Genomic DNA, 115343 nt, shown 5'->3' with positions numbered 1-115343 from the left:
CGGAGCACGACGAACGACCCCTTCGGCAGCCGGGCGCCGGCCGCGGCCTCCAGCCGGTCCAGGTCGCGACCGTCGGGGACGACCACCAGCGCCCCCCGGCCGCCGGACAGCGCCGCCTGGCACAGCTCGGCCAGCCGGGCCGGCCAGTCCTCCCCCGGCAGCGCCGTCCACACCGCGCGGGCGGGCCGGCCCTCGGCGACGGCGGCCAGCAGCGCCGGCCCGGTCGGGTAGCGGGCGAAGCCGGCCGGGTCCGGCGGCGCCGGCGGCGCCGGGGGCTCGGCCGGCGGGCGCTTCTCCGCGGCCGCCCGGCGCGGCGGGACGGCCAGCCGCAGGACGTCGGTCAGCGTGCCGCCCCAGCGCTGCGCGACCGAGCGGGCCAGCGCGGCCACCTCGGGGGTGAGCACCGGCTCGGAGGAGACCAGCTTGGCCAGCGGGGCGAGCGTGCGGCCGGAGTCGCTGACGTCGGTGAGCTCGAGGACGAACCCGTCGACCAGCTGCCCGGCGAAGCGCACCCGCACCCGGCAGCCGGCCCGGACCTCGCCGGCCATCTCGTCCGGGACCGCGTAGTCGAAGGCCCGGTCGAGGTGGGCCAGCGGCACGTCGACGACGACCCGGGCCACCCGCGGGGTGCGGGCAGCCGGGCCGGCCGGCGCGTCCGTGGTCTCGGGACTGGCGGGTGCCGAGGTCAGCGCTGTTCTCCGTTCGGCGGGGTCGTGTCGCAGCAGTGTCCCCGCCGGGTCCGACATCCCGGCCCCGCTGCAGGGGCCCGCCGTGAACCCGGTGACGTGCTGGGAGGCCACCCTCCGGGCCCCCCGCCTGCGCCTGCGAGGCGTGGGGGGAAGGGTGGTCCTCCGTCAGCCCACGGCGGAGCGGAGGGCCTCCACGCGGTCGGTGCGCTCCCACGGCAGCTCGACGTCGGTGCGGCCGAAGTGGCCGTACGCGGCGGTCGGGCCGTAGATCGGCCGCAGCAGGTCCAGGTCGCGCACGATCGCGCCGGGGCGCAGGTCGAACACCGTGGTGACCGCCTTCTCCAGGACGTCGTCCGGGACGGTGCCGGTGCCGTGGGTGTCGACGAACAGCCCGACCGGGTGCGCGGCGCCGATGGCGTAGGCCACCTGCACCTCGCAGCGGCGGGCCAGGCCGGCGGCGACGACGTTCTTGGCCACCCAGCGCATCGCGTAGGCGCCGGAGCGGTCGACCTTCGAGGGGTCCTTGCCGGAGAACGCGCCGCCGCCGTGGCGGGCCATGCCGCCGTAGGTGTCGACGATGATCTTGCGGCCGGTCAGCCCGGCGTCGCCCATCGGGCCGCCGATGACGAACTTGCCGGTCGGGTTCACCAGCAGCCGGTAGCCGTCGGTGGGCAGGCCGAGGGCCTGCAGCTCCGGCTCGACGACGAGCTCCTGCACGTCGGGGGTGAGCAGCTGCTCGATGGAGATGTCCTCGGCGTGCTGCGAGGAGACGACGACGGTGTCGACGCCGACCGGCCGGTCGTCCTCGTAGACGACGGTGACCTGGGTCTTGCCGTCGGGGCGCAGGTAGGGCACCGAGCCGTCCTTGCGGACCGCGGACAGCCGGCGCGAGAGCCGGTGGGCCAGCGCGATCGGCAGCGGCATGAGCTCGGGGGTCTCGTCGGTGGCGTAGCCGAACATCAGGCCCTGGTCGCCGGCGCCCTGGCGCTCGATCTCGTCGTCGGTGGTGCCGGTGGTGCGCGCCTCGTAGGCGGTGTCCACGCCCTGCGCGATGTCCGGCGACTGCGCGCCGATGGAGACGCTGACGCCGCAGGAGGCGCCGTCGAAGCCCTTGCGGGAGGAGTCGTAGCCGATCCGCAGCACGGTGCGGCGGACGACGTCGGCGATGTCGACGTAGCCGGCGGTGGTGACCTCCCCGGCGATGTGGACCTGACCGGTGGTGATGAGCGTCTCGACGGCGACGCGGCTGCGCGGGTCCTGCGCCAGCATCTCGTCGAGGATCGCGTCGCTGATCTGGTCGGCGATCTTGTCCGGGTGGCCCTCGGTCACCGACTCGGACGTGAAGAGGCGGCGTGGCACTCGGTTCTCCCTGGGTCGGTGACGAGATCGCGGCGCGGCCTGCCCGCGCCGTGGGAGCAACTTACCGGCGCGTCCAGCCCGTGGCAGCCGCCGGTCAGGCGAGACGGGGCAGGACGACCTGCCAGACCGCCGCGGCGACGGCGTCCTTGCTGCCGTGGGGCACCTCCGTGGCGGTGCCGTCGGCGGCGAGGACGACCGCGGCGTTGTCCGGGCGGCCGAACACCCCGCCGCCGGAGACGTCGTTGACGACGAGCAGGTCACAGCCCTTGCGGGCGAGCTTGGCGCGGGCGTGGGCCAGCACGTCGGCGTCGGCGTCGCCGGTCTCGGCGGCGAAGCCGATCACGAGCTGGCCGGGGGCGCGCTTGGTGACCAGCTCGGCGAGCACGTCGGGGTTGCGCACCAGCGGGACGGCGTCGGGCTCGCTCGCGCTGTCCTTCTTGAGCTTGGTGGCCGCGACGGTGGCCGGCCGGAAGTCCGCGACCGCCGCCGCCATGACGACGACGTCGGCTGCCGCCTCCCCGCCCGACCCAGCCTCGGCGAGCATCGCGGCGCGCAGCTCCTCCGCCGTCCCGGCCGGGACCACGCGGACGCCGAACGGCGCGGGCAGGTCGACGTTGGCCGCGACGAGGGTGACGTCGGCGCCGCGGGCGGCGGCGACGCGGGCCAGCGCCCAGCCCTGCCTGCCCGACGAGCGGTTGCCCAGGTAGCGCACCGGGTCCAGCGGCTCGCGGGTGCCGCCGGCGCTGATCAGGACGCGGCGGCCGGTGAGGTCGGCCCGCACGACGTCGGCGCCCGCCGCGAGGACCACCTGCGCCAGCGCGGCGACGTCGGCGGGCTCGGGCAGCCGGCCGGGCCCGGAGTCGGGGCCGGTCAGCCGGCCGACGGCCGGCGGCAGCACGATCGAGCCGCGGCGGCGGAGCGTGGCGACGTTGTCCTGGGTGGCCGGGTGCAGCCACATCTCGGTGTGCATGGCCGGCACGAACACCACCGGGCAGTGCGCGGTGAGCAGCGTCGCGGTGAGCAGGTCGTCGGCGCGGCCCGTCGCGGCGCGGGCGAGCAGGTCGGCGGTGGCCGGCGCGACGACGACGAGGTCGGCGGTCTGCCCGATCCGCACGTGCGCCACCTCGGGCACCTCCGACCAGACGTCGGTGGTGACCGGGTGGCCGGACAGCGCCTCGAAGGTCGCCGCACCGACGAAGTGCAGCGCACCGGGGGTGGGGACGACGCGGACGTCGTGCCCGGCCTCGGTCAGCGCGCGCAGCAGCAGGGCGGCCTTGTAGGCGGCCACGCCCCCGGCGACGCCCAGCACGATCCGGCTCATGCGCTCCATCCTCCCGCAGACGCGACGACGCCCCCGGCCAGGGCCGGGGGCGTCGTCACCACTTCGGGGCCGGGCGGCCTAGTTGTCGCCGGCGGTGTGGGTCAGCAGGCCCTCGTTGATCTCGCGCAGCGCGATCGACAGGGGCTTCTCCTGGGGCGCGGTGTCGACCAGCGGGCCGACGTACTCGAGCAGGCCCTCGGAGAGCTGGCTGTAGTAGGCGTTGATCTGCCGCGCGCGCTTGGCGGCGAAGATCACCAGGCCGTACTTGCTGCTGGTGCGCTCGAGCAGCTCGTCGATCGGCGGGTTGGTGATGCCCTCGGGGGCGGGTGCGACTCCGGACACGGGCGGGCGTGCTCCTCGGTTGGCTCGGTGGGAGTGAGGGGCCTCGGGTGGCCGGTCACTCGGAGGCGCCGGCAGCCTTTCCTGCCGACGGCGCGACCAGCAATCCTACCAACTCGTCCGCGGCCCTCGCGACGTCGTCGTTGACCACCACGACGTCGAACTCCCCCGCGGCGTCCAGCTCGGCCTGCGCGATGGCGAGCCGGCGCTCCTGCACGGCCGGCGGCTCCGAGCCGCGGCCGGCCAGCCGGCTCTTCAGCTCCGCCCACGACGGCGGGGCGAGGAAGACGAGCTGCGCCTCCGGGGCGCGCGCCCGCACCTGGCGGGCGCCCTGCAGCTCGATCTCGAGCAGCGCCGGGGCCCCGGCCGCGAGACGCTCGCGGACCGGGGCGGCCGGCGTGCCGTAGCGGTTGCCCGCGTACTCGGCCCACTCGAGGAGGCCGTCCTCGGCGACCAGCCGGTCGAACTCGGCGTCGCTGAGGAAGTGGTAGTGCACTCCGTCGACCTCGCCCGGGCGCTGCCGGCGGGTGGTCACCGACACCGAGACCCACACGTCGGGGTGCCGGCGGCGGACCTCGGCGACGACGGTGCCCTTGCCGACCCCCGAGGGTCCGGAGAGCACCGTCAGGCGCGCCGGGGCAGGGATCGGCTGGGCAGTCGGCAACGGGTGGTCCCTCGTGGTGCTGGCGTCGGACGGGTGGTGCGGCGGGGCGACCTCAGACCGTCGAGTCGGCGGGCACCTGGTCGGCGACGACGTTCTCGCCGCCGAACTCCGCCTCCAGCGCCTTGCGCTGGTTGGCGCCCAGGCCGCGCACCCGGCGGGTCGGGGAGATCTCGAGCCGCTCCATGATCTTCGCAGCCCGGGCCTTGCCCACGCCGGGCAGGGACTCGAGCACCGCGGAGACGCGCATCTTGCCGATGACCTCGTCGGTCTCGCCCTGCTTGAGGACGTCGCCGACCGTGGCGCCCTTGCTCTTGAGCCGCTCGCGGAGCTCGGCGCGCGCCTTGCGGGCGGCGGCGGCCTTCTCCAGGGCGGCGGCGCGCTGTTCGGGGGACAGGTCGGGGAGGGGCATGGTGCGTCCCATCGTGTCGTTGCCGGGGATCTGCGACCCGGCGGGTACGTGCGGTGTCGGGAGCGGGGCCCGCGGTCTGGGCGCCGACGATCAACCTAGTAACCACGAATCCGCAGGTCACGCGCTGTTTGCACGAGGTTTTCGACCTCCGGTCGCCCGCTCGTGACGCCCTGTGGAAGGTCGGCGTGACCGTCCGTGAACACCGCAGGTCACAAAGTATACGAAACGCATTCGTATCGGGTCAGCGGCTCCGACACGACCGCACGTGACACGCCGGACGGCGCGCCGGGACGCCCGCCGGCAGGCGGGCCGGCGGCCGACTCAGCCGGCCAGGTCCTCCGCCCAGCGGGCGGCCGCGGCGCGCAGCCCGGCGGGGTCCGGGCCCGCGGCGAGCACGTCGCGGGAGACGGTCGGGACGACCGCGCGGCCGGTGCCGAACAGCCGCCGCAGGTCCGCGGCCGAGCCGCCCTGGGCGCCCAGCCCCGGCGCGAGCACCGGGCCGCCCAGCCCGTCGAGGTCGACGTCGAGCCCGCCCAGCGTGGCGCCGACGACGACGCCGAACGACCCGGTCGCGGCGCCCCAGCGGCTGCCGAGGTCCCGCACCGCGCCGGGGTCGGGCAGCGGGTCGCCCACCACCCAGCCGGGGGTGTTCCAGCCGCGGACGGTGTCGACGACGACCTGCGCCACCGACCGCTCCCCCACCGCCGCGTGCTGCAGCGTGCCGGCGTCGGGGTTGGACGTGCGGGCCAGCACGAACAGCCCGCCGCCGGTGAGCCGGGCGGTGTCCACGGCCGGCTGCAGCGAGCCCGGCCCCAGGTAGGGGCTGACGGTGAGCGCGTCGACCGCGCCCGGGTGCTCCGGGCGCAGCACGTCGGCGTAGGCGTCCATCGTCGAGCCGATGTCGCCGCGCTTGGCGTCGAGCAGCACCAGCGCCCCGGCCGCGCGGGCCCGGGCGACGGCGTCCTCCAGCACGGCCAGGCCGCGCGAGCCGTGCCGCTCGAAGAACGCCGACTGCGGCTTGAGCACCGCGACCTCGCCGGCCAGCGCGTCCACCACCGTGTCGGTGAACCGGCGCAGCCCGTCGACGTCGTCGGCCAGGCCCCAGCGCTCCAGCAGCGGCGCGTGCGGGTCGATGCCCACGCACAGCGGTCCCCGGGTCGCGACGGCGTCGGCGAGGCGCTGCCCGAACGGCGCGCTCACCGGGGCACCGACCGCGGCAGGGTGTCGCCGTGCGCGGCGATGCAGTCGCGGGCGAGGAAGGGGTCGGCGAAGGCGCCCGACGCCGACTGCACGGCGTCGGCGCCGGCCTCGTGCAGCGCCGCGAACGACGCCGGGTCGGTGACCCCGCCCATCGCCAGCACGTCGAAGCGCCGGCCGGACGCCTCGCGCAGCGCCACGAGCCGGCGGGTGAAGTCCAGCGCCCGGCCGCGCACGGCCGCCCCCGACAGTCCGGCCACCGCGCGGCCGGGGAAGGTCGGCTCGCCGTCGCCGCGCACCACCCGGCTCGCCACCGTGTTGATGCCCGCGACGCCGTCGACCAGCGGCGCCAGCCGGGGCACCAGCGCGGCCAGCCGGTCCTCGTCGAGCCAGGACAGCTTGGCGACCAGCCCGGTGCGGTCGTCCAGCGCGCGGCGCACGCCCTCGACGACGGCGACGGTGGCGTCCGCGTCCAGGCACAGCGGCGGCTTCACGCCGTCCGGCGAGGCCGACAGCGTGTTCGGGCACGACAGGTTGAGCTCGACGACGGTCGCCCCGGCCTCCTGGGCCATCGCCGCCACCCGGGCGAAGTCGTCGACCAGGGCGGGGCCGTCGCCGGACCCCATGACGCTGACCAGCAGCAGCTGGTCGGCGTCGACGGCGGCCAGCGACCGCTCGAGGTCGGCCATCCACTCCCCCGGCGCCGGCGAGGGCACGCCGAAGGAGTTGACCGTGCTGACGTCCGGGGAGCCGGGCTCCACCCAGTCCCAGGGGTCGGAGACGACGGCGTCACCCGGCGGGCGCGGCGCGAACGTCCAGTTCGGCTGCACGTTCGGCTCGTGCGCCCGGCTGCGCACGGTCTTGTAGGTGAGCACGCTGAACCCGTTGCGGGCGTGGAAGCGGACCCACTCCTCCCCGCCGTTCAGCACGCACGCCGGCACCCCCAGCGGGAAGGCGACGTCGCGGCCGAGCACCCGCCACCGCCGGTCACCGGCCCGCGGCCGCCGCGGCAGCCGCGGGCCGACGGGGGTCGGCAGGTTGTCGCGGTAGGAGCCGAGCAGGTCGTAGGACGGCGTCCGCACCCCGTGCGCGGCCAGCAGCCCGCCGTGCCCGGCGAAGAACGCCACCCGGGTGAGCAGCGGCAGGTCGGCGTCGCCGGCCTCCCCCGCCGCCAGCCGCGCGGCCAGGCCCTCGGCGCCGGCCCGCAGCGCGGCGAGCTCGTCGGCCGGCGGCGTCGCGAACCGGGTGACCCCGGCCAGGAACGACGCCGCCAGCCCGTCGAGCAGCCCGCGGGCGACCAGGTCGTCCCGCACCTGCCCGACGACGCTCACGGGCGCGGCGCCGGCGCGGCGGTCAGACCGGCGTGGACCTCCTGCAGGCTGCGCACGCCGAGGCCGCCGCGGCGCAGGGCCTCGACGCCCTGCACCGCCGCCGCCAGCCCCTGCACCGTGGTGACGCACGGGATGCCGGCGGCCACCGCCGCGGTGCGGATCTCGTAGCCGTCCAGCCGCGGCCCGCTGTTGCCCGGCGACCCGAACGGCGTGTTCACCACGACGTCGACGTCGCCGGCGAGGATCCGCTCGACGCAGTTGCCCGGGCCCTCGCTGTACTTGCCGACCACCTCGCAGTCCACGCCGTTGCGGCGCAGCACCTGCGCGGTGCCGGCGGTGGCGAGCACCCGGAAGCCGAGGTCGGCCAGCCGCTTGACCGGGAACACCGCGGCCCGCTTGTCCCGGTTGGCCAGCGAGACGAAGACCGTGCCCCCGGTGGGCAGCGAGCCGTAGGCGGCGGCCTGGGACTTGGCGAACGCGGTCCCGAAGCCGTCGTCGAGGCCCATGACCTCGCCGGTGGACTTCATCTCCGGTGACAGGACCGTGTCGACGCCGTGGCCCTCGACGGTGCGGAACCGGTGGAAGGGCAGCACCGCCTCCTTGACCGCGATCGGCGCGTCCTCGGGCAGGTCGGTGCCGTCGCCGGTGGCCGGCAGCACGCCGGTGGTGCGCAGGTCGGCGATCGTCTCCCCCACCGCGATCCGCGCCGCGGCCTTGGCCAGCTGCACCGCGGTCGCCTTGGACACGAACGGCACCGTGCGGCTGGCCCGCGGGTTGGCCTCCAGCACGTACAGGACGTCGTCCTTGAGCGCGTACTGCACGTTGAGCAGCCCGCGGACGCCGATCCGGGCGGCCAGCGCCTCGGTGGCGGTGCGGATCTGCGCCAGGTCGGAGGAGCCCAGGGTGATGGGCGGCAGCGCGCACGCGGAGTCGCCGGAGTGGATGCCGGCCTCCTCGATGTGCTCCATGACGCCGCCGAGGTAGAGCTCGGTGCCGTCGTAGAGCGCGTCGACGTCGATCTCTACGGCGTCCTCGAGGAACCGGTCGACCAGCACCGGGTGCTCGGGGCTGACGTCGGTGGCCTTGGCGATGTAGGCCTCGAGCGTGGCGTCGTCGTAGACGATCTCCATCCCGCGCCCGCCGAGCACGTAGGACGGGCGGACCAGCACGGGGTAGCCGATCCCGGCGGCGATCGCGCGGGCCTCGGCGAACGTCGTCGCGGTGCCGTGCTCGGGCGCGCGGAGGGCGGCGTCGGCGAGCACCCGGGAGAACGCCCCGCGGTCCTCGGCGTCGTCGATGGCCTCGGGCGAGGTGCCCAGCACCGGCACGCCGGCGTCCTTGAGCCGCTGCGCGAGGCCCAGCGGCGTCTGCCCGCCGAGGGTGCAGACGACCCCGGCCACCGGCCCGGCGGCGCGCTCGGCCTCGACCACCTCGAGGACGTCCTCGAAGGTCAGCGGCTCGAAGTACAGCCGGTCGGCGGTGTCGTAGTCGGTGGAGACGGTCTCGGGGTTGCAGTTGACCATCACGGCCTCGTAGCCGGCGTCCTGCAGCGCCATGACCGCGTGCACGCACGAGTAGTCGAACTCGATGCCCTGCCCGATCCGGTTGGGCCCGGAGCCGAGGATCAGCACGGCCGGCTTCTCCCGCGGCTCGACCTCGGTCTCCTCGTCGTAGGACGAGTAGTGGTACGGCGTGCGGGCGGCGAACTCGGCGGCGCAGGTGTCCACGGTCTTGAACACCGGCCGGACGCCGAGCCGGTGGCGCAGCAGCCGGACGCCGTCCTCCCCCGACAGCTCCGGCCGCAGCGCGGCGATCTGCCGGTCGCTCAACCCGTGCCGCTTGGCCCGGCGCAGCACCGCGGCGGTGAGCGCCGGCGCCTCGCGGACCTCCGCGCCGACCTCCCCGACCAGCGCGATCTGGTCGACGAACCACGGGTCGAAGCCGCTGGCCTCGGCGACCTGCTCGACGGTGGCGCCGGCGCGCAGCGCCGCCTCCGCCACGTACAGCCGCCCGTCGACCGGCGTGCGCAGCGCCTCGAGCAGCTCCTCGGCCGTCGACCCGTCCTCCGGGCCGGTCCAGAAGCCGGCCACCTTCGTCTCGGTGGACCGCATCGCCTTGCCCAGCGCCTCGGGGAAGTTGCGGCCCATCGCCATGACCTCGCCGACGCTCTTCATCGTCGTGGTCAGCCGCGGGTCGGCGCCGGGGAACTTCTCGAACGCGAACCGCGGGATCTTCACGACGACGTAGTCCAGCGCCGGCTCGAAGCTGGCCGGGGTGACGCCGGTGATGTCGTTGGTGATCTCGTCGAGGGTGTAGCCGATGGCGAGCTTCGCGGCGATCTTGGCGATCGGGAAGCCGGTGGCCTTCGACGCCAGCGCGCTCGACCGGGACACCCGCGGGTTCATCTCGATGACGACCAGGCGCCCGTCGGCCGGGTTGACGGCGAACTGGATGTTGCAGCCGCCGGTGTCGACGCCGACCTCGCGCAGCACCGCGATGCCGACGTCGCGCATCCGCTGGTACTCGACGTCGGTGAGCGTCATCGCCGGCGCGACGGTGACCGAGTCGCCGGTGTGCACGCCCATCGCGTCGACGTTCTCGATCGAGCAGACGACGACCACGTTGTCGCTGCGGTCGCGCATGAGCTCGAGCTCGTACTCCTTCCAGCCGAGCACCGACTCCTCGATGAGCACGGTGTGCACCGGGGAGTCGGCCAGGCCGTGGGAGGCCATCCGGCGCAGCATCGCCTCGTCGGTGGCGAACCCGGAGCCGAGGCCGCCCATGGTGAAGCTCGGCCGGATGACGACGGGGTAGCCGACCTCGGCGGCGGTCTCCAGCGCCTCCTCGACGGTGGAGCAGACCCGCGAGCGCGGGGCGTCGGCGCCGATGGACCGGACGATGTCCTTGAACATCTGCCGGTCCTCGCCGCGGTTGATCGCGTCGACGTCGGCGCCGATGAGCCGGACGCCGTAGCGCTCCAGCGTGCCGTTCTCGTACAGGCCGATGGCGATGTTGAGCGCGGTCTGCCCGCCGAGGGTGGCCAGCAGCGCGTCGGGGCGCTCCTTGGCGATCACCCGCTCGACGAACTCCGGCGTCAGCGGCTCGACGTAGGTGGCGTCGGCGACGTCGGGGTCGGTCATGATCGTCGCCGGGTTGCTGTTGACCAGGCTGACCCGCAGGCCCTCGGCGCGCAGCACGCGGCAGGCCTGGGTGCCGGAGTAGTCGAACTCCGCGGCCTGGCCGATGAGGATCGGCCCGGAGCCGATGACCAGGACGTGCGAGATGTCGGTGCGCTTGGGCATCAGGCGTTCTCCCCCGTGCTGTGCTGGACCCGCGGCGCCGGGCTGACCGCGTCCCCGCCGTCCCGCGTGGCCTGCAGGAGGTCGACGAACCGCTGGAACAGCGGTGCCGCGTCGTGCGGGCCGGCGGCGGACTCGGGGTGGAACTGGACGCTGAACGCCGGGGCGTCGAGCAGCCGCAGCCCCTCGACGACGTCGTCGTTGAGGCCGACGTGGCTGACCTCGACCCGCCCGTAGGGGGTGTCGGTGGGCCGGTCCAGCGGCGCGTCGACGGCGAACCCGTGGTTGTGGCTGGTCACCCGGACGGTGCCGCTGACCCGGTCGAGCACCGGCTGGTTCAGGCCGCGGTGGCCGAAGCGCAGCTTGTAGGTGCCCAGGCCCAGCGCCCGGCCGAGGATCTGGTTGCCGAAGCAGATGCCGAACAGCGGCCGGCCGGCGTCGAGCACGCCCCGCACCGCGGCGACGGCGTAGTCGGCCGCGGCCGGGTCGCCGGGGCCGTTGGAGAGGAACACCCCGTCGGGGCCGGCGGCGAGCAGGTCCTGCGCGGTCGCGGTCGAGGGCAGCACGTGCGTCTCGACGCCGAGCGCGGCGAGGTGCCGCGGGGTGGCGGTCTTGATGCCGAGGTCGAGCGCGGCGATGGTGAACCGCCGCTCCCCCACCGCCGGGACGACGTAGGGCTCGCGGGTGCTCACCTGCGGCGCGAGGTCGGCGCCGGCCATGCCCTCGGCGGCGCGCACCCGGGCGAGCAGGGCGTCGGGGTCGGTGGACTCGCTGCTGATCCCGGCGCGCATCGCGCCGCGCTCGCGCAGGTGCCGGGTCAGGGCGCGGGTGTCGACGCCGCTGATCCCGACGACGCCCTGCGCGGCGAGCTCGTCGTCGAGGCTGCCGGTGGCCCGCCAGTTGGCCGGGCGGCGGGCGGGGTCGCGGACGACGAACCCGGCCACCCACATGCGACGGCTCTCGTCGTCCTCGCCGTTGACGCCGGTGTTGCCGACGTGCGGCGCGGTCATCGTGACGATCTGGCCGGCGTAGCTGGGGTCGGTCAGCGTCTCCTGGTAGCCGGTCATCCCGGTGGCGAACACCGCCTCGCCGACCGTCGTCCCGACCTTGCCGTAGGACTCGCCGCGGAACGTCCGCCCGTCCTCGAGGACGAGGATCGCCTCGCTCACTTCACTGCCTTTCCGTCGAGCACCGTCGCCTCGCCCCGCAGGAACGTGGCGACGACCCGGCCGGGCAGCTCCCGGCCGGCGTAGGGACTGTTGCGGCTGCGGCTGGCCAGCGCGGCCGGGTCGACGGTGACCCGGGCGGCGGGGTCGAGCAGCAGCAGGTTGGCCGGCTCACCCGGCGCCAGCGGGCGCCCGTGACCGGCCAGGCGGCCGATGGCCGCGGGGCGGACCGACGTGCGGTCGGCGACGCCGGCCCAGTCGAGCAGGCCGGGCTCCACCAGCGTCTCCAGCACCACCGAGAGCGCCTGCTCCAGCCCGAGCATCCCCGGCCGGGCCTGCGCCCACTCGCTCTCCTTGTCCTCCACCGCGTGCGGCGCGTGGTCGGTGGCGACGGCGTCGATCGTGCCGTCGGCCAGGCCGGCGCGGAGGGCGTGGACGTCCTCGTCGGTGCGCAGCGGCGGGTTGACCTTGAACACCGGGTCGTAGGACTCGGCGCAGGCCTCGGTGAGCAGCAGGTGGTGCGGGGTGACCTCGGCGGTCACCTGCACGCCGCGGGACTTCGCCCAGCGCAGGATCTCCACCGAGCCGGCGGTGGAGACGTGGCAGACGTGCAGCCGGGCTCCCACGTGCTGGGCGAGCAGCACGTCGCGGGCGATGACCGCCTCCTCGGCGGCGGCCGGCCAGCCGGTCAGCCCGAGCCGCGCGGAGCGGTCGCCCTCGTTCATCTGCGCGCCGGCGGTCAGCCGCGGCTCCTCGGCGTGCTGCGCGACGACGCCGTCGAAGGCCTTGACGTACTCCAGCGCGCGGCGCATGAGCGCGGGGTCGGCCACGCAGTGCCCGTCGTCGGAGAAGACCCGCACGCGGGCGGCGGAGTCGGCCATCGCGCCGAGCTCGGCCAGCCGCTCGCCGCGCAGCCCGACGGTGACCGCGCCGACCGGCACGACGTCGACCAGCCCGGCCTCCTGGCCCAGCCGCCACACCTGCTCGACGACGCCGGCGGTGTCGGCGACCGGGTCGGTGTTGGCCATGGCGTGCACCGCGGTGAACCCGCCGAGGGCCGCGGCGCGGCTGCCGGTCTCCACCGTCTCGGCGTCCTCGCGGCCGGGCTCGCGCAGGTGGGTGTGTAGGTCGACCAGGCCGGGCAGGGCGACCAGCCCGTCCGCGTCGACGACGGTCGCGCCGGTGGCGGACAGCCGGTCCCCGACCGCGGCGATCCGCCCGTCCTGGAGCAGCAGGTCGGCGGGCTCGCCGCCGAGGACGCGCGCCCCCTTGATGAGCGTGGTCACGAGGAGACCCCTCCCAGGAGCAGGTAGAGCACGGCCATCCGCACGCTGACGCCGTTGCCGACCTGCTCGACGATCGTCGATCGGACCGAGTCGGCGACGTCGGCGGCGATCTCCATGCCGCGGTTCATCGGGCCGGGGTGCATGACGATCGCGTCGTCCGACAGCGCGGCCATCCGGACGGCGTCGAGGCCGTAGCGGCGGCTGTACTCGCGCGCGCTAGGGAAGAACGAGGCGTTCATCCGCTCGAGCTGGACCCGCAGCATCATCACGACGTCGGCCTTGGGCAGCACGGCGTCGAGGTCGTAGGAGACCTGCACCGGCCAGGACCCGACGCCGACCGGCAGCAGCGTCGGCGGCGCGACGAGGGTGACCTCCGCGCCGAGCGTCGTCAGCAGCCAGACGTTGGAGCGGGCCACCCGGCTGTGCAGGACGTCGCCGACGACCGCCACCCGCACGCCGTCGAGCCGGCCCAGCCGGCGGCGGATCGTGTAGGCGTCCAGCAGCGCCTGGGTGGGGTGCTCGTGGGTGCCGTCGCCGGCGTTGACGACGCTGCCGCGCACCCAGCCGGCCAGCCGGTGCGGAGCGCCGGACGCCGAGTGGCGGACGACGATCGCGTCGCTGCCCATCGCCTCGAGGGTGAGCGCGGTGTCCTTGAGGCTCTCGCCCTTGGAGACGCTGCTGCCCTTGGCCGAGAAGTTGATGACGTCGGCGGACAGCCGCTTGGCCGCGAGCTCGAAGGAGATGCGGGTGCGGGTGGAGTCCTCGTAGAAGAGGTTGACCACCGTGCGCCCGCGCAGCGTGGGCAGCTTCTTGACCTCGCGGCCGGCGAGCGCCTGGTCGATCTGCGCGGCGGTGTCGAGGACGAGCGTGGCGTCGGCGCGGTCGAGGTCGGCCGCGTCCAGCAGGTGGCGCTTCACCGGCCGGTCACCAGGACCTCGTCGGTGCCGTCGGTCTCGGCGAGGTGCACCCGGACCTTCTGCGCGCGCGAGGTGGGCACGTTCTTGCCCACGTAGTCCGCGCGGATCGGCAGCTCGCGGTGGCCGCGGTCGACCAGCACCGCCAACTGCACCGCGCGGGGCCGGCCGAGGTCGCGCAGCGCGTCGAGCGCCGCGCGCACCGACCGGCCGGAGAACAGGACGTCGTCGACGAGGACGACCAGCCGGCCGTCGATCCCGGCGGGCGGCAGGACGGTGTCCTCCAGCGCCCGGACGCCGCGCATCCGCAGGTCGTCGCGGTACAGGGTGATGTCGACGGTGCCGACGTCGACCGCCGTGCCGGCGAAGGCGGCGATGCGGGCGGCCAGCCGGCGGGCCAGCGGGGCGCCGCGGGTGGGGATGCCGACCAGGACGACGTCGGGGAGGGCGTCGCCGGCCTTCTCGATCACCTGGTGGGCGATGCGGTCGACGACGCGCGCGACGTCGGCTGCGGCGAGCAGCACGGTGGGCGCCGGGCCGTCGGACGGGTCTGTGGACTGGTTCGCGGGCAGGGGCCCGGTCGTGCCGGCCATCAGGCCTCCTTCCCCGCCTCACGGGACGGGTCGTTAAAGGAGTGGGGTGGACCGGTCTCGACCGTACTGCACCCCTCCGTGTGACCGTCGTCGCGCGTCGTGGCCCTGCAGGTGGGCGCGGGAGTCCCAGGATGATCCGCACGAGGGATGCGCTGTTGCCATCCGCCACTTGTGAGTACGCTGCGTGACGAACCGGCCTCCGACACGACGACGGACAGTGAGCAGAGACGCATGAGCACCGACTACTCACGGGCACTCGGCGCCCGGCTGCGGGCCATCCGCAACCAGCAGGGTCTCTCCCTCCAGGGCGTGGAGGACAAGTCGCACGGACGCTGGAAGGCCGTCGTCGTCGGGTCCTATGAACGCGGGGACCGAGCGGTGACCGTCCAGCGGCTCTCCGAGCTCGCCGTGTTCTACGGCGTGCCGGTCTCCGAGCTGCTGCCCGACCCGCGCCCCTCCTCGGCCGTCACCTCGACGACCAAGATCGTCCTGAACCTCGAGTCGCTGGGCTCGCTGCCCGCCGACGAGGCCGGCCCGCTCGCCCGCTATGCCTCGACCATCCAGGCGCAGCGCCACGACTACAACGGCAAGGTCCTCTCCATCCGCGCGGAGGACCTCAAGTCGCTGGCGATCATCTACGACATGAGCCCCGACGAGCTCACCACCCGGCTCATCGAGTGGGGCGTGCTCAACCCCGGCATGGACGGCGTCGGCGGCCCCGTCGACGACGAGGACGAGGCCTGGGACCGGCGCCGCGCCCCCCGCTGAGGAGACACCGCTGTCCCGCGGCAGGCCTCGCGACAGCACGACGAGACCGGGCCACGGAGTGCGTGCGCCCCGGCCACCGGCCGGGTCGGTCCGGCTCGGGTGACCGGGGCCTGTGTCCGCACCCGCCCGGGTCCGCGGTCACAGCCGCGCGGACAGCCGCCGCCCGCGCAGCGTCAACTCCCCCCGGGCGCCGTTCGGAGGGCCCGTGCGCGGTGGCGGGTCCACGAGCGCGTCGGACAGCTCGGTCCGACCGGTGATGCCGAGCTTGCCGTAGATGTGAGAGAGGTGCGCCTCGACGGTGCGCACCGACACGACCAGCCGGTCCGCGATCTGCACGTTGCTCAACCCGAGGCTGGCCAGCCGAGCCACCTCCTGCTCCCGTGCGGTCAGGGACGGGGGCAGCAGCGCCTGCAGGGACTGACTGCCTGCCAGGCCGCACTCGCGTGCCAGCGTGACGGCCCGTGCCATGGCCGTGGCCGCCGCACGCCGCGCGCCGCGGCGCTCGTGGGCGGCCGCCGCCTCCGCGGCGGCGTCCGCAGCGGTCAGCAGCAGGCCGGCCTCCTCGAAGCGGCGGCTCAGCACGTCGAGGTCGTCCCCGTTCTCGGCCACGATCGCCCCCACGTGGTCGGCGAGGTCCTGCACGTAGGCCGACTCGCAGCGCCGGGCGAGGACGCCGAGCCGGTCGACCACGTGGAGCGGGCGCCCGAAGCGGAAGGTGGTGTGCAGGACGACCGCCTCGGTCGCCACCTGCCCCTGCTCGGCGGCGCTTCGAGCGGCCTCCCGGCTGAGCCGGGCGGCCTCGGCGGAGTGTCCCTGGGCACCGGCCACCACGGCGCGCGCGACGAGGACGAAGGGGGCGTAGACGGGGAGCGCGGCGGAGGCGGCTCCGTCGAGTTCGGCGACGAGCCCGCGTGCGGCGTCGACGTCGCCGAGGAGCGCCCGCGCCATCGCGAGCTGGGAGCGGCACACCGGCAGGAGACCCAGCGGGTCGGCCCTCCGCAGGCCCGTGTACGCGCTGACCAGCCAGCGGGCCGCCACTCGTACCCGCCCGGCGGCGAGCGCGGCCCAGCCACAGTGCAGGGAGGCGACGGCGTCCCCGTACCACTCCGGGCCGGCCAGGTTGCGCCGGTGGAGGTCAGCAGCGAGGGACTCGAGCTCACGCGCCCGTCCGCTCAGGCGGAGCGCCATGACCTCGGCCTGCGCCAACGCCAGGTGCACGAAGGCGGGCACGCTCCTCCCATCCGGCCACGAGAGACCGGCCCGCCCCTCGGCGACCCTGGCCAGCGCCGACCGCGGAGCTCCGGTGACGGCGTGCCCCAGTGCAGCCGCGGCGGTCGCGAGCTGCCAGGCCGGCTCCCCTTCGCGGGCGGTGGAGCGCACAGCCGTTGCCCGGTCCACCGCCCCGAGCGGGTCGCCGCTGCAGAACGCGAGGACCGCCCCGGTCGCCGCGAGGAGGGAGCGGCCGTGGTCGGAACGGACTGCCGGGACCACCGCGTCGAGCACGGCCTGCGCCTGGGCGACCTGACCGAGGGCGCAGGCCAGGTCCAGCACCCGGATCACCGTGGCCTCGACGCGGTCGTCGTCCGTGACGGCGACCTCTGCGGCGTGGCGGGTGAGGTCCTCGGTCTCCACCGGGGACCCGGGCCAGGTGGTGGCCTCCACCAGCGCGAGGTACGCCGGCGCCTGCCCGCCCGCCTCGACGGCGGCCCGCGCCAGGCGCCCGGCGAGGCGGTGGTCCAGCATCGCGGCCGCACGCCGTGCGGCCGCGGTGAGCTGCCCGGTGTCGGGCACCGGCTCCCCTCCGTCGAGCAGTGCCAGGCACCGGGCTGCGACGTGTGCCGGGGACCGGTCGTCCCCGGAGCCGGCGAGGAGCTCACGACGGATGGATCGGAGCACCGCCTCGGGTGTACGGCTCCGGACGACCTCCGTGTACAGCGGGTGTGCCGTACGGACGAGACCCGGCGTCCCCTCGGCGTCGTCGACGACGACGCCGAGGCGTTCGAGCCGGGCGACGGCCTCCCGGCTGCTCAGCGCCTCGACCTCCCGGGCCGACAGCGGTTCGACCGTGGCGAGGACCTCCAGCACCCGCCATTCCGCGGCATCCAGCTGCCCCAGCTGGGCCAGCACGATCTCACACAGCCGCTGGGACGGCAGCATGGCGTCCTGCCACCGCCACGCCCCCTCGCACTTCGTCAGCCGACCGCTCCAGACGCCGTCCTCCAGCAGCTCCCGGAGGAACAACGGGTTGCCTTGACTCAGGTGCCAGAGTCGCTCACCCGTCCGGGCGTCCACGTCCCCGCCGAGCACCTGGCCGACCAGCCGGACGAGCTCGGCGCGGCGCAACGGCTCCAGGTGGATCCGGTCGGCCAGCCCGTCCTTCCACAGCGGGGCGGCCGGATCCGGCTCTGTCGCGCCTGTGCGCACGGTCAGGACCAGCATGACCGCACCGCTCGCGGCGAGCTGGTGCAGGAGGGTCACCGACATCTGGTCGAGCAGATGGGCGTCGTCGACGGCGAGGACCGGGGTCGGACCGGTCCCGTCCCCGGCGATGGCCGCGGTCGCCCGTTGCAGCAGGGCCAGTCCGGTTGCGCCGTCGTCCACCGCGGGCAGGAGGTGGGCCAACGCGCCGAGCGGCACGAGCGCCGCGGCACCGGTGGCCACGGCCCACGCGGTCGGGTGGCCCCGCTGCGCGGCGGCGGTCAGGGCCTCCCGAGCCAGTCGGGACCGCCCCACCCCCGGGGGACCCGTGATCACCAGGCTGCGCTCCGGCCTCGCGGTGAGCGCAGCGTTCATGGTCCTGAGCTCGGCTTCCCGACCCATGAGGGGCCAGCGCATCGCCTCCATCAGACGGGACGAGCGCGATCAGGGACGGACCACGGCATCCCGTGTCCCGTCCGTCGTTCCACCGCTCCCGGCATGAGCTCCCTCGCCACTGCCGCTCCCCCGAGCTACTGGTACGGATCCCGCGCGGCGACTTTAGTCACGGATTCGTCCCGAATTCGACGTCCGGGCTCCCGCGCGGCCCGGGTCGTGCCCCTGCGCTACCCCTCCCTCACAATCAGTTCGCCCGATCGGAGGCCGCTCCCCCGGTCCCCGTTCCCGGACTGACCATGAGGACAGCGGGCCCCCCGCCGAAGGCGGCAGCCGGCGGTGTACCGGCGGTGGGGCCGCCGACCGTGACCTCCCAGTCCGCCTCCGCGGCCGCCGGCGACCCGTCCCGGACCAGCCGATCGGGCGTGACCCCGTCCCGGAGGAGGTCCCCCCACAGCCCGGCCGGCACCGCCACTGTGCCGCCGGAGGACGCCGGCCCGGCGATCCAGTCGGCGAGCTGCTGGTGCGGCGGGGTCCGCGCGGACACCGGCAGGAAGAGCGCTCCGGTGATCACGACGACCAGGGCGGTCACGAGGAAGGTGCCCCTGAGCAGCGGGTGCGGTCGGGCCGTCGCCGGGCCACCGGTCCACGCGGCAGCGAACAGGACGCCGAGCAGCACCACGGCGACCAGCACCACCGGGAGCGCCGTGCCGGCCCCGTGCCAGGGCACCACGGCCGGCACGGTGGCCGCACCGGCAGCTGCCGCCGGCAGGCGGAGGCCGCGGAGGAGGAACCCGGTGCCGACGGCGAGCGCCGCGAGGAGCAGCAGCACGGCGCGCTCGGAGGCTCCGAGGGGGAGGTCGGCCGGACCGCTCGGCACGGTGGCCACCACAGCGGCGACCGGGAGGACGACGAGCGCTGCCAGCCACGGTCGGGTGTCGCCCTCCACCGTGTCCGGGCGGGCGTGCCGGGGTCCGCCCGCGTGCCGCGCGCGCCGGCCCGATCCGGCTCCGAGGTGGGTCCCGATGCCCACGGCCAGCGGGACGGCGACCAGGGGCTCGGTCGCCACGCCCACCGCGACGGCGGCGATCCCGAGCGCCCCCGCGACGGGGCGCCGTGCCCGGGTCAGCACGAGCGCGCCCACGGCGGCCCACGCGGCCCCGACCAGACCGCTGCCGACCGTGGCGAGCACGGTGACCGCCGGCCCCATCACGAGCACCGCCAGCAGGGGCAGGGCCACCGCGACCGGGCGTACGCGCCGGGTCCGGACGAGCACGAGGAGCGCCACCACCAGGACCGCGGAAGCCACGACCGCGAGTTCCCGGCCTCCCGCCAGGATCGTGTCGTGCCGCTCGAAGGCACCGGTCAGCCAGGCGTAGCCGGCCACCTGCAGGCGCAGCAGCCGATCGCCGGAGCCCGCTGCGGCACCGTCCACGCCGTGCAGGGCGGCCCACGCGCCGTCCACCAGCCGGAGTTCCGCCGCGGTGGCCGGGTGCGACCACGCGACGGAGGCCACCCGCACGAGCAGGAGGGCGCCGAGGCCTGCCAGCCCGACCACCGCACCGACCCGGCGGACGGCTGCCCGGTGGGCCGACCCGACCCGCCCGGCCCAGCGGACGGCGGGACGGCCGGCGACCAGGGCGACGGGACGCCGGGCGACCAGGGAGGCCAGTGACCACAGGACGAGCCCCAGGCCGAGCCACGGCAGGGCCAGGAGCAGGAGCTGGAAGACGCCCAGCGTGGTGGCCAGGACGTCCCCGCTCCGGGCGTCGGCGTCGAGACGCCGGAGGTACTCCAGCGACGCCTGCCAGGCGACGGGCAGCAGGTGCGGCAGGGCGACGAGGACGGCGACCAGCCAGGCGAGCAGCGTGGGGACGATCAGTGCGACCCACAGCACGACCACCCGGCGCGCCCGTGGCCTGAGCTTGCGCAGGAGCGGGTGGGACGGGCGGCCCGGGAGCAGGCTCAGCAGCGCCGGCTTCACGAAGCCGAACAGCTCGGGGACCCCCACCAGGTCGGCGAGGATGTAGTAGCCGTCCATCCGCAGGTTGGGGAGGAACTGCCAGGCCGTCTGCGCGTGCATCGTGACCAGCGCGATGAGCAGCCACGGCTCGCCCGTCCCGAGGTAGCACAGGCCCAGCGCCAGCATGGCGATGCAGTTGAAGTAGACGCCCCCCAGGTCGGTCCGCAGCCGCCCGACCCGGTCGAGGCGGTAGCTGTCGGTGACCTTGCTGTAGAAGGCCGGCCAGACGATGTAGAGCCCGACGCCGACCTCACCAGGCCGGGCGCCGCCGTAGCGGCAGGCGGTCACGTGGCCGCACTCGTGGAAGGCGGTGAAGACCACGGTGAGGCCGAGGAGGGCGAGGATGAGCCCCGGCTGCCGGGCCACGTCGACGACGGCGGACTCCATCCGGCCGAGGACGTCGCCCTGGGCCACGATCCACACGTCGACGGCGAGGAACGCGGTGACCAGCGCCACCCAGGCCGGCCGGGTGAACAGCGGCCGGAAGAACCCGGCGATGCGCCAGCTGACGGCGGCCGGGATGACACCGGCGCGGTAGCGGAGGCCCAGCAGCGGGTCGGCGCGGACCGGCGCCTGCGGGCTCGCGTCCCCGGCCCCGGCGACGTGCTCGTCGACGTGGTCGGCAGCGACGATCCCGGCGGGCCGGAGCCGCTCCTCGACCAGGAAGGTCACCTGCTCGGCGGTCAGCACACGGCCGAGCTCGGCGCTCAGGTCGGCCGCGACCTGCTCGGTGTCCCGGCCGTCGAGGGAAGCGGCCACCCGGTAGAGCAGGCGGGGCAGCTGCATGACCTGCCCGTCGACCCGGCGGATGATGAACCGGGGGTCCTCGTAGGCGGAGTCCCGGTACTCGCCCAGCAGCTCGGTGCCCGGGGCCAGCCGTGGCAGCGGGATCCCACCTGTTGCCGGGCGGTCGAGGACCTCGGTCTGCGTCACGCTTCCCTCTCCGTCCCTCGTCGGCCGATCCGGACACGGGGAGGGGCGGCCGGTGACCGGCCGCCCCTCCCCTGGACGCGGCGGGTGCGTCAGCAGCCGCCGGCCCGTGGCGCTGTCAGCCGCCGAAGCGGACGTTGCTCCCGGCGAGCGCCGCGGCGACGGCGGCGTTGATCTGGGTGCCGCCGAAGTTGATGTTGCCCGCGTTCACCGCGACGGCGATGGAGAGGTTGCCGTTCTGGAAGAACCCGGCCTGCATCGTGGTGCGCTCGGGCAGCAGCTCGACCTGCTCGTCGGCGAAGAGCTCGAGGTCCGTGGACATGGTGTCTCCTTCAGGATCGGTACTGGATGGAGTCCGCCAGGAACAGGACCGCAGTGGTGCCGCCGGACCCTCCTGATCGCCCCGTGGTCTGCCGAGCCCGGCCGCGGTCCGGGATCGGCACGCGGAAGTCTCGGGCCGCGGGGGGACGCACGACATCCGCACTCGGCACCTATCTGCTCCGATGCCGGCACTGACCCGGTGCCTCCGGGACCACCGCCCCCAGCCGGGCGGGCCACGTACGGGGTGGACCTGGCACGGGCACCGCGCGCGCAGGACAGCGGGGTGACCACCTAGGGGTCCCCTGAGGCTCGGGCGCCGGCCGCACGGGCGGGGCCGGGAACGCGGAGGAGGAGCGACCGGAGACCGGCCGCCCCTCCCTGGCCCGGCGCACGAGCCGGGCCTCGCACCACTCGATCGGCAAGAGCCTCAGCCGATGCCGACGTTGCTGCCCGCGAGCGCGGCGGCCACGGCGGCGTTGAGCTGGTTGCCACCGACGTTCACGTTCAGCACGTTGGCGGCCACCGCGGTCGCGTTGTTGCCGTTCTGCACGAAGAACTGCATGGTGGTGCGCTCGGGCAGCAGCTCGACCTGCTCGTCGGCGAAGAGCTTCAGGTCCTCGGACATGGTGTCTCCTTCAGGATCAGTACTGGATGGAGTCCGCCAGGAGCAGGACCGCAGCGGGGCTGTCGGTCCCCCCTGCTCGCCCCGTGGCTGCCGAGCCCGGCCGCGGTCCGGAGTCGGCGCGCGGAAGTCTCCAGCCGCCACCGGACCGGCGGCATCAGCGTCCGGCACCTAACTCTTCCGGTCCCGCCATCGACGCCGATTGCGACCACCACCGATCCGCGAAGGCGGGGCACGTAGGTGGCGCCCACGGCACCGAGCCCGGAGGCCCACAGATCGACGCGAGGGCCATGTGGGTCCTCGCGTGGAGGAGGCGCCGGCTCCCGTACACCGAGCGCCGAGAACGGGAAGAGGGGCGGCCGCGAACGACCGCCCCTCCCTGACCCGGCACGCGGCCGGGCCTCGCATCACTCCATCGGCAGGAGGCTCAGGCGTCAGCCACCGATGAAGACGTTGCTGCCCGCGAGCGCGAGGGCGGCGGCGATGTTGGCCTGGTCGCCGCCCACGTTGACGTTGCCGGCGTTCACGGCCGCGGCGACGGCGTTGTTGAAGTTCTGTGCCGCGAAGAACTGCATGGTGGTGCGCTCGGGCAGCAGCTCGACGGTCTGGTCCTCGAACATGGGATCTCCTCAGGATTCGGTACCGGGGATGAGGCCTGCCGGGATCAGGACTGCGGCGTCGCCGCCGGCCTCCCCGATCGCCCCGTGGTCTGCCGGGCCCGGCCGCGGTCCGGGATCGGCAGGCGAAAGTCTCGGGCTGCGGCACGGACGGCGGCATCAGTGGCCACCACCGATCTGGGCCGAGCCGGATCCCGGTCCCAGGCTCCGTCCACCACGGTGCCGGTTCCGTGCGGTACGTACTGCAGGGAACGGGCACGCATCTACGGGAGCCGTCCCTTCCGGACCCGCCGGCCGGTTCGTAGTCTCTGCGGCTCCGGGCCGTCCCGGGTCGCCGGCCGGGTCCGCCGGCGGTCCCCCGTCGACGCACCCCCGGCGACCCGGTGACCCGGTGGCGGTGGCCTGGTGGCCCTGTGACCGAACGACCCATGACTCGGCGACCCCTGTGACCCGACCGACCCGAACGGATCGTGACCGCTCGATGAACCGTGGCATCCGCCGCCGGGCCCTGGCCGCCGTCGTCCTCGCCGTCGCGCTGCTGCCCGCCTGCTCGGCACGGGACAGCGCGGACGTCTCCGTCTACGGGGAGTCGGTCCGGGCCCGGAACGCCGTGGTCACCGACCCCGACCTCCCGGTGCCGGTGCTGCGGCCGGAGGTCCTGGCCGAGGTGCCGCACGACCCGTCGGCCTTCACCCAGGGGTTCGAGGTGCACGAGGGCGCCCTCTACGAGGGCACCGGGCTCGCGGGCCGGTCCCAGCTGCGCGAGGTCGACCCCGCGACCGGCGAGGTGCGGCGGTCCGCGCCGCTCCCCGGCCGGCTGTTCGGCGAGGGCATCACGGTGGTCGACGACCGCATCTGGCAGCTGACCTGGCAGGACGGGGTGGTGCTCGAGTGGGACCGGGCCACCCTCACCCTCCGGCAGGAGGTGCCGCTGGAGGGCGAGGGCTGGGGGCTGTGCTTCGACGGGACCCGCCTCGTGCGCAGCGACGGCACGGACCAGCTGCGCTTCCACGACCCCGTCACCTTCGCCGAGACCGGCTCGGTCGCCGTCACCTTGGACGACGAGCCGGTGACCCAGCTCAACGAGCTGGAGTGCGTCGACGGACAGGTCTGGGCGAACGTGTGGCAGTCCGACGTCCTCGTCCGCATCGACCCGGCGAGCGGGCGGGTGACCGCGCTGGTCGACGCCGCCGGCCTGCTCGACCAGGAGCAGCGCGCGGACGCCAACGCGGTCCTCAACGGCATCGCCGCCCTGGGCGACGACGAGTACCTGCTCACCGGCAAGCTGTGGCCCGTCTCGTTCCGCGTGCGGTTCGTGGAGTAGTCCGGTCCGCCGGTGCGGGCGCGCCCCGGTCCCGGGCACCGTGTCGTCCCCGGCCGTCCCGCACCAGCGGGCGGGCACCACGGACGCAGCCGGTCGGCACCACCGAGGTGCGGCCAGGGACCACGGGACCGGTCCGGGGACCGCACCCTGCGCCGCCGCGACGTGCTGGGATGGCGCGACGAGGGGTGCGTCGCCCGCCGGCGGCGTCCCGACGACCACCCCACGACCGTCCGGAGGTACCCGTGGAGAGTCGGTTCCCCGTCCTGCTCTCGGCGCTGCTCCTGGTGTGCGGCTCGTTCTCCTGGAGCAGCTCCGCCGGTCCTGCCGGTCCGCTGTCCGGGTGGCTGAGCTCGATCGGCGTCAGCGCGGCCGTGGGAGGAGGCTCCGGGTCCGTGAGCCTGGTGTCGTGCTCCGGGGACTCCTGCTCGGTGACGCTGGGAGGGAGCGGCGCCCGGGCCCACGTGCTCGGGACGACGATCGGGCTCACCGGGACCGACGGCGACCGGGCGACCCTCCGGGTCGAGGACCGGGACGTCTCCTGCACGGTGGGGCGGACGACCTCGGCGGGCGGGCTGCAGCTGACCTGCACGGAGGTCGCGGACGGCCGGGTGGCGTTCACGGTCACCCGCGGCTGAGGTCCGACCGCCGGCGGCGACCTCGGCCCGCCGCCGCGCGACCGGCCGGCCGGGTCAGCCGGTGGGGACCTCGGCGTCGAGGATGGCGCCGAGCACGCCGTTGACGTAGGCCGGCGAGTCGTCGGTGGACAGCGCGCGGGCGAGTTCCACGGCCTCGTCGATGACGACGGCGTCGGGCACGTCGTCGGCCCAGAGCAGCTCGAACACCGCCATACGCAGGATCGCGCGGTCGACGTCGGGGAGGCGCTCGAGCGACCAGCCGCGGGCGTGCTGCCCGATCAGCTCGTCGATGCGCGCCTGGTGCGCCGCCACGCCCTCGACCAGCCGGACGGCGTGGTCGGGGACGGGCGGCGAGGGGTCGGCGATCCGCTCGCGCAGCAGCTCCACCGGGTCGGTGCCCCGCAGGTCCGCCTCGTAGAGGACGTCGACGGCGCGCTTGCGCGCCTTGGTGCGGGCAGCCATGGCTCGGAGGGGTGCGTCAGTTGGCGCGGCCGAGGTACCGGCCGTCGCGGGTGTCGACCTTGAGCTTGTCGCCGGTGTTGACGAACAGCGGCACGTTGATCTGCGCGCCGGTCTCGAGGGTGGCGGGCTTGGTGCCGCCGGTGGAGCGGTCGCCCTGCAGGCCCGGGTCGGTGTGCTGGACGACGAGCTCCATGGTCACCGGCAGCTCGACGTAGAGCGGGGTGCCCTCGTGCACCGCGACGACGACCTCGGTGTTGTCGAGCAGGTAGGCCGCGCCGCTGCCGACGGTCTCGGACGGGACGTAGATCTGCTCGAAGGTGTCGCCGTCCATGAAGACGAAGTCGTTGCCCTCGCGGTACAGGTAGGTCATGTTCCGCTTGTCGACGGTGGCCGTGTCGACCTTGGTGCCGGCGTTGAAGGTGCGGTCGACGACCTTGCCCGAGAGCACGTTCTTCAGCGTCGTCCGCACGAACGCGCCGCCCTTGCCGGGCTTGACGTGCTGGAACTCGGTGACGGACCACAGCTGGCCGTCGAGGTTGAGGACCATGCCGTTCTTGAGGTCGTTGGTGGTAGCCATCTAGAGGACCAGCAGTTCCTTGCTCGTGAGGGTCAACAACTCGGGCGCGTCCGCCGTGACGACGAGCGTGTCCTCGATCCGGACACCGCCGTGCCCGGGGAGGTAGACCCCCGGCTCCACGGTGACGGCCATGCCGGCGGCCAGACTACCCGCGCCCAGCGGGCCGATGCCCGGCGCCTCGTGGATCTCCAGGCCCACCCCGTGCCCCAGGCCGTGGGTGAAGTGGTCGGCGTGCCCGGCCGCCGCGATGACGTCGCGGGAGGCGGCGTCGACGGCGACGACGTCGGCCCCGACCGCCAGCGCCGCCCGCCCGGCCGCCTGCGCCTCGGCCACCAGCGCGTACACCTCGCGCTGCCAGTCGGCGGCGTGCCCGAGCACCAGCGTGCGGGTCATGTCGGAGTGGTAGCCGTCGACGGTCGCGCCGAAGTCGAGCTTGAGGAGGTCGCCGCCGGCCAGCACCGAGCGGTCGGGCCGGTGGTGCGGGATCGCGGAGTTCGCGCCGGTGGCCACGATCGTCTCGAACGACGGCGCCTCGGCGCCCAGTGCCAGCATGCGGGCGTCGAGCTCCCGGCCGACCTCCAGCTCGGTGCGCCCGGGCCGCAGCGCGCCCTCGGAGGCGAGCTCGGCCAGCGCCTGGTCGGCGACCGCGCACGCCCGGCGCAGCGCGGCGACCTCGTCGTCGTCCTTGACCGCGCGCAACTCCTCGACCGCGCGGCGGACCGACACCAGCTCCGGCACGGTCCCGCCGGCCGCGGCGTCGGCGAGCACCCGCTCGAGCTGGGCCAGCCCGTCGACGGTGACCACGTGGCTCTCGTAGCCGATCCGGCCCGCGCCGCGGCGCACCGCCTCCTGCGCGAGGGCCGGGACGGTGCCGCGGTCGACCAGCAGCTCGACGTCGGGCACCTGGGTGCCGGCCTGGGTCGTGTACCGGCCGTCGGTGCCGAACAGGTCGGCCCCCTCGGTGCGCAGCAGCAGCGCGCCGTTGGACCCGGTGAACCCGGTCAGGTAGCGGACGTTGAGCAGGTCGGTCACCAGGACGGCGTCCAGCCCGCGCTCGGCGGCGGTCGCCCGCAGCCGCTCCCGCCGTTCGGCCGCCCTGCTCACGAGACCCCCTTCGCCGCCAGGTACCGCAGCGCCAGCTCGTAGCCCTGGACGCCGAGCCCGGCGATGACGCCGTCGGCGACGCGGGAGACGTAGGAGTGGTGCCGGAACTCCTCGCGCCGGTGGATGTTCGAGATGTGCACCTCCACGACCGGTGCCGTCACCGCGGCCAGCGCGTCGTGCAGCACCACCGAGGTGTGCGACCAGCCGCCCGGGTTGACCACGACCGGGTCACCGGCGTCGGTCGCCTCGTGCACCCAGCCGAGCAGCTCGGCCTCGGAGTCGGTCTGCCGCACCCGCACGGCGAGCCCGAGCCCGGCGGCGGCCTCCTCGACCATCGCCACAAGCTCGGCGTACGTCGTCGTGCCGTAGACCTCGGGCTCGCGGGTGCCGAGCCGGCCCAGGTTGGCGCCGTTGAGGACCTGGATCGTCACGCTGCCTCCGCCACTGCGGCCCACGCCGCGTCCAGCCACGCCTGCTCGGGGTCGGTCAGGATCGTCGGGTTGCCGATGCCGTCGAGGACGACGAACCGCAGCGTCGCCCCGCGGGCCTTCTTGTCCACGCGCATCACCGCCTGCAGCGCCGCCCAGTCACCCCGGTAGCGGGTCGGCAGGCCCATCGCCGCCACCAGCTCGCGGTGCCGGTCGGCCTCCGCGCGGGGGAGCAGGCCGGCCTGCGCGCCGAGCTCGGCGGCGAAGACCAGCCCGACGGCGACCGCCTCGCCGTGCCGCCAGCGGAAGTCCTCGACCCGCTCGATGGCGTGGCCGAGGGTGTGCCCGTAGTTGAGGTACTCGCGGACGCCGGTGTCGAACAGGTCCTGGCCCACCGCGTCGGCCTTGACCCGCACGGCCCGCTCCACGAGCTCCCCGGTGTCGCGCCGGCCCGTGGGGTCGGCGGCGAGCAGGTCGAGGATCGTGCCGTCGGCGATGAACCCGCACTTGACCACCTCGGCCATCCCGGCGCGGAACTCCGCCTCCGGGAGCCCGGCGAGCACGTCGGTGTCGGCGAGGACGCCGGCCGGCGGGTGGAACGCGCCGACGAGGTTCTTGCCGGCGCCGGTGTTGATGCCGGTCTTGCCGCCCACCGCGGCGTCGACCATGCCGAGCACGCTGGTCGGCAGGTGCACCACGCGGACGCCGCGGGTCCACGTGGCGGCGAGGAACCCGGCGAGGTCGGTGACCGCTCCCCCGCCGACGCCGACGACGGCGTCCGAGCGGGTCAGCCCGAGCCGGCCGAACTCCTCCCAGGCGGCCGCGGCGACCGCGGCGGTCTTCGCCGCCTCGCCGTCGGGCACGACGACGGCCTCGGCGGCCACCCCGGCGGTCTGCAGCGTCTCGACGGCGGCGCCGGCGAGCGCGGCCAGCGGCGGGCTGTGCACGACCGCGGCCTTGGGCGTCCCGGCGAGCAGCAGGCCCACCTCGGCCTGCGCGCCCGGCCCGATGACGACGTCGTAGGGCTTCTCGCCCGGGACGGTCACGCGCCTCACCGGGCGCTCCCGGCGGGCAGGGCGGACAGCACGTCCGCGACGACGTCCTCCGGCGTGCGGCCGGCGGTGGGCACGACCACGGTGGCGACCTCCGCGTAGAGCGGGGCGCGCTGCTCGAGCAGGGTGCGCAGCATCGCCCGCGGGTTGACCGCCAGCAGCGGGCGGTCCCGGGACAGGCCGGCCCGGCGGGCGGCCGAGGGGACGTCGACGTCGAGGTGGACGACGGTGCCGCCGGCGCGGCCGTAGCCGACCAGCGACTCGCGGGTGGCGGCGCTGAGCACCGCGCCGCCGCCGAGCGCGAGGACGCCGTCGTGCTCGCCGAGCGCGCGGGCGACCGCCTGCTCCTCCAGCGCCCGGAAGTGCGGCTCGCCGTGCGTGACGAACAGGTCGGCGACGCTGGTGCCGGCGGCGGCCTCGACGTCGGCGTCGGTGTCCCGGAACGGCAGTCCCAGCGCGGTCGCCACCGCCGTCCCGACGGTCGTCTTGCCCGACGCCGGCGGGCCGACGAGGACGAGGACGGGCCGCGTCACCGGTACGGGAGCGCGTCGAGGTAGGCCTGCGCGTTGCGGCGGGTCTCGGCCACCGAGTCGCCGCCGAACTTCTCCAGCGCGGCGTCGGCGAGCACCAGCGCGACCATCGCCTCCATCACCACCGCCCCGCGGGGCACCGCGCAGGCGTCGCTGCGCTGGTTGATCGCGACCGCGGCGTCCCCGGTGGCGACGTCGACGGTGGCCAGCGCCCGCGGCACCGTGGAGATCGGCTTCATCGCCGCGCGCACGCGCAGCGCCTCGCCGTTGGTCATGCCGCCCTCGATGCCGCCGGCGCGGTCGGTGACCCGGCGCAGCCGGCCGTCCTCGCTGACGATCTCGTCGTGGGCCACCGAGCCCCGGCGGCGGGCGGTCTCCAGGCCGTCGCCGACCTCCACCGCCTTGACCGACTGCACGCCCATGAGCGCCGCGGCCAGCCGGGCGTCGAGGCGGCGGTCCCAGTGCACGTGGCTGCCCAGGCCCGGCGGCAGCCCGTGGACGACGACCTCGACGACGCCGCCGAGCGTGTCGCCGTTCTTCCGGGCGTCGTCGACCTCGGCGACCATCGCCTCGCTGGTGGCCGGGTCGGCGCAGCGCACCGGGTCCTCGTCGATGCGCGGGTTGTCCTGCGGGCCGGGCAGCACGCCGTCGGGGACGGTGACCGGGCCGATCGCGACGACGTGACTGACCACCTCGACGCCGAGCGCCTGCCGCAGGAACGCCTTCGCGACGGCGCCGAGCGCCACCCGGGCGGCGGTCTCGCGGGCGCTGGCCCGCTCCAGCACCGGGCGGGCGTCGTCGAAGCCGTACTTCTGCATGCCGGCGAGGTCGGCGTGGCCGGGCCGCGGCCGGGTCAGCGGCGCGTTCCGGGCCTGCCCCTCGAGCACCGCGGGGTCGACCGGGTCGGCCGACATGACCGTCGTCCACTTGGGCCACTCGGTGTTGCCCACCTGGACCGCGATCGGCCCCCCCATGGTCAGCCCGTGCCGGACGCCCCCGGTGAGGGTGACGACGTCCTGCTCGAAGGACATCCGCGCGCCCCGGCCGTGGCCCAGCCGGCGGCGGGCCAGGTCGACGTCGAGGTCGGAGGTCTGCACCCGCACGCCGGCGGGCAGGCCCTCGAGGATGGCGGTGAGCTGCTGGCCGTGCGACTCACCGGCGGTCAGCCAGCGCAACATGGCGCCGATTCTGCCAGTCGGTGTCGTCACGCCAGCGGCCCCTCGACCACCAGGGCGAGGACCGCGCCGAGCAGCAGCGGCGGGCCGAACGCGACGGGCGTGTCCCAGCCGGCCCGGCCGGTCGCCACCAGGACGAGCGAGGCGGCGGCACCGGCGAGCAGGCCGAGGAACACCCCCGCGAGCAGCACGCCCCAGCCGGCCCAGCCCAGCAGCAGCCCGAGCAGCGCGAGCAGCTTGACGTCGCCGAGGCCCAGCCCCGACGGCCCGGCCAGGGCGGCGAGCAGCGCGATCCCGCCGGCCGCGGCCGCGGCGAGCAGCGCCCGCAGCAGCGCGGGCCAGGTGCCGAGCAGGGCGGCGTCGGCGAGCAGGGCGGCGGCGCACACGGCCGCGGCCGGGAGCGTGACCCGGTCGGGCAGCCGGTGGACGGCGAGGTCGACCTGGGCGAGGACGACGGCGGCGCCGGCGGCCCAGGCGTAGGCGGCGGTCGCCGGGCGGGCGCCGGTGAGCAGCACCGCGCCGCACAGCAGCAGGACGAGGACGAGCGCGCTGAGCAGGGCGCGGGCGGGCGTGGCCCGCGCCGCGGGGTCCCGGCCGGCCAGCCGGACGGCGGCGCGCGCCAGCGGCGGGCCGAGCGCCGCGGCGGCCAGGACGGCGGCCGCCAGCAGCAGCTCGCGCGGGACGGGAGGGCTCAGCGGGCGTCCAGCGCGGCGCGCATGGGGCCCAGCGGCGCGGGCAGCCCGGTCATCAGCTCGACCTGCACCGTGGCCTGCCAGAACAGCATCTCGATGCCGCTGACCACCGTGGCGCCGGCCCGGTCGGCCGCGGCGGCCACCGGCGTGGGCCACGGCGCGTAGAGCACGTCGAGCACCGTCTGCCCGGCGTGCCAGCCGAGGCCCGCGAGGTCCCGGTGCGCGCCGATCGGCACGGTGCTGACGACGACCGGTGCCTCGACCGGGCCGGGCTCCAGGACCCGGACCACGGCCTCCACCCCCAGGACCCCGAGCACCCGGGTGACGTCGGCGGCGCGGGACGGGTCGCGGACCAGCACGTCGACCGACTCCGCGCCGAGCTCGGCCAGCGCGACGGCGGCGGCCGCGGCCGTCCCGCCCGCGCCGACGATCGCCGCGTGGGAGACCCGCTCGACGCCGCCGGCCTGCAGCGCCATGCCGACGCCGTGTGCGTCGGTGTTCTCCGCCCGCCAGCCGGCGTCGGTGTGCACGAGGGTGTTCGCCGCGCCCAGCAGCCGGGGCAGCGGCTCGACGGCGTCGGCGACGGCGACCGCCGCCTGCTTGCACGGCATGGTCACCGAGAACCCCCGCCACTCCGGGCCGAGGCCGGCGACCAGGTCGGGCAGGTCCTCGGCGCCCACGTCGAGCGCGTCGTAGGTCCAGCCGGTCAGGCCGAGCGCGGCGTAGGCGGCGCGGTGCAGCAGCGGGGAGAGCGAGTGCCCGACCGGGCGGCCGACGACGGCCGCCCGGCCGGGCGGGGCCGGTGCGGGCACGGGCCGGTCAGCCACCACACCCGAGGCCGGCGTCGGCGCACCGCTGGCGGGCCGCCAGGAACTCGTCGTAGCTGGCGGTGAAGAAGTGCCGCCCGTCCGGGGACTCCAGCACGTAGTACAGGAGGTCCCCGGTCGTCGGCGCCAGCGCCGCCTCCAGGCTCGCCTCACCGGGCGCCGCGATCGGCGTCGGCGGGAGGCCGGCCCGGGTCCGCGTGTTGTACGGGCTGTCGGTCTGCAGGTCGGTGACGGTGAGGTCGTTGCCGTTCTTGCCGAGCCCGTAGGCCAGCGTCGCGTCGATCCCGAGCGGGATGCCCTGCGACAGGCGGTTGTAGACGACCTGCGCGACGTCCACCCGCTCGTCGTCGACCTTGGTCTCCCGCTCGATCATCGAGGCGACGACGACGACGTCGTACACCGAGCGCCCGGCCGCGGCGGCCCGCTGCTCGAGCTGCACGTCGGCCGCCGTGTCGGTGAACCGGGAGACCATCGCGCGCAGCACGTCGACGGCGGTGTCGTCGGGCTCGACGTCGTAGGTGGCCGGGAACAGGAAGCCCTCGAGCTGCCCGTTCGCGTAGGCCGGCAGGCCCAGCGCGGCCGGGTCGGCGGCCGCCGCCTGGAGTTCCTCGATCGGCGTGCCCGTCGCCTCGGAGATCCGCTGCAGCGTGCCCGCGAGCGTGGAGCCCTCGGGGACGGTGACCCGCGAGACCTGCCGGGCGGCCGGGTCGAGCAGCAGGTCGAGGGCGGCCTGGCCGCTCATCTGCGACCGCAGCTCGTAGACGCCGGGCTGGATGCCGGTCGCCGCCGCGTTCGCCTCGGCGGCGTCGACGAACGGCTCGGAGGAGGCGATGACGTCGGCGTCGACGAGGGTGCGGGCGATGTCGCTGAGGGTGTCGCCCTCGCCGACGCGCACCTCGACGCTGCCGGTGCCCGCGCCGGCGTAGTCCTCGGCCTCAGGGTTGACCAGGCCGATGAGGGCCCTGCCGCCGAAGACGATGCCGGCGACGAGCCCGGCGAGGACCAGCAGCGCCAGGACGTTGGCCAGCGGGCTGCGGCGGCGGCCGGAGCGCCGGCGGGGCGCGGGTGCGGCCTCGTGGTCGTCGTAGAGGTCGCCGTCGTGCAGGTCGCCGTCGTGCAGGTCGCCGTCGTGCAGGTCGCCGTCGTGCAGGTCGCCGTCGTGCAGGTCGCCGTCGTGGAGGTCGGCGGAGCCGGTCTCGTCGGGGTCGTCGCCGAAGACGGCGGCGTGCCCGTGCTCCTCGGCCTCGTCGCGGGCGCGCCGGCCGCGCCGGCGGGGGCGGTCCGCGCTGCCGGCGCCGAGGACCTCGAGGCCGCCGGTGGGGTCCTCGTCGTCGGCGGGCTCGTCGTGCGGGCCGACGGCGGCCGCGGCCACGGTGGGCGCGTCGTCGGGGTCGGTGGTCTCGTTGCGGCGGGCGAGCTTCGACCACGGGCCGGACGGCCGCGGCGGGACGCCGGGCAGCGGCGGCACGGGCTGGCTGTCGCCGGGCAGCGGGCCGGTGCGGTCGTCCTCGGGCGCGCCGCCCCCGGCGCCGGCGTCCGCGTCGTCCGGGGCGGCGTGCCGGCCGGCGGTCACCGGCCGGACGTCGCGGTCCAGCAGGCCGGCGCGGGACGGGGTGCCGGGACGGGCCGGGCCGGGGCCGAGGGGCAGCCGTGTCGTCTGCGGGCCGGCCGGCCAGGCACCCGCGGGGGGCGCCGGGACGTCCGGCATGCCGGGGAGGCCCCGCCCGTACGGCGGGACCGGACCGGTCACCGGCACACCTCGCTGACGCTCGGCGTACCGGTGCCCACCGGTGCTGTGCCCTTGCACGACCTCGCGAGCTCGGTCATGAGCGCCCCCGCTGGGCGTCGAGGTACGCCTGGAGGATGACCACGGCGGCGGCCTGGTCGATCACGGGACGCTGGGCGCGGCTGTCGAGCCCGTTGGCCCGCAGGGAACCGGCTGCGGTCACGGTGGAGAGCCTCTCGTCGACGAGGTGCACGGGCACGCTGCCGATGCGCCCGGCGAGTGACCGAGAGTAGGCACGCGCTTCCCGGGCGGAGGCGCCCGACGCACCCGACAGGTGCCTCGGCTCCCCCACGATCACCTCTGTCACCTCGTGTTCCTCGACGAGGGCGGCGATCCGGTCGAGGTCGCCGCCGTCGCGGCGGCGCTCCACGGTCTCCAGCGGGCTGGCCAGCGTGCCGGTGGGGTCCGACAGCGCGACGCCGATCCGCACCGTGCCGACGTCGAGCCCGAGCCGGCGGCCCTGGCGGGACCGGCGCGGCGGCAGCGGCAGCCCCGCGGGCAGCCCCTGGGACAGGTCGATCTCGGTGGTCTCGTTGCGCACCGGCGGGAAGCCGGCACGCAGGTCGATCTGCTCGGTGCGGTGGTGCACCGGCTGCTGCGCCGGGGGCGGGGTCTGCCGGGGCCGCGACGGCGGCACCGCCGGGCGGCCCTGCACGCGCCGCTCCCCCACCGGACCGGTCTCGTCGGGGCGCTGCTCGGGCACTCCGCTCACCTCCCTGTGGCGGTCGCGACCGCCTCTTCGCCGGCCTGCAGGGCGGCGGGGATGCCGCCCGGGTCCGTGCCGCCGCCCTGGGCGACGTCGGGCTTGCCACCACCGCGGCCCCCGACCGGGGCCGCCGCGGCACGCAGCACGTCGCTGGCGGACAACCCGCGCTGCTGGGCGGCGGGGTTCAGTGCTGCGACCAGAGCCACCTTGCCCCCCGACTCCGAGGCCAGCAAGACGACCGCGGGGCGCTCGCCGAGCCGCCCGCGGACGTCCAGGGCGAGGGTGCGCAGGTCACCGCCGGACAGGCCGGCCGGCGCCGCGGTGACGACGGCGACCCCGCCGACGTCCGTCGCGCCCGCCGCCAGCTGACCGGCCGCGGCCTGGGTCTGCTGGGCGCGCAGGTCGGCGACCTCCCGCTCCACGTCGCGCAGCCGGGACAGGATGCCGCCGACCCGGTCGACCAGCCCGTCGGTGGGCGACTTGAGCAGCTCGCCGAGCTGGCGCACCAGGTCGCGCTCGCGGGCCAGGTAGCGGAAGCCCTCGAGGCCGACGACGGCCTCCACGCGCCGCGCGCCCGAGCCGACCGACGACTCGCCGGTCAGCGCGAGCGTGCCGATCTGCGCCGAGCCGGCGACGTGCGTGCCACCGCACAGCTCGCGCGACCAGGGGCCGCCGATCTCGACGACGCGCACCTGCTCGCCGTAGGTCTCGCCGAACAGCGCCAGCGCGCCGATCGCCTGCGCCTCGGGCAGCGTCATGTAGGTGGCGGTGACCCGGTGGTCGGCGCGCACGGCCGCGTTGGCGACGTCCTCGATGTCGTGCCGCTGCTGCAGGGTGAGCGCCCCCTGCCAGGCGAAGTCCAGCCGCAGGTAGCCCGGGCGGTTGTAGGAGCCCGACTGCAGCGCCTGCGGGCCGAGCACCTGGCGCAGCGCGGCGTGCACCACGTGCGTGCCCGAGTGCGCCTGGCAGGCCGACAGCCGCCACTCGCGGTCCACCTCGGCGGTGAGCTCCGCGCCCTCGGCCAGCTCGCCCTCGAGGACCCGGACCTGGTGCACGACCAGGCCCTTGACCGGCCGCTGCACGTCGAGCACCTCGGCGCGGCCGCCGTCCCAGGTCAGGGTGCCGGCGTCGGCGACCTGGCCGCCGGACTCGGCGTAGAACGGCGTCCGGTCCAGGACCACGCGGGTGACCTCGCCCGGCCCGGCCGGCGCGGCCGGGGCACCCTCCTCCGCGGCGAGGTCGGCGACCAGGCCGAGCACGCGGGAGTCGGTGCGCAGGGTGGAGTAGGCCCGCCAGTCGGTGGGGCCGTGGTCGGCCAGCAGCCGGCGGTAGGCCAGGACGTCGACCGAGCCGGTGCGCTTGGCGCGGGCGTCGGCGCGGGCCCGGTCGCGCTGCTGCTGCATGAGCGCCCGGAAGCCGTCCTCGTCGACGGTCACGCCCTGCTCGGCGGCCATCTCGAGGGTGACGTCGATCGGGAAGCCGTAGGTGTCGTGCAGGGAGAACGCCTGCTCCCCCGACAGCGACGGCGTCCCGGCGGCCTTGGCCCGCGCGACGGCGGTGTCGAACAGCGCGGTGCCCGAGGCGAGGGTGCGGCGGAACGCCTCCTCCTCGGCGTAGGCGACGGCGGAGATGCGGTCGAAGTCGGTGACCAGCTCGGGGTAGCTCGCGCCCATCGCGTCGCGGGAGACCGGCAGCAGCTCGGGCAGCGTGGCGGCGTCGACGCCGAGCAGCCGCATCGAGCGGACCGCGCGGCGCAGCAGCCGGCGGAGGATGTAGCCGCGGCCCTCGTTGCCGGGGGTGACGCCGTCGCCGATGAGCATCAGGCCGCTGCGGACGTGGTCGGCGACCACGCGCAGCCGGACGTCGGCGTCGTGGTCCTTGCCGTAGGTGACGCCGGCGAGGTCGGCGGCGCGGCGCAGCACCGGCGCCACCTCGTCGATCTCGTACATGTTGTCGACGCCCTGCAGCAGGAAGGCCACCCGCTCCAGGCCCATGCCGGTGTCGATGTTCTTCTTCGGCAGCTCCCCGACGATCCGGAAGTCCTCCTTGCTCCGGACGTCGGTGAGCTCGTACTGCATGAAGACGAGGTTCCAGATCTCCAGGAACCGGTCACCGGCCGTGTCGACCAGCGGGCCGCCGTCGGGGCCGTACGCGGGGCCGCGGTCGAAGTAGATCTCCGAGCACGGGCCGCCGGGGCCGTCGGCGCCGGTGTGCCAGTAGTTGTCCTTCTTGCCCAGCCGCTGGATGCGCTCGAGCGGCAGCCCGGCGATGCGGTGCCAGGCGTCGGCGGCCTCGTCGTCGTCGAGGTAGACGGTGACCCAGATGCGGTCGGGGTCGAAGCCCAGCCCGCCGTCCTCCACCCGCCCGGTGACCAGGTCCCAGGCGTGCTGGATCGCCCCCTCCTTGAAGTAGTCCCCGAAGGAGAAGTTGCCGTTCATCTGGAAGAACGTGCCGTGGCGGGTGGTCTTGCCCACCTCCTCGATGTCGAGGGTGCGCACGCACTTCTGCACGCTGGTGGCCCGCGGGAACGGCGCGGGCTCGCGGCCGGTCAGGTACGGGATGAACGGCACCATGCCGGCGACGGTGAACAGCAGGGAGGGGTCCGGCGACACCAGCGAGGCGCTGGGGACGACGGTGTGGCCGCGCTGCTCGAAGTGCTGCAGGAAGCGGCGGCGGATCTCGGCGGTCTGCATGGCCTACTCGGTCTCCGGCGACAGGGGCAGGGTGGCGGGGGCGGCCCCCGCGGGGTGGGTGCTCAGCGGTCGGCGGCGTGGGCGCCGCGTCGCCCGGGGAGCTGGAGCTGGGTCGTGTCGCGCTCGGGCAGCGGCGCGTCGAGCCCGGTGCCGGAGCGCAGCTCCTCCTCGCGGGCCGCGGCCGCGGCGCGCACGTCGGCGCCGAACTCGCCGATCGCGTCGGCGAGGTCGCGCAGGCCCTCGACCAGCGCGCCGGCGATGCCCTGCGGGGTGAGCTTCTCCGCGGCCCGGGACAGCTTGCGGACGACGAGCGCGCCGATGGTGATGCCCATCGCCAGCCAGAACAGCCGGCGCATCAGGCGGCCCGCCGGGCGGCGCGGCGCGCGCGGCGCTCGGCCTTGTCACGGGCGGCGGCCTCGGCGATCGCCTGGCCCTCGCGGCGCTTCCTCGTCGCGCTGCGGACGCCGTAGCTGAACGCGGCGACCTTGATCAGCGGGCTGCCCACGGTGGCGGCGACGACGCTGGTCAGCGCCGCGACGTTGCTCGACACGTTCGCCGCGTTGCCGGTGATGTCGTCGACCCGCTCGAGGTTGCTGTTGACCTGGGCGATCGTCGTCTGCGCCTGGGTGAGGATCGGCCGGCTCTCCTCCCGGGTCTGCCGGATGGTCAGCGTGGCCTCGTCCAGGGTGCGTCCCAGCTTCAGCAGCGGGACGGCCAGCAGCAGCACCAGCAGCACCAGCGCCAGGGCGGCGATCAGTCCGGCCCACTCTCCTGCGGACACGCGGCGTCTCCTCTTCTCCGTCGGCGGCCGGCGTGGTCGGCAACGACCGGCGTGGCAACAGTAGTCGCGGCCTCCGGCGCCCATCGGGTGCGCCGGACGACGCCGGCCCGTCAGGCGCCGCGGCCCGCCCGGTCCGCGCCCCGGCTCTCCCGCGGGTGCCGGCGGACGATCGCCCGGAGCTTGCCCAGGCGGGCGCCGATGCCCGCCTCCGCGCCGCGGGGTGTAGGCCGGTAGTAGTCGCGGCCGACCAGCCCGTCGGGCGGGTACTGCTGCGGCACGATCCCGTCGGGCGCGTCGTGCGGGTAGACGTAGGTCGACCCGTGGCCCAGCTTCTTGGCCCCGGCGTAGTGGGCGTCGCGCAGGCCGGCCGGGACCGGCCCGCCCAGGCCCGCGCGGACGTCGGCCACCGACTCGCCGATCGCCACCGTGACCGCGTTCGACTTGGGGGCGGTGGCCAGGTGGACGACGGCGTGCGCCAGCGGGAAGTGCCCCTCGGGCATGCCGATGAGCTGCACCGCCTGCGCGGCGGCGACCGCGGTCTGCAGCGCCGTCGGGTCGGCCATGCCGATGTCCTCGCTGGCGGAGATGACCAGCCGGCGGGCGATGAACCGCGGGTCCTCCCCCGCCACCACCATGCGGGCGAGGTAGTGCAGCGCGGCGTCGACGTCGCTGCCGCGGATCGACTTGATCAGCGCGCTGGCGACGTCGTAGTGCATGTCGCCCTGGCGGTCGTAGCGCACCGCCGCCTGCGCGACGGCGGTCTCCAGGGTGACCAGGTCGATCTCGGCCGCACCTGCGGCCCGCGCAGCACCCGCGCCGGACTCCAGCGCGGTCAGCGCCTTGCGCCCGTCGCCGCCGGCCACGCGCACGAGGTGCTCCTCGGCCTCGGGGCTCAGCGTGAGCGCCCTGCCGAGCCCGCGGTCGCTGGTCAGCGCCCGGTGCAGCAGCGTGCGGACGTCGTCGTCGGACAGCGGCTGCAGCGCGAGCACGAGGCTGCGGGACAGCAGCGGGCTGACGACGGAGAAGAACGGGTTCTCGGTGGTGGCGGCGATCAGGCTGACGATGCGGTCCTCGACGGCCGACAGCAGCGAGTCCTGCTGGGTCTTGGAGAACCGGTGCACCTCGTCGATGAACAGCACGGTGCGCCGGCCGGCGTAGGTGAGCTCCCGCTTGGCCGCGGTGATGACCGCCCGGACCTCCTTGACGCCGGCGTCGAGCGCCGACAGCTGCACGAACTGCCGCTTGGTGGCCAGTGAGATGACGTGCGCCAGCGTCGTCTTGCCGGTGCCCGGCGGGCCGTAGAGGACCAGCGACATCGGCTCGTCGGCCTCCACCAGGCGGCGCAGCGGCGCCCGCGGGCCGAGCAGGTGGGACTGGCCGACGACCTCGTCGAGGGAGCGCGGGCGCATGCGCACCGCCAGCGGCGCGCCCGGGTCGACGACGTCGCTCCCGGCCTCCGCCGGCTCGTCGAACAGGCTCGTCACGGGTAGCGACGCTACCCGCGGGGCACGACAGCCCCGTGCAGCAGCGACGCATCGGAGACCGCACCGTCAGCGCGATCGGCCTGGGGGCCATGCCCCTGTCGACCAAGACCGACCGGCCGACCCGCGAGGAGGCGGTCGCCGTCGTCCACGCGGCGCTGGACGCCGGCGTGACCCTGGTCGACACCGCCGACGCCTACGCCCGCGACGAGTCCGAGTTCGGGCACAACGAGACGCTCGTGGCCGAGGCGCTGGCCTCCTGGGGCGGCGATCCCTCGCAGGTGCTCGTGGCGACCAAGGGCGGGCACACCCGGCGGGGCACCGACTGGGAGCTCGACGGGTCGCCGGCCCACCTGCGGCGGGCGTGCGAGGCCTCGCTGCGGCGGCTGGGCGTGGACGCGATCGGGCTGTACCAGTACCACCGGCCCGACCCGGACACGCCGTGGGAGGACTCGATGGGCGCGCTGCGGCAGCTCGCCGACGACGGCCTGGTGCAGATGGTCGGCATCTCCAACGCCGACGTCGCGCAGATCGACGTCGCCCGCTCCATCGTCGGCCCGGCGCTGGCGGCCGTGCAGAACCAGTTCTCGCCGGGGTGGCGGTTCTCGGCCGGCGAGGTGCAGCACTGCGCGGCGCACGGGCTCGCGTTCCTGCCGTGGAGCCCGTTCGGCGGTGTGACCGCGGCCGGGTCGCTGTCGGCCACCGCGCCGGCGTTCGCGGAGGTCGCGTCCGAGCTGGGCGTGTCGGTGTACCGGGTGACGCTGGCCTGGCACCTCGCCCAGGCCGACGTCGTCGTGCCCATCCCCGGCGCGTCGCGGCCGGCGTCCATCCAGGACTCGGCCGCCGCGGCCGACCTGGGGCTCACCCGGGACCAGCTGGCCCGCCTGAACGGCTCCTGACCGGGCCGACTCTGAGTCGACCATCGGCTGGTTGCCGTGCGCGCCGGCGTGCCCGCGCGTGTCGGCGGCAACATCCCGGTCATCAACTCGCCGGGCGCCACCCGCGGCTGAGCAGCGCCCGCCGCGTGCGCTCGACGACGACGGCGGGCCCGCCCAGGTGCCGTCCGGCGAAGCGCAGCACCAGCCACCCGCCAGCGGCCATCAGCGAGTACCGGTCGACGTCGCGGCCGAACTGCTCCGCCTCGGCGTGCTGCCGGCCCTCGTACTCGATCACCAGCCGGTGCTCGGCGTACCCGAGGTCGGCGTGCGCGACCACCCGGCCCCACCGGTCGAGGACCGGCACCTGCACCTGCGGCTCGGGCAGGTCGCTGGTCACCAGCCAGTAGCGCAGCAGCGACTCCGGACGGGACATCGCGCCCGGGGACAGCAGCGGCGCGCACTCCCGCGCACGGACGACGCCCCGGGTCCGGCCGGCTCGGCCGAGGCGTCGATCGAGCGCCGCCGCGTCGAGGCGCCCGGCGCGGAGCAGCGCGTCCCCCACGGCGACCAGTTCAGCCGGTGGGAGCCGTGGCGCCAGGTCGAGGAAGGTCTGCGCACCGGAGGTGACCCGCAGGCCCGCGACCTCGGTGACGTCCTCCGCGCGCAGGTCCCGGACGTGCACCGCCAGCCCGCGCCGCTGCGGCAGCACCGGCCGGGGCCGCAACACGACCTCGACCTCAGGTGGAGGGTCAGTGTGCCCGCCGAGCAGGGCCGCCGCGGTGCCCAGCCCGAAGGCGGCGTCCGGGGGGAGCAGCCGGGTCCAGGCGCGGCAGCGGGCTGGAAGGCTCTGCTCCGCGGCGGCGGAGAGGTAGAGCCCGCGGGTGAGCCGTCGCCCGTCCGTGGCCACCTGCCGCCGCCGCGCCCCGGCCGCGCGTGCCTCCGACCAGGTGTGGACCAACGGGAGTTCGACGTCGTCCATGGCGGGACCGTGCCGCCGGGGCCGGCGCCGGGCGGGCGGTGACGGACGGTTGTGGACACCGCGGCGCCTGTGGACGTCCCCGCCTGGAGTCGATCATCGTCTCGTTGCCGCTCCCGCCGGCGTGCCCGCACGTGTCAGCGGCAACGACCCGATGATCAACTCACGGGGGCGGATCCCGCCTGGGCGCGGCGGTGGCCGTCGAGCAGCACCGCCACGAACACCGCCAGGACCACGGCGGCGACCCACGGTCCCCAGTCCCGGCCGAGAGGGGACGCCGCCAGGCCGAAGACCTGCCACGCCCCCGCGAGCGCGTCGCCGAGCGTCCGCGGCAGGCCCGTGCCGGGACGCAGCAGCGGTTCCCACCACGCCACCGCGGTCAGCGCCGGGCCGACCAGCCACGCGACCAGCACGACGACCGGCCACAGCACCAGCCGCGCTCCCGGCCGGACGCCGACAACGACCAGCGCCGTCGCCGGCAGGAGGGCATGCAGCCAGACCAGCGCGGTGCCGAGGCCGGACACGTACACCGACGGCGGCAGCACCGACTGCAGCACGGTGACCGCGATCCCCGGGACGGCGTCGCCACCGGGTGGCCGTCGAGTACGAGGGCCGGCAGCACGCTGACACCGGCCAGTTCGGGCGCGACGTCGACCGCTACTCGCTCATGGCGGCCGACGGCTGGCTGGTGCTGCGCTTCGCCGGACGGCACCTGTCCGGGCCGGCCGTGGTGGTAGAGCGGTCCCGCGGCGCGCTGCTCAGCCGCGGCTGGCGTCCCGGCACCGCGCCGTCGTGATCGTCGGAAGCGTGCACGCGACACGCGCCGGCACACCGCCCGCGCGTGCACGCACCCGATGGTCGACTCGCGGCGCCGGCTCAGCGGCCCAGGACCTCGCGCAGCGCGGCGAGCACCAGGGCGACCGTGTCGGGGCGGGCGTTGTGGCCCATGAGCCCGATCCGCCAGACCGTGGCCGCGTACGCGCCGACGCCGCCGCCGATCTCCAGGTCGTAGCGCTCGAGCAGCTCCTTGCGGACGGCCGCGGAGTCGACGCCGTCGGGCACCCGCACGGTGGTGAGCTCCGGCAGCCGGTGCCCCTCCGCGGCGAACAGCTCCAGGCCCATCTCCTGCAGGCCCTCGTGCAGCAGCCGGCCGGCCTCGGCGTGCCGGGCGTGCACCGCGTCCAGGCCCTCGTCGAGGATCCGGCCGAGCCCGGCGTGCAGCGACACGACCATCCCGGTCGGCGCGGTGTGGTGGTAGGTGCGGCCACCCGACCCGGCCGCCTCCCCCGCGTAGCCACCGAGCATGCCGAGGTCGAGGTACCAGCTGCGCGGCTTCTCCACCCGCCGCTCCCACGCGCGGTCGGAGATGGTGAACGGCGCCAGCCCGGGCGCGACGCCCAGGCACTTCTGCGAGCCGGCGTAGGCGAGGTCGACGCCCCAGTCGTCCAGCCGCACCGGGATGCCGCCCAGCGAGGTCACGCAGTCGGCGAGCAGCAGCGCGTCGCCCTTGCCGGCCGCGAGCGGCTCCAGGTCCGACAGCACGCCCGTCGAGGTCTCCGCGTGGACGGCGGCGATCAGCTTCGGCGCGGGGTGCGCCTCCAGGACCCGGGAGGCGTCCACGGGCGAGCCCCACTCGTGGTCGACCCGCACCACCTCGGCGCCGCACCGGGACGCGACGTCGACCATCCGCTCGCCGAAGAGCCCGTTGACCGCCACGACGACGACGTCGCCCGGCCCCACGGTGTTGACGAACGCCGCCTCCATCCCCGCCGACCCGGTCGCCGACAGCGGCAGCGTGCGCCGGTTGGCCGTGCCGAAGACGGTGCGCAGCCGCTCGGAGGTCTCGTCGAGGACGCCGAGGAACACCGGGTCGAGGTGGCCGAGCAGCGGCTGCCCGAGGGCGACCGTCGCCTCCGGGTAGGGGTTGGAGGGGCCGGGACCGAGCAGGGTGCGGGCGCGCAGCGGCATGCGCCGCACCCTAGGACCGGCCTCCCGCGACCGCTCCCCCGACACCCCACGGGTCGGCGTCGGCGCGCTCCACCGGACCGCCCTCGGCGACCAGCCGTTCCAGCAGGTCGGCGGCGGCCGCCGCCCCGCCGTGCCGGGCCAGGGACGCCGCCACGGCCGCCGCCCGCGCGCGGAAGGAGGGGTCGGCGAGCACCCGCTCCACCGCGGCGGCCACCTGCCGCGGCGCGGGTCGGCCGGTGCGCAGGTCGACGCCGGCGCCGGAGGCGGCCACCCGGCGGGCGATCTCCGGCTTGTCGAGCGTGCCGCCGGCCACCACCAGCGGCACCCCGGCCCCGAGCGCCGCCAGCACACCGCCCCAGCCGCCGTTGGTGACCACCACCGCCGTCCGCGGCAGCAGCAGGTCGTACGGGAGGAGCTCCGCCTGCTGCGCGTTCGGCGGCACGACGTCCGCCGGCAGCGCTCCGGACCCGGTGGCGGCCGCGACCACGACGTCGGCGCCGGCTAGTCCGCGCAGGGCCGGGAGGAGCAGGTCGCGCGGGTCGACGTCGTAGGTGCCCTGGGTGACGTGCACGACCGGGCGGCCGTCGGCGAGCAGCCCCGGCCACCACGACGGCGGCTCGCGTCCGGCGGGTGGCGGCGCGAGCTGCCCGACGAAGTGCACCTGACGGGGCAGGTCGCTGCGCGGGTGCTCGAGCTCGGGGACGCCGTGGGCGAGCACCAGCTGCGGCGAGGCGAACGCCTCCAGCGCCGTGGACCGCGCCGGCGGCAGGCCGGCCTCGGCGCGCACCTCGGTGAGGACGGCGTCGATGCGGCGCACCAGCGTGCGCGCCACCAGCGCCCGCAGCGCGGCGTCGCGGGCCCGCCCGAGCCGGCCGCGCCCGGGCAGCAGGCCGGTGCCGAACGGCGGGAGGTCCCGCGACGGCATCGACAGCGGCACCAGCGACACCGACGCCCACGGGGTCCCGGTGCGCTCGGCGACCAGGCTGCAGCCCAGCGCCAGCTGGTCGCTGACCAGCAGGTCCACCGGCCCGGCGGCCTCGACGTCCCGCGCCTGGCCCGCGCCGGTGCGCAGGAACACGTGCTCGAGGTTCGTGGCCACCGCGCGCATGCCGCGGCCGTCGCCCACCTGCGGGAAGGTCGCGCGCAGGTCGGTGTCGTCGAAGTCCGGCGCCCGCTCCCACGGCAGCCAGGACGCCCCGACCGCGGTGAACCGCGCGGCGTACCGCCGGCCGGTGTAGGCGACCACCTCGTGCCCGCGGGCGGTCAGCTCCCCGGCCAGCGCGGCCATGGGCGCCGCGTGGCCGGCGAAGGGCATCGCGGCGACCACCACGCGCATCGCAGACCTCCGTCCGTGCGCGCGCAGTCTCCCGCCGCGGCACCCGGCGCGTCGAGGATGGGCCGGTGAGCACCGACGACGCACCGGCCGCGCCGCGCCGCGAGGAGGCCGCCGCGATGTGGCGGGAGTACACCGCGAGCCGGCCGGGGGGCGGCCCGCCCGAGGACGAGCCGCCCGTCGAGCGCTTCGGCGACAGCCGCGCGCTCGCCGACGAGCTGGTCGGGCTGGTGCTCGCCGGCACCAAGCGGGCCACCGCGGCCCTGGTCGCGGACTTCGCGTACGAGGGCGTGCCGCTGCCCCGCATCGGCGGGCACTGGATCGCCTGCGACGGCGAGGGCCGCCCGCGCGTGGTCCTGCGCAGCACCGAGCTGCGCATCGGCCGTCTCGACAGCGTCGACGACGCCTTCGCGTGGGACGAGGGCGAGGACGACCGCACCCGCGCGAGCTGGCTCGAGGGCCACCTGCGCTACTTCACCCGCACGCAGCAGGCCCGGGGGCAGACCTGGGACGACGCGCTCGAGGTCGTGTTCGAGCGCTTCCGCGTCGTCTGGCCGCCCGAGGTGGCCGACCGGGCCGGCTGAGCAGCCGGCCCGGCCGGGCCCTCACCTGGTCGGGTCGCTCGGGCCGGGGGCGCCGGGCTCGCCGGGCAGCGCGGGCTCGTCGGCGACGGCGTCGATGCCCGCCTCCTTGCGCTGCGCGTCGGTGATCGGCGTTGGCGCGCCGGTCAGCGGGTCGTAGCCGGCGCCGGTCTTCGGGAACGCGATGACCTCGCGGATCGACTCGACCCCGGCCAGCAGCGCGGTCAGCCGGTCCCAGCCGAGCGCGGCGCCGGCGTGCGGCGGCGGGCCGTAGGCGAACGCCTCGAGGAAGAACCCGAAGCGCTCGCGGGCCTCCTCGCGGGACATCCCGAGGGTCTCGAACACCCGCTCCTGCAGCTCCGGGTCCGCGATCCGGACCGACCCGCTGGCCAGCTCGTTGCCGTTGACGACGAGGTCGTAGGCGTCCGACAGCGCGTTGGCCTTGTCCTCGGCGAACCGCTCCCGCCACTCCGGGGTGGGCGAGGTGAACGGGTGGTGCATGAACGTCCAGTCGCCGTCCTCGGTCTCCTCGAACATCGGGAAGTCGACGACGAACAGGAACGACCAGGAGCCGGGCTCGACGAGCTCCAGCCGCCGGGCGATCTCGTTGCGCGCGGCGCCGAGCAGCTCCTGGGAGGACCGGCGCGGGCCCGCGGCGAAGAACACGCAGTCCCCCGGGTTCGCGCCGACGGCGGCCACGAGGCCCTCGCGCTCGGCGTCGGAGACGTTCTTGGCCACCGGGCCGCCGAGCGTGCCGTCCTCGGCGACGGTCACGTACGCCAGGCCCCGGTAGCCCCGCGAGCGGGCCCAGTCCTGCCAGGCGTCGAACGCGCGCCGCGGCTGGGAGCCGCCGCCGGGCATGACCACCGCGCCGACGTAGGGCGCCTGGAACACCCGGAACGGCGTGTCGGCGAAGAACTCCGTCAGCTCAGTGAGCTCGACGCCGAAGCGCAGGTCGGGCTTGTCCGACCCGAACCGGTCCATCGCCTCGCGGTAGGTCATCCGCGGGATCTCGGGCACGTCGTAGGAGGCCAGCTCGCGCCACAGCGCCCGGACGACGTCCTCGACCACGGCCAGGACGTCGTCGCGTTCGACGAAGCTCATCTCGAAGTCGAGCTGGGTGAACTCCGGCTGCCGGTCGGCGCGGAAGTCCTCGTCCCGGAAGCAGCGGGCGATCTGGTAGTAGCGCTCCAGCCCGCCGATCATCAGCAGCTGCTTGAACAGCTGCGGGGACTGCGGCAGGGCGTACCACTTGCCCGGCTGCAGCCGCACCGGCACGAGGAAGTCGCGCGCGCCCTCGGGGGTCGAGCGGGTGAGGTCCGGCGTCTCCACCTCGGTGAAGCCGTGGCCGGCCATGACGCCGCGGGCGATCCGGTTGACCTCGCTGCGCAGCCGCAGGATCCGGGCCGGGCCCTGCCGGCGCAGGTCCAGGTAGCGGTACTTGTAGCGGACGTCGTCGCTGGCTGCCTGGTCGGTCTCGATCGGGAACGGCAGCGGCGCCGCCGGCGACAGCACACGCAGCTCGGCGGCGGCCACCTCGATCTCGCCGGTGGGCAGCTCGGGGTTCTCGTTGCCCGCCGGCCGCTGCCGGACCTCGCCGGTCACCAGCACGCAGAACTCGTTGCGGAGGGCGTGCGCCTCCTCCTCGCGGACGACGACCTGGACGTAGCCCGAGGCGTCGCGCAGGTCGACGAAGACGACGCCGCCGTGGTCGCGCCGGCGGGCCACCCAGCCGGCGAGGGTGACGGTGGAACCGGCGTCGGACGCGCGCAGCGTGCCGGCGTCGTGGGTGCGGAGCACGGTCAGGCCTCTCTCGGGGAAGGGTGGATCACCAGCGGTCGTGGACGTGCTGCCGGATGCGCTCGTCGTAGAGCCGCTCGAGGTCGGCGAGCTCGGCGTCGGTCAGCGGCGCGAGGTCGGCGGCGGCGACGTTCGACCGCACCTGCTCCACCGACCGGGCGCCGGGGATGACGCAGGTGACGCCCGGCTGCTGGACCACCCAGCGCAGCGCCACCTGGGCCGGCGAGCGGTCACCGCAGACGGCCGTGAACTCGCGCGCGGCGGCCACGCCGACCTCGTAGGGCACGCCGGCGAAGGTCTCGCCGACGTCGAAGGCGTCGCCGTTGCGGTTGAAGTTCCGGTGGTCGTCGGCGCCGAACGTCGTCGACTCGTCGTACTTCCCGGACAGCAGGCCGCTGGCCAGCGGCACCCGCGCCAGGATGCCGACGCCGCGCGCGGCCGCGGCCGGCAGCAGCTCCTCCAGCGGCTTGCGGCGGAAGACGTTGAGGATCACCTGGATCGTCGCCACGCCGGGGTGCTCCAGGGCGGTCAGCCCCTCGGCGACGGTCTCCACCGAGACGCCGTAGGCCGCGATCGCGCCGTCCTCGACGAGGGAGTCGAGCGCGTCGTACACCCGCTGGTCGGAGTAGACCGCGGTCGGCGGGCAGTGCAGCTGCACCAGGTCGAGGGTGTCGACGCCGAGGTTGCGCCGCGACCGGTCGACCCAGGCCCGCAGGTTCTCCGGGGTGTACTGCGCGGCCTCGAACGGGTCGGCGCGGCGGCCGGCCTTGGTGGCCACGAACGGCCGCTCCGACCGGGCGGCCAGCGCCTTGCGGATGCGCTCCTCGCTGCGGCCGTCGCCGTAGACGTCGGCGGTGTCGAGCAGGGTCACGCCGTCGTCGAGCGCCGCCTCCAGGACGGCGAGGGCGCGCTCGTCGTCGACGTCGCCCCAGTCACCGCCCAGCTGCCAGGTGCCCAGGCCGACGACGCCGACCTCCGCGCCGGTCCGTCCCAGGGGTCGGGTCTCCATCACTCGCTCACCACTCCCGTAGCAACCGCAGCTCTCAGCGCCTCGAACAGGTCACCCACGGGGACGGCGCGCTGCTCCCCCGTGCGCAGGTCCTTCAGCTGGCCGACGCCCTCGGCCAGGTCCCGCTCGCCGACGACGACCGCGTGCGAGGCACCCGACCGGTCGGCGGCCTTCATCGCGCCCTTGAGCCCACGGTCGCCGTAGACGGTGTCCGCGGACACACCGGCCTCGCGCAGCTGCCCGACCAGCCGGACCGCCAGCCGCTTGGCGTCGGCGCCCAGCGGCACGACGAACGCCCGCACGCCGGACGCGGCGGCGACGTCGAGCCCCTCGGCCTGCACGGCCAGCAGCGTCCGGTCGACGCCGACGGCGTACCCGATGCCGCTGACGTCCGGGCCGCCGAGCGCCGCGGACAGCCCGTCGTAGCGCCCACCGCCGCCGATCGCCGACTGCGCGCCCAGCCCGTGGTGGACGAACTCGAACGTCGTCTTCGTGTAGTAGTCCAGCCCGCGCACCAGCCGGGGCGCCTCGGTCCAGGTCACGCCGAGGTCGGTCAGGTGCTGGCGGACGGCGTCGTAGTGCGCCTTCGTGGAGTCCGACAGGTGGTCGACCATCAGCGGGGCGTCGTCGAGCTGGGCCTGCACCTCGGGCCGCTTGTCGTCGAGCACCCGCAGCGGGTTGATCTCCGCCCGGCGCCGGGTCTCCTCGTCGAGGTCCAGCTTCTCCAGGTAGGCGACGAGCAGCTCGCGGTACTGCGGCCGGCAGGTGGAGTCACCGAGCGAGGTGAGCAGCAGCTCGAAGTCCCGCAGGCCCAGGTCGCGGAACCCCTGCACGCCCAGCGCCACGACCTCGGCGTCCAGCGCGGGGTCGTCGACGCCGAGGGCCTCCATGTCCACCTGCGTGAAGTGGCGGTACCGGCCGGCCTGCGGGCGCTCGTAGCGGAACGCCGAGCCGACGGTCCACAGCTTCACCGGCAGCGGCCCGGTGTGCAGCCGGTGCTCGATGAACGCGCGCATGAGCCCGGCGGTGAGCTCGGGGCGCAGCGTGAGCGAGCGGCCGCCGCGGTCGTCGAAGGTGTACATCTCCTTCGTCACGACGTCGGTGGACTCACCCACGCCGCGGGAGAACACCGCGGTCTCCTCGAACACCGGCGTCTCGACGTAGCCGTAGCCGGCCCGCCGCAGCGGCGCGGTGAGCGTCTCGCGGACGGCGAGGAAGCGCGCCGAGTCCGGCGGCAGGACGTCGAAGGTGCCCTTGGGCGCGCTCAGCCCGCTCACAGTCCGCGTCCCCTCGGAGCCGACGCGGCCTCGGCCAGGTACGGGTTGGTCGCCCGCTCGCGCCCGATCGTCGTCGCCGGGCCGTGGCCGGGCAGCACGACGGTCTCGTCGTCCAGCGGCAGGACCACCTCGCGCAGCGAGGTGAGCATCGCCTCCCAGGAGCCGCCGGGCAGGTCCACCCGGCCGACCGACCCGGCGAACAGCACGTCGCCGGCCAGCAGGCCGGGGGCCTCCCCGAGGTCGAGGGAGAAGACCACCGATCCCCGCGTGTGGCCGGGCGCGTGGCGGACGGTCAGCTCGACGCCGGCCAGCGGGAGGACGGCGCCGTCGGCGAGCGGCTCGACCTCGGTGGGGTCGGGCAGCCGGACGCCGGTGATCAGCGGCGCCAGCGCCGGCCCGTGCCAGCGCGCGGGGTCGGCGAGCATGCCCGAGTCGTCGGGGTGCAGGTAGGCCGGGATGTCGTAGCCCTCGCAGACGGGCAGCACGGAGAAGGTGTGGTCGAGGTGGCCGTGGGTGAGGACGACGGCGACCGGCTTGAGGCCGTCGTCGGCGAGCACCCGGGCCAGCGGCTCGACCGCGTCCATGCCCGGGTCGACGACGACGCACTCCTGGCCGGGCCCGGGGGCGACGGCGTAGCAGTTGGTGCCGAAGGCGCCGGCCGGGAACGAGCGGATGAGCACCCGTGCAGGTTACGCGGGGGATCGGGGCCGCTCCGGTCCGGCAACCGAGGGTCCACAGGCGCGGCACCTACACTCGCGGATCGACCAGCGGGGAGACCGCGGAGCGCGGCCGAGGCCGGGTCCGGACCCCGCGGAACGTCTCGTCCGTCCGAGGAGTGTCCCGACCCGTGCCGACCAACAAGCAGCGGCGGGTTGCCGCCCAGCGCCGCCTGCAGCGCCAGCTCGAGCGGCGCGCCGAGCTCGCCCGCAAGCGCCGTCGCAACCTGCTCGTCGTGGTGACCGTGATGGCCGTCGTGCTCGTCGCCGGGGCGGTGGCCCTGGTGGCCGGGCTCGGCGGGGACGACGACGACAGCGCCCAGGCCGCCGCCAGCAGCAGCTCGGCCGCCGCCACCGAGGGCACCGAGGCGACCGCGGCCCCGGCGGTCACCAACGCCGACGGAACCGTCACCTGCACCTACGCGCCCGACACGTCGGGCAACCCGAACCTGACCGACGTCGGCACCCCGCCGGACCCGGCCTCCACCCCGGCCAGCGGGACCGTGCAGCTGCTCATGAGCACCGACCAGGGCGACGTCCCCCTGACCCTCGACCGCGCCAAGGCCCCCTGCGCCGCGGCGAGCTTCGCCTTCCTCGCCTCGCAGCGGTTCTTCGACGGCAGCACCTGCCACCGCGAGGTCAACCAGCCGACCTTCGGCGTCCTGCAGTGCGGCGACCCGACCGGCACCGGCTCCGGCGGCCCGACCTACAAGTTCGCCGAGGAGGTCACGCCGGAGACGACCTACCCCCGCGGCACGATCGCCATGGCGAACAGCGGCACGCCCGGCTCCACGGGCAGCCAGTTCTTCCTCTGCTTCGTCGACACCGACCTGCCCCCGGACTACACGGCGGTCGGCACCGTGGACGAGGCGGGCCTCGCGGTGCTCGACACCATCGCCGCGGCGGGCAACGACGGCTCGTTCGAGCCGAGCCCCGGCGGCGGCGCCCCGAACCTGCCGGTGACCATCACCTCGATGACCGTCGTCGCGTGAGGCCGGCGCGGGCGGGCGCCGGTGTCACCGGCGCCCTGCTGGCGCTGTCGGCCTGCACGGGCACGGTCCCCGGCTCGGCGTCGCCGGTCCCCGACGGGACCGGCGACGCCGCGGGCGGCGGTGCGGGCGCCGCGACGGTGGCCTGCGAGTGGGTGGCCGCCCGGTCGGGCAACCCCTACGCCGTGGAGGTGGCCCCGCCCGACGACGAGGTGCCCGCCGAGGGCACCGCGGCGCTGCGGATGACCACCAGCCTGGGCGAGCTGACGCTCACCCTGGACCGGGCCGGCGCCCCGTGCGCGGCGGCGAGCATGCTCCACCTGGCCGCGCAGGGCTTCTTCGACGGCTCCTCCTGCCACCGGCAGGTCGACAGCGAGGGCCTGCAGGTGCTGCAGTGCGGCGATCCGACCGGCACCGGCGCCGGCGGGCCCACCTACGCTTTCCCCACCGACGTCGACGGCGACGAGACCTACCCCCGCGGCACGGTCGCGATGGCCAACAGCGGGCAGGGCCTCGACGGCAGCCAGTTCTTCCTCGTCTGGGGCGACAGCTCGCTGCCGCCGGACTACACCGTCGTCGGCACCGTCGACGACGGCGGCCTCGCCGTCCTCGACGTGGTGGCGGCCAACGGCAACGACGGCTCGCTGGACCCCTCGCCCGGCGGCGGCGCCCCCACCGTCCCGGTGACGGTCACCTCGATGACCCCCGTGGGATGACGGACGAAGGGCCCCGTCCTCCCCACCCCTCGCAGGCCCGGGGCGGGGCCCGGGACGGGGCCGGAGGGCACACTCGTGGCGGTGACCGCCCGACCTGATGCCTACGCGGGGTTCCCGCCCGGGTTCTTCGCGCGCGACGACGAGCGGCCCGACGCGGAGTTCTACGGCCCGCCGCGGCTGGTCACCCACATCGACGACGCCGCGATCGCCGCGGTCGGCGACCTCTACGCGGAGCTCGGCATCGACGGCTCGGCGCCGGTCCCCCGCCGGGTGCTGGACCTCATGTCCTCGTGGGTCTCGCACTTCCGCACCCCGCCGGCCGAGCTGGTGGTGCTCGGCATGAACGCCCGCGAGCTCGCCGCCAACCCCGCGGCCACCGGGCGGGTGGTGCAGGACCTCAACGCCGACCCGCGGCTGCCGCTGCCCGACGGCGACGTCGACGCCGCGGTGTGCTGCGTGTCGATCGACTACCTGACCCGGCCGATCGAGGTGCTCGCCGAGGCAGGGCGCGTGCTGCGCCCGGGCGGGCCGCTGGTGGTCACCTTCTCGAACCGCTGCTTCCCCACCAAGGCCGTGCACGGCTGGCTGGCGACGACCGACGAGCAGCACGGCGCGCTGGTCGCCGAGCTGGTGCGGCGCGCCGGCGCCTTCACCGAGCCGGAGGTGTCGCTGCGCACCCCGCCCGGCGCCGGGGACCCGCTGTACGCGGTGGTGGCGTTCAGGCGGTGACGCGCTCGACGTCGAAGACGCCCTCGACGTTGCGCACCGTCTGCAGCACCGCGCCCAGGTGCGCGGGGTCGGCCAGCTCGAAGGTGAACCGGCTGACCGCCACCCGGTCGCGGCTGGTCTGCACCGACGCCGACAGGATGTTGACCCGCTCGTCGGCCAGCGCCTTGGTGACGTCGGACAGCAGCCGGTGCCGGTCCAGCGCCTCGACCTGGATCGAGACGAGGAACACCGAGCCGGGCTGGCTGGCCCACTCGACCTCGACCAGCCGCTCGCTCTTGCGCCGCAGGTCCGCGGCGTTGGTGCAGTCGGTGCGGTGCACGCTCACCCCGCCGCCGCGGGTGACGAAGCCGAGGACGTCGTCGCCGGGCACCGGGGTGCAGCACTTTGCGAGCTTGGCCCAGACGTCGCTCATCCCGTGGACGACGATCCCGGGGTCGCCGCTGGCCGGCCGGCGGTGCAGCGGCCGCCGCGTGGGGATCGCGGTCTCGGCGATGTCCTCGACCGCGCCCTCGGCGCCGCCGAGCGCGGTGATCAGCTTGTCGACCACCGACGCCGCGGAGATCTGGTTCTCCCCCACCGCCGCGTACAGCGCGGTGACGTCGGCGTAGCGGAGGTCCTTGGCCAGCGTGACCAGCGCCTCGCCGCCGAGCAGCCGCTGCAGCGGCAGGCCCGCCTTGCGCATGGCGCGGGTCAGGGCCTCCTTGCCGGCCTCGACGGCGTCGTCGCGGCGCTCCTTGGTGAACCACTGGCGGATCTTGGTCCGCGCGCGGGAGGAGCCGACGAAGGACAGCCAGTCCTTCGAGGGGCCGGCCGTGGGCGAGCGGGAGGTGAAGATCTCGACGACGTCGCCGTTGGACAGCTTGCTGTCCAGGCTGACCAGCGTGCCGTTGACCCGGGCGCCGATGCAGCGGTGGCCGACCTCGGTGTGCACCGCGTAGGCGAAGTCCACCGGCGTCGACCCGCCGGGCAGGCTCATGACGTCGCCCTTGGGCGTGAAGACGAAGACCTCCTGCGGACCCAGGTCGTAGCGCAGGGTCTCGAGGAACTCGCCGGGCTCCTGGGCCTCGCGCTGCCAGTCCAGCAGCTGGCGCAGCCACAGCATGTCGTCGGGCGTGCCGGCCTTCGCGGCGCCGAACTCCCCCGGGCCGGGCTTGCCGCCCTGCCGCGCCTTCTCCTTGTACTTCCAGTGCGCGGCGATGCCGTACTCGGCGGTGCGGTGCATGTCGTGCGTGCGGATCTGCAGCTCGACCGGCTTGCCCTGCGGCCCGATGACCGTCGTGTGCAGCGACTGGTACATGTTGAACTTCGGCATCGCGACGAAGTCCTTGAAGCGCCCGGGCACCGGCTGCCAGTGCGCGTGCATGATGCCCAGCGCCGCGTAGCAGTCGCGGACGGTGTCCACCAGGATCCGGATGCCGACCAGGTCCCAGATGTCGGTGAAGTCCCGGCCGCGGACGATCATCTTCTGGTAGATCGAGTAGTAGTGCTTGGGCCGGCCGGTGACGACGGCCTGGATGCCGGCCGCCTTGAGCTGCTCGGTGACCGCCGCGGTCACCTCGGCGAGGTAGGTGTCGCGGGAGGGCGCCCGCTCGGCGACCAGCCGGACGATCTCGTCGTAGCGCTTGGGGTAGAGCGTGGCGAACGCGAGGTCCTCGAGCTCCCACTTGATCGTGTTCATGCCCAGGCGGTGGGCCAGCGGGGCGAGGATCTCCAGCGTCTCGCGCGCCTTCTTCTCCTGCTTCTCCGGCGGGAGGAAGCGCAGCGTGCGCATGTTGTGCAGCCGGTCGGCGAGCTTGATGACCAGCACCCGGGGGTCGCGGGCCATCGCGACGATCATCTTGCGGATCGTCTCGGCCTGGGCGGCGTCGCCCAGCTTCACCTTGTCGATCTTGGTGACGCCGTCGACGAGGTGGGCGACCTCGGGGCCGAAGTCCGCGCTGATGGCCTCGAGGGTCTTGCCGGTGTCCTCGACGGTGTCGTGCAGCAGCGCGGCGACCAGCGTCGTGGTGTCCATCCCGAGCCCGGCGAGCACGGTGGCCACGGCCAGCGGGTGGGTGATGTAGGGGTCGCCGCTCTTGCGCTTCTGGGTGGCGTGCGCGGCCTCGGCGACGTCGTAGGCCCGCTGCAGCAGCGCGAGGTCGGCCTTGGGGTGGCTCTGCCGGTGCAGCGCGGCCAGCGGCTCGAGCACCGGGCGGACCTCGCTGCGCTGGCCGGCGACGATGCGGCGGGCCAGCCGGTCGCGCACCCGGCGCGGGCGGGCGGGGGCGCCCTCCTCCGGCGGCTCGCTGCCGACGTCGTCGGGCCGGCGGACCAGCGGCCGGGACGGCAGCGGGGCGCGCTGGTCCTGCGGCGGGGCCGGGTCCTCCTCGGGCCGCGCGCCAGCCACGCGGGTGGCGGGCGCGTCGGGTGCCACGGCGACTCCTGCGGAGGCTGAGGAGGAACGACCGGCACCATGCTAGCCGCGCCCGCCAGGGGTGCGGCGCCACCGGGCCGGGGCTCCTCCTCAGGTGGTCCAGAGGGTGTGCACGGCGTGCGGGGCGAGGCGCTCGCGGCCGCCGAGGGCGGCCAGCTCGACGACCACCGACACCGCGGTGACCACGCCTCCGAGCTCCTCGACCAGCGCGACGGAGGCCGCCAGCGTGCCGCCGGTGGCGAGCACGTCGTCGACCAGCAGCACCCGCTGCCCGCGGCGCAGCGAGTCGGTGTGCATCTCGACGGTCGCGGTGCCGTACTCGAGCACGTACTCGGCGGCGATCCGCTCCCGGGGCAGCTTGCCGGCCTTACGCACCGGCACGACGCCGACGCCGGCGTGCAGCGCGACCGCCGCGGCCAGCAGGAACCCGCGGGCCTCGACGCCGACCACGACGTCGAAGCCCGGGTCGCCGGGGCGGCCGTCGTCGGTGTGCGCGACCGCCGCCGCCCGCGGGTCCACCAGCACCGGCGCGGCCAGGCCCTCCACCATGCGGCGGAAGGCCGGGCCGTCGGCGAACACCGGCGTGAGGTCGCGGAAGACGACCCCGGGCTCGGGGAAGTCCGGGACGTCGACGGCCAGCGAGGCGATGAGCTCGTCGAGGGGCGGCAGCGCCTCGGCGGTGCTCACCGGCGCTTCTTCGCCCCGCCCGGCCGCTGCGGCCGGACGCCCGGTCGCGGCGCCGCGGTGGCGCCGCGCGGCCGGCCGGCGTCGGGACCGACCGAGGCCGGCGACTCGACGACGACGTCGGCCTCCGCCGGGCCCAGCGACCCGGCGTCCCGCTCGGCGAGGGCCACCCCGCCGCGGGGGGCGCCGCCGCGGGCCCGGCGGGCGCTGGCGACCGGCCCGGCCGCGGCGCGGGCGCCCTGGCGGGCGGCGGCCGAGCGGCGGGCGAGCACCCGCTTGCGCAGCGCGACCACCTCGGGCTCGCGCTCCTTGAGGTCGGCGACGATCGGCGTGGCCAGGAAGATCGACGAGTAGGCGCCCGCCGCGAGACCGACGAACAGCACCAGCGCGAGGTCCTTGAGCGTGCCGACGCCGAGCAGGCCCGCCCCGACGAACAGCAGCCCGGCCACCGGCAGCAGCGCGATCACCGAGGTGTTGATCGAGCGCATGAGGGTCTGGTTGACCGCGAGGTTGGCCGCCTCGCCCCAGGTCATGCGCGCGCTCTGCGCCAGGCCGCGGGTGTTCTCGTCGACCTTGTCGAAGACGACGACGGTGTCGTAGAGGGAGAACCCGAGGATGGTCAGCAGGCCGATGATCGTCGACGGCGTGACCTCGAAGCCGACGAGCGAGTAGACGCCCGCGGTGACCACGAGGTCGTGCAGCAGCGCGGCGATGGCGCCGACGGCCATCTTCGGCTGGAACCGGATGGCCAGGAACGCGATGACCGCGGCGAGGAACACCGCCAGCGCGATGAGCGCCTGGTCGGTGATGTCCTGGCCCCACTCGGCGCTCACCGACTCGGGGCTGACGGCGCCCGCGTCGACGCCGGCGGCGTCCGCCACCGCCTCGACGACCGCCCGCTCGCCCTCGTTGTCCAGCGCGCCGGTGCGCAGCAGGATCTCGTCGCCGCCGACCACCTGCGCCGAGGCGACGTCGGCGCCGGCGTCGGTGGCGGCCTCGCGCACCTGCTCCAGCTGGTCCGTGCCGCCGGGCAGCCGGAAGCTGTTGCCGCCGGCGAAGTCGATGCCGAAGTTGAAGCCGCGGAACACCATCGAGGCGATGCAGACCAGCACGATCACCGCGGTGACCTTGTAGATGAGCCGGCTGCGGCCGACGACGTCGAGGCCGGCCTCGCCGTTGTAGAGGCGGTGCGCCAGGGAGGCCCGCCGTCCGGGGCGGCGGGCCGCGCTGCCCTCCGCCGGCAGGCCGGCGTCGGCGAGCGCGGCGTCGTCGGCGGCCGCGGCGGCGTCCTCGGCCGCCGCCGCGCCGGCCGCGCGGGCCTCGTCGGCCTCGGTGCCCACCGGCACCGGGGTGTCCTGCCCCGTGTCGTCCCTGCGGCCGGTCATGCCCTGCTCCTGTCCTGCGACGCGCGGGCACCCGACCCGGCGCCGACCAGTTCGCGCTCCGCGCGCACGGCCGGGGCGGCCGAGCGCAGGGACCGGTCGACCTGGCCGAGGCCCGAGAACCGGCTCGAGCCGAACGACCGGAACCGGGCGAGCACGGCCATCAGCGGGTGGGTGAAGAGGAAGACGACGACCAGGTCCAGGACCGTGGACAGGCCGAGGGTGAAAGCGAAGCCCTTCACGTCGCCGATGGCCAGCCAGTAGAGGATGGCCGCGGCGAGGAAGCTGACCGCGTCGGCCGAGAGGATCGTGCGGCGGGCGCGGACCCAGGCGCGCGGCACCGCCGAGCGCAGCGTCCGGCCCTCGCGGATCTCGTCCTTGAGGCGCTCGAAGTAGACGACGAACGAGTCCGCCGTGATGCCGATCGAGACGATGAACCCGGCGATGCCGGCGAGGCTCAGCGTGAACCCGATCTCCCGGCCCAGCAGCACGAGGCTGGCGTAGACCACGACCGCCGACAGCAGCAGGCTGACGATCATGACCAGGCCCAGCAGCCGGTAGTAGACCAGCGCGTAGACGAACACCAGCGCGATGCCGATGGCGCCGGCGATGAGCCCCGCCTTGAGCTGCTCGGCGCCGAGCTCGGTGGAGATCGACTGGGCGGTGGCCTGCTCGAAGGTCAGCGGCAGCGCGCCGTAGCGCAGCTGGTTGGCCAGCTCCTCGGCGCCGGCCTGGTCGAACGAGCCGGTGATCGTCGTCTGGCCGTTGATGGCGCCCTGGATGGTGGGCGCGGAGACGACCCGGCCGTCGAGGGTGAAGGCGACGTTGGTGCCGACGTTGGCGGCGGTGTACTCCGCCCAGGTGGCGCGGCCCTCGGAGTTGAAGTCCAGCAGCACGACCCACTCGCCGGTGGTCTGCTGCGTGCCGGCGCTGGCGTCGGCGATCTCGGTGCCCTCGATGATCGTCGGGCCGAGCAGGTACTTCTGCGTGCCGTCCTCGCTGCACGCGGCGACGTAGTCGTCGGGGCGGGCGACCTCGCTGGTGGTGTCCTCGGGGGCGCAGGTCAGCGTCGCGTACTGCGCCGCGGCCTCCTCCTGGGTCACCGCGGGCCGGTCCGGGTCGAGCGCGGGGTCGCTCACCGCGCCGTCGCTCGGGGTGGCGGAGTCCGTCGTCGCGGCGTCGGTCGGGGTGGCCGCGTCGGTCGGCGCCGCGCTGTCGGTGGGTGCCGCGGAGTCCGTCGGCGTGGCGCCGTCGGTCGGCGTCGCGGAGTCGCTCGGCGTCGCGCCGTCGGTGCTCTCGGCGGGCGCGGCCGCCTCGGGGCCGGTGACCACCGGGCGGAAGCGCAGCTGGGCGGTCTGGCCGAGCTCGCGGGCCTGCTCGCCGTCGTCGCCGGGCACCGAGATGACGATGTTGGCCTCGCCCTCGGTGACCACCTCGGCCTCGGCCACGCCGAGGCCGTTGACCCGCTGCTCGATGATCTGGCGGGCGAGCTCGAGGTCCTCGGGTGCCGGCGCCTGCCCGTCGGGCGTGCGCGCGGTCAGCGTGACCGTGGTCCCGCCGCGCAGGTCCAGGCCGAGCTGGGGGGTGCGGTCGGAGCCGGTGAGGAAGATCAGGCCGTACATGACGGCCACGATCAGGACCAGCGCGCCGAAGTAGCGGCGTGCCGGCAGGGCGCGGTTGGCCACGGGTCCTCCGTCAGAGGGTCTTGCCGGTGGAGCCGTCGCCCGGCCGGTCGTCCCGGGGCGTGGTCTCGTCCGGGGCGGGCTCGACCACGGTCTCCCCCGACACCACCGGGCCGGGCACCTCGCCGGCCACCGGGCGGACCTGGAGGACCGCCTGCCGGGCGTAGGTCACGACGACGCCCGGGGCGATCTGGACCTGGATGGTGGCCGGGTCGTCGAGACCGGCCACCGTGCCGTACACGCCGCCGGCCATGGTGACCGGCACGCCGATCGCCAGCGCCGACTGGGTCTGGGTCTGCTGGCGCTTGCGGGCCCGCGCGGGGAGCACGACCAGCGCCACGAACGCCAGGACGAGCAGGAGCAGGGGGAACAGTTCCACGACGGGAGTGCCTCTCTACCGCGTCGGCTGCACGCGGTCGGTGCGGCCCGGGTCGGGACCGCTCGGGTACGTCGGTCGTGGCGCGCGGGGCACCGTCCGCGCCGACACGGGATCGCACGGCCGGGACCGGTCGGCCCGGGGAGGGCCGAGTTGCGCGCCAGCGCCGATGAGTCTAGGCGTCGAAGAGCGGTTCCGACGACGCGCCCGGGTCACGCGGGACGGCTGTGACACCCCCGAGGGGGATGCCGCCGCGCGGCACCGGGTGGCCGAGGTGCCGCCAGGCCGCCTCGGTGGCCACCCGCCCGCGGGGGGTGCGGGCGAGCAGGCCGGCGCGGACGAGGAAGGGCTCGCACACCTCCTCGACGGTGGTGGGCTCCTCCCCCACCGCGACCGCCAGCGTGGAGACGCCGACCGGGCCGCCGGAGAAGCGCACGACCAGCGCCTCGAGCACCGCCCGGTCCAGCCGGTCCAGCCCCAGGTCGTCGACGTCGTAGAGCGCCAGCGCGGCCTGCGCCACGGCACGGGTGACCCGGCCGTCGGCCTCGACCTCGGCGTAGTCGCGCACCCGGCGCAGCAGCCGGTTGGCGATGCGCGGCGTCCCGCGGGAGCGGCCGGCGATCTCGGCCGAGCCGTCGTCGGTGAGCTCGACGCCGAGCAGGTCGGCGCTGCGGGCGAGCACCTGCTGCAGCTCGGCCGGCTCGTAGAACTCCATCTGCCCGACGAAGCCGAACCGGTCGCGCAGCGGCCCGGTCAGCAGCCCGGCACGGGTGGTCGCGCCGACCAGGGTGAACGGGTTGATCTCCAGCGGGATCGCGGTGGCGCCGGGCCCCTTGCCGACGACGACGTCGACCCGGAAGTCCTCCATCGCCATGTACAGCAGTTCCTCGGCGGGCCGCGCGATGCGGTGGATCTCGTCGATGAACAGCACGTCGCCGGGGCCGAGGTTGGACAGCATCGCGGCGAGGTCGCCGGAGCGCTCGATCGCCGGGCCGCTGGTGATCTTGACCGAGGTGCCGAGCTCCGAGCCGATGATCAGCGCGAGGCTGGTCTTGCCGAGCCCGGGCGGGCCGGACAGCAGCACGTGGTCCGGCGGGCGGCCCCGGCGCTTGGCGCCCTCGAGGACCAGCGCGAGCTGGCGGGCGACCTTGGGCTGGCCGATGAAGTCGGTGAGCGAGTGCGGCCGCAGCGCGGACTCGACCACCCGCTCCTCGTCCCCGGCCTGCGGGGAGACGGCGAAGTCGCGGCTGATGCCGGACTCCACCTCGCCGGTCAGCGACCGGTCGAACGGGGCGCTCACGACCGGCCCAGCAGCTGCAGCGCCTGGCGCAGCAGCAGCGCGACGTCGACCCGGCCGGTGCCGGCGAGCTGCTCGTCGGCGACCGGGGCGAGGGCGGTGAGCGCGGTGTCCGCCTCCTTGGTGGACCAGCCGAGCCCGACCAGGGCCGAGGACAGCTGGTCGCGCCAGGGCGCCACCGGGGTGACCGGCGCGAGGCCGGCCGGGGCGGGGCCGTCCAGCTGGGTGTCGGTGGTGGTGGCGCCGAGCCGGTCGCGCAGCTCGAGGATCAGCCGCTCGGCGCCCTTCTTGCCGATGCCGGGCACCTGCATGAGCGCCTTGACGTCGGCCGTGGACACCGCGCGGCGGACCTCGCGCGGCGGGTGGATGGCCAGCACCGCCTGCGCCAGCCGCGGGCCGACGCCGTTGGCGGTCTGCAGCAGCTCGAACAGCTGCCGCTCGTCGTCGTCGGCGAAGCCGTAGAGGGTGAGGGAGTCCTCGCGCACGACCAGGCTGGTGGCCAGGCGGGCGTCCTCCCCCACCGCGAGCCGGGCGATGGTGCCGGGCGTGCATTGCACGGCCAGGCCGATGCCGCCGACCTCGACGACCGCGCCCTCGGGGCCGACCGCGGCGACCCGGCCGCTCACCGAGGCGATCACCGGGACACCCCCCGCCAGCGCGGCAGCGTCCGCTGCACCACCGGCGCGCCGATGCCGCCGGCGATCGCCGCGACCCGCAGCCGGTCCTGGGCCGGGCCGCGCCACACGTGGCAGACCGCCAGCGCCAGCGCGTCGGCGGCGTCGGCCGGCTTGGGGGCCGACGTCAGCCCCAGCACCCGGGTGACCATGAGGGTGACCTGCTCCTTGTCCGCGCGGCCGTTGCCGGAGATGGCCGCCTTGACCTCGCTGGGCGTGTGCCAGGCGACCGGCCGGTCTGCCTGCGCCGCGGCCAGCGCCGCGACCCCGGCCGCCTGCGCGGTCCCGGTGGCGGTGCCCTTGTTGTTCTGGGTGAAGACCCGCTCGATGGCCACGACGTCGGGCCGGTGCTCGCGCAGCAGCGCGGTGACCTGGGTGTGCAGCTCCAGCAGCCGCAGCTCCAGGTCCAGGTCCGCGGAGCTGCGGATCACGCCGACGCCCACGGCGGCCGGGCGCGCGCCGGGACGGCCGTCGACCACACCCCAGCCGCACCGGGTCAGCCCCGGGTCGATGCCGAGCACCCGCATGCCCGCTCCCCCTCTCACCGAACGCGTGTTCGACCGCAACCGTAACCGTCCCCGACGACGGCCCCGGGACGCAACACGCGGCACGGTCCGGGGAGCGACACGCGGGCGCTCAGCCGACCCCGGCGGCCACCAGCAGCGCCGCGCCCGGGTCCGGCCACCTGGGTGGAGCCGCCGGTGTCGACCTCCAGCGGCAGGGCGGCGGGCGGGCTCCGGCGCGGCGGACCGTCACCGCGGCGCCCGGGGTGGGCGGCGCGACCCCGCCGAGCCCACCCGCGTCCGCCGGGCGCCGCGGGAGGCGGCGCGTCGCCCCGTGCCGGGACCGGCGGACCGGATCGGGCCGCTGCCGGTGTGGTGTCCGGGGCGGCCGGTGCGCCGGTGGCGCCTCAGCCGACCTTCTCGAGCACCTCGTCGGAGACGTCGTAGTTGGCGTAGACGTTCTGGACGTCGTCGAGGTCCTCGAGCGCGTCGATGAGGCGGAACACCTTGCCGGCGCCCTCCTCGTCGAGCTCGACGGTGACGCTGGGCACGAACCCGGCCTCGGCCGAGTCGTAGTCGATGCCGGCGTCCTGCAGCGCGGTGCGGACGGCGACCAGGTCACCGGGCTCGCAGACGACCTCGAAGGTGTCGCCGAGGTCGCGGACCTCCTCGGCGCCGGCGTCGAGGACCGCCATGAGGACGGTGTCCTCGTCGACGCCCCCGGCCTGCGGGACGACGATGACGCCCTTGCGCGTGAACAGGTAGGACACCGAGCCGGGGTCAGCCATAGAGCCGCCGTTGCGGGTCATCGCGGTGCGCACCTCGGAGGCCGACCGGTTGCGGTTGTCGGTGAGGCACTCGACGAGCACCGCGACGCCGCCGGAGGCGTAGCCCTCGTAGGTGATCGACTGGTACTCGACGCCACCGGCCTCGGCGCCCGAGCCGCGCTTGACCGCGCGGTCGATGTTGTCGTTGGGGACCGAGGACTTCTTCGCCTTCTGGATGGCGTCGTAGAGCGTCGGGTTGCCCGCCGGGTCACCGCCACCGGTCCGGGCGGCGACCTCGATGTTCTTGATCAGCTTGGCGAACAGCTTGCCGCGCTTGGCGTCGATCGCGGCCTTCTTGTGCTTGGTGGTCGCCCACTTGGAATGGCCGCTCACGACTGTCCTCCCTCGTCCCGGCGCCCGGCACCGGCGCCCGGACGCACCGGTCGATCCTACCGGCGGCGCGCCGGTGCCCGTTCCCGCCTCAGGAGCCGGCCGCCCGCCGCGAACTCCAGGCCAGCAACCCCTCCAGCGGTCCGCGACCCAGCCGGGAGCGCCACGCCGACGCCAGCAGCAGGGCGGTCAGGCTGAAGCGCGCCCACAGCCCCCAGTCCCGCCCGTACTCGACGTCGAGCACGGCGATGGCGACGATCTGGGCGGTGTAGACCGACAGCGCCAGCGCACCCACCGAGGCGACCGGGTGGGTCAGCCGCGGCAGCAGGTCGGCGACGACCAGGCACACCCCGAGGACCGCGACGGCGACCCCGCCGGACCCGATCACCTCGAACGGCGTGCTGCTGTGCGGCTCGGCGCCGGCGAACCAGGCCGGGTCCCAGCCGCCGGCGGCGCCGAAGCCCTCCTCGATCCCGGCCGGCCGCTCCCCCGGCGCGAACGCCCGGGTGGCCAGCCGGCCGCCGAGGTAGCCGAGCACCGCCGTGACCGCCCCGCCGGCGACCAGGCACGCGCGCACCCGGGCGGCGCCGAGGTCCAGCCGCCCCACCGCGAGCCCCACGAGCACGAAGGCGAGCCACACCGCCGCCGGGTAGTAGCCGGTGAACAGCAGGAAGGCGAACGCGCCGTCCTCCTCGCCCTGCCCGGTCGCGTACCGCCCGGCCGCGAGCGTGAGCGGCGGCCCGGCCAGGGCGACGACGGCCGCGGCGGCCAGCAGCCGCGCCGGGGACCAGCGCAGGAACGGCAGCGCGAGCACGAACAGGACCGCGTAGACGCCGAGGATGATCGCGACGAAGGTGTCCAGCAGCTCCAGGACGCCGCCGATCGCGAACACCCAGGCGGCGCGGACGAGGACCCGGCTCCGGGCCCGCGCGAGCTCGTCGTCCGCGGGCGGGGTGCGCCCCCCGGACAGCAGCGCGATGGACACCCCGGCCAGCGTGGCGAACAGGATCGACGAGCGACCGTCGACCACCGCGCGCCAGGTGGCCGGGTCCCAGCCGAGGTCGCCGGTGTCGCCGAGGTGCGCACCGAACATGCCGAGGACGGCGAGCCCGCGGGCGAGGTCGACACCGCGCAGCCGCCGGCCCGCCGGCCGCTCCCGCACCGGGCCCGCGGCAGGACGCGCGTCCCCGGCCTCGTCCTGTCCCGTCGTCATGCGGTCGTCCGCCGCGGGCGCTCAGGCGCGGGGCGTCCCGGCGCCGGTCGGGACGGCGTCCAGGCCGTCCTCGACGTCGAAGAAGCGCGGCAGCGGCCGGTCGGCGTGCAGCCGCAGCAGCCGGGGCAGCCGGCGCTGCCGCAGCAGCGCGGTGTCCCGGACGGCGTCGTTGTAGAAGCGCCGGGCCAGGGCCATGCGGGCCTCGGCCTCGGCCAGCTCGGCGAGCAGCTCCGCGGGGACCCCCGGCAGCTCCGCCGGGAGGGCGCGCAGCTCCCGGCCCAGGGTGTTCTCGGCCAGCTCCCGGTCGCCGGCCGGGGTCCGGCGCGCCTCGTAGGCGGCGGTCTTCAGCCGGGACGCGCGGTCCTCACCGAGCGCGGCGCTGTACCCGGAGGACAGGTCCTCGGCCAGGGCGGCGCGGGCGCGCAGCCGGTCCTCGAGCACCGTCCGCGCGCGGGCGACCCGGGCCTCCAGCCGCCGCAGCCGGGTGAGCGTCCAGGCGGTCCAGGCCAGGAGGAGGACGACGACGACCGCGGCGACGAGCAACCAGGCGGCGGGCGTCACGTCGGCCAACGCTAGCGGCGGACGCGCCTCAGCAGGGAGGGGAACACCCCGTCGGTGGCTCCCGTCACCTCCGGCCACGCCTCGTCGTCGCCGGCCGTGACCTCCCCTGCGCCGGGGAGCACCACGGTCTCGTAGACGGCGAGCACCCGGCGGGCCACCACCTGCCAGTCGTAGCCCGCGGCCACCTCGCTCCCGGTAGCCGACAGCGCCGCGCGCCGGGCGGGGTCGGCGAGCAGGTCCGACAGCGCCCGGGCCAGCGCCGCGCCGTCCCCGCGGCGCACCAGCACCCCGGCCGCGCCGTCCTCGAGCACCCGCGCGAACGCGTCGAGGTCGCTGGCCACGATCGGCGCACCCGCGGCCATGGCCTCGATGAGCACCACGCCGAAGGACTCCCCGAGCAGGTTGGGCGCGCAGTAGACGTCCACCGAGCGCAGGAACGCCGCCTTGTCGGCCTCGGGGAGCTCGCCGAGCAGGGCCACGTGCGGGCGCAGGTCCTCCCCCACCGCGTCCCGCAGGGCGTCGGGGTCGCCGCGGCCGGCCACCAGCAGCCGGGCGCCGGGGTGCTCGCGGACGACCGTCCGCATCGCCTCCAGCAGCACCGGCAGGCCCTTGCGCGGCTCGTCGTAGCGGCCGAGGAACCCGATCGTCGGCCCGTCGACGCCGCGCGCGGCCCCGGGCAGTGTCGGCCCCTCGGCGAAGAACCCCACGTGGACGCCGTTGGGGATGATCACCGCGTCGCCGCCGAGGTGCTCGACCTGCACGCGCCGGGCGAAGTCGGAGACGGCGATCCGGCCGGTGATCCTCTCCAGCCACGGGCGCACGACCGGGCCCCAGGCGGCCAGCCACTTCGACCGCACGGTGGCGGCGTGGAAGGTGGCCACGATCGGGCCGGTGGCGATCATGCAGACCAGCAGGCCGATCGACGGTGGCGCCGGGTCGTGCACGTGGACGACGTCGAAGTGGCCCTCGCGCAGCCAGCGGCGCACCCGCGCCGCGGACACCGGCCCGAACTGCACGCTGGCCATCGAGCCGTTGTACGGGATCGGCACGGTGCGCCCGGCCCAGGTGAGCCAGGGGTCGGTGAGCGACTCCTCGTGCTCGGCCGGGGTGAGCACCTCGACGTGGTGGCCGAGCCCGCGCAGCGTCTCGGCGAGGTCGCGCACGTGGTACTGGACGCCCCCGGGCACGTCCCACTGGTAGGGGCAGACCAGGCCGATCCGCATCAGCGACGCTCCCCCGCCGGCGGGTCGGGCGGCACGTCGGCCCAGACGCGCCCGAGCACGTGCCAGTCCTCCGGCTGCCGCGCGATGTCGGCGGTGAACGCGTCGGCCACGCCCTGCATCGCCGTCGCCACCCGGTCCCTCAGCCGGGTCCCGCCGTCGAGCGGCACCTCCTCGCCGACCTGCAGCACCCACCCGCGCTCGCTGAACCGGCAGGTGACCGGGTGCAGCGAGGCGCCGGTCTGCGCGGCCAGCAGCGCGGGCCCGCCGGGCATGGTGGCCGGCCGGCCGAAGAACTCCACGGGGACGCCGCCGGAGCCGAGGTCGCGGTCGACCAGCAGGCACACCGAGCGCCCGGCCTCCAGCCACTCGCGCAGCACCGCCGAGCTCGGCCGCTCCCCGCCCGTCAGGGGCACCACCCGCATGCCGAGGGTCTCCCGGTAGGCGAGGAACCGCTCGTACAGCGACTCCGGCCGCAGCCGCTCGGCGACGGTCATGAACGGCTCGCCGAGCCAGTCGAGGAACCACACCCCGGCCGCGTCCCAGTTGCCGCTGTGCGGCAGCGCCAGGATCACCGGCCGGCCCTGCGCACGGGCGCGGGCGAGGTGGTCGATCCCGGGGACGACGGTGTCGCGCAGCACCCGCGCGGTGCCCAGGCGGGGCAGCCGGAAGGCCTCCTGCCAGTAGCGGGCGTAGGAGCGCAGCGCGCGGGCGGTGAGCGCGTCGAGCTCGTCCTCGGCGAGTTTGCCGCCGGTGGCCACGCGCAGGTTGGCCCGCAGCTGTCGGGTGCCCCGGCCCTCGCGGCCGGCGGCGAAGCGGGCCACCGCGTCGAACGCGCCGCGGGCCACCGGCTCGGGCAGCCACTGCACCGCCTGCCAGCCCGCGGCGTAGCCGAGGTCCGTGGCCCGCGCGGCCGCCCGCGCCCGGAGGCCGCTCACGGGGCCGGCGCCGACGGCGTCAGCGACTTCCCCCGGGCGCCGCGGTGGACGGCGGCCACCCGCTGCGCGACGGTCACCGCGCCGCCCACCACCAGCAGCCACAGCCCCACGTCGACGGCGTACGGCAGGCCCAGGCCGGTCAGGCCGGTGCCGGTGAGCACCAGGATCAGCCGCTCGGTGCGCTCGACCAGGCCGACGTCGCACGGGATGCCGACGCCCTCGGCCCGCGCCTTGATGTAGCTGGTCAGCACGCCGAGGACGAGCCCCACCATCGCCAGCAGCGCGAGCAGCCGGTCGTCGCCCTCGCCGGTGTACCACCACACCAGCGCCCCGAAGACGGCGGCGTCGACGGCGCGGTCGCAGGTCGAGTCCAGCACCGCGCCGAACGCCGACCCGCCGCCGCGGGCCCGCGCGAGCGCGCCGTCGAGCATGTCGAGCAGGACGAACAGCGTGACGGTGAACGCGCCCCAGAACAGGACGCCGTGGGCCACGAGCGCCACCGCCGCGACGATCGCGCCGACGGTCCCGGTGACCGTGATCGCGTCCGGCGTCACCCCCGCCCGCGCCAGCCGGGTGACCACCGGCGCCCAGAACCGGCCGACGGCCGCCCGGGCGCCCGACCCCAGCACGGTCAGTCCCCCGTCTGCGCGGACGGGGCCGACGACGCAGCCCCCGGCCAGGCCGCGGCCAGCAGCGTGCGGGTCTCGGCCAGCACCTGCGGCAGCACCCGGGTGAGGCCGATGACCGGCATGAAGTTCGTGTCGCCGCCCCAGCGCGGCACCGCGTGCTGGTGCAGGTGGTCGGCGATCCCGGCCCCCGCCACCGACCCCTGGTTCATCCCGATGTTGAAACCGTGTGCTCCGGTCACCTGCCGCACCACCCGCATCGCCGTCTGCGTGAACGCGCCCAGCTCGGCGACCTCGGCCTCGGTCAGGTCGGTGTAGTCGGGCACGTGCCGGTAAGGGACCACCATGAGGTGCCCGGCGTTGTAGGGGTAGAGGTTCAGCACCGCGAACACGGTCGCGCCGCGCGCCACCACCAGCCCCTGCTCGTCCGGCATCGCCGGGATGAGGCAGAACGGGCAGTCGTGCTCGCCGGTCGGCTTGCCCGATCCCCGGATGTACGCCATCCGGTAGGGCGTCCACAGGTGCTCGAAGACGGCGGCCGGCCCGCCGTCGTCGGCGGAGACGGGGACCGTGAAGCCGTCGGGCCCCACGGTCACCGCGACTCCAGCGGCGCGTCCGCCGTCGGGTCGGCGTTGTGCCGCGCGGCCACCCAGGCGACGACGGCGTCGACGGCCTCGTCGACCGGCACGCCGTTGCGCTGGCTGCCGTCGCGGTAGCGGAAGGAGACCGCACCCGCGTCGGCGTCGGTGGCCCCGGCGATCAGCACGAAGGGCACCTTCTGCTTGCTGGCGTTGCGGATCTTCTTCTGCATGCGGTCGTCGGAGTCGTCGACCTCGACCCGGATGCCGCGGGCGCGCAGCTTCAGCGCGACGTCGGTCAGGTACCCGACCTGGTCGTCGGTGACCGGGATGCCGACCACCTGCACCGGCGCCAGCCACGCGGGGAACGCGCCGGCGTAGTGCTCGGTGAGGACGGCGAAGAAGCGCTCGATCGAGCCGAACAGCGCGCGGTGCAGCATCACCGGCCGCTGGCGGGACCCGTCGGCGGCGGTGTACTCCAGGCCGAACCGCTCGGGCAGGTTGAAGTCGACCTGGATGGTCGACATCTGCCAGCTGCGGCCGATGGCGTCGCGGGCCTGCACGGAGATCTTCGGGCCGTAGAACGCCGCGCCGCCCGGGTCGGGGACGAGCTCGAGGCCGGAGTCCAGCGCCGCCTGCCGCAGCGCCTCGGTGGCGACCTCCCAGCTCTCGTCCGACCCCACGGACTTGTCCGGGTTGCGGGTGGACAGCTCGAGGTAGAAGTCGCTCAGGCCGTAGTCGGCGAGCAGGCCGAGCACGAAGTCGAGCAGCCCGCGCAGCTCCCCGGCCATCTGCTCGGGGGTGCAGTAGATGTGGGCGTCGTCCTGGGTGAAGCCGCGGGCGCGGGTGAGCCCGTGGATGACGCCGGACTTCTCGTACCGGTAGACGGTGCCGAACTCGAACAGCCGCAGCGGCAGCTCGCGGTAGGAGCGGCCGCGGGCCCCGAACACCAGGTTGTGCATCGGGCAGTTCATCGGCTTGAGGTAGTAGTCCTGCCCCTGCCGGCGGACGGTGCCGTCGGCGTCGCGCTCCTCGTCGAGCTGCATGGGCGGGTACATGCCCTCGGCGTACCAGTCGAGGTGGCCGGAGATCTCGAACAGCCGGCCCTTGGTGATGTGCGGGGTGTTGACGAAGGAGTAGCCACCCTCCTCGTGCCGCCGGCGGCTGTAGGCCTCCAGCTCCCGCCGGACGACGCCGCCCTTCGGGTGGAACACCGCCAGGCCCGACCCGATCTCGTCGGGGAAGCTGAACAGGTCCAGCTCGGCGCCGAGGCGGCGGTGGTCGCGGCGCTCGGCCTCGGCGACCTGCTCCAGGTACGCCTTGTGCGCCTCGCGGCTCTCCCACGCGGTGCCGTAGACCCGCTGCAGCTGCGGGTTCTTCTCGCTGCCCCGCCAGTAGGCGGCGGCCGAGCGGGTGAGGCTGAACGCCGGGATGTTCGAGGTGCGCGGCAGGTGCGGGCCGCGGCACAGGTCGGTCCACAGCCGCTCGCCGGTGCGCGGGTCGAGGTTGTCGTACATGGTCAGCTGCGCGCCGCCGACCTCGACGGAGGCGCCGTCATCGGAGGACGCAGCCTCGCCGCCCTTCAGGCCGATCAGCTCGAGCTTGTACGGCTCGTGCGCGAGCTCCGCGCGGGCGTCGTCGTCGCTGATCTCCCGGCGGGCGAAGCGCTGCCCGGCCTTGACGATCTGCTGCATGCGCTTCTCCAGCGCCTGCAGGTCCTCCGGGGTGAACGGCTTCTCGGGGTCGAAGTCGTAGTAGAAGCCGTTCTCGACCGGCGGGCCGATGCCCAGCCGGGTGCCGGGGAACAGGTCCTGCACGGCCTGGGCGAGCACGTGCGCGGTCGAGTGCCGGATGACCGCCCGGCCCTCGGGGCTGGCCGCGACGACGGGCTCGACCTCGGCGTCGGCGTCGGGGGCCCAGGCGAGGTCGCGCAGGTCGCCGGTGGCCAGGTCGCGGACGACGACGGCGCCGTCGGGGCCCTTGAGCGCGACCCCGGCCTCCTTGAGCGCCTGCTCGGCCGTCGTCCCGGCCGGCACCCGGATCGGGGTGGTTGCGGCAGGGGGAAGCGCGGCGGACACGGGGGCTCCTGGGGGGTCGCGAGGTGCTCGGACGGCGCCCGGCCGGAGGCGGACGCGCACCGGCCAGCCTAACGAGCGTCCGCGCCGGCCCCGGGGACCCGACTACGCGGGGAGGACCTCGTCGCCGACCGTGACCGTCCCCGGTTCGGCCACCTCGGCGTAGACGCCCAGGCAGTGCTTCGGCAGCCGCGTGACCTGCAGCACGGCCGAGCCCAGCCGCAGCCGGCGGCCCACCCAGGTCCGCTCGTCGTCGGCGGGCAGGTCGAGGAGCAGGTTGGCCCGCGGGTCCTCGGCGCCGCAGCCGTCCGGGACGACGCCGGCCGCGGCCCGGTCCAGCGCCTGGCGGGAGACCAGGTGCACCGCCGCGGCGCCCTCGGGGCGGCCGGTCAGCGGCTCGAGCCGCACCGGCCGGCCCAGCGCCGCGGCGACGGCGGCGGCGTCGAGGTCGGGGGAACCGGTGGGGACGACGCCGGCGAGTCCCGGGGCGTCCTTGCCGCGCAGCACCCGCCCGTCGAGGTCGACGACGGCCGACTCGCGGTCCCCCGCCAGCCCGGCGGGGCCGACCTCGGCCTGCTGCAGCGGCGTCCCGGCGCACCCGCGGACGGGGTAGACCGAGATGCCGACGACCGTCCCCGCGCTCACGCGGGCCAGGCTAGGCGGACCGGGCGGCGACGACACCGCGGCGGCGCAGCCGGCGCAGCTGGGACTCCAGGTACGGCCGGGCCCGGCGCTGCCCGCCGCGGACGGCGATCGCCTCGGCCAGCCCGGTCAGGACGCGGGCCAGCCGCTGCTCGTCGGCGGGCCAGCCGCGGCGCAGGCACTCCTCCAGCCACTCGACCGGTGCGGTGTGCCCGCGCTCGCCGTTGCACCGCCGGCAGGCGGCCACCTCGTTCTCCAGCCACGACGGGCCGCCCTTGACCCGCGGCACGACGTGCTCGGTGGTGGGGGGGACGTGCCCGGTGAGCGCGCGGCCGCACCAGATGCAGGTGGGTCCGTCGCGCTCCACGGCCGCGTCCAGCCGGGCGACCCTGTCCAGTGCCCTCCGGTCCGGTGCCATCGCCCCCATGGTGCGCCCGATCCGGGCGGAGGCGGCGGGTGCGCCCGGTCCCGGTGCGCCCGGTCCCGGTGCGCCCGGTCCCGGTGCGCCCGGTCCCCGTGCGCTCAGTCCCGGCGGCCGCGCCCGGCCACCCGCGGGGGCCGCGGCAGCAGCGCCGCCGTCAGGGCGGCCTGCCGGCGCCGGCGGACCGCCCGCCGGAACCGCTCGTGGCCGGGGCCGGCACCGGGCGGGTACGCCGACCACACGAGGTCGCCCGCCGCGGCGCCGTCGTCGCCGGCGCGGTCCCGCAGGTGCGCGAGGACGCGGCCGGCGAGGTCGTCGTCGGCGAGCAGCGCCGCCCAGTCCTCGGGGTCCCGGTCCTCGTCGGCCAGCGCCTCGCCGATCCAGCCGAACACCCCGGGGCCGAAGGACCGCACCGCCAGGTCCCCGACGACGGCGTGCGCGGCGTCGACCGCCGCCCCCGCCTCGAGCGCCACCTCCAGCTCGACGACGGCACGCAGGGTGTACGCATCGGGCACCGGCGGGGTCGGCTCCATCCCCGCATCGTGCAGCACGGCGGGTCCGCCACCGATGAGAAACGGGATCCGCCAGTGTCTGACCCGACGAGACCGGCCGACAGGGCCGGCCGACCGACCGAGGAGCAGGCATGGGCGTCATCCGGGTGCACGAGTTCACCACCGTCGACGGGGTCGTCGACGCACCGATGTGGACGGTCGACTACGGCTTCCCCGACGACCTGGCCGCCTCGATCGGGTCCCTCACGGCGCCGGCGGAGGGGATCCTGCTCGGCCGCACGACCTTCGAGATGTTCGCGCCGGCGTGGTCCACCCGGACCGTCGAGGAGGACCCCGGCGCGCCGTTCTTCAACGACACGACCAAGTACGTCGTCTCCTCGACGCTGTCCGACGCCGAGGGCGTGTGGCGCAACTCCACCTCCCTCGGCGGCTACGACGCCGACCGGATCCGGGAGCTCAAGGCCGACCGGGACCTCTACGTCAGCGGCAGCGCCACCCTCGTGCGGGCGCTGGTGGCCGACGGCCTGGTCGACGAGCTGCACCTGTACGTGTACCCGGTCGCCGTCGGCGAGGGCATCCACCTGTTCCCCGAGGGCACGAAGCAGAAGCTGTCGCTGGTCGGCGTCGAGGCGCTGAGCAACGGCGTCGCGCACCTCACCTACGGCCCGGCCGCCTGAGCCGCCGGGCACTGCGCGAGGGGGCCGGGCTCCCCGTCGTCGGGAGCCCGGCCCTCCCGTCCCCGGGGACGGCAGCCCGCGGGAGTCGTTGCCGTCGTGGTCGGCCGACACCACCGGCCGACACCACCGGCCGACACCACCGGCCGACACCACCGGCCGACACCACCGGCCGACACCACCGGCCGACACCACCGGCCGACGTCGCCCCGAGCGGCGTCGGCCCGGGCGACGACGGGGTCTCCCCCGTGGACGCGGAGAGGGCCGGGCCCCCGTCGGGAGCCCGGCCCTCTCGTGCCGGTGGGCGATACTGGGTTCGAACCAGTGACCTCTTCGGTGTGAACGAAGCGCTCTACCACTGAGCCAATCGCCCGTTGCGCCGTCCATGATGCCAGACGGTCAGCGCCACAGGGGCACCCACCCCGGCACCCAGTCCGGAACGCCGGTGAGGTGCAGCGTGACGACCAGGACGCCGTAGACGAACGCCGCCGTCAGCACGCCGATGCCCAGGCGCACCCACACCGGCTGGCGGCCCAGCCAGTCGGTCCAGGCCTTGACGTGCCGCTTGGTGAACTCCAGCAGCCGCTCGGCCCACATGAACTCGGTGGCCAGCACGAACAGGCCGGCGATGACGGTGAGCCAGCCGGGCCCCGGCAGCGGGATGGTGACCAGGCCGACGGCGACGACCAGGCTGCCGACGATGCCGACGGCCATCCGGTAGGTGTGGTCGACCGAGCGGCGGGCGGCCAGACGCCGCCGCCACCGGGACTCCGCGACCCGCTCGCGCAGGCTGTGGTAGCCGTCCTGCGCGAAGTGCTCCCGCCGCTGCTCCGCGGTCGGTCGTGCCCGCCGCTGCCGCGGGGGCGGCGGCACCGTGTCCTGTCCGCTCAGCTGGTCACCTGCCCGTTCGCCACCACGTCCGACGGTTGCGCCGGAGCCTGCCGGCCGGGCTCGATGCTGATCGCGTAGGCCGCGTAGTCGTCGAGACCGGTCGAGGCGGAGCCTACGGTCCGGAGGTCGGTCCGTGGGGAGACGACGTCGAAGGTGCCGAGCGCCACGGGCGCGTCGTCGACCACGCCCCACAGCACGTAGACGCTGTCGCTGCTGTCGTTGACCCGCAGGCCGTGCGCGACGACCTCCAGCTGCGCGTCGCGGGCGACGACGGTGGCCACCGGGTCCCCGTCGCCGTCCTGGACGGGGGCGATGGTCGCCCGGCCCGGCTGCAGCAGCGCCTCGAGGACCTGCTGCTGCTCCACGGCGGCGGCGCGGGCGTCGTCCCGCGCGGAGCTCAGGACGACGTTCCAGGTGCCGAGCGCCAGGATCGCCGCGACGGCCGCGGCGACCAGGGCGTTGGGCAGCACCCGCCGCCACACCGGGCGCGGGTCCGGCGCGGGCTCCTCCGGCGCGGGCACGTAGCCGGGGAAGCCGGTCGCGACGGGACCGTCGGTGCGGCGGCGCCCGCCGGGGGCGCCCGGGACCGGCGGCGGGACGGGCGCCGCGGTCGGGGCGGCGGGGTCGACGCCGGCCGGCGGCGGGAGCTGCTCGGTCTCCTCGACCGCGGCCCGCAGCCGCTCGCGCAGCCGGTCGTCCGGCTCGGCCGGCGGCAGGTCCGCGGCCAGCGCCGCCATCACCTCGGAGGTCTCGGCGACGGTCCGGGTGCACCGCGGGCAGGTGGGCAGGTGGGCGCCGAACAGCGCCTCGTCCTCGGGCTCGAGCGCGTGCAGCGCCCAGCCGACGGCGAGCTCGTCGAAGGGCTCGTGGGAGTCGGGGCGCGGACTCACCGGGCGCCTCCGTCGACCGCGGCGGGACCGCTGAGCGCACCACCGGCGGTGGGCCCGGCGACCCCGCCGAGCTCCTCCTTCAGCCGGCGCATGCCGGCCAGCATGCGGGTCTTCACCGTCCCCAGCGGGGCGCGGGTCAGGGCCGCGACCTCCCGCTGGGTGTACCCGCCGTAGTAGGCGAGGGTGAGCGCCTCCCGCTGGGCGTCGGGCAGCGCCCCGAGCGCGGTGCGCACGCGCTCGGACACCACCCGGTCCCACGCCTCGTCCTCGACGTCGCGGGCGCCGGTGGGGGCGCTCAGCGCGAGGTCGTCCTCGGCGCGGGCCCGGCGGCGGCGGTGCGACTCCTCCCGGCGGACGGCGTCGACGGCCTTGTGGTGGACCATCGCCATCAGCCAGGCCGAGAAGCTGCCGCGGGCGCCGTCGTAGGCGTGCGGGTCGCGCCAGACGGCGAGGAACACGTCCTGGACGACGTCCTCGGCGAGGGTGTCGTCGGCGAGCACCCGCCGGGCCAGTGCGAACGCCGGCCGCCGGAACCGGTCGTAGAGGTCGTCCACGGCACCCCGGTCGCCCGCCCGTACGCGCGCCACGAGGTCCAGGTCACCGGGGTCGCCCTCCGGACGTCGTGCCGGACGCGTCACGGTTCCCATGGTCACACGTCGCATTCGCGACAGCGCGCTTCGCGGTTCACCACGCCGGGTAGGGAGGTCCCCGGACGGTCTCCGCCCCTGAACCCGGTGGGACCGCGCGGACCGGTCGGGACGATGACCGCCCGCGGCCGGCCCGGCCGCGGCGACACGCCCGGCAGCAGGTCGGCGCAACATCCGGCTCCGCTCGTCGTTACACGTGACATGGATCGAGGCGACATGGCACACCGCTCCCCCTCCGGGTACTCCGTCCCGACGACGCTGTACCTGGTCGGACCCACCTCGTGGACCGAGGTGCCGGCCGCCCTCTCCTACGCGGTGCACGACCCCTTCGCGGTGCGGATCGGCTTTGGCGAGGGCGGGGAGGTCGCCGCCGACGGCATCACCTGGCTGGTCGGCCGCGAACTGCTCGCCGCGGGGCTCGAGCGGCCGGCCGGCGACGGCGACGTGCGCATCTGGCCGGCCCGCACCACCGGTGACGTGCTGTACCTGCACCTGCGGGCCCCGTCCGGGGAGGCGCTGTTCGAGCTGTCCCGCGCCACGGTGGCCGCGTTCCTGCAGCGGACCGAGGAGCTCGTGCCCTCCGGGCAGGAGACGGCGGCGCTCGACGTCGACGACGCGCTGGCCGCGCTGCTGTCCGGTGGCGGGGCCGATCCCGGGGCGCGGTGAGCCCCGGGGGGACCCCCCGTGAAACCCGCGCCGCGGGTCGGGTATGGTTCTCCCTGCACGACAGCGACACAACAGAACACAGCAACGCGGACGTGGCTCAGTTGGTAGAGCATCACCTTGCCAAGGTGAGGGTCGCGGGTTCGAATCCCGTCGTCCGCTCGGGACCTCGGGCGCTGGTCGCGAGACCGGCGCCCGTGTGTGCGGTGGAGTGGCCGAGAGGCGAGGCAACGGCCTGCAAAGCCGTCTACACGGGTTCAAATCCCGTCTCCACCTCGCCTCCTCGCCGAGCGCGGTGGAGCGGGCCGGTCGGCAGACCGGACTCGGGCGATTGGCTCAGTGGTAGAGCGCTACCTTGACACGGTAGAGGTCACTGGTTCGAACCCAGTATCGCCCACCAGCACGCGGAGCCCCGGACCCCAGCGGTCCGGGGCTCCCGTCGTCTCCGGGCCCTCACCCCCGGCGCGCCCGGCCGGGCGGGCGCTCACCGCCGTTCCCCCACCGCCGGCGCCACCCGCTCCTCCCAGAACCGCTCCACCTGGGCGGCGAGTGCCTCGGGGGCGCCGCTGTTGTCGAGGACGACGTCGGCCACCGCCCGGCGCTGCTCGTCGGTGGCCTGGGCGGCGATGCGGGCGCGCGCGTCGTCCTCGGTGAGCCCGCGCAGCACCAGCCGGGCGACGCGGGTGTCCAGGTCGGCCTCGACGACCAGCACGAGGTCGTACGCGCCGGCCTGGCCGGTCTCCACCAGCAGCGGGACGTCCTGGACCACGACGGCGTCCTCCGGGGCGGACTGGACGACCTCCTGGGCCCGCGCGCGCACCAGGGGGTGCACGATGCCGTCCAGCCGTGCCCGCGCCTGCGGGTCGGCGAAGACGACGGCGGCCAGCGCCGGGCGGTCCAGCGCCCCGTCGGGGGTGAGCACGTCCGGCCCGAAGGCCTCGACGACGGCGGCCAGCCCCGCCGTGCCGGGCTCCACGACCTCCCGGGCGATGCGGTCGGCGTCCACGACCAGCGCCCCGCGGGCCGCCAGCAGCGCGGCCACCGTGCTCTTCCCCGACCCGATCCCGCCGGTCAACCCGATGCGCAGCACGGACGGACGGTAACGAGCGCGCGGACGGCGGTCACGGACGGGTAACACCCGCCCCCTGCGCCCGGCGCGTCGCACCAGTCACACCCGTCACTCCCCATAACGTCCGCCCCGTCGGTTCCCCACGGAGGGGGACGCAGCCGAGGAAGGCAGGCAGCCCGATGTCGCAGCCCCGTACCGCCGTCGCGACGGTCCCCGCCGGTCCCCGCACCCCGGGCCGGCACCGGGCGGAGCGTGCGGGCGGGATCCGGGTGGCCGACATCCCCGCCGTGCGCACGCGCATGGCGGTGCAGCAGGCGGAGCCCCCGCGCCGCGGGGCGTTCCTCCGCTGGCTGCTCGACGCCGCCCCGGCCGGCCGCCACACCTGGCAGTCGCTGGCCGCGGCCGGCGGCCGCCCGCGCTCCGCCTTCGCGATCATCCTCAGCCTCTGACCAAGGACCTCCTCGGCCCCCACTGCTCGCACGCTCGCAGCGGGCCCCTGCGAGGAGGCCGGTCCGGCGCTCGCTCTGGAGCGGCGCCCGACGAGACCGGGTGCCCGCCCGGACGGGGACGGCGGGCGGGCACCCCCCTCTGCGCCAGCCCGGTGCGCGCACGACGGAGGCCCAGGACCTCGCGGGTCCTGGGCCTCCGTCGTTCGTCAGACCGTCAGCGCACGGTCAGCGGGTCACTCCCCGCCGGCGAGCTTGGCCCGCAGCGCGGCGAGCGCCTCGTCGCTGGCCAGGGTGCCGCCACCGGTGGTGGTGTCCGCGGGGGCGTCACCGCCGGAGGAGTAGTTGCCCCCCGCAGCGGCCTCCGCGTCGGCCGCGCGGGCCTCGGCGATCTGCTTCCGGTGCGCCTCGAAGCGCGCCTGGGCCTCGGCGTACTGCCGCTCCCAGGTCTCCCGGGCCTCCTCGTAGCCCTCGAGCCACTCGCCGGTCTCCGGGTCGAAGCCCTCGGGGTAGATGTAGTTGCCCTGCTCGTCGTACGAGGCGGCCATGCCGTAGGCGGCCGGGTCGAACTGCTCCTCGTCGCCGATGACGCCCTCGTTGGCCTGCTTGAGCGACAGCGAGATGCGGCGCCGGTCGAGGTCGATGTCGATGACCTTGACGAGGATCTCATCGCCGACCTGCACGACCTGCTCCGGGATCTCCACGTGGCGCTCGGCCAGCTCGGAGATGTGGACCAGACCCTCGATGCCCTCGTCGACCCGGACGAACGCACCGAAGGGCACCAGCTTGGTGACCTTGCCGGGCACGACCTGGCCGATCTGGTGGGTGCGGGCGAACTGGCGCCACGGGTCCTCCTGCGTCGCCTTCAGCGACAGGGAGACCCGCTCGCGGTCGAGGTCGACGTCGAGGACCTCGACGGTGACCTCCTGGCCCACCTCGACGACCTCGGAGGGGTGGTCGATGTGCTTCCAGGACAGCTCGGAGACGTGCACGAGGCCGTCCACGCCGCCGAGGTCGACGAAGGCGCCGAAGTTGACGATCGAGGAGACGACGCCGGTGCGCACCTGGCCGCGGGCGAGCTTGTTGAGGAACTCGCTGCGGACCTCGGACTGCGTCTGCTCCAGCCACTGCCGGCGGGACAGGACGACGTTGTTGCGGTTCTTGTCGAGCTCGATGATCTTGGCCTCGAGCTCGCGGCCCACGTAGGGCTGCAGGTCGCGGACGCGGCGCATCTCGACCAGCGACGCGGGGAGGAAGCCGCGCAGGCCGATGTCGAGGATGAGACCGCCCTTGACGACCTCGATGACGGTGCCGGTGACGACCTCGTCGGCTTCCTTCTTGGCCTCGATCGTGCCCCAGGCGCGCTCGTACTGGGCGCGCTTCTTGGACAGGATCAGGCGGCCTTCCTTGTCCTCCTTCTGGAGGACGAGAGCTTCCACCTCGTCGCCGACCTTGACGACCTCGTTGGGGTCGACGTCGTGCTTGATGGACAGCTCGCGCGAGGGGATGACGCCCTCGGTCTTGTAGCCGATGTCCAGCAGCACCTCGTCCCGGTCGACCTTGACGATGACGCCTTCGACGATGTCGCCGTCGTTGAAGTACTTGATCGTCTGGTCGATCGCGGCGAGGAAGTCCTCGGCGGTGCCGATGTCGTTCACCGCGATCTGGGGGGTGCTGTCGGGACGGACCTGGGTGGAGGTCATGTGGTCGAGTGCTCCGGACGGGGGATGCGTAGGGACAGGGGGACCGCGGCCGGGTGACCGCGGGAGCGGGGAGAGCCGGCGCGCGCCGATCCCTTGCGGGTAACAGCACTGACAGACCTCTGGCGCATCCCCATGGTACGGACGCGCGCACACCGGGGTCCACCGGGTGGGCGACCTCTGCCGATCCGGCCCGGCGTGTCACGCTGGGCGTGTCATGGTGCCGCCGCCCACGCTCCCCCTCGGGCCCGACGGCTACCCCGCCGCCGGGGGTGTCGAGCGGCGGCCGGCCGGGTCCGCCGAGTCGGTCCGCGCCAACCGCGGCTGGTGGGACGCCGCCGCGCCGGCCTACCTCGCCGAGCACGGCGACGACCTCGGCGACGTCGACTTCCTGTGGTGCCCGGAGGGCCTGCGCGAGGCCGACGCGCACCTGCTCGGCGACGTCGCCGGCCGCCGGGTGCTCGAGGTCGGCTGCGGGTCGGCGCCGTGCGCGCGGTGGTTGCGCCGGGCCGGGGCCGACGTCGTCGCGCTGGACCTGTCGGCCGGGATGCTCGCCCGCGCGGCGGAGCTGGGCCGGACCACCGGCGTCGTCGTGCCGCTGCTGCAGGCCGACGTGGGCGCGCTCCCGCTGGCCGGCGCGTCGTTCGACGTCGTCTGCTCGGCGTTCGGAGGGCTGCCGTTCGTGGCCGACGTCGAGGGGGCGCTGGCCGAGGTGGCGCGGGTGCTGCGCCCGGGCGGGCGGTTCGCCGCGTCGGTCAACCACCCGTTCCGCTGGCCGCTGCCGGACTCCCCCGACCCCGAGGACCTGCGGGTCGTGTCGTCCTACTTCGACCGCCGGCCCTACGTGGAGACCGACGGCGAGGGCCGGACGGTGTACGTCGAGCACCACCGCACGGTCGGCGACTGGGTGCGCGCCGTCGTCGGGGCGGGCCTGGTCCTCGACGACCTGGTCGAGCCGGAGTGGACGCCTGGCCGCACGCAGGAGTGGGGCCAGTGGTCGCCGGCCCGCGGCGCGCTCGTCCCCGGCACGCTCGTCCTGGTCGCCCACCGGCCCTGCTGAAGGACCCCGGTGCCCCCCACGCCTCGCAGGCTCGGCGCGGGCCCCTGCACCGGGGCCGCCCGTGTCGACACCTGACCCTCTGCTCGAGGTCGAGGCTCAGTGGGCGGCGGCGTCCCAGCTGCGGCCCACGCCGACCGAGACCTCCAGCGGCACCGACAGCTGCGCGGCCCCGGACATCTCGCGGCGGACCAGCTCCTCCAGCGCCTCCCGCTCCCCCGGCGCCACCTCGAGCACGAGCTCGTCGTGCACCTGCAGCAGCATCCGCGAGCGGAGCCCCTCGGCCCCGATCGCCCGCTCGACCCCGAGCATGGCGACCTTGATGACGTCGGCCGCCGAGCCCTGGATCGGGGCGTTGAGCGCCATCCGCTCGGCCATCTGCCGGCGCTGCCCGTTGTCGCTGGTGAGGTCGGGCAGGTAGCGGCGCCGGCCGAGGGTGGTCTCGGTGTAGCCGCGCAGCCGGGCCTCCTCGACGACGCCGTCGAGGTACTCGCGGATCCCGCCGAAGCGCTCGAAGTAAGCGTGCATCTGCTCGCGCGCCTCCTCGGTGGAGATGCGCAGCTGCTGTGCCAGCCCGTAGGCGCTCAGTCCGTAGGCCAGGCCGTAGCTCATCGCCTTGATCCGGCGCCGCATCTCCGGGTCGACGTCCTCGATGGGGATGTCGTAGGCCCGCGAGGCGACGAAGGAGTGCAGGTCCTCCCCCGAGGTGAAGGCCTCGATCAGCCCCTCGTCCCCGGACAGGTGGGCCATGATCCGCATCTCGATCTGGCTGTAGTCGGCCGTCATCAGCGACTCGAAGCCCGGGCCGACGACGAACGCCTGCCGGATGCGGCGGCCCTCGGCGCTGCGGATCGGGATGTTCTGCAGGTTCGGGTCGATCGAGGACAGCCGGCCGGTGGCGGCGATCGTCTGCTGGAACGTCGTGTGGATGCGGCCGGCGTCGTCGACCATCGGGATCAGCCCGTCGATGACCGTGCGCAGCCGGGTGACGTCGCGGTGGCGCAGCAGGTGCTCGAGGAAGGGGTGCCCGGTCTGCGCCAGCAGCCAGGTGAGGGCGTCGGCGTCGGTGGTGTAGCCGCTCTTGATCTTCTTGGTCTTCGGCAGGCCCAGCTCGTCGAACAGCACCGCCTGGAGCTGCTTGGGCGACCCGAGGTTGATCTCCCGGCCGATGACGGCGTACGCCTCGGCGGCCGCGGCGGCCACGCCCTCGGCGAACTCGCGCTGCAGCTCGGCGAGCAGGTCCGTGTCGACGGCGATGCCGCGGTGCTCCATCCGGGCGAGCACCCGGGTCAGCGGCAGCTCCATCCCCTGCAGCAGGTGGTCGCCGCCCTTCTGCGCGAGGACCTGCTCGAGGGCGTCGGAGAGGTCGTTGACGGCGACCGCCTTGAGGACGTCGGCGTGCGCGGCCTCGGCGGCGAGGTCGGCCTCGCTCGGCCCCATCCCGTCGAGGGTCATCTGGCCCTCGGGCTCGGCGGCGTCCTTGAGCTCGCGCTTGAGGTAGCGCACCGAGAGGTCGCCGAGGTCGAAGGAGCGCTGCCCCGGCGTCGCCAGGTAGGCGGCCAGCGCGGTGTCGCTGGCCAGGCCCTGCAGGTCCCAGCCGCGCGACCACACCGCCAGCAGCGGGCCCTTGACGTCGTGCGCCACCTTCTCGGCGGCCGGGTCGGCCAGCCAGTCGGCCAGCGCCTGCTCGTCGGCGACGTCGAGGTCGGGACCGAGGTCGACGAACACGGCGTGGTCGTCGGCGGCGGCCAGCGCCAGCCCGGTCAGCTCACCGGTCCCCCGGCCCCAGGTGCCGCGGAAGACGACGCCGGTCCGCCCGGTGCGGGCGTGCGCGTCCAGCCACGCGGACAGCCCGCCGGCCGGCACGTCGTCGGCGGTGACGTCGAAGCCGCCCTCGACCTCGGGCTCGGCGCTGCTCAGCGTGGCGAACAGCCGCTCGCGCAGCACCCGGAACTGCAGGTTGTCGAAGAGGGTGTGCACCTCGTTGCGGTCCCAGGCGCGGACGGCGAGGTCCTGCGGGCCGAGGTCGAGGGCGACCTGCCGGTCGAGCTCGGTGAGCCGCCGGTTCTGCAGCACCGAGGACAGGTGCTCGCGCAGCTTCTCGCCGACCTTGCCCTTGACCGTGTCCACGCGGTCGACCAGCTCGTCGAGGGAGCCGTACTCGCGCACCCACTTGGCCGCGGTCTTCTCCCCCACGCTCGGGATGCTGGGCAGGTTGTCGCTCGGGTCCCCGCGCAGCGCGGCGAAGTCCGGGTACTGCTGCGGGGTCAGGCCGTACTTCGCCTCGACCTCCTCCGGCGTGAACCGGGTGAGGTCCGAGACGCCCTTGCGCGGGTAGAGCACGGTCACGTGCTCGTTCACCAGCTGCAGCGCGTCGCGGTCGCCGGTGCAGATGAGCACGTCCATGCCCTGCTCCACGGCCTGCACGGTGAGCGTGGCGATGACGTCGTCGGCCTCGTAGCCCGGCGCGGTGATCACCGGGATCCGCAGCGCGGCGAGCACCTCCTGGATGAGGCTGACCTGCCCGCGGAAGTCGGTGGGGCTCTCGGTGCGGTTGGCCTTGTACTCCGCGTAGATCTCGCTGCGGAACGTCTGCCGGCCGACGTCGAAGGCCACCGCGAGGTGGGTGGGCTGCTCGTCGCGCAGCACGTTGATGAGCATCGACGTGAAGCCGTAGACGGCGTTGGTCGGCTGGCCCGTCGTCGTGGAGAAGTTCTCCACCGGCAGGGCGAAGAAGGCGCGGTAGGCCAGCGAGTGCCCGTCGAGGAGGAGCAGCCGCGGCCGCTGGGCGGCGGGCTGAGCCGTCGCCGAGGGGGCGGTGGGCGCGGGGGTGGTCACCGGAGCGGACATCGCGCACGATCCTAGGTGCGCTCACCCACGCTTCCGAGGCCCCGCACGGAGGGCCGGCCCGCCCGCGGTTACCGTGCCCGGCGTGACCTCCGCTCCCCCGGACTGGCTGGCGCCCGGCGCGGCCAGCCCGCTCGACGACAAGCTCGGCATCACGATCGTCGACTACGACCCGGCCCGGCTGGTGGCGACGATGCCGGTCGAGGGCAACCAGCAGCCCTTCGGCCTGCTGCACGGCGGGGCCACGTGCTCGCTGGTCGAGACGATCGGCTCCTGGGCGGCCATGCTCAACGCCGGCCCGGGGAAGAAGGCCGTCGGGGTGGAGCTGAACGCCAGCTACCTGCGCGCGGCGACGTCGGGCACGGTCACCGCCGTGTGCACCCCGGCCCGCGTCGGCCGCACGCTGTCGACGTTCCTCGTCGAGGTCACCGACGACCGGGGGCGGACCACCGCCACCGCGCGGCTGACCTGCGCGATCCTCCCGGCCTAGGCGAGGACCCCGCGGCTCCCACCGCTCGCGAGCCCGCGGCGGCTCAGGCGGGCAGCGCCCGGGACACCGGTCGGCGGCGCGGGGGCCGGGGCAGCGGGAGGCCGCCGCGCTGCCAGGCGGCCAGCGACCGGGCCAGCGTCTCCCGCGGCACGATGCGGCGGGTGGTGAGCGGCGCGAAGCCCATCCGCGCGAAGAACCGCTGCCGCTCGGCCTCGTGCCCGCCGACCGCGGCGACGACGTGCTCGGCGCCGACCTCCGCGGCGTGGTCGGCGGCCGCGGCCAGCAGCGCCGCCCCGGCCCCGCACCGGCGGTGGTCCCGGTGCACGACGAGGTTGTCCACGGTGACCTGCGGGACGCCGAGCACCGCCGACAGCGGGTCCAGCCCCAGCACGGCCAGCCCGACGGCGACCTCGCCCGCGGTGGCCGCGGTCGCGGCGTTGGCGCCGGGCAGCACGGCGAGCACCACCCGGTGCGCGGGGTCGGCCAGCAGCCGGCGGAAGCCGGCCGCCGCGGCCGCCCCCGGTGTCTGCCCGGTGAGGACGCCCTCCGCGTGCGCCTCGGCGCGGTGCTGGTGCACCAGGGCGAGGACGGCGGGCAGGTCGTCGGGGCGCGCCGTTCGCGTGACGACGCGGGACCGCTGGCCGGTAGCAGACACGTGAGCCCTCCCTGGACGGCGCCGCCGAGCGTGCACCTCCCGCGACCCGCGGCCACGCAGACGCGCCGGTCCTGGGACGGGAGTGATCACCAGGACGGGTGCGTCGGCGCGTCGCGCTTCGGTCACAGTGCAGCGACGAGGGAACGGGGACGCAACACGCCTGGGTTACCGTCACGCCTCCACTGCCCGCGTTGTGTCGCGCGACACCCACCGTGCCGATCGACGCCACGCCCCCAGAGCAGTGCCACGAACAGGGAGGTTGTGTGAGGCACCCGTCAGCCACTGCCGGGCCACCTCGGCCACACCGGAGCGCGATCCGCCCGGGCCCGGGGACCGCCCGGAGGGTGCTGCTCCGGCTCCTGCTGGTGCTCGTCGCCGCCACCGGGCTCGCCGTGCTGGTCCCCGGCGTCGCCGGCGCCCAGGGCGAGCAGGTGCTGGGCACGCTGCAGACCAGCCGGTCCGGCCCGATCGAGGACGTCCAGGTGACGGTCACCACCGCCGCCGGGGACGAGGTCGACACGGTCGAGACCGACGAGAACGGCCGCTGGTCGGTCGACCTGCCCGGCCCCGGCGACTACGTCGTCACCATCGACGGCGACGACCTGCCCGAGGGCGTCGAGCTCGCCGGCGCGGACAACCGGGCGGTCACCGTCGACACGGGCCGGCGGGAGCCGGTGATCATCGGCCTCGAGGACGGCAGCCGCGGCGAGGGCGGGAGCACCGTCCGCGCCGTGCAGCTGCTGGTCGACGGCATCCGCTTCGGCCTCCTGATCGCCATGTGCGCCGTCGGCCTCTCGCTGATCTTCGGCACCACCGGACTGACCAACTTCGCGCACGGCGAGCTGGTCACCATCGGCGCCGTCGCCGCCTGGTACGTCAACGTGTCGGGAGGCGTCCCGCTCATCGCGGCGACGCTCATCGCGATGGTCGTCGGCGCGGCCGTCGGCGCCCTCAACGAGCTGGCGCTGTGGCGGCCGCTGCGCCGTCGCGGCACCGGCCTGGTCGCCGCCCTGGTGGTGTCCATCGGCCTGTCGCTGCTGCTGCGCTACCTCATCCAGATCATCTACGGGGGCCGGTCCAGCCCGTACCAGGTGGCCACCGGCCGCGCCGTCGACTACGGCCTGTTCACGCTGACCAACCGGGCGTTGATCTCGATCGTCGTCTCGATCGTCGTCCTCGTGCTGGTGGCCGTGATGCTGCAGCGGACCAAGATCGGAAAGGCGATGCGCGCGGTCGCCGACAACCGGGACCTCGCCGCCTCGTCGGGCATCGACGTCAACCGCGTCATCCTCGTGGTCTGGATGATGGGCGGCGCGCTGGCCGCCCTCGGCGGCGTCCTGCTCGGCCTGTCCGACCAGGTGCAGTGGGACATGGGCTTCCGGCTGCTGCTGCTGATGTTCGCCGGCGTCACCCTCGGTGGTCTCGGTACCGCCTACGGCGCCCTGGTGGGCAGCCTGATCGTCGGTGTGTTCGTCCAGATGTCGACCCTCGTCATCCCGAATGACGTCAAGTACGTCGGGGGGCTCCTGCTCTTGATCGTCATCCTCGTCATCCGGCCCCAGGGCATCCTGGGCAGCCGGGTCCGGATCGGCTGAACCCGTGGGCGACCTCATCGACGCCCTGGCCGTCGCCCTCAAGGCCGGCCTCGGGTTCCAGGCGATCTTCTTCGCGCTGCTCGCCATCGGCATCAACGTCCAGTTCGGCTACGCCGGCCTGCTCAACTTCGGGCAGATCGCCTTCGCCCTGCTGGGCGGCTTCGGCATCGCCATCTCGGTGAGCCAGTGGGGGCTGCCCTTCTGGGTGGGCGTGGTCGTCGGCCTCGCCGCCGCCGTCGTCCTGGCCCTGCTGCTCGGCCTGCCGACCCTGCGGCTGCGCGCGGACTACCTGGCCATCGCGACCATCGCGACGGCGGAGGGGCTGCGGCTGCTGTTCCGCTCGGTGTCGGCCACCCCGGTCACCAACGGCACCCGCGGCCTGTCCGCCTTCAACGGCGACTTCATCGCCCTCGCCCCGTGGGCGACCAACGAGCGCTACCGCATCCTCGGCACCAGCTGGTCCGGCGGCGAGCTGTGGGTCACCCTCGTCGGGTGGGTGCTGGTGGCCCTGTCGTGCCTGCTGGTGTGGGCCCTCATGCGCAGCCCGTGGGGCCGCGTCCTCAAGTCCATCCGCGAGGACGAGGACGCCGTCCGCGCGCTGGGCAAGAACGTCTACGTCTACAAGATGCAGGCGCTGGTGCTGGGCGGGATCATCGGCGCCCTCGGCGGCATGGTCTACGCCGTGGGCACCGGGTCGGCGGTCCCCGACCAGTACCAGAACGCCAACACGTTCCTGGCCTACGCCGCCCTGATCCTCGGCGGTGCCGCGCGGGTCCTCGGGCCGGTGGTCGGCGCCGTCATCCTGCTGTTCATCCTGCAGTTCGCCGACACCGGGCTGCGGCTGCTCATCGACAACGGGATCATCCCCGAGGGGCTCCTGTCGTCCACGGACGTGGCGCAGATCCGCTTCGTCCTGGTCGGGATCGGGCTCATGCTGCTGTTGGTCTTCCGGCCGCAGGGCATCTTCGGCGACCGACGAGAGGTGATGCTCGATGCCCGCTGACAACACGCCCGCCGGCGCCTCCGCGGCGTCGCTGGACAAGGGCGGCTCCGGCCGTGCCCCGCAGCGACTGGCCCAGGCGGCACTGCGCGACGTCCCGTGGGAGGTCGGCGTCGCCAAGCCCGACCCGGCGATCGTCGTCGACGGGGTCACCCGGACCTTCGGCGGCCTGACCGCGGTCGCCGTCGACCACCTCGAGGTGCAGCGCGGCGGCATCACCGGGCTGATCGGGCCGAACGGCGCCGGCAAGACGACGCTGTTCAACCTGCTCACCGGCTTCGACCAGCCCAACACCGGCACGTGGAGCTTCGACGGCCGGCCGCTGGGCAAGCTCGCGCCGCACCAGGTCGCCCGGCTCGGCGTCGTCCGGACCTTCCAGCTCACCAAGGCGCTGTCCCGGCTCACCGTGCTGCAGAACATGCTGCTCGGTGCCCAGGGCCAGCGCGGCGAGAGCTTCCTGCGGGCGCTGGTGCCCGGCACCTGGCGGTCGCAGGAGAGGGCCAACACCGACAAGGCCATGGACCTGCTCCGGCGGTTCAAGCTCGACGCCAAGAAGGACGAGTTCGCCGGCACCCTCTCCGGCGGTCAGCGCAAGCTGCTGGAGATGGCGCGCGCGCTGATGAGCGACCCGAAGGTCGTCATGCTCGACGAGCCCATGGCCGGCGTGAACCCGGCGCTGACGCAGAGCCTGCTCGGCCACGTCAAGGACCTCCGCGAGGAGGGCATGACGGTGATCTTCGTCGAGCACGACATGGACGTCGTCCGCGACATCAGCGACTGGGTGGTCGTCATGGCCGCCGGCCGGGTGATCGCCGAGGGGCCGCCCGAGTCCATCAGCCAGAACCAGGCCGTGGTCGACGCCTACCTCGGCGCGCACCACGACGCCCCGCTCACCGTCGAGGAGGAGGACCAGGTCCTCGCCCAGGCCGAGGCGCAGATCGCCGCCGAGGAGCACGGCGGCGGCGAGGTCCTGGGCTCCGACACCCGCAGGGAGACCGACCGATGAGCGAGCCGCTGTTCCGGGTCGACGAGTCCGGCGAGGACGTCACCCGCGCCGACGAGGCCGCCGCGGGCACCGCGGAGCTGTCGCCGGCGGAGAAGGCCGCCACCCGCGAGGAGCACCTGCGCCTCGCCGAGGGCGCCCTGGTGCGCGCCGACGACCTCGTCGCCGGCTACGTGCCGGGGGTCAACATCCTGCGCGGCGCCGACTTCTACCTGCAGGACGGCGAGCTCGTCGGGATCATCGGCCCCAACGGCGCGGGCAAGTCGACGCTGCTCAAGACGCTGTTCGGGCTCATCCCGGTGCGCTCGGGGTCGGTGAAGCTGCGCGGGGAGGACATCACCTCCGCGCCGGCGCACCGGCTGGTGTCCATGGGCGTCGGCTACGTGCCGCAGAACAACAACGTGTTCCCCTCGCTCACCATCGAGGAGAACATGCAGATGGGCGTCTACCTGCGGCCGAAGACGTTCAAGGAGCGCTTCGACTACGTCATCGACCTCTTCCCGCTGCTCGGGGAGCGGCGCAAGGGGAAGGCGGGCGCGCTCTCCGGCGGCGAGCGGCAGATGGTGGCCATGGGACGGGCGCTGATGATGGACCCGTCGGTGCTGCTGCTCGACGAGCCCTCGGCGGGCCTGTCCCCCGCCTACCAGGACGAGGTGTTCATCCGCTGCCGGCGGATCAACGCCACGGGGGTCTCGATCATCATGGTCGAGCAGAACGCCCGGCGCTGCCTGCAGATCTGCGACCGCGGCTACGTGCTCGACCAGGGCCGCAACGCCTACACCGACACCGGCCGGTCGCTGATGACCGACCCGAAGGTCATCGAGCTCTACCTGGGGACCCTCGCCAAGGCGCAGTGACCGCCCGAGGCCCCCTGACGAGGCCGGCGTCCCCGAGGGGGCGCCGGCCTCTCGTCGTCCGGGGTGCGGACGGGTAGGACCGGGTCCGTGAACTGGACCTGGGACCTGCGCGGCCGCGACGGCGGCATGAACGGCCTGGACTTCTGCCGGGCGCTGACCGCCGGCGGCTTCTCCCGCGTGCTCGTGCACGCCGCGCCCGCCCGCCTGGCGGTGCGGGTCACCGCCGACGACGACACCGTCGTGGCCCGCGGCGACGCCGACCGCGACGGCGACTACTCCCCCGTCACCCTGCTCGAGCTGACCGACGGCGGCCTGCGGCGCAGCGAGGTGTGGCCCGACGAGAGCCACCTGGGCCTGCCGGTGCTGCTGCCCGGTGGGGAGGTCGGCGTCCTGCTGCGCTGGGAGCACGCGCCCGACCGCAGCTGGTGGCGCTGGGCCGTGGAGTTCTCCAACCACCGCGGGCGCCCGGCCGACTGGGCGCCCGAGGGCCAGTCCCTGCAGCGCTGAGCACACGACAGCGGCCCGGCACCCCGCGAGGGGTACCGGGCCGCTGCCGGGACGGGGACTACCTCACCGCCGCGGGGTCACCGCTGCGGGCCGACGCCCTGGTCGTTGAGGCCCTGCAGGATCCGCGAGGACTCCTCGAACCCGATGACGACGATCGCGTCGGGGTTGAACTCGGTCATCTGCTGGACCTCGGCGTCGAAGTTCGCCGCCTGCGGGTCGTACGTCACGCTGACGATGTCGTCCTCGGACAGGCCCGCGCTGACCAGGTTGTTCTTGGTGTTCTCGGCCAGGCCCGTGCCGTAGGGGTCGTTGAGCGCGAGGATCCCCACGGTGTTGTTGCCGTCGGCGATGATCAGGTCCGCGAGGGCGCGGGCCTGCAGCGTGTCCGGCGGGGCGGTGCGGAAGTACAGCCCGTTGTCGTTGTAGTTCGTGAACTGGTCGGACGTGTTCGCCGGCGAGAACTGCAGGACACCGGCGCCGGTGATGGCGTCGATGACCGTCAGGCTCACGCCGGAGGACGCCGCACCGATGATCGCGTTCACGCCGGACTGCAGCAGCCGGTCCACGGTCTGGGTGGCAGTGTCGGTGGAGGCGTCACCGGAGTCACCCTCGACGAGCTGGACCGGCTGGCCCAGGACGCCGCCGGCGGCGTTGATGTCGTTGACCGCCAGCTTGGCGCCGGCGACCTCCGGCGGGCCGAGGAAGGCCAGGTTGCCGGTCAGCGGCAGCAGGGTGCCGATGACCAGCGGGCCGCCGGTCGTGCCGGCCGGCGCGTAGGCCGGGCCCTCGTCGGTGGTGGCGTTGGCCTCGTCACCGGCGATGACGTACTCGGTGGCGTCGCTGTCGAGGGCGTTGTCGTCGCCGAACTGCAGCAGGCCGAAGCTGGCCGCCGCGGGCTCACCGGCGTCGGTGAAGGCCAGCGGGCCGGAGATGCCGTCGTAGTCGACGTTGCCGCCGTTGTTGATGATCTCCAGGCAGGCGGCGAAGTCGGTGCACTTGTCGCCGCCGGTGGTCATGCCGTTGACGTACGCCTTGAAGGTGTTGGCGTCGTTGGTGCCGGCCGCCTGCGCGGCGAGCGCCGTGACGATCACCGCGTCGTAGGTCTCACCCGCGTAGTTGTAGTCCTGCAGGTTGGGGTCCACCTCGAGCAGCCGGTCGGTGAACTCCGGGCCCAGCTCGGTGAGGGGCGTCGTGCCCCGCATGCCGGCCAGCGCGCCTTCCTCGGTGAAGTCCTCACCGAGGGCGTTGCCCATGTTGCCGTCGGTGCCGTAGATGTTGACCTGCTTCTCGCCGCCGCCCGAGGCGTCGCCGCCCGAGCCGCTGCCACCGTCGTCGCCGCCACCGCAGGCGGTGAGAGCGACGAGCGCGGCGGAGGTGACGGCGATGCTGCGGGCGTAGGTACGCGTGCGCATCCAGCAACTCCCAGTTGTCGTACGTCGGTCCGGCGGGCCCCGGACGTGCCGGGGCCCCGTCAGTCCGGTGAACGTAACTGCTGGACACGGGGATGGATGCGGGACGGTTGAGACCGTGATGGGGTCGTGACCTGCCCTGTTCCGGCCGGGTTACGCGTTCCCCCGGGAGGGTGCACCCTCCGCAGCAGCCTCGTCCGTGGCGAGGATCCGCTCGGCGAGCGCCTTCATCGACGTCCGCTCGTTCATGGCCGTGCGCTGGATCCACCGGAAGGCCTCGGCCTCGGTCATCCCCTGCTCGGCCATGAGCCGGCCCTTGGCCTTCTCCACGACCTTGCGGGCCTCCAGCCGCTCCTCGAGCGTGCGCACCTCGCCGTCGAGCGCGGCGATCTCGGTGAACCGGGCGCGGGCCACCTCGATGGCGGGCACGAGGTCGTTCTTGGAGAAGGGCTTGACCAGGTAGGCCATGGCGCCGGCGTCGCGGGCCCGCTCGACCAGCTCGCGCTGGCTGAAGGCGGTGAGCACGATGACCGGCGCGATGCGCGCCGAGGCGATCTGCTCGGCGGCCGCCAGCCCGTCGAGGACCGGCATCTGGATGTCGAGGATGACCAGGTCCGGCGTCAGCTCCCGGGCGCGGTCGACGGCGGTCTGCCCGTCCCCCGCCTCGGCGACGACGACGTACCCCTCCTCCTCGAGCATCTCCTTGAGGTCGAGGCGGATGAGGGCCTCGTCCTCGGCGATGAGGACCCGGGTCGGCTCGCTGCTCACGCGGAGGAGCCTAGCGACGACGGCTGGGAGTGGCGTCCCGGTTAGGCTGGCCGGGTCGTGACCTCGGTCGCGGCACCTGCCCCCGTACCCCAATCGGCAGAGGGAGCGGATTCAAAACCCGCGCAGTGTGCGTTCGAGTCGCACCGGGGGCACTCCGACATCGCGGTCCTCCGGACCGCACCGCGGCCGGGTGCCGTCCCCGCCGCCGCGGAGCCCGTCCCGGCGCTCGTCGCGGAGGCCTCCGGCCCGCACTCCTCCCACCGCCTCGCGGGGCGGCTCACGACCCGACGGGAGCGGCTCACCTCCTGCCCGCTCGGACGGAGGAGCGCCGCATACGGTGTCGGGGTGAGCGAGCCCGTGCCCCACATGACCCCCGAGCAGTTCCGGCAGCACGGTCACGAGGTGGTCGACTGGATCGCCGACTACTGGGCGCGCATCGAGTCCTTCCCCGTCCGCTCGCGGGTGTCCCCCGGCGACGTCCGCGCGGCGCTCCCGCCGTCCGCCCCCGAGCGGGGCGAGCCCTTCTCCGCCGTCCTCGCCGACCTCGAGCGGGTCGTCCTGCCGGGCGTCACCCACTGGCAGCACCCCGGCTTCCTCGCCTACTTCCCGGCGAACACCTCCGGCCCCTCGGTGCTCGGCGACCTGCTGTCGGCGGGCCTGGGCGTCCAGGGCATGTCGTGGGTGACCAGTCCGGCGGCCACCGAGCTCGAGCAGCACGTCCTGGACTGGCTGGCCGACCTGCTCGGGCTGCCGGAGGCGTTCCGCTCCACGGGCAGCGGCGGGGGCGTCGTGCAGGACTCCAGCTCGGGGGCCAACCTGGTCGCCCTGCTCGCGGCGCTGCACCGGGCCAGCGGCGGGGCCACCGTCCGGCACGGTGTCGTGCCCGAGGAGTACACGGTCTACGTCTCCTCCGAGACCCACTCGTCGATGGAGAAGGCCGTCCGGATCGCGGGCCTCGGCACCGACGCCATCCGGGTCGTGGAGGTCGACGGCGACCTGGCGATGCGCCCGGCCGCCCTCGCCGCCCGGCTGGAGCGCGACACCGCCCGCGGGCTGAAGCCGGTGCTGGTCTGCGCCACGGTCGGGACGACGTCGACCACCGCGGTGGACCCGCTGGCCACGATCGGGCCGATCTGCCGCCGGTACGGCGCCTGGCTGCACGTCGACGCCGCGTACGCGGGCGTGAGCGCCGTCGCCCCGGAGCTGCGGCACCTGCAGGCCGGCGTCGAGGAGGCCGACAGCTACACCACCGACGCGCACAAGTGGCTGCTCACCGGCTTCGACGCGACCCTGTTCTGGGTCGCCGACCGGGCGGCGCTCACCGGCGCGCTGTCGATCCTCCCCGAGTACCTGCGCAACGCCGCGACCGAGGCCGGCGCGGTCGTCGACTACCGCGACTGGCAGATCGAGCTGGGCCGCCGGTTCCGCGCGCTCAAGCTGTGGACCGTGCTGCGCTGGTACGGCGCCGAGGGGCTGCGCGCGCACGTCCGGTCCGGTGTCGCACTGGCGCAGGAGCTCGCCGGCTGGGCCGACGCCGACGACCGCTTCGACGTCGCCGCCCCGCACCCGCTGTCGCTGGTGTGCCTGCGGCCGCGCTGGCCGGCCGACGTCGACGCCGACGTCGCGACCATGACGCTGCTGGAGCGGCTCAACGACGGCGGCGAGGTCTACCTGACCCACACGACCGTGCGCGGCTCGGTGGTGCTGCGGGTGGCGATCGGCGCGCCGGCGACGACGCGGGCGCACGTCGAGCGGGCCTGGGCGCTGCTGTGCGAGGGCCACGACTGGCTGGCCGCCGACTTCGCCGAGCAGGCCGCCGAGCGCGCCCGCGCCGAGGCCGAGCGCAAGGAGGCCGAGCGGCGGGCGGCCGAGGAGGAGGCGGCCCGGCGGCACGCGGCCGAGCAGGCGGCCGCCGGGCAGACGGTGGTGCCGGAGGCCCCCGAGGAGGCCCCGGCGGAGGTGGAGCCGGCCGAGGTGGTGCCGGCTACTCCCCCAGTGACCGGATGAGCCCCTCCTGGGCCACCGTGGCCACGTGCCGGCCGTCGGCGGTCCAGATGCTGCCGAAGCACAGCGCGCGGCCCTCGGAGGCGGCCGGGCTGTCGGTCTCGTAGAGGAACCACTCGTCGGCCCGGAACGGCGCGTGGAACCAGACGGCGTGGTCGAGGCTGGCGCCGACGTAGCGCCCGCCCCACCCGCCGCCGACCCGCGCCAGCCCCGCGGACAGCAGCGTCAGGTCGCTGACGAAGGTCAGCGCCGCGGCCTGCACCCCGGCGTCGTCGGGGAGCCGGCCGGCCACCCGGAACCAGGCGTGCGACTGGGTGGCCGGCGGGGTCTTCGGCTCCGGCGCGAACGGGTTGACCAGCGGCCGCTGCTCGACCGCGCGGCTGATCTCCAGCGCCGGCGCCGCCAGGTCGCCGTACCCGGCGGCGTGGTCGGCCAGCGACAGCAGCTCGTCGGGCCGTGGCACCTCCGGCATCGGCCGGGAGTGCGCGACGACGCCCGGCTCGCCGGCGTGGAAGTCCGCCGTCAGCGCGAAGACGGCGACGTCCTCACCGCGCCGGGTCTGGCAGGCGATGACCCGGCGGGTGGAGAAGGACCGGCCGTCGCGGATCCGCTCGACGGTGTAGCGCAGCTCCTCGTGCGGGTCGCCGGGCCGCAGGAAGTAGGAGTGCAGCGAGTGCACGCCGCGGCCGCCCGGCACCGTGCGCGTGGCCGCCATGAGCGCCTGCCCGGCCACCTGCCCGCCGAAGATGCGCTGCAGCGTGGTGGTCGGGGTCTGCCCCACGAAGACGTCGGGCGAGCGCTCCTCGAGGTCGAGGACGCTCATCAGCGCGGCGGCCTGGGTCCCGCCGCCGGTCACGAGTCGGTGCCGACTTCGTGCACCCGGATGAGGTTGGTCGACCCGACCGTGTTCGGCGGGCTGCCGGCCACGACGACGACGCGGTCGCCGACCTTGAGCCGGCCGATGGACAGCAGGGAGAAGTCCACCTGCTCGACCATGTCGTCGGTGTGCTCCACCGAGGGCACGAGGAAGGTCTCCACGCCCCAGGACAGTGCGAGCTGGCTGCGGACCCGGCCGTCGACGGTGAAGGCCAGCAGCGGCTGGCGGGGGTGCAGCGCGGCCAGCCGGCGGGTGGTCTCGCCGGTCTGGGTGAAGGTGCACAGCGCCTTGACGTCGAGCGCCTCGCCGATGTCCCGGGCCGCGCGGACGATCGCGCCCGAGCGGGACCGGGACCGGCGGGTGATCTCCGGCGCGCGCGCGTCGGAGCTCTCGACGGCGTCGATGATCCGCTCCATCGTGCGCACCGCCGCGATCGGGTAGCGCCCGACCGAGGTCTCGCCGGAGAGCATCACCGCGTCGGCGCCGTCGAGGACGGCGTTGGCGACGTCGGAGGCCTCGGCGCGGGTGGGCCGCGAGTTGGTGATCATCGACTCGAGCATCTGGGTGGCGACGATGACCGGCTTGTTGCGCTCCCGGGCGGCCTGCACGGCGCGCTTCTGCACCAGCGGCACCTTCTCGAGCGGCAGCTCCACGCCGAGGTCCCCGCGGGCCACCATGATCCCGTCGAAGGCCTCGACGATCGCCTCCAGGTTCGCCACCGCCTCGGGCTTCTCCAGCTTGGCGATGACGGGGACGTGCACGTCCTCCTGGCGCATGATGTCGCGGACCAGCTCGACGTCGGCGGGCGAGCGGACGAACGACAGCGCGACGAAGTCGACGGACAGGTGCAGGGCGAAGCGGAGGTCCTCCTCGTCCTTCTCCGACAGCGCGGGCACGCTCACGGCGACGCCGGGCAGCGACAGGCCCTTGTTGTTGGAGACCTCGCCGCCCTCGACGACCAGGCACCAGACGTCGGGCCCGTCGACGGAGACGACCGACAGGGCGAGCTTGCCGTCGTCGACCAGCAGCCGGTCGCCGACGCGGGCGTCGTTGGCCAGGCCCTTGTAGGTGGTCGAGACGCGCTCGGCGGTGCCGTCGACGTCGTCGACGGTGATGCAGACGCGGCTGCCGGTGGCCCAGTGCACCGGGCCGTCGGCGAACGTGCCGAGGCGGATCTTGGGGCCCTGCAGGTCGGCCAGGACGGCGACGGCGCGGCCGGTGCGGTCGGAGGCCTGGCGCACGTGGAGGTACGCCTTCTCGTGGTCGGCGTGCGACCCGTGGCTGAAGTTGAGCCGGGCGACGTCCATGCCCGACTCGACCAGGGCGGTGATCTGCTCGAGGGAGCTGGTGGCCGGGCCCAGGGTGCAGACGATCTTCGCGCGGCGGGACATGGGGAGAACGCTAGTGCGCCGCCTCCGGCGGATCGGACAGGGGCCGGGTCCCCGCGGGTGTCGCGGGGGCCCGGCCCCTGTGTCGTCCGGCGAGCGGAGCCCGGAGGACGACGGTGTTACCGCAGCGCCACCGCCGTCGGGGTGACCGGGCGGGGCAGCATGGAGCTGCCGGTCAGCCACTGGTCGACCGCGCCGGCGGCGGCGCGGCCCTCGGCGATGGCCCACACGATCAGCGACTGGCCGCGGCCGGCGTCCCCGGCCACGAACACGCCGGGCACGGTGGACATGAACTCGCCGTCGCGGGCGACGTTGCCGCGCCCGTCGACGTCGAGGCCCAGCGCCTCGACCAGGCCCTCGCGCTGCACGCCGGTGAAGCCCATGGCCAGGAGCACCAGCTGCGCGGGCAGCTCGCGCTCGGTGCCCTCGACCTTCTGGAACCGGCCGTCGACCCGCTCGACCTCGTGGATCACCAGGGCGCGCACGCGGCCCTCGTCGTCGCCGAGGAAGCGCTCGGTGTTGACCGAGTACAGCCGCTCGCCGCCCTCCTCGTGGGCCGAGGAGACCCGCATGATCATCGGGTAGGTCGGCCAGGGGTTGCCCTCGGCCCGCTTGTCCGGCGGCGCGGGCATGATCTCCAGCTGGGTGACCGAGCGGGCGCCCTGCCGGTGCGAGGTGCCCAGGCAGTCCGCGCCGGTGTCGCCGCCGCCGATGATGACGACGTCCTTGCCCTTGGCGGAGATCGGCGGGTCGTCCAGCTCGCCGAGCGCCTGCCGGTTGCCGAAGGGCAGGAACTCCATCGCCAGGTGGATGCCGTCGAGCTCGCGCCCGGGGGCGGGCAGGTCGCGCCCGACGGTGGCGCCGGCGGCGATCACGACGGCGTCGTGCTCACCGCGCAGCTGCTCGGCGGAGAGGTCGCCCTCCCCCGACCCGCCGACCTCGACGCCCGTGACGAAACGGGTGCCCTCGGCGCGCATCTGGTCCAGCCGCCGGTCCAGGACGGACTTCTCCATCTTGAACTCGGGGATGCCGTACCGGAGCAGGCCGCCGACGCGGTCGGCCCGCTCGTAGACGGTGACGTCGTGCCCGGCGCGGGTGAGCTGCTGGGCGGCGGCCAGGCCCGCCGGCCCGGACCCGACGACGGCGACCTTCTTGCCGGTGCGCTCGGCCGGGGCCTGCGGCTCGACGTGGCCGCGCTCGAAGGCCTGGTCGATGATCTCCCACTCGATCTGCTTGATCGTGACCGGCGAGTCCTGCAGGTTCAGCACGCAGGCGCCCTCGCAGGGGGCCGGGCACAGCTTCCCGGTGAACTCCGGGAAGTTGTTGGTCGCGTGCAGTCGCTCGATCGCGTCGCGCCAGTCGTCCCGGCGGGCGAGGTCGTTCCACTCCGGGATCAGGTTGCCCAGCGGGCAGCCGTGGTGGCAGAACGGGATGCCGCAGTCCATGCACCGCGCGGCCTGCTGGCGCAGCGCGGAGACCGGGTAGACGCCGTCCTCCCCGTTCTGCCGGGAGAGGTAGACGTCCTTCCAGTCGAGGATGCGGACGTCGACCGGCCGCCGGGGCGGCAGGGCCCGCTCGTACTTCAGGAACCCCGTGGAGTCAGCCACGTGCGGCCTCCATCACTGCTCGATCCACATCCGTGCCGGCGGCCTCGGCGGCGCGCCGGGCCTCGAGGGCGCGACGGTAGTCGCGCGGCATGATCACGCTGAACTGCTCGGACCAGCGGCCCCAGTCGGCCAGCAGGGCCGCCGCGACCGGCGACTCGGTCTCGGCGTGGTACCGGACCAGCACGTCGCGCAGCCACTGCGCGGACTCGCCGTCCAGCGGCTCGACGTCGACCATCTCGGGGTTCACCCGGTGCCGGGCGAGGTCCAGGACGTAGCCGATGCCGCCGGACATGCCGGCCGCGACGTTGCGCCCGGTGGGCCCGAGGATCACCGCGCGGCCGCCGGTCATGTACTCCAGCGCGTGGTCGCCGACGCCCTCGACGACGGCCAGCGCGCCGGAGTTGCGGACGCAGAACCGCTCGCCGACCCGCCCGCGCAGGAACACCTCCCCGCCGGTGGCGCCGTAGCCGATGACGTTGCCGGCGATGACGTTGTCCTCGGCGGCGAAGGACGCCTCGGGCGCCGGGCGGACGACGATCCGGCCGCCGGACAGGCCCTTGCCGACGTAGTCGTTGGCGTCGCCGAGCAGCCGCATGGTGATGCCGCGCGGCAGGAAGGCGCCGAAGGACTGGCCGGCCGACCCGGTGAAGGTCAGGTCGATCGTGCCGTCGGGCAGACCCTCGCCGCCGAAGCGGCGGGTGACCATCGAGCCGAGCATCGTGCCGACGGTGCGGTTGACGTTGCGCACCGGCAGCTCCAGGCGCACCGGCCGCGCGTCGAGCAGGGCGCCCTCGCACAGCTGGATCAGCGTCTGGTCCAGCGCGACGTCGAGGCCGTGGTCCTGGGTGCGGACCGCCCGGCGGGCCGCGCCCTCGGGCAGCTCGGGCTGCGCGAGCATCGGCGAGAGGTCCAGGCCGCTGGCCTTCCAGTGGTCGACCGCGCGCCGGGTGTCGAGCAGCTCGGTGTGGCCGACGGCCTCGTCGACCGAGCGGAAGCCCAGCTCGGCGAGGTACTGCCGGACCTGCTCGGCGAGGAACTCGAAGAAGGTGACGACGAACTCCGGCCGCCCGGTGAAACGCTTGCGCAGCTCCGGGTTCTGGGTGGCCACGCCGACCGGGCAGGTGTCGAGGTGGCAGACCCGCATCATGATGCAGCCGGAGACCACCAGCGGAGCGGTGGCGAAGCCGTACTCCTCGGCGCCGAGCAGCATCGCGACGAGCACGTCGCGGCCGGTCTTCATCTGGCCGTCGGCCTGCACCACGATCCGGTCGCGCAGCCCGTTGGCCAGCAGCGTCTGCTGGGTCTCGGCCAGGCCGAGCTCCCACGGCGAGCCGGCGTGCTTGAGCGAGGTCAGCGGGGCGGCACCCGTGCCGCCGTCGTGCCCGGAGATCAGGACGACGTCGGCGTGCGCCTTGCTGACCCCGGCCGCGACCGTCCCGACGCCGACCTCGGCGACCAGCTTGACGTTGATCCGCGCCTCGGTGTTCGCGTTCTTGAGGTCGTGGATGAGCTGCTTGAGGTCCTCGATCGAGTAGATGTCGTGGTGCGGCGGCGGGCTGATCAGGCCGACGCCCGGCGTCGAGTGCCGGGTGCGGGCCACCCACGGGTAGACCTTGCCGCCGGGCAGCTGGCCGCCCTCGCCGGGCTTGGCCCCCTGCGCCATCTTGATCTGGATGTCGTCGGCGTTGACCAGGTACTCGCTGGTCACGCCGAAGCGGCCACTGGCCACCTGCTTGATCGCCGAGCGGCGCAGGTCGCCGTTCGGGTCGGGCACGTAGCGGTCGGGGTCCTCCCCGCCCTCACCGGTGTTCGACTTGCCGCCGAGCCGGTTCATGGCGATGGCGAGGGTCTCGTGCGCCTCCTGCGAGATGGAGCCGTAGCTCATCGCGCCGGTCTGGAAGCGCTTGACGATCTCGCTGGCCGGCTCGACCTCCTCGAGCGGCACCGGCGGGCGCACGCCCTTCCGGATCTCGAACAGGCCGCGCAGCGTCGCGGCGTCCTCCGAGAGCGCGTCGACGGTGTCGGTGTAGCGCTGGAACACCTCGAACTGCCGCGAGCGGGTCGAGTGCTGGAGCAGGAACACCGTCTCGGGGTTGAACAGGTGCACCTCGCCCTCGCGGCGCCACTGGTACTCGCCGCCGGTCTCCAGCCGCCGGTGCGCGCGCTCGGTGGGGTTCTCCGGGTAGGCGCGCCGGTGCCGCATGGCGACCTCCTCGGCGAGGACGTCCATGCCGACGCCGCCCAGGGGGCAGGAGGTGCCGGTGAAGTACTCGTCGACGACGTCCTGCGACAGGCCGACGGCCTCGAAGATCTGCGCCATCGTGTACGAGCCGACGGTGCTGATGCCCATCTTGCTCATCACCTTGAGGACGCCCTTGCCGAGCGCCTTGACGACGTTGCGCACCGCCTGGGCGGGCTGCACGCCGGTGAGGACGCCGTCGCGGATGAGGTCCTCGATGGACTCGAAGGCCAGGTACGGGTTGACCGCGGCCGCGCCGTAGCCGAGCAGCAGCGCGACGTGGTGGACCTCGCGGCAGTCGCCGGACTCGACGACCAGGCCGACCTCCATGCGGGTGCGCTCGCGCACCAGGTGGTGGTGGACGGCGGCGGTCATGAGCAGCGACGGGATCGGCGCGCGCTTCTCGTCGCAGTCGCGGTCGGACAGCACGATGACCCGCGCGCCGGCCGCGATCGCCCTGCTGACCTTGCTCCGCAGCTGCTCGACCGCCTCCACCAGCGCGGGGCCGCCGCCGGTGACGTCGTAGTGGCCGGTGATCCGGACGGCGGCGAAGCCGGGCAGGTCGCCGTCGTCGTCGATGTGCAGGATCTTGGCCAGCTCGTCGTTGTCGATGACCGGGTAGGGCAGGTACACCTGCCGGCACGACGCCGGGGTGGCCGAGAGCAGGTTCTGCTCCGGGCCGAAGGTGCGCCCGAGGCTGGTCACCAGCTCCTCGCGGATGGCGTCCAGCGGCGGGTTGGTCACCTGGGCGAACAGCTGCCCGAAGTAGTCGTAGAGCTGCCGGGAGCGGTCCGACAGCGCCGCGATCGGGGTGTCGGTGCCCATGGAGCCGATCGGCTCGGCGCCGGACGACGCCATCGGGGTGAGCAGGACGCGCAGGTCCTCCTCGGTGTAGCCGAACAGCAGCTGCCGGCGGACCACCGACTCGTGGCTGGGCCGCGCCCGCCGCCGCTCGGGCAGCGAGGGCAGGTGCACCAGGCCGGCGTGCAACCAGTCCTCGTAGGGGTGCTCGGCGGCCAGGGCGCCCTTGACCTCCTCGTCGGAGACGATCCGCCCGGAGGCGGTGTCGACGAGGAACATCCGGCCCGGCTGCAGCCGGCCCTTGGCGACGACGTCGCCGGCCGGGATGTCGAGGACGCCGGCCTCGCTGGCGAGGACGACGAGGTCGTCCTTCGTCCGCCACCAGCGCCCCGGGCGCAGGCCGTTGCGGTCGAGGACGGCGCCGATGAGCGTGCCGTCGGTGAACGCGACGCAGGCCGGCCCGTCCCAGGGCTCCATGATCGAGGAGTGGAACCGGTAGAAGGCCCGGCGGGCCGGGTCCATCTCGTCGTGGTTCTCCCACGCCTCCGGGATCATCATCAGCACCGCGTGCGGCAGCGAGCGGCCCGACAGGTGCAGCAGCTCGAGCACCTCGTCGAAGGTCGCCGAGTCGCTGAAGTCGCTCGCGGTCACCGGGAAGACCCGGTCCAGGCCGAGCTCGGAGGCCGGGCCGGCGGGGCCGTCGAACAGCTCGGTCTCGAGCTTGGCCTCGCGGGCGCGCATCCGGTTGCGGTTGCCCTTGATGGTGTTGATCTCGCCGTTGTGGGCGATGAACCGGAACGGGTGCGCCAGCGGCCAGCTCGGGAACGTGTTGGTGGAGAACCGGCTGTGGACCAGCGCGATCGCCGACTCGTAGCGCTCGTCGCGCAGGTCGGGGAAGAACGCGGGCAGCTGGTCGGTGGTCAGCATGCCCTTGTAGGTGACGGTGCGGCTGGACAGCGAGACGACGTAGAGCGAGCTGCCGGCCTCGCGGGCCTCCCGCTCGGCGCGCTTGCGGAGCACGAACGAGCGCCGCTCCAGCCGGGTGACGCCGTTGACCTCGCGCGGGCCGCCGAAGGCCTGCTGGTCGGCGCGGGCGCCCATGGTCTCGGCGACGAACAGCTGCCCGAAGTGCGGCATGACCGCGCGCGCGGTGGGGCCGAGGTCGGCGCCGTCGGGGTCGACCGGCACGTCGCGCCAGCCGAGGACGGTCAGGCCCTCCTCGGCGGCGATCCGCTCGACGTCGGCGTAGCGGGCGGCCCGCTCCTGCTCGTCGACCGGGAGGAAGGCGACGCCGACGGCGTACTCGCCCAGCGGGGGCAGGTCGAAGTCGACGCTGGCCCGCAGCAGCGCGTCGGGCACCTGGGTCAGGATGCCGGCGCCGTCCCCGGAGTTGGGCTCGGAGCCGGCGGCCCCGCGGTGGTCGAGGTTGTGCAGCGCGGTCAGGCCGGCGGCCACGATCGCGCGCGAGCGGCGGCCGCGGGCGTCGGCCACGAAGGCCACGCCGCAGGCGTCCGAGTCGTTCGCCGGGTCGTAGAGGCCGGAGGCCGCCGGCGTAGCCGAGAAGGGGACGGCCGAGAAGGGGACGGCCGAGCCGGCGGTGGTGCGGGGGGCGGGGGTGCGGGACCCGGACATGATCACTCCCGTCGTCGGCCTGCGCGCGGCCCCCGGGGGGACGTCGCGGGGCGCGGGGCCCGGCCGGTGGTCAGAGGGTGCGGTGCACGGAAGCAGAGGGGGACAGCGGAGCCGGCGACCGCCAGGGACACGGTGGCCCGGGCAGGCTGAGGACCGGCGGCCCCGCGGGTGGTTGCGCGGGGTCGTCGTCCCGCGGGGCAGCGCTGGCCCGGTTACGACGCGAGCGACCCACCGGGATCACCGGCCGGTCTGGACAGGAGGGTACACAGCAGCGACACCGGGCTCACCGGCGCGAAACGATCCGTCGGCGCGTCCTGTCAGGACGTCCCCGGCGCGTCGTGAGACCGGTCACCCCGCCGCTCCTCGGCGGGCGCGTCGGTGCTGGTCGGGGCCGCGTCGGCGGTGCCGGCGTCGGCGGCGGCGGTGTCGTCGTCGTCACGTCCGCCGACGGCGGCCCGGTCGATGACCTCCCGCGGGCGGCCCCGCTGCCAGAGCATGTAGGCCACGGCGAGCAGCCCGACCACGATGCAGGTGAACACGTTGAGCCGGACGCCGAGGAAGCGGTTGGCGTCGTCGATGCGCAGCACCTCGATCCACAGCCGGCCGGCGCAGTACAGCGCGACGTAGAGCGCGAACGCCCGCCCGTGGGACAGCCGGAAGCGGCGGTCGGCCCACACCACGACGGCGGCCGCGGCGAGGTTCCACAGCAGCTCGTAGAGGAACGTCGGGTGGAACGTGGCGAACGCCTCGTAGCCGTCGGGGCGGTGCGCCGCGTCGATCTCCAGGCCCCAGGGCAGCGTGGTGGGCCGGCCGAACAGCTCCTGGTTGAACCAGTTGCCCAGCCGGCCGACCGCCTGGGCCACCAGCAGGCCGGGTGCGATGGCGTCGCCGAAGGCCGGCAGCGGGATGCCCCGGCGGCGGCAGGCGATCCACGCGCCGACGCCGCCGAGGGCGATGGCGCCCCAGATGCCGAGGCCGCCCTCCCAGATGGCGAACGCCCGCAGCGGGTCCCCGCCCTCCCCGAAGTAGGGCTGCGGCGTCGTGATCACGTGGTAGAGCCGGCCGCCGAGGATGCCGAAGGGCACCGCCCAGACCGCGATGTCGAGGACCTCGCCGGGCCGGCCACCGCGGGCGACCCACCGCTTCTCGGCGATCCAGCAGGCCGCGACGATGCCCGCGATGATGCACAGCGCGTAGGCGCGCAGCGGGAACGGCCCCAGGTGCCACACCCCCTGGGCCGGGCTCGGGATCGACGCCAGGACCGTCACGTCACGGCCACCCGGCGGCGCACGCCCGCGGCGAGCTCCTCGGACAGCCGGCGCACGCCGTCGGCGCCCCGGCCCTCGAGCAGCTCCCGCACGTAGGCCGACCCCACGATGACGCCGTCGGCGAAGCCCGCCACCTCGGCGGCCTGGTCGCCGTTGGAGACGCCCAGGCCCACGCACACCGGGACGTCGGTGACCGCGCGGGTGCGGGCGACCAGCCGCTCGGCGGCGTCGCCGACGGTGGCGCGGGTGCCGGTGACGCCCATCGTGGACGCGGCGTACACGAACCCGCGGCAGGCCGCGGTGGTCGACGCCAGCCGCGCGTCGGTGGACGACGGCGCGACGAGGAAGACGCGGTCGAGGTCGGCGGCCTCGGCGGCGGCCAGCCACGCGGCGGCCTCGTCCGGGATGAGGTCGGGCGTGATCGCGCCCGCTCCCCCGGCGGCGGCCAGGTCGGTGGCGAACCGCTCGACGCCGTAGCGCTCGACCGGGTTCCAGTAGCTCATCACCACCGGCACCGCGCCCGCGGCGTCCACCGCCTCGACGGCGCGCAGCACGTCGCGCATGCCCACGCCGGCGCGCACGGCGGGGTCGACCGCCTGCTGGATGACCGGGCCGTCCATGCCGGGGTCGGAGTACGGGACGCCGATCTCCACGACGTCGGCCCCGCCCTCGACGGCGGCCGTCATCGCGGCGATCGAGTCGTCCACGCCCGGGTAGCCCACCGGCAGGTAGGCGACGAGCGCGGCGCGGCCCTCGGCGTTGGCGCCGCGGATCCGCTGCTCGAGCCGGCTCATGCCGGGCTCCCCGCGTCCCGGCCGGGCACCGCGTCGCCGGAGGCGACGGCGCCCTCGGTGGGCTGCTGGTCGGTGTCCATGCCGGGGCCGGGGTCGACCTCGTCACGGTCGCCGAGGCCGAACCAGCGCGACGCGGTCTCGACGTCCTTGTCGCCGCGGCCGGAGAGGTTGACCAGCAGCAGCGGAGGCTCGCCTCCCCGCCCGCCGTCCCCCGCGGCCACCAGCTCGCGGCCCAGCCGCACGGCGCCGGCGAGGGCGTGCGCGGACTCGATCGCCGGGATGATGCCCTCGGTCCGGCACAGCAGCGCGAAGGCCTCCATCGCCTCGGCGTCGGTGACCGGGCGGTACTCGGCCCGGCCGACGTCGTGCAGGAAGCTGTGCTCCGGCCCGACGCCGGGGTAGTCCAGCCCGGCGCTGATCGAGTGCGACTCGATCGTCTGGCCGTTGTCGTCCTGCAGCAGGTAGGAGCGGGCGCCGTGCAGCACGCCGGGCGCTCCCCCGGTGATCGTCGCGGCGTGCCGGCCGGTCTCGACGCCGTCGCCGCCGGCCTCCAGGCCGACCAGGCGCACGCCCTCGTCGGGCACGAACGCGGTGAAGATCCCGATGGCGTTGGAGCCGCCGCCGACGCAGGCGAGGACGGCGTCGGGCAGCCGGCCCTCGCGCTCGAGCACCTGGGCGCGGGCCTCGTCGCCGATCACCCGCTGGAAGTCGCGGACCATCGCCGGGAACGGGTGCGGGCCGGCGACGGTGCCGAAGACGTAGTTGGTGGTCTCGACGTTGGTCACCCAGTCGCGGAAGGCCTCGTTGATGGCGTCCTTGAGGGTGCGCGAGCCGGTGCTCACCGGGACCACCTCGGCGCCGAGCAGCCGCATGCGGGCGACGTTGAGCGCCTGCCGGCGGGTGTCCTCCTCGCCCATGTAGATCGTGCAGGACAGGCCCATGAGCGCCGCCGCGGTCGCGGTGGCGACGCCGTGCTGGCCCGCGCCGGTCTCGGCGATGACCCGCTGCTTGCCGATCCGCTTCGTCAGCAGCGCCTGGCCCAGCACGTTGTTGATCTTGTGCGAGCCGGTGTGGTTGAGGTCCTCGCGCTTGAGCAGCACGCGGGCGCCGCCGCAGTGCTCGGCGAAGCGCGGCACCTCGGTGACCGGGCTCGGGCGGCCGGTGTAGTCCCGCTGCAGGGCGGCGAACTCGGCGACGAACGCGGGGTCGACCCGCATGGCCTCGTAGGCCTCGGTCAGCTCGTCGAGGGCCGCGACCAGCGCCTCGGGGACGAACCGGCCGCCGAAGACGCCGAAGTGACCGGTGGCGTCGGGCCACGCCGGGCGCGCCGGGTCGCTGCGCTGCTCGGGCGGGTGGACGGCACTCGTGGTCATGCACCCAGACTAAGGACCTCGCTGCCCCCCGCCCCTCGCAGGCTCGCGGCGGGTCCCTGCAGCGAGACCGGGGTCTAGCGGGTCGTGCGCGGCACGGCCGGGTGCGAGCCGGCGGTGACCAGGTCGGCGACCGCCTGGCGAGGGTCGCCGGCGGTGACCAGGCCCTCGCCGACCAGGACGGCGTCGGCGCCGGCGGAGGCGTAGGCGATGAGCTCGCGCGGGCCGCGGACGCCGGACTCGGCGACCTTGACCACGCCCGAGGGCAGCCCGGGCGCGATCCGCTCGAAGGTGCCGAGGTCGACGTCGAGGGTGGTGAGGTCGCGGGCGTTGACGCCGATCACCGAGGCGCCGGCGGCCAGCGCGCGGTCGGCCTCCGCCTCGGTGTGCACCTCGACCAGGGCGGTCATGCCGAGGGACTCGACCCGCTCGAGCAGGCCCAGCAGCGCGTTCTGCTCCAGCGCCGCGACGATCAGCAGGACGACGTCGGCGCCGTGGGCGCGGGCCTCGTGCACCTGGTAGCTGCTGACCACGAAGTCCTTGCACAGCACCGGCACGTCGACGGCGGCGCGGACGGCGGCCAGGTCGGCGTGCGAGCCGCCGAAGCGGCGCCGCTCGGTGAGGACGCTGATCACCCGGGCGCCGCCGGCGGCGTACTGGGCGGCGAGCACCGCGGGGTCGGGGATGTCGGCCAGCGCGCCCTTGCTCGGGCTGCGGCGCTTGACCTCCGCGATCACGCCGACGCCGGGCTCGCGGAGCGCGGCCAGGGCGTCGCGGGCGGGGCGGGCGTCGCGGGCGGCGGCTCGGACCTCGGCCAGCGGGGTGGCCGCCTCGCGCGCCGCGACGTCCTCACGGACGCCGGCGACGATGTCGTCGAGGACGGTCACTCCGCCTCCTCGCTGCTGGGTCGGCCGGTCCGGTGCCGGTCGGACGGGTGGACCCACCCTAGCGACGGCGGCCCGGGGGCCCGGCCGCCGGGTCACCGGCCGGGCCCGGTGTCGCCTCGTCGGCGGGGTCGGCCGTCGGGTCGTCGCCGCGGTCGAGGGCGCGCCAGGCGTCCAGCGCCCGGTCCTCGTCGGTGCGGGCCCGCGCCGGGGCCGGCGCGGCCGCCGCGCCGGGTGACCGCTCGTAGCGGCGGCCCATGGCCGGCCAGCGGCGGCCGCGGACCGCGACCAGCACGCCGGCGGCGAGCGCGACGACGGCGGCGACCAGGCACAGCACCGGCCAGGCGGCCGCGAGGTCGGCGGTGCGCCGCTCCCCCGGTGCCGCCGCGGAAGGGTCCACCCCGCCGGCCAGCACGCCCACCGACGACCAGGCCAGCGCGGTGCCCGCCAGCGCCACCAGGACCCCCACCGCGACCCGCCCGGCGCCGCGCACCGCGAGGACGGCGACCGCCGCGGCGAGCAGCAGCAGCCCCGCGGCGGGCACCAGCGGCGCCAGCGACGACCCGGTCAGCGTCTCGGTGACCGGCGGCAGCGGCGGGCGCCGGGTGACCGTGACCGTGGCCCAGGTCTGCCCGCCCGCCGACAGCGCCAGCCCGCCGGCGACCGCGCAGCCGGCGAGCGCCGTCCCCAGCTCCCGCCGCGCCGCCGTCACCGCACCTCCCGCATGCCCTCCGCGGTCGCGATCGCCGAGAGCACCGCCCGCGCCTTGTGCCGGGTCTCGGCCTCCTCGGTGGCGGGGTCGCTGTCGGCGACGATCCCGGCGCCGGCCTGCACGTACGCCCGGCCCTGGTGGAGCACCGCGGTGCGGATGGCGATCGCCATGTCCATGTCCCCGCTCGCGTCCAGGTACCCGACGGTGCCCGCGTACAGCGCCCGCCGGGTGGGCTCCAGCGACTCGATGATCTCCATCGCCCGCGGCTTCGGGGCACCGGAGACGGTGCCGGCCGGGAAGGTCGCGTCGAAGACGTCGAGCGCGTCGCGGCCGGGGGCCACCTCGCCGCCGACGGTGGACACCAGGTGCATGACGTGGCTGTAGTACTCGATCCGCATGAAGTCGGGCACCTCGACCGTGCCCGGCACGCACACCCGGCCCAGGTCGTTGCGCGCGAGGTCGACGAGCATGACGTGCTCCGCGCGCTCCTTGGGGTCGGCGAGCAGTCCCTCGGCCAGCCGCAGGTCCTCCTCCTCGGTGGCGCCGCGCGGGCGGGTGCCGGCCGGCGGGTGTACGACGGCCGAGCTGCCGGTCACGGTCACCAGCGCCTCCGGCGACGAGCCGACGACGTCGAAGGGCGTCTCCCGGCCGGCGAAGCGCAGCAGGTACATGTACGGCGAGGGGTTGGTGGCCCGCAGCACCCGGTAGAGGTCGAGCGCGTCGACGTCGGTGTCGGTCTCGAACCGCTGGGCCAGCACGACCTGGAAGGCGTCGCCGGCGCGGATGTGCTCGCGCACCGCCTCCACCCCGGCCTCGTACTCCCCCGGCGCCATCGTGCTGCGCACCGGCGGCGGCTCGGCGGGGGCGAACGTGGCCACCCCCGGCGGCACCGCCTTGGTGAGGTCGGCGGCCATGGCGTCGAGGCGGGCGACGGCGTCGTCCCAGGCCGTGTCGGCGTCGCCGGACCCGGTCAGGGCGTTGGCGATGAGCAGCACGGTGCCGTCGGTGTGGTCGAGGACGGCGAGGTCGGTGACCAGGGCCAGCGACAGCTCGGGCATGCCGAGGTCGTCGGTGGCGGTGACCGGCAGCCGCTCCAGCCGCCGGACGACGTCGTAGCCGAGGTAGCCGACCAGCCCGCCGGTCAGCCGCGGCAGGTCCTCCCGGCGCGGCGAGCGCAGCCGGCGGGCCAGCGTGTGGACCGCGGCCAGGGGGTCCTCGGGCAGGTCGTCGGTGAGCCCGGGCAGCGGGTCGCCGAGCCACAGGGTCCGCCCGTCCCGCTCGGTGAGGACCCCGGCGCTGCGCACGCCGACGAAGCTGTAGCGCGACCAGCGCTTGCCCTGCTCGGCCGACTCGAGCAGCACGGTGCCGGGCCGGTTGCCGGCCAGCTTGCGGTAGATGCCGACGGCGGTCTCGCCGTCGGCCAGCAGCCGCCGGGTCACCGGCACGACCGGCTGGTCCAGGGCGGCGAACGCCTCGCGCGAGGGGCTGGTCTCACCGAGCCGCACGGGTGACCTCCAGGTCGCGGGAGAAGCAGCTGCGCGCGCCGGTGTGACAGGCCGGGCCCTCCTGGTCGACGAGCACCAGCAGCGCGTCGCCGTCGCAGTCCAGGCGCACGTCGCGGACCCACTGCCGGTGCCCGGACGTCTCGCCCTTCACCCAGTACTCCCCGCGGCTGCGAGACCAGTAGGTGGCCCGGCCGGTGGTCAGGGTGCGGTGCAGCGCCTCGTCGTCCATCCAGGCGACCATGAGGACCTCGCCGGTGTCGTGCTGCTGCACGACGGCGGCGACCAGTCCCGCCGGGTCGCGGCGCAGCAGCGCGGCGACGGCGGGGTCGAGGGCGGAGTCGACGGCGGGCACGGCGGGCATGCCCGCGATTCTCCCCCGCCGCGGGGACCGGCCGGTCCGGCGGCCCCGCGCGGTCACCCCGCGGCCGGTGGCGCGTCCCCGCCGGCGGCCCACCGGCGGACGGCGCCGACCAGCAGCAGGCCCAGCCCCACGGCCGGGGCGGCGGCGTAGAACAGCACGCCGACGACGAGCACGCCGGTCGGGTCGAAGCCGGCGACGTCGGCGAGGGAGGTCAGCCGGACCAGCCAGTAGGCGGCCAGGGCGAGCTGCACGCCGAAGCCGGCGAGCAGCGTCGTCCACACCACCCGGCTGCGCCGGTTGAGCACCAGCACCCCGGCGACGACCAGCAGCACCGCCGAGGCCAGCTGGACCGCCGAGAGCACCGTGACCTCGGTGACCAGGCCGGAGACGTCGTCGCCCCCGCCGCCGGAGTGGTCGGGGATGCCGGCGAACAGGCCGAACGTGCTGGCAAGCAGCAGCACGTAGGCCGACGACAGCGCGACGACGGCGGCCTGCACGAACGCGAGGACCGCCGCGGCGACCACCTGCCCCGGCCGGCGCGGCCGCTGCGGCACCGGCGGGCCGTAGGCCGGCCAGTACGGCGCGGCCGGCCAGCCCGACGCGTACCCCGGGTACACCGGGGCCGGCGCGGCGTACGGGGCGGTGGCCGGCGGGCCCGCGTAGGCGACCGGCTCGGTCTCTGAGGCCGGGTCGGCCCAGGGGCTGCCGGGCGAGCTCACAGGGCCGCCGCCAGCGCCCGGCCGGCGACCCGGCCGGAGAACAGGCAGCCGCCGAGGAAGGTGCCCTCCAGCGACCGGTAGCCGTGCATGCCGCCGCCGCCGAACCCGGACGCCTCCCCGGCGGCGTACAGGCCGGGGAACGGTTCGCCGCCGGCGCGCAGCACCCGGCCGGACAGGTCGGTCTCCAGCCCGCCGAGGGTCTTGCGGGTGAGCAGGTTGAGCCGGACGGCGATCAGCGGGCCGGCCGCGGGGTCGAGCAGCCGGTGCGGCGGGGCCACCCGGATGAGCTTGTCGCCGAGGTAGCTGCGGGCGCCGCGGACCGCGGTGAGCTGCAGGTCCTTGGTGAACGGGTGGTCCACCGCGCGGTCGCGGGCGGTGACCTCGCGCTCCACGGTCTCCAGCGACACCTCGGGCGTGCCGCCGGTGATCCGGTTCATCCCGGCGACCAGCTCGGGCAGGGAGGACGCCGTCACGAAGTCCTCGCCGCGGTCGAGGAAGGCCTGCACCGGGGCGGACACGCCCGCCTTGACCCGGTTCAGCAGCAGCCGGACGTCCTTGCCGGTGAGGTCGGGGTTCTGCTCGGAGCCCGACAGCGCGAACTCCTTCTCGACGATCTTCTTCGTCGTCACGAACCAGGTGTGCTCGTAGCCGGTCTGCCCGATGTGGGCGAGGGTGCCCAGGGTGTCGAAGCCGGGGAACAGCGGGACCGGCAGCCGCTGCCCGGTCGCGTCCAGCCACAGCGACGAGGGCCCGGGCAGGATCCGGATGCCGTGCCGTGCCCACACCGGGGAGTGGTTGGCGATCCCCTCGGTGTAGTGCCACATGCGGTCGCGGTTGATGAGGTTGGCGCCGGCGGCCTCGGTGGCCTGGAGCATGAGCCCGTCGACGTGCGCGGGGACGCCGGACAGCAGCCGCTGCGGCGGGGGGCCCAGCCGGGCCGGCCAGTTCTGCCGGACCAGGTCGTGGTTGCCCCCGATGCCGCCGGAGGTGACGACGACGGCCTGGGCGGTGATCTCGAAGTCCCCGACGGCGGTGCGCGAGCTGGCCTCGCCGCGGGCGACGCCGCTGGGCTCGAGCACCTCGCCGCGGACGCCGGTGACAGCGCCGTCGGTGACGACCAGCGCGGTCACCCGGTGCCGGAAGCGCAGCTCGACCAGCCCGCGCTCGACGGCGGCGCGGACCCGGCGGGCGAACGGCTCGACGATGCCGGGGCCGGTGCCCCAGACGATGTGGAAGCGGGGCACGGAGTTGCCGTGGCCGGTGGCGGTGTAGCCGCCGCGTTCGGCCCACCCGACGACGGGGAAGAAGCCGACGCCCTGCTCGCGCAGCCAGGCCCGCTTCTCCCCCGCGGCGAACTCCAGGTACGCCTCGGCCCACTGCCGGGGCCAGTGGTCCTCGGCGCGGTCGAAGGCGGCGGTGCCGAACCAGTCCTGGCGGGCCAGCTCCAGCGAGTCGCGGACGCGCAGGCGGCGCTGCTCGGGCGAGTCGACGAGGAACAGGCCGCCGAAGGACCACCACGCCTGCCCGCCGAAGGACGCCTCCGGCTCCTGCTCGACGAGCACCACCCGCCGGCCGGCGTCGGCCAGCTCGGCGGTGGCCACCAGGCCGGCCAGGCCGGACCCCACCACGACGACGTCTGTGTCGATCACGGCGGGCACGCTAGCGGGCGCGGCCGCCCCGGGGGGTCCGCCCCGGCTGCGCCGGGGGCGGTGTCGCCCGGCCGGGACGGGTCCACTCCCGGATCGGGCGGCGCACCGTCAGCGCCAGGCAGCCGGCCGGGCCCACCAGCAGCGCCAGCGCCCACCCGACCGACGAGCCGTCGCCGAGGGCGCCGAACAGCAGGGCCACGCCGAGCAGCAGGAGCAGCGGCAGCACCGCGGCGACGGCGAGGACCAGCCACCCGCGGCCCCGGCCGGCCCACACCAGCGCCGCCCCGGCGACCGCCGGCAGCGCCAGGACGGCGGAGGCGGCCAGGTACCAGCCCCAGCGCGGGGGCAGGCCGTCCCAGAGCAGCCACCCGAGGTACAGGTCCTCGGCGGCGACGAGCAGGCCGAACGCGGCGGCGAACGGCGCGGTGAGCGGGCGCCCGGCAGCGGGCGGCGGGGCGGCCCGCCGGACGGCCGACGCCGCGGGCGCCGCCCGCGGGGAGCGGCGGGTCGTCGTCCGGCGGGGCGGGGACGACGGCATGCCGGGCAGCCTAGAGAAGGGGCCTCCCTGCCCTCCGCCACTCGCACGCTCGCGGCGGGCCCCGCAGGGAGGCCCCCGCGGCCGGACCCCGTCAGCCCGGACGGCGGCGGCCGGCCAGCCAGGCCGTCACCCGGGGACTGAGCGCGAGGCCGGCCGCGACCAGGGGGCAGACGGCCACGACGACCGGCGCGGCGCCCACGTCCTCGCCGACCGCGACCGCCGTCGCGATGACGAGGAGGGCGAACCCCAGCGAGCCCACGGCTCCCAGGAGCAGCGGCCACCGGCCCCGGCGGGAGACCAGCCAGACGACACCGAAGACCTGGAGCACGGGCAGCAGGAGCAGCGCGTAGACCCACCAGTCGCGGACGTCGTCGGACTGCACGCCGCCGAGGGCGAACGGCAGGACGGTGACCAGGGCCAGCGGCAGCACGCCGAGGGCGCCGATCGCCGCGGCGGCGATCGCCGTGCCGGGCATGCGGGAGGGGCTGGTGGAGGACGTGGTCACGCCGCGGAGCCTAGGACCGCCGCCCGCTCAGGCGACGCGTTCGGGCTCCCCCGCCGACGACCGGCGCCACGAGGCGTGCAGCCGCGCGTAGGGGCCGACGGCGTCGACCAGGTCCGCGTGCGTGCCGCGCTGCACCACCCGGCCGGCGTCGACGACGAGCACCTCGTCGGCCCGCTCGGCGGTGGACAGCCGGTGCGCGATGGTGAGCGTGGTGCGGCCCTCGGTGAGCCGGTCCAGCGCCAGGGTCAGCCGCCGCTCGGTGGCCGGGTCGACGGCGCTGGTGGCCTCGTCGAGCACCAGCAGGTCGGGCGCGGCCACGTGCGCGCGGGCGATGGCGACCAGCTGCCGCTCCCCCGCCGACAGCGACTCCCCGCGCTGGCCCACCGGCGTCGCGACGCCGTCGGCCAGGCCGGCCAGCCAGTCGCCGAGACCGAGCTCGGCGAAGGCCGCGGTCACCTGCTCGTCGGTGAGGTCCGGGCGGCCGTAGCGGACGTTGTCGGCGACGGTGGCGTCGAAGAGGAAACCGTCCTGCGGCACCATGCCGACCCGCCGGCGCAGCGAGGCGAACGCCACGTCGGGCAGCGGCACCCAGCCGGCGGCGTCGGAGCCGAGCAGCACCCGCCCCTCGGTGGGGTCCATGAGCCGGGTGACCAGCTTGGCGAACGTCGTCTTCCCCGACCCGGTCTCCCCGACGACGGCGTAGCGGCGGCGCGGCGCCAGCGCGAGGTCGACGTCGTCGAGGGCCGCCCGCGCGCCGGGGGCGTAGCGGAAGGTGACGTGCTCGAGCCGCACGCCGAGCGGCCCGGCCGGCAGCTCGCGCGCGGTGCCGCCGGCGGCGGGGTCGCGGACGTCGGGCTCGGTGTCGAGGACGTCGAGCACCCGGCGGAACCCGGCGATCGCGTTCTGCCCCTCGTTGAGCACCTCGCTGGCGGTCTGCACCGGCGCGACGAAGAGCGTGACGAGGAACAGGAAGGCGACGAGCGTGCCGGCGCTGACCTGCCCGGCCACGCCGAGCAGCACGCCGACCACGACGACGGCGGCGTTGGCGACCGCGGCCGCGAACTCGCCGGTGACGAAGACGGCCGCGGTGACCTTCTGCGCGTCGACCTGGGCGCGGTAGTGCCGGCCGATGGCCCGGTCGAGGCGGGCCGCCGTCCGCTCGCGGATGCCGTAGGCGCGCACCGTCGGCGCGCCGACGACGGACTCCGACACCGCGGCGAGCACGTCGCCGACCCGCTCGCGGACCACGCCGTAGGCGACCTGCAGCCGGCGGGCGAACCAGCGGACGGCGAAGGCCAGCGGCAGGAAGCAGGCGAGCACCAGCAGGGTCAGCTGCCAGGAGTAGACCGCCATGACGACGGTGGCCACGACCAGCTGGCCGAGGCTGACCACGCCGAGGACGCCGCCCCACTGCATGAAGGTGGACAGCTGGTCGACGTCGCTGGTGACCCGGGAGACCAGGGAGCCGCGGCGCTCGCCCTGCTGGTGCAGCACGGACAGGTCGTGCACGTGCCGGAACGCCCGGGCGCGCAGCCCGGCCAGCGCGGTCTCGGTGGTGCGGAACAGCCGGACGTTCATCCGGTAGACCGCCACCCCGGTGACCAGGACGACGACCGCGCAGACCAGCACCAGCGTGCGGACCAGGCCGAGGTCGGGGCCGCCGGGGGCGAGCAGGCCCCGGTCGATGACCTGCTGGACGGCGATCGGCACGACCACCCGCCCGGCGGTGGCGACCAGCGCGAGCGCGAACGTGGCCGGCAGTCCGCGGCGGAACTCCGGCATCATCCGCAGCCCGCGGCGCAGCGTGGCGAACGCGCCCTCCCGCCGCCCGGTGTCCACGGCGCTCACGCCGCCACCTCCGCCTGGGAGTAGGCGCGGACCAGCGCGGCGTAGCCGGGCACGGTGGCCAGCAGCTCCTCGTGGCTGCCGCGGGCGGTGACCCGGCCGTTCTCCAGCCACACCACCTCGTCGGCGAGGGCGATGGTGGCCTGCCGGTAGGCGACGACGACCACGGTCGAGGGCCGGTCGGCCGAGCGCAGCGCGTCGAGGATGCGCGCCTCGACGGCGGGGTCGACGGCGCTGGTGGCGTCGTCGAGGACGAGCAGCCGGGGCCGGCGGATGACGGCGCGGGCGAGGGCGAGCCGCTGCCGCTGGCCGCCGGAGAGGGTGGCGCCGCGCTCGCCGACGCGGGTGTCGAGGCCCTCGGGCAGCCGGTCGACGAAGTCCTCGGCGGCGGCCACGCGCAGCGCCGCGCGCACCTCGTCGTCGCCGTACCCGCCGCCGAGGGTCACGTTGCCGCGGACGGTGTCGTCGAAGAGGAAGGTGCCCTGCGGGACGAACGCGGCCTGGCCGCTGACCTCGCCCTCGCGCAGCCGACGCAGGTCGACGCCGTCGAGCAGCACCTCGCCGCCGGCCGGGTCGACCAGCCGCACCAGCAGCCCGGCCAGCGTCGACTTGCCCGAGCCGGTCGGCCCGACGACGGCGACCGTGCTGCCGGCCGCGACGTCGAAGGTGACCTGCGACAGCACCGGCTGCGACGCGCCGTCGAAGACGTGGTCGACCGCGCGCAGGCCCAGCCGGGCGCCGCCGTCGCCGGCGGGCGCGGTCTCCGGGCCGTGCGGGGTCTCGCCAGTGGCGTCGAGGACGGGGGTGACCCGGTCGAAGCCGGCGAGCGCGCGCGGGAGGTCGGCGAGCACCCAGCCGATCGCGCGGATGGGCAGCGCGAGCAGGGTGAACAGGTAGGCGATGCTCACCAGGTCGCCGGCGTCGGTGGCGCCGGAGGCGACCCGGCCGGCGCCGACCAGCAGCACGGCGAGCGTGCCGAGGTTGGGCAGCGCCTCCATGAGCGGGTCGAACAGCCCGCGCACCCGGCCGACCGAGACCAGCCCGTCGCGCAGCTCCCGGGCGCGCTCGGTGAACCGGGCGCTCTCGACCTCCTCGCGGCCGAGGGTCTTGACCACCAGGCCGGCGTCGAAGCTCTCGTGGGCGATCTCGCTGACCTCGGCGCGCAGCTGCTGCGCCCGCTGCATCCGCGGGCTCATCACCTGCGAGTAGACGGCGTTGACCACGAAGACCAGCGGGAAGACGACCAGGCCGACCAGCGCCAGCAGCGGGTCGGTGGCCACCAGCGCGACGACGGTGATGGCGATCATCACGAGCGTCCCGCAGGCGAAGGGCAGCGGGGAGACGAAGTACCAGGAGGCCTCGACGTCGGAGTTCGCGTTGGACAGCAGCTGCCCGGTGGGGTGGCGCTGGTGCCAGGCCAGCGGCAGCCGCAGGTACTGCGCGGTGACGCGGCGGCGGTAGTCGGCCTGCAGCCGGTAGGCCATCACGCCGGCGAACAGCCGCCGGCCGAGGATGCCGAGGATCTTGAGCACCGAGACGCCGAGGATCACCACGACGGCGAGGGTGAGCGCGCCGGCGGTGGTGTCGCCGTCGGCGAAGGCCGGCAGCACCACCCGGTCGGTGACCCCGCCGATGACGAACGCCGACAGCACGGTCATCGCGGCGTAGAGGCTGCTGGCGAGCAGGGCGAGGGTGAACATCCCGCGCTGCTCGCGGATGGACCGGGCGACGTGGCGCAGTCCCCGCCGGACGACGGCGTCTCGGGCGCGGGGCACGGATCTCCTCGGGGTTCGCGACCGCGGCACTCGCAGTCGTTACTCAGGCTAACCGGCGGTACCGACAGGGGCCTGCGGGTTTTCCGGGTGGACGGGATCGGTAACCCGCCGTGGTGACTCCCTCTTCCCGCCCGCTCGCCGCCCGCGAGCGCGCGGCCCTCGCCGACCTCCTCGACGAGCTCGGCCCCGACGCCCCGACCTGCTGCGAGGGGTGGACGACGGCCCACCTGGCCGCCCACCTGGTGACCCGCGACCGCCGTCCCGACGCGCTGCCCGGCTACGCGCTGGAGCGCACGCCGGTCGGCGGGCGGCTGCACGCCCACGCGGAGCGGGTCGAGGACCGGCTGCGCACCTCGACGGCGTATCCCGAGCTGGTGGCGCGGGTCCGGCAGGGTCCGCCGGCGTGGCTGCCGATGGGCTGGCCCGGGGTGTCGGCGGTCGCGGACTCCGCCGAGTTCGCGATCCACCACGAGGACGTGCGGCGGGCGCGGCCCGGCTGGGCGCCGCGCGCGCTGCCGCTGGCCGACGCCGACCGGCTCTGGGGCGCGGCGCAGCTGTTCGCCCGCGCGGCGGCCGCGCGGCACCCCGGCGGCCTGGTGCTGCAGCGCAGCGACGTCCCCGGCCCCGGGAAGCGGATCCGCGCCGGGTCGGCACCCACCACGGTCGAGGGCGAGCCGATGGAGGTCCTGCTCTGGGCGACCGGGCGCACCGACGTCGCCCGGGTCGTCGTGCGGGACGGCGCCCCGGTCGGCTGACGCGTCCGGGGGGGGGGGGGGGGGGGGGGGGGGGGGGGGGGGGGGGGGGGGGGGGGGGGGGGGGGGGGGGGGGGGGGGGGGGGGGGGGGGGGGGGGGGGGGGGGGGGGG

At 75.3% G+C, this 115343-nt stretch carries 107 protein-coding genes and 5 tRNA genes (1 of these 112 running past the window's edge); 25 read left to right on the top strand and 87 right to left on the bottom strand.

All coding sequences use genetic code 11. From position 1 onward, the window contains the following. The 13 genes from ACI79Z_RS12320 to pyrR form a co-directional block, all read right to left on the bottom strand. Positions 1–620, bottom strand: the start of a protein-coding gene (locus tag ACI79Z_RS12320) for a primosomal protein N' (protein ID WP_456902794.1). It extends 1327 nt beyond the left edge of the window; the window shows 620 of its 1947 coding nt (coding positions 1–620); it begins with the start codon at positions 618–620; its stop codon lies off the left edge, out of view. A gap of 234 nt (positions 621–854) precedes the next feature. Continuing rightward, positions 855–2048 (bottom strand): methionine adenosyltransferase, encoded by a 1194-nt coding sequence (gene metK / locus ACI79Z_RS12315; RefSeq protein ID WP_456902793.1) that lies wholly within the window; start codon positions 2046–2048, stop codon positions 855–857. Between the two features lie 94 nt (positions 2049–2142). Beyond that, positions 2143–3369: a bifunctional phosphopantothenoylcysteine decarboxylase/phosphopantothenate--cysteine ligase CoaBC gene (gene coaBC / locus ACI79Z_RS12310; RefSeq protein ID WP_456902792.1), complete on the bottom strand. Its 1227-nt coding sequence runs from the start codon at positions 3367–3369 to the stop codon at positions 2143–2145. A gap of 78 nt (positions 3370–3447) precedes the next feature. Then, positions 3448–3711 (bottom strand): DNA-directed RNA polymerase subunit omega, encoded by a 264-nt coding sequence (gene rpoZ / locus ACI79Z_RS12305; protein ID WP_089305624.1) that lies wholly within the window; start codon positions 3709–3711, stop codon positions 3448–3450. Positions 3712–3766: 55 nt separating this feature from the next. Beyond that, complete coding sequence (gene gmk, locus ACI79Z_RS12300) at positions 3767–4330, bottom strand: guanylate kinase (protein ID WP_387986879.1); 564 nt, start codon at positions 4328–4330, stop codon at positions 3767–3769. Between the two features lie 94 nt (positions 4331–4424). Beyond that, positions 4425–4781: an integration host factor, actinobacterial type gene (gene mihF / locus ACI79Z_RS12295; RefSeq protein WP_387986876.1), complete on the bottom strand. Its 357-nt coding sequence runs from the start codon at positions 4779–4781 to the stop codon at positions 4425–4427. Positions 4782–5102: 321 nt separating this feature from the next. Then, entirely contained in the window at positions 5103–5981 is an 879-nt protein-coding gene (gene pyrF, locus ACI79Z_RS12290; RefSeq protein WP_456902791.1) for an orotidine-5'-phosphate decarboxylase, read from the bottom strand. Beyond that, entirely contained in the window at positions 5978–7309 is a 1332-nt protein-coding gene (locus ACI79Z_RS12285) for a dihydroorotate oxidase (RefSeq protein ID WP_456902790.1), read from the bottom strand. Before ACI79Z_RS12285 ends, pyrF begins: the two co-directional genes overlap by 4 nt. Continuing rightward, positions 7306–10611, bottom strand: a complete 3306-nt coding sequence (gene carB, locus ACI79Z_RS12280; protein WP_387986869.1) for a carbamoyl-phosphate synthase large subunit — start codon at positions 10609–10611, stop codon at positions 7306–7308. Before carB ends, ACI79Z_RS12285 begins: the two co-directional genes overlap by 4 nt. Further along, a complete protein-coding gene (gene carA / locus ACI79Z_RS12275; RefSeq protein WP_387986866.1) occupies positions 10611–11777 on the bottom strand; it encodes a glutamine-hydrolyzing carbamoyl-phosphate synthase small subunit in 1167 nt (388 codons plus the stop codon). The genes carB and carA overlap by 1 nt, the downstream gene beginning before the upstream one ends. Further along, entirely contained in the window at positions 11774–13060 is a 1287-nt protein-coding gene (locus ACI79Z_RS12270) for a dihydroorotase (protein WP_387986864.1), read from the bottom strand. The genes carA and ACI79Z_RS12270 overlap by 4 nt, the downstream gene beginning before the upstream one ends. Next, positions 13057–13977 (bottom strand): aspartate carbamoyltransferase catalytic subunit, encoded by a 921-nt coding sequence (locus ACI79Z_RS12265; protein WP_456902789.1) that lies wholly within the window; start codon positions 13975–13977, stop codon positions 13057–13059. The genes ACI79Z_RS12270 and ACI79Z_RS12265 overlap by 4 nt, the downstream gene beginning before the upstream one ends. Further along, a complete protein-coding gene (gene pyrR / locus ACI79Z_RS12260) occupies positions 13974–14567 on the bottom strand; it encodes a bifunctional pyr operon transcriptional regulator/uracil phosphoribosyltransferase PyrR (protein WP_387986858.1) in 594 nt (197 codons plus the stop codon). The genes ACI79Z_RS12265 and pyrR overlap by 4 nt, the downstream gene beginning before the upstream one ends. Before the next feature lie 231 nt (positions 14568–14798). Between pyrR and bldD the strand changes: the two genes are divergently transcribed. Continuing rightward, positions 14799–15335: a transcriptional regulator BldD gene (gene bldD / locus ACI79Z_RS12255; protein WP_387986855.1), complete on the top strand. Its 537-nt coding sequence runs from the start codon at positions 14799–14801 to the stop codon at positions 15333–15335. A gap of 138 nt (positions 15336–15473) precedes the next feature. Here the strand turns inward: bldD and ACI79Z_RS12250 are convergent, their stop codons facing one another. The 5 genes from ACI79Z_RS12250 to ACI79Z_RS12230 all read right to left on the bottom strand — a co-directional run bounded on the left by ACI79Z_RS12250 (position 15474) and on the right by ACI79Z_RS12230 (position 22662). Beyond that, positions 15474–18155, bottom strand: a complete 2682-nt coding sequence (locus ACI79Z_RS12250; protein WP_456902788.1) for a LuxR C-terminal-related transcriptional regulator — start codon at positions 18153–18155, stop codon at positions 15474–15476. Positions 18156–18393: 238 nt separating this feature from the next. Next, positions 18394–21102 (bottom strand): hypothetical protein, encoded by a 2709-nt coding sequence (locus ACI79Z_RS12245; RefSeq protein WP_456902787.1) that lies wholly within the window; start codon positions 21100–21102, stop codon positions 18394–18396. 115 nt (positions 21103–21217) lie between these two features. Continuing rightward, positions 21218–21421 (bottom strand): hypothetical protein, encoded by a 204-nt coding sequence (locus ACI79Z_RS12240; RefSeq protein WP_387986847.1) that lies wholly within the window; start codon positions 21419–21421, stop codon positions 21218–21220. Positions 21422–21847: 426 nt separating this feature from the next. Further along, positions 21848–22045, bottom strand: a complete 198-nt coding sequence (locus ACI79Z_RS12235; RefSeq protein ID WP_456902786.1) for a hypothetical protein — start codon at positions 22043–22045, stop codon at positions 21848–21850. A gap of 431 nt (positions 22046–22476) precedes the next feature. Then, entirely contained in the window at positions 22477–22662 is a 186-nt protein-coding gene (locus tag ACI79Z_RS12230; protein WP_456902785.1) for a hypothetical protein, read from the bottom strand. Between the two features lie 478 nt (positions 22663–23140). Here ACI79Z_RS12230 and ACI79Z_RS12225 point away from each other — a divergent pair, with 478 nt between their 5' ends. Both ACI79Z_RS12225 and ACI79Z_RS12220 read left to right on the top strand, forming a co-directional pair. Continuing rightward, positions 23141–23983, top strand: a complete 843-nt coding sequence (locus ACI79Z_RS12225; RefSeq protein ID WP_456902784.1) for a glutaminyl-peptide cyclotransferase — start codon at positions 23141–23143, stop codon at positions 23981–23983. A 392-nt stretch (positions 23984–24375) separates the two neighbouring features. Further along, positions 24376–24618, top strand: a complete 243-nt coding sequence (locus tag ACI79Z_RS12220) for a hypothetical protein (protein ID WP_387986836.1) — start codon at positions 24376–24378, stop codon at positions 24616–24618. 54 nt (positions 24619–24672) lie between these two features. On the opposite strand, the gene nusB is transcribed toward ACI79Z_RS12220, so the two are convergent. From nusB to ACI79Z_RS12145, 15 genes are all read right to left on the bottom strand, one after another. Beyond that, positions 24673–25080, bottom strand: coding sequence for a transcription antitermination factor NusB (gene nusB / locus ACI79Z_RS12215; RefSeq protein WP_387986834.1), 408 nt, complete (start codon positions 25078–25080; stop codon positions 24673–24675). A 16-nt stretch (positions 25081–25096) separates the two neighbouring features. Further along, positions 25097–25657, bottom strand: a complete 561-nt coding sequence (gene efp, locus ACI79Z_RS12210) for an elongation factor P (protein ID WP_456902783.1) — start codon at positions 25655–25657, stop codon at positions 25097–25099. After that, positions 25658–26761, bottom strand: a complete 1104-nt coding sequence (locus ACI79Z_RS12205; protein WP_456902782.1) for a M24 family metallopeptidase — start codon at positions 26759–26761, stop codon at positions 25658–25660. Next, positions 26758–27192, bottom strand: a complete 435-nt coding sequence (aroQ, locus tag ACI79Z_RS12200; protein WP_387986826.1) for a type II 3-dehydroquinate dehydratase — start codon at positions 27190–27192, stop codon at positions 26758–26760. The genes ACI79Z_RS12205 and aroQ overlap by 4 nt, the downstream gene beginning before the upstream one ends. Then, positions 27189–28235 (bottom strand): 3-dehydroquinate synthase, encoded by a 1047-nt coding sequence (aroB, locus tag ACI79Z_RS12195; protein WP_456902781.1) that lies wholly within the window; start codon positions 28233–28235, stop codon positions 27189–27191. The genes aroQ and aroB overlap by 4 nt, the downstream gene beginning before the upstream one ends. A 5-nt stretch (positions 28236–28240) precedes the next feature. Beyond that, positions 28241–28774: a shikimate kinase gene (locus ACI79Z_RS12190; protein ID WP_387986820.1), complete on the bottom strand. Its 534-nt coding sequence runs from the start codon at positions 28772–28774 to the stop codon at positions 28241–28243. Further along, on the bottom strand, positions 28771–29949 hold the full coding sequence (aroC, locus tag ACI79Z_RS12185) for a chorismate synthase (RefSeq protein ID WP_387986817.1): 1179 nt from the start codon (positions 29947–29949) through the stop codon (positions 28771–28773). The genes ACI79Z_RS12190 and aroC overlap by 4 nt, the downstream gene beginning before the upstream one ends. 26 nt (positions 29950–29975) lie before the next feature. Next, positions 29976–30461, bottom strand: a complete 486-nt coding sequence (locus ACI79Z_RS12180) for an A24 family peptidase (protein WP_456902780.1) — start codon at positions 30459–30461, stop codon at positions 29976–29978. Positions 30462–30637: 176 nt separating this feature from the next. Continuing rightward, positions 30638–31450, bottom strand: a complete 813-nt coding sequence (locus ACI79Z_RS12175; protein WP_387986812.1) for a shikimate dehydrogenase — start codon at positions 31448–31450, stop codon at positions 30638–30640. A 7-nt stretch (positions 31451–31457) separates the two neighbouring features. After that, a complete protein-coding gene (mltG, locus tag ACI79Z_RS12170) occupies positions 31458–33215 on the bottom strand; it encodes an endolytic transglycosylase MltG (RefSeq protein ID WP_456902779.1) in 1758 nt (585 codons plus the stop codon). Between the two features lie 73 nt (positions 33216–33288). Beyond that, complete coding sequence (gene ruvX / locus ACI79Z_RS12165) at positions 33289–33954, bottom strand: Holliday junction resolvase RuvX (protein ID WP_387986806.1); 666 nt, start codon at positions 33952–33954, stop codon at positions 33289–33291. Positions 33955–33959: 5 nt separating this feature from the next. Continuing rightward, positions 33960–36650: an alanine--tRNA ligase gene (alaS, locus tag ACI79Z_RS12160; RefSeq protein ID WP_387986804.1), complete on the bottom strand. Its 2691-nt coding sequence runs from the start codon at positions 36648–36650 to the stop codon at positions 33960–33962. A 62-nt stretch (positions 36651–36712) separates the two neighbouring features. Further along, on the bottom strand, positions 36713–37006 hold the full coding sequence (locus ACI79Z_RS12155) for a hypothetical protein (protein WP_387986802.1): 294 nt from the start codon (positions 37004–37006) through the stop codon (positions 36713–36715). Continuing rightward, complete coding sequence (locus ACI79Z_RS12150; RefSeq protein WP_387986799.1) at positions 37006–37431, bottom strand: DUF948 domain-containing protein; 426 nt, start codon at positions 37429–37431, stop codon at positions 37006–37008. Before ACI79Z_RS12150 ends, ACI79Z_RS12155 begins: the two co-directional genes overlap by 1 nt. A gap of 110 nt (positions 37432–37541) precedes the next feature. Beyond that, on the bottom strand, positions 37542–38915 hold the full coding sequence (locus tag ACI79Z_RS12145) for a replication-associated recombination protein A (protein WP_456902778.1): 1374 nt from the start codon (positions 38913–38915) through the stop codon (positions 37542–37544). Positions 38916–38950: 35 nt separating this feature from the next. On the opposite strand from ACI79Z_RS12145, the gene ACI79Z_RS12140 reads away from it, so the two are divergent. Continuing rightward, on the top strand, positions 38951–39811 hold the full coding sequence (locus tag ACI79Z_RS12140) for an aldo/keto reductase (RefSeq protein ID WP_456902777.1): 861 nt from the start codon (positions 38951–38953) through the stop codon (positions 39809–39811). A gap of 82 nt (positions 39812–39893) precedes the next feature. On the opposite strand, the gene ACI79Z_RS12135 is transcribed toward ACI79Z_RS12140, so the two are convergent. Together ACI79Z_RS12135 and ACI79Z_RS12130 are read right to left on the bottom strand one after the other, a co-directional pair. After that, positions 39894–40769: an endonuclease domain-containing protein gene (locus ACI79Z_RS12135; protein WP_456902776.1), complete on the bottom strand. Its 876-nt coding sequence runs from the start codon at positions 40767–40769 to the stop codon at positions 39894–39896. A 155-nt stretch (positions 40770–40924) separates the two neighbouring features. After that, positions 40925–41323 carry a hypothetical protein gene (locus ACI79Z_RS12130; protein WP_456902775.1) on the bottom strand — a complete coding sequence of 133 codons (399 nt, stop codon included), beginning with the start codon at positions 41321–41323 and terminating at the stop codon, positions 40925–40927. Between the two features lie 35 nt (positions 41324–41358). On the opposite strand from ACI79Z_RS12130, the gene ACI79Z_RS12125 reads away from it, so the two are divergent. After that, a complete protein-coding gene (locus ACI79Z_RS12125) occupies positions 41359–41562 on the top strand; it encodes a hypothetical protein (RefSeq protein WP_456902774.1) in 204 nt (67 codons plus the stop codon). Between the two features lie 80 nt (positions 41563–41642). Here ACI79Z_RS12125 and ACI79Z_RS12120 read toward each other — a convergent pair whose 3' ends face one another. Together ACI79Z_RS12120 and ACI79Z_RS12115 are read right to left on the bottom strand one after the other, a co-directional pair. Beyond that, positions 41643–42734 (bottom strand): pyridoxal-phosphate-dependent aminotransferase family protein, encoded by a 1092-nt coding sequence (locus ACI79Z_RS12120; protein WP_456902773.1) that lies wholly within the window; start codon positions 42732–42734, stop codon positions 41643–41645. A gap of 10 nt (positions 42735–42744) precedes the next feature. Beyond that, positions 42745–44070 (bottom strand): glycosyltransferase, encoded by a 1326-nt coding sequence (locus tag ACI79Z_RS12115; RefSeq protein ID WP_456902772.1) that lies wholly within the window; start codon positions 44068–44070, stop codon positions 42745–42747. Positions 44071–44135: 65 nt separating this feature from the next. Between ACI79Z_RS12115 and ACI79Z_RS12110 the strand changes: the two genes are divergently transcribed. Beyond that, the gene (locus ACI79Z_RS12110) at positions 44136–44651 is read left to right on the top strand and encodes an ASCH domain-containing protein (protein ID WP_456902771.1); all 516 of its coding nucleotides are present in this window, start codon (positions 44136–44138) and stop codon (positions 44649–44651) included. 21 nt (positions 44652–44672) lie between these two features. On the opposite strand, the gene aspS is transcribed toward ACI79Z_RS12110, so the two are convergent. From aspS to ACI79Z_RS12090, 4 genes are read right to left on the bottom strand one after another with little or no spacing between them, the layout of a single operon-like run. Then, positions 44673–46448: an aspartate--tRNA ligase gene (aspS, locus tag ACI79Z_RS12105; RefSeq protein ID WP_456902770.1), complete on the bottom strand. Its 1776-nt coding sequence runs from the start codon at positions 46446–46448 to the stop codon at positions 44673–44675. A 28-nt stretch (positions 46449–46476) separates the two neighbouring features. Beyond that, positions 46477–47457 carry an aldo/keto reductase gene (locus ACI79Z_RS12100; protein WP_456902769.1) on the bottom strand — a complete coding sequence of 327 codons (981 nt, stop codon included), beginning with the start codon at positions 47455–47457 and terminating at the stop codon, positions 46477–46479. Next, positions 47457–48734, bottom strand: a complete 1278-nt coding sequence (gene hisS / locus ACI79Z_RS12095) for a histidine--tRNA ligase (protein ID WP_387986773.1) — start codon at positions 48732–48734, stop codon at positions 47457–47459. Before hisS ends, ACI79Z_RS12100 begins: the two co-directional genes overlap by 1 nt. Then, positions 48731–49414, bottom strand: a complete 684-nt coding sequence (locus ACI79Z_RS12090; protein ID WP_456902768.1) for an MBL fold metallo-hydrolase — start codon at positions 49412–49414, stop codon at positions 48731–48733. Before ACI79Z_RS12090 ends, hisS begins: the two co-directional genes overlap by 4 nt. A gap of 167 nt (positions 49415–49581) precedes the next feature. Between ACI79Z_RS12090 and ACI79Z_RS12085 the strand changes: the two genes are divergently transcribed. From ACI79Z_RS12085 to ACI79Z_RS12075, 3 genes are all read left to right on the top strand, one after another. Further along, complete coding sequence (locus tag ACI79Z_RS12085; RefSeq protein ID WP_387986768.1) at positions 49582–50442, top strand: peptidylprolyl isomerase; 861 nt, start codon at positions 49582–49584, stop codon at positions 50440–50442. Continuing rightward, the gene (locus ACI79Z_RS12080) at positions 50439–51155 is read left to right on the top strand and encodes a peptidylprolyl isomerase (RefSeq protein WP_456902767.1); all 717 of its coding nucleotides are present in this window, start codon (positions 50439–50441) and stop codon (positions 51153–51155) included. Before ACI79Z_RS12085 ends, ACI79Z_RS12080 begins: the two co-directional genes overlap by 4 nt. An 81-nt stretch (positions 51156–51236) precedes the next feature. Further along, positions 51237–51884, top strand: a complete 648-nt coding sequence (locus ACI79Z_RS12075) for a class I SAM-dependent methyltransferase (protein WP_387986762.1) — start codon at positions 51237–51239, stop codon at positions 51882–51884. Here the strand turns inward: ACI79Z_RS12075 and ACI79Z_RS12070 are convergent. The 19 genes from ACI79Z_RS12070 to ACI79Z_RS11980 all read right to left on the bottom strand — a co-directional run bounded on the left by ACI79Z_RS12070 (position 51874) and on the right by ACI79Z_RS11980 (position 70859). Beyond that, a complete protein-coding gene (locus ACI79Z_RS12070) occupies positions 51874–54297 on the bottom strand; it encodes a RelA/SpoT family protein (RefSeq protein ID WP_387986759.1) in 2424 nt (807 codons plus the stop codon). The two genes, ACI79Z_RS12075 and ACI79Z_RS12070, sit on opposite strands and share 11 nt — an antisense overlap. Positions 54298–54387: 90 nt before the next feature. Beyond that, positions 54388–54984 carry an adenine phosphoribosyltransferase gene (locus tag ACI79Z_RS12065; protein WP_387986756.1) on the bottom strand — a complete coding sequence of 199 codons (597 nt, stop codon included), beginning with the start codon at positions 54982–54984 and terminating at the stop codon, positions 54388–54390. Continuing rightward, entirely contained in the window at positions 54981–56366 is a 1386-nt protein-coding gene (secF, locus tag ACI79Z_RS12060; RefSeq protein ID WP_456902766.1) for a protein translocase subunit SecF, read from the bottom strand. Before secF ends, ACI79Z_RS12065 begins: the two co-directional genes overlap by 4 nt. Continuing rightward, on the bottom strand, positions 56363–58048 hold the full coding sequence (secD, locus tag ACI79Z_RS12055; RefSeq protein WP_387986752.1) for a protein translocase subunit SecD: 1686 nt from the start codon (positions 58046–58048) through the stop codon (positions 56363–56365). The genes secF and secD overlap by 4 nt, the downstream gene beginning before the upstream one ends. A 10-nt stretch (positions 58049–58058) precedes the next feature. After that, a complete protein-coding gene (locus ACI79Z_RS12050; RefSeq protein ID WP_387986749.1) occupies positions 58059–58424 on the bottom strand; it encodes a preprotein translocase subunit YajC in 366 nt (121 codons plus the stop codon). Between the two features lie 172 nt (positions 58425–58596). Continuing rightward, a complete protein-coding gene (ruvB, locus tag ACI79Z_RS12045; protein ID WP_456902765.1) occupies positions 58597–59721 on the bottom strand; it encodes a Holliday junction branch migration DNA helicase RuvB in 1125 nt (374 codons plus the stop codon). Then, positions 59718–60356: a Holliday junction branch migration protein RuvA gene (ruvA, locus tag ACI79Z_RS12040; RefSeq protein WP_387986746.1), complete on the bottom strand. Its 639-nt coding sequence runs from the start codon at positions 60354–60356 to the stop codon at positions 59718–59720. Before ruvA ends, ruvB begins: the two co-directional genes overlap by 4 nt. Next, positions 60353–60919 carry a crossover junction endodeoxyribonuclease RuvC gene (gene ruvC / locus ACI79Z_RS12035; RefSeq protein ID WP_387986744.1) on the bottom strand — a complete coding sequence of 189 codons (567 nt, stop codon included), beginning with the start codon at positions 60917–60919 and terminating at the stop codon, positions 60353–60355. Before ruvC ends, ruvA begins: the two co-directional genes overlap by 4 nt. A gap of 383 nt (positions 60920–61302) precedes the next feature. Then, positions 61303–62055 carry a YebC/PmpR family DNA-binding transcriptional regulator gene (locus ACI79Z_RS12030; RefSeq protein ID WP_456902764.1) on the bottom strand — a complete coding sequence of 251 codons (753 nt, stop codon included), beginning with the start codon at positions 62053–62055 and terminating at the stop codon, positions 61303–61305. Between the two features lie 88 nt (positions 62056–62143). Then, complete coding sequence (locus ACI79Z_RS12025) at positions 62144–63265, bottom strand: heparan-alpha-glucosaminide N-acetyltransferase domain-containing protein (RefSeq protein WP_456902763.1); 1122 nt, start codon at positions 63263–63265, stop codon at positions 62144–62146. 21 nt (positions 63266–63286) lie between these two features. Then, on the bottom strand, positions 63287–63826 hold the full coding sequence (locus ACI79Z_RS12020) for a hypothetical protein (protein WP_456902762.1): 540 nt from the start codon (positions 63824–63826) through the stop codon (positions 63287–63289). Positions 63827–63837: 11 nt separating this feature from the next. Beyond that, a complete protein-coding gene (locus ACI79Z_RS12015) occupies positions 63838–65049 on the bottom strand; it encodes a glycosyltransferase family 4 protein (RefSeq protein WP_387986734.1) in 1212 nt (403 codons plus the stop codon). Next, positions 65049–65984 (bottom strand): phosphatidylinositol mannoside acyltransferase, encoded by a 936-nt coding sequence (locus tag ACI79Z_RS12010; RefSeq protein WP_456902761.1) that lies wholly within the window; start codon positions 65982–65984, stop codon positions 65049–65051. Before ACI79Z_RS12010 ends, ACI79Z_RS12015 begins: the two co-directional genes overlap by 1 nt. Beyond that, positions 65981–66613, bottom strand: coding sequence for a phosphatidylinositol phosphate synthase (gene pgsA / locus ACI79Z_RS12005; RefSeq protein WP_387986728.1), 633 nt, complete (start codon positions 66611–66613; stop codon positions 65981–65983). Before pgsA ends, ACI79Z_RS12010 begins: the two co-directional genes overlap by 4 nt. A gap of 2 nt (positions 66614–66615) precedes the next feature. Beyond that, positions 66616–67206 (bottom strand): HIT family protein, encoded by a 591-nt coding sequence (locus ACI79Z_RS12000; protein WP_387986726.1) that lies wholly within the window; start codon positions 67204–67206, stop codon positions 66616–66618. After that, the gene (thrS, locus tag ACI79Z_RS11995) at positions 67203–69266 is read right to left on the bottom strand and encodes a threonine--tRNA ligase (RefSeq protein ID WP_387986723.1); all 2064 of its coding nucleotides are present in this window, start codon (positions 69264–69266) and stop codon (positions 67203–67205) included. Before thrS ends, ACI79Z_RS12000 begins: the two co-directional genes overlap by 4 nt. 102 nt (positions 69267–69368) lie before the next feature. Beyond that, on the bottom strand, positions 69369–69908 hold the full coding sequence (locus ACI79Z_RS11990; RefSeq protein ID WP_456902760.1) for an MOSC N-terminal beta barrel domain-containing protein: 540 nt from the start codon (positions 69906–69908) through the stop codon (positions 69369–69371). 10 nt (positions 69909–69918) lie between these two features. After that, a complete protein-coding gene (locus ACI79Z_RS11985) occupies positions 69919–70323 on the bottom strand; it encodes an HNH endonuclease (RefSeq protein ID WP_456902759.1) in 405 nt (134 codons plus the stop codon). A gap of 104 nt (positions 70324–70427) precedes the next feature. Then, a complete protein-coding gene (locus ACI79Z_RS11980; RefSeq protein WP_456902758.1) occupies positions 70428–70859 on the bottom strand; it encodes a hypothetical protein in 432 nt (143 codons plus the stop codon). A gap of 110 nt (positions 70860–70969) precedes the next feature. Here ACI79Z_RS11980 and ACI79Z_RS11975 point away from each other — a divergent pair, with 110 nt between their 5' ends. Beyond that, the gene (locus ACI79Z_RS11975) at positions 70970–71515 is read left to right on the top strand and encodes a dihydrofolate reductase family protein (protein WP_387986712.1); all 546 of its coding nucleotides are present in this window, start codon (positions 70970–70972) and stop codon (positions 71513–71515) included. A gap of 298 nt (positions 71516–71813) precedes the next feature. On the opposite strand, the gene ACI79Z_RS11970 is transcribed toward ACI79Z_RS11975, so the two are convergent. From ACI79Z_RS11970 to ACI79Z_RS11955, 4 genes are all read right to left on the bottom strand, one after another. After that, positions 71814–71885, bottom strand: a tRNA-Val gene (locus ACI79Z_RS11970). A 26-nt stretch (positions 71886–71911) separates the two neighbouring features. After that, positions 71912–72385 carry a TIGR02611 family protein gene (locus ACI79Z_RS11965; protein ID WP_387986710.1) on the bottom strand — a complete coding sequence of 158 codons (474 nt, stop codon included), beginning with the start codon at positions 72383–72385 and terminating at the stop codon, positions 71912–71914. A gap of 14 nt (positions 72386–72399) precedes the next feature. Then, positions 72400–73293 (bottom strand): anti-sigma factor domain-containing protein, encoded by an 894-nt coding sequence (locus ACI79Z_RS11960; RefSeq protein WP_456902757.1) that lies wholly within the window; start codon positions 73291–73293, stop codon positions 72400–72402. Beyond that, positions 73290–73931, bottom strand: a complete 642-nt coding sequence (locus tag ACI79Z_RS11955; RefSeq protein ID WP_456902756.1) for a sigma-70 family RNA polymerase sigma factor — start codon at positions 73929–73931, stop codon at positions 73290–73292. Before ACI79Z_RS11955 ends, ACI79Z_RS11960 begins: the two co-directional genes overlap by 4 nt. Positions 73932–74156: 225 nt before the next feature. On the opposite strand from ACI79Z_RS11955, the gene ACI79Z_RS11950 reads away from it, so the two are divergent. The 4 genes from ACI79Z_RS11950 to ACI79Z_RS11935 all read left to right on the top strand — a co-directional run bounded on the left by ACI79Z_RS11950 (position 74157) and on the right by ACI79Z_RS11935 (position 75003). After that, positions 74157–74606 carry an SsgA family sporulation/cell division regulator gene (locus ACI79Z_RS11950; RefSeq protein ID WP_456902755.1) on the top strand — a complete coding sequence of 150 codons (450 nt, stop codon included), beginning with the start codon at positions 74157–74159 and terminating at the stop codon, positions 74604–74606. A gap of 86 nt (positions 74607–74692) precedes the next feature. Next, positions 74693–74765 (top strand) — tRNA-Gly (locus ACI79Z_RS11945). 43 nt (positions 74766–74808) lie between these two features. Next, positions 74809–74879, top strand: a tRNA-Cys gene (locus ACI79Z_RS11940). A 49-nt stretch (positions 74880–74928) separates the two neighbouring features. Further along, positions 74929–75003 (top strand) — tRNA-Val (locus tag ACI79Z_RS11935). Positions 75004–75087: 84 nt separating this feature from the next. Here ACI79Z_RS11935 and coaE read toward each other — a convergent pair. After that, on the bottom strand, positions 75088–75693 hold the full coding sequence (gene coaE, locus ACI79Z_RS11930; protein ID WP_456902754.1) for a dephospho-CoA kinase: 606 nt from the start codon (positions 75691–75693) through the stop codon (positions 75088–75090). A 158-nt stretch (positions 75694–75851) separates the two neighbouring features. Here coaE and ACI79Z_RS11925 point away from each other — a divergent pair, with 158 nt between their 5' ends. Continuing rightward, positions 75852–76121, top strand: a complete 270-nt coding sequence (locus ACI79Z_RS11925; RefSeq protein WP_456902753.1) for a hypothetical protein — start codon at positions 75852–75854, stop codon at positions 76119–76121. 233 nt (positions 76122–76354) lie between these two features. Here the strand turns inward: ACI79Z_RS11925 and rpsA are convergent, their stop codons facing one another. Continuing rightward, positions 76355–77821: a 30S ribosomal protein S1 gene (gene rpsA / locus ACI79Z_RS11920; RefSeq protein WP_456902752.1), complete on the bottom strand. Its 1467-nt coding sequence runs from the start codon at positions 77819–77821 to the stop codon at positions 76355–76357. Positions 77822–78035: 214 nt separating this feature from the next. On the opposite strand from rpsA, the gene ACI79Z_RS11915 reads away from it, so the two are divergent. Beyond that, entirely contained in the window at positions 78036–78878 is an 843-nt protein-coding gene (locus tag ACI79Z_RS11915) for a class I SAM-dependent methyltransferase (RefSeq protein ID WP_456902751.1), read from the top strand. 96 nt (positions 78879–78974) lie between these two features. Here the strand turns inward: ACI79Z_RS11915 and polA are convergent, their stop codons facing one another. Then, positions 78975–81725, bottom strand: coding sequence for a DNA polymerase I (polA, locus tag ACI79Z_RS11910; RefSeq protein WP_387986693.1), 2751 nt, complete (start codon positions 81723–81725; stop codon positions 78975–78977). Between the two features lie 82 nt (positions 81726–81807). Here polA and ACI79Z_RS11905 point away from each other — a divergent pair, with 82 nt between their 5' ends. Then, complete coding sequence (locus tag ACI79Z_RS11905; RefSeq protein WP_387986690.1) at positions 81808–82212, top strand: PaaI family thioesterase; 405 nt, start codon at positions 81808–81810, stop codon at positions 82210–82212. 43 nt (positions 82213–82255) lie between these two features. On the opposite strand, the gene ACI79Z_RS11900 is transcribed toward ACI79Z_RS11905, so the two are convergent. Further along, a complete protein-coding gene (locus ACI79Z_RS11900) occupies positions 82256–82867 on the bottom strand; it encodes a GNAT family N-acetyltransferase (RefSeq protein WP_456902750.1) in 612 nt (203 codons plus the stop codon). A 344-nt stretch (positions 82868–83211) separates the two neighbouring features. On the opposite strand from ACI79Z_RS11900, the gene ACI79Z_RS11895 reads away from it, so the two are divergent. From ACI79Z_RS11895 to ACI79Z_RS11875, 5 genes are all read left to right on the top strand, one after another. After that, positions 83212–84462, top strand: a complete 1251-nt coding sequence (locus ACI79Z_RS11895; RefSeq protein ID WP_387986685.1) for a branched-chain amino acid ABC transporter permease — start codon at positions 83212–83214, stop codon at positions 84460–84462. Between the two features lie 4 nt (positions 84463–84466). Further along, complete coding sequence (locus ACI79Z_RS11890) at positions 84467–85465, top strand: branched-chain amino acid ABC transporter permease (protein WP_387986684.1); 999 nt, start codon at positions 84467–84469, stop codon at positions 85463–85465. After that, complete coding sequence (locus tag ACI79Z_RS11885) at positions 85455–86468, top strand: ABC transporter ATP-binding protein (protein ID WP_387986681.1); 1014 nt, start codon at positions 85455–85457, stop codon at positions 86466–86468. Before ACI79Z_RS11890 ends, ACI79Z_RS11885 begins: the two co-directional genes overlap by 11 nt. Then, positions 86465–87322, top strand: coding sequence for an ABC transporter ATP-binding protein (locus ACI79Z_RS11880; RefSeq protein WP_387986679.1), 858 nt, complete (start codon positions 86465–86467; stop codon positions 87320–87322). The genes ACI79Z_RS11885 and ACI79Z_RS11880 overlap by 4 nt, the downstream gene beginning before the upstream one ends. A gap of 87 nt (positions 87323–87409) precedes the next feature. Continuing rightward, entirely contained in the window at positions 87410–87829 is a 420-nt protein-coding gene (locus tag ACI79Z_RS11875) for a DUF7712 family protein (RefSeq protein WP_387986676.1), read from the top strand. Between the two features lie 77 nt (positions 87830–87906). Here ACI79Z_RS11875 and ACI79Z_RS11870 read toward each other — a convergent pair whose 3' ends face one another. Both ACI79Z_RS11870 and ACI79Z_RS11865 read right to left on the bottom strand, forming a co-directional pair. Next, positions 87907–89241, bottom strand: a complete 1335-nt coding sequence (locus ACI79Z_RS11870; RefSeq protein ID WP_387986673.1) for an ABC transporter substrate-binding protein — start codon at positions 89239–89241, stop codon at positions 87907–87909. A gap of 150 nt (positions 89242–89391) precedes the next feature. Then, positions 89392–90006 (bottom strand): ANTAR domain-containing response regulator, encoded by a 615-nt coding sequence (locus ACI79Z_RS11865; RefSeq protein WP_387986671.1) that lies wholly within the window; start codon positions 90004–90006, stop codon positions 89392–89394. A gap of 78 nt (positions 90007–90084) precedes the next feature. Here ACI79Z_RS11865 and ACI79Z_RS11860 point away from each other — a divergent pair. Together ACI79Z_RS11860 and ACI79Z_RS11855 are read left to right on the top strand one after the other, a co-directional pair. After that, positions 90085–90158, top strand: a tRNA-Leu gene (locus ACI79Z_RS11860). A 193-nt stretch (positions 90159–90351) separates the two neighbouring features. Next, entirely contained in the window at positions 90352–92013 is a 1662-nt protein-coding gene (locus ACI79Z_RS11855) for an aminotransferase class V-fold PLP-dependent enzyme (protein ID WP_456902749.1), read from the top strand. Here the strand turns inward: ACI79Z_RS11855 and ACI79Z_RS11850 are convergent. From ACI79Z_RS11850 to ACI79Z_RS11770, 17 genes are all read right to left on the bottom strand, one after another. Continuing rightward, positions 91991–92866: an acyl-CoA thioesterase gene (locus ACI79Z_RS11850; RefSeq protein WP_387986667.1), complete on the bottom strand. Its 876-nt coding sequence runs from the start codon at positions 92864–92866 to the stop codon at positions 91991–91993. The two genes, ACI79Z_RS11855 and ACI79Z_RS11850, sit on opposite strands and share 23 nt — an antisense overlap. Then, on the bottom strand, positions 92863–94278 hold the full coding sequence (pyk, locus tag ACI79Z_RS11845) for a pyruvate kinase (RefSeq protein WP_387986664.1): 1416 nt from the start codon (positions 94276–94278) through the stop codon (positions 92863–92865). The genes ACI79Z_RS11850 and pyk overlap by 4 nt, the downstream gene beginning before the upstream one ends. A 116-nt stretch (positions 94279–94394) precedes the next feature. After that, entirely contained in the window at positions 94395–95882 is a 1488-nt protein-coding gene (locus tag ACI79Z_RS11840; RefSeq protein WP_456902748.1) for a glutamate synthase subunit beta, read from the bottom strand. Next, positions 95875–100554, bottom strand: coding sequence for a glutamate synthase large subunit (gene gltB, locus ACI79Z_RS11835; protein ID WP_456902747.1), 4680 nt, complete (start codon positions 100552–100554; stop codon positions 95875–95877). Before gltB ends, ACI79Z_RS11840 begins: the two co-directional genes overlap by 8 nt. Positions 100555–100871: 317 nt before the next feature. Further along, positions 100872–101822, bottom strand: coding sequence for a prolipoprotein diacylglyceryl transferase (gene lgt, locus ACI79Z_RS11830; RefSeq protein WP_387986656.1), 951 nt, complete (start codon positions 101820–101822; stop codon positions 100872–100874). Beyond that, positions 101819–102616 (bottom strand): tryptophan synthase subunit alpha, encoded by a 798-nt coding sequence (trpA, locus tag ACI79Z_RS11825; protein ID WP_456902746.1) that lies wholly within the window; start codon positions 102614–102616, stop codon positions 101819–101821. The genes lgt and trpA overlap by 4 nt, the downstream gene beginning before the upstream one ends. After that, positions 102613–103989 (bottom strand): tryptophan synthase subunit beta, encoded by a 1377-nt coding sequence (gene trpB / locus ACI79Z_RS11820; RefSeq protein WP_456902745.1) that lies wholly within the window; start codon positions 103987–103989, stop codon positions 102613–102615. Before trpB ends, trpA begins: the two co-directional genes overlap by 4 nt. 74 nt (positions 103990–104063) lie before the next feature. Then, complete coding sequence (gene trpC / locus ACI79Z_RS11815; RefSeq protein WP_456902744.1) at positions 104064–104873, bottom strand: indole-3-glycerol phosphate synthase TrpC; 810 nt, start codon at positions 104871–104873, stop codon at positions 104064–104066. 58 nt (positions 104874–104931) lie between these two features. After that, the gene (locus ACI79Z_RS11810; RefSeq protein WP_456902743.1) at positions 104932–105582 is read right to left on the bottom strand and encodes a Trp biosynthesis-associated membrane protein; all 651 of its coding nucleotides are present in this window, start codon (positions 105580–105582) and stop codon (positions 104932–104934) included. Beyond that, positions 105579–107087 (bottom strand): anthranilate synthase component I, encoded by a 1509-nt coding sequence (locus ACI79Z_RS11805; RefSeq protein ID WP_456902742.1) that lies wholly within the window; start codon positions 107085–107087, stop codon positions 105579–105581. Before ACI79Z_RS11805 ends, ACI79Z_RS11810 begins: the two co-directional genes overlap by 4 nt. Then, positions 107074–107448: a phosphoribosyl-AMP cyclohydrolase gene (gene hisI, locus ACI79Z_RS11800; RefSeq protein ID WP_387986640.1), complete on the bottom strand. Its 375-nt coding sequence runs from the start codon at positions 107446–107448 to the stop codon at positions 107074–107076. Before hisI ends, ACI79Z_RS11805 begins: the two co-directional genes overlap by 14 nt. Before the next feature lie 53 nt (positions 107449–107501). Next, on the bottom strand, positions 107502–108167 hold the full coding sequence (locus ACI79Z_RS11795) for a hypothetical protein (RefSeq protein WP_456902741.1): 666 nt from the start codon (positions 108165–108167) through the stop codon (positions 107502–107504). Beyond that, positions 108164–109816 carry an FAD-binding dehydrogenase gene (locus ACI79Z_RS11790; protein WP_456902740.1) on the bottom strand — a complete coding sequence of 551 codons (1653 nt, stop codon included), beginning with the start codon at positions 109814–109816 and terminating at the stop codon, positions 108164–108166. The genes ACI79Z_RS11795 and ACI79Z_RS11790 overlap by 4 nt, the downstream gene beginning before the upstream one ends. 10 nt (positions 109817–109826) lie before the next feature. Then, on the bottom strand, positions 109827–110354 hold the full coding sequence (locus ACI79Z_RS11785; RefSeq protein WP_456902739.1) for a hypothetical protein: 528 nt from the start codon (positions 110352–110354) through the stop codon (positions 109827–109829). A 91-nt stretch (positions 110355–110445) separates the two neighbouring features. Then, complete coding sequence (locus ACI79Z_RS11780) at positions 110446–110859, bottom strand: hypothetical protein (protein WP_387986629.1); 414 nt, start codon at positions 110857–110859, stop codon at positions 110446–110448. 27 nt (positions 110860–110886) lie between these two features. Then, a complete protein-coding gene (locus ACI79Z_RS11775; RefSeq protein WP_456902738.1) occupies positions 110887–112707 on the bottom strand; it encodes an ABC transporter ATP-binding protein in 1821 nt (606 codons plus the stop codon). Continuing rightward, positions 112704–114479: an ABC transporter ATP-binding protein gene (locus tag ACI79Z_RS11770; protein ID WP_456902737.1), complete on the bottom strand. Its 1776-nt coding sequence runs from the start codon at positions 114477–114479 to the stop codon at positions 112704–112706. Before ACI79Z_RS11770 ends, ACI79Z_RS11775 begins: the two co-directional genes overlap by 4 nt. A gap of 110 nt (positions 114480–114589) precedes the next feature. Here ACI79Z_RS11770 and ACI79Z_RS11765 point away from each other — a divergent pair, with 110 nt between their 5' ends. Further along, a complete protein-coding gene (locus tag ACI79Z_RS11765; RefSeq protein WP_456902736.1) occupies positions 114590–115234 on the top strand; it encodes a TIGR03085 family metal-binding protein in 645 nt (214 codons plus the stop codon). Positions 115235–115343 lie beyond the last annotated feature (109 nt).

The sequence above is a fragment of the Geodermatophilus sp. SYSU D00663 genome, from assembly GCF_054050655.1.
Note: the sequence above shows the minus strand (reverse complement) of the source record. Positions and strands in the feature narration are given on the sequence as shown.

Coding starts and splice junctions, on each gene's coding strand:
- coaBC (WP_456902792.1), bottom strand. CDS start 3,369: ATGAGCCGGATCGTGCTGGGCGTCGCCGGGGGCGTGGCCGCCTACAAG.
- mihF (WP_387986876.1), bottom strand. CDS start 4,781: ATGCCCCTCCCCGACCTGTCCCCCGAACAGCGCGCCGCCGCCCTGGAG.
- carB (WP_387986869.1), bottom strand. CDS start 10,611: ATGCCCAAGCGCACCGACATCTCGCACGTCCTGGTCATCGGCTCCGGG.
- pyrR (WP_387986858.1), bottom strand. CDS start 14,567: ATGGCCGGCACGACCGGGCCCCTGCCCGCGAACCAGTCCACAGACCCG.
- bldD (WP_387986855.1), top strand. CDS start 14,799: ATGAGCACCGACTACTCACGGGCACTCGGCGCCCGGCTGCGGGCCATC.
- ACI79Z_RS12250 (WP_456902788.1), bottom strand. CDS start 18,155: ATGGGTCGGGAAGCCGAGCTCAGGACCATGAACGCTGCGCTCACCGCG.
- ACI79Z_RS12240 (WP_387986847.1), bottom strand. CDS start 21,421: ATGTCCACGGACCTCGAGCTCTTCGCCGACGAGCAGGTCGAGCTGCTG.
- ACI79Z_RS12235 (WP_456902786.1), bottom strand. CDS start 22,045: ATGTCCGAGGACCTGAAGCTCTTCGCCGACGAGCAGGTCGAGCTGCTG.
- ACI79Z_RS12230 (WP_456902785.1), bottom strand. CDS start 22,662: ATGTTCGAGGACCAGACCGTCGAGCTGCTGCCCGAGCGCACCACCATG.
- ACI79Z_RS12225 (WP_456902784.1), top strand. CDS start 23,141: ATGAACCGTGGCATCCGCCGCCGGGCCCTGGCCGCCGTCGTCCTCGCC.
- nusB (WP_387986834.1), bottom strand. CDS start 25,080: ATGGCTGCCCGCACCAAGGCGCGCAAGCGCGCCGTCGACGTCCTCTAC.
- efp (WP_456902783.1), bottom strand. CDS start 25,657: ATGGCTACCACCAACGACCTCAAGAACGGCATGGTCCTCAACCTCGAC.
- aroC (WP_387986817.1), bottom strand. CDS start 29,949: ATGTTGCGCTGGCTGACCGCCGGTGAGTCGCACGGCCAGCAGCTCACC.
- alaS (WP_387986804.1), bottom strand. CDS start 36,650: ATGCAGACCGCCGAGATCCGCCGCCGCTTCCTGCAGCACTTCGAGCAG.
- ACI79Z_RS12155 (WP_387986802.1), bottom strand. CDS start 37,006: ATGCGCCGGCTGTTCTGGCTGGCGATGGGCATCACCATCGGCGCGCTC.
- ACI79Z_RS12135 (WP_456902776.1), bottom strand. CDS start 40,769: ATGGACGACGTCGAACTCCCGTTGGTCCACACCTGGTCGGAGGCACGC.
- ACI79Z_RS12120 (WP_456902773.1), bottom strand. CDS start 42,734: ATGCCGCTGCGCGCCCGCACCCTGCTCGGTCCCGGCCCCTCCAACCCC.
- ACI79Z_RS12115 (WP_456902772.1), bottom strand. CDS start 44,070: ATGCGCGTGGTGGTCGCCGCGATGCCCTTCGCCGGCCACGCGGCGCCC.
- ACI79Z_RS12100 (WP_456902769.1), bottom strand. CDS start 47,457: ATGGAGACCCGACCCCTGGGACGGACCGGCGCGGAGGTCGGCGTCGTC.
- secF (WP_456902766.1), bottom strand. CDS start 56,366: ATGACCGGCCGCAGGGACGACACGGGGCAGGACACCCCGGTGCCGGTG.
- ruvC (WP_387986744.1), bottom strand. CDS start 60,919: ATGCGGGTGCTCGGCATCGACCCGGGGCTGACCCGGTGCGGCTGGGGT.
- ACI79Z_RS12025 (WP_456902763.1), bottom strand. CDS start 63,265: ATGACGACGGGACAGGACGAGGCCGGGGACGCGCGTCCTGCCGCGGGC.
- ACI79Z_RS12015 (WP_387986734.1), bottom strand. CDS start 65,049: ATGCGGATCGGCCTGGTCTGCCCCTACCAGTGGGACGTGCCCGGGGGC.
- ACI79Z_RS11985 (WP_456902759.1), bottom strand. CDS start 70,323: ATGGCACCGGACCGGAGGGCACTGGACAGGGTCGCCCGGCTGGACGCG.
- ACI79Z_RS11980 (WP_456902758.1), bottom strand. CDS start 70,859: ATGGAGCCGACCCCGCCGGTGCCCGATGCGTACACCCTGCGTGCCGTC.
- ACI79Z_RS11975 (WP_387986712.1), top strand. CDS start 70,970: ATGGGCGTCATCCGGGTGCACGAGTTCACCACCGTCGACGGGGTCGTC.
- ACI79Z_RS11950 (WP_456902755.1), top strand. CDS start 74,157: ATGGCACACCGCTCCCCCTCCGGGTACTCCGTCCCGACGACGCTGTAC.
- ACI79Z_RS11925 (WP_456902753.1), top strand. CDS start 75,852: ATGTCGCAGCCCCGTACCGCCGTCGCGACGGTCCCCGCCGGTCCCCGC.
- rpsA (WP_456902752.1), bottom strand. CDS start 77,821: ATGACCTCCACCCAGGTCCGTCCCGACAGCACCCCCCAGATCGCGGTG.
- ACI79Z_RS11915 (WP_456902751.1), top strand. CDS start 78,036: ATGGTGCCGCCGCCCACGCTCCCCCTCGGGCCCGACGGCTACCCCGCC.
- polA (WP_387986693.1), bottom strand. CDS start 81,725: ATGTCCGCTCCGGTGACCACCCCCGCGCCCACCGCCCCCTCGGCGACG.
- ACI79Z_RS11885 (WP_387986681.1), top strand. CDS start 85,455: ATGCCCGCTGACAACACGCCCGCCGGCGCCTCCGCGGCGTCGCTGGAC.
- ACI79Z_RS11880 (WP_387986679.1), top strand. CDS start 86,465: ATGAGCGAGCCGCTGTTCCGGGTCGACGAGTCCGGCGAGGACGTCACC.
- ACI79Z_RS11870 (WP_387986673.1), bottom strand. CDS start 89,241: ATGCGCACGCGTACCTACGCCCGCAGCATCGCCGTCACCTCCGCCGCG.
- pyk (WP_387986664.1), bottom strand. CDS start 94,278: ATGTCCCGCCGCGCGAAGATCGTCTGCACCCTGGGCCCGGCCACCAGC.
- gltB (WP_456902747.1), bottom strand. CDS start 100,554: ATGTCCGGGTCCCGCACCCCCGCCCCCCGCACCACCGCCGGCTCGGCC.
- trpA (WP_456902746.1), bottom strand. CDS start 102,616: ATGAGCCGGCTCGAGCAGCGGATCCGCGGCGCCAACGCCGAGGGCCGC.
- trpB (WP_456902745.1), bottom strand. CDS start 103,989: ATGACCACGAGTGCCGTCCACCCGCCCGAGCAGCGCAGCGACCCGGCG.
- hisI (WP_387986640.1), bottom strand. CDS start 107,448: ATGCCCGCCGTGCCCGCCGTCGACTCCGCCCTCGACCCCGCCGTCGCC.
- ACI79Z_RS11785 (WP_456902739.1), bottom strand. CDS start 110,354: ATGCCGTCGTCCCCGCCCCGCCGGACGACGACCCGCCGCTCCCCGCGG.